Origin of the sequence: Reichenbachiella agarivorans (assembly GCF_025502585.1) — a bacterium.
GTDB lineage: Bacteria > Bacteroidota > Bacteroidia > Cytophagales > Cyclobacteriaceae > Reichenbachiella > Reichenbachiella agarivorans.
The window spans coordinates 173015-288357 of record NZ_CP106679.1; the positions used below are offsets into that span (position 1 = coordinate 173015).

107 protein-coding genes, 5 tRNA genes and 1 pseudogene (2 of these 113 running past the window's edge) are annotated in these 115343 nt (G+C 42.5%); 57 read left to right on the plus strand and 56 right to left on the minus strand.

From position 1 onward, the window contains the following. The 4 genes from N6H18_RS00690 to N6H18_RS00705 form a co-directional block, all read left to right on the plus strand. Nucleotides 1-357 carry the final stretch of an RICIN domain-containing protein gene (locus N6H18_RS00690; RefSeq protein ID WP_262309927.1) on the plus strand. 873 nt of this gene lie to the left of the window's left edge, so only the last 357 of its 1230 coding nucleotides appear in the window; the start codon falls outside the window, past its left edge; it ends in the stop codon at nucleotides 355-357. A 135-nt stretch (nucleotides 358-492) separates the two neighbouring features. Continuing rightward, nucleotides 493-1830 carry an RICIN domain-containing protein gene (locus N6H18_RS00695; RefSeq protein WP_262309928.1) on the plus strand — a complete coding sequence of 446 codons (1338 nt, stop codon included), beginning with the start codon at nucleotides 493-495 and terminating at the stop codon, nucleotides 1828-1830. Nucleotides 1831-1951: 121 nt separating this feature from the next. Beyond that, on the plus strand, nucleotides 1952-2869 hold the full coding sequence (locus N6H18_RS00700) for an FKBP-type peptidyl-prolyl cis-trans isomerase (protein WP_262309929.1): 918 nt from the start codon (nucleotides 1952-1954) through the stop codon (nucleotides 2867-2869). Nucleotides 2870-2974: 105 nt separating this feature from the next. Beyond that, nucleotides 2975-3844 (plus strand): FKBP-type peptidyl-prolyl cis-trans isomerase, encoded by an 870-nt coding sequence (locus tag N6H18_RS00705; RefSeq protein WP_262309930.1) that lies wholly within the window; start codon nucleotides 2975-2977, stop codon nucleotides 3842-3844. A gap of 17 nt (nucleotides 3845-3861) precedes the next feature. Here N6H18_RS00705 and N6H18_RS00710 read toward each other — a convergent pair whose 3' ends face one another. Continuing rightward, nucleotides 3862-4848, minus strand: coding sequence for a YheT family hydrolase (locus tag N6H18_RS00710; protein WP_262309931.1), 987 nt, complete (start codon nucleotides 4846-4848; stop codon nucleotides 3862-3864). A gap of 199 nt (nucleotides 4849-5047) precedes the next feature. Between N6H18_RS00710 and N6H18_RS00715 the strand changes: the two genes are divergently transcribed. Next, a complete protein-coding gene (locus N6H18_RS00715) occupies nucleotides 5048-6016 on the plus strand; it encodes an ROK family protein (protein WP_262309932.1) in 969 nt (322 codons plus the stop codon). Between the two features lie 26 nt (nucleotides 6017-6042). Then, nucleotides 6043-6321, plus strand: coding sequence for a SelT/SelW/SelH family protein (locus tag N6H18_RS00720; protein ID WP_262309933.1), 279 nt, complete (start codon nucleotides 6043-6045; stop codon nucleotides 6319-6321). 435 nt (nucleotides 6322-6756) lie between these two features. On the opposite strand, the gene N6H18_RS00725 is transcribed toward N6H18_RS00720, so the two are convergent. Together N6H18_RS00725 and N6H18_RS00730 are read right to left on the minus strand one after the other, a co-directional pair. Continuing rightward, complete coding sequence (locus N6H18_RS00725; protein ID WP_262309934.1) at nucleotides 6757-7905, minus strand: hypothetical protein; 1149 nt, start codon at nucleotides 7903-7905, stop codon at nucleotides 6757-6759. Between the two features lies 1 nt (nucleotide 7906). Beyond that, nucleotides 7907-8863, minus strand: coding sequence for a DUF2157 domain-containing protein (locus N6H18_RS00730; protein WP_262309935.1), 957 nt, complete (start codon nucleotides 8861-8863; stop codon nucleotides 7907-7909). A gap of 78 nt (nucleotides 8864-8941) precedes the next feature. Between N6H18_RS00730 and N6H18_RS00735 the strand changes: the two genes are divergently transcribed. The 10 genes from N6H18_RS00735 (at nucleotide 8942) to N6H18_RS00780 (ending at nucleotide 20515) form a co-directional block, all read left to right on the plus strand. Further along, complete coding sequence (locus N6H18_RS00735; RefSeq protein WP_262309936.1) at nucleotides 8942-9370, plus strand: hypothetical protein; 429 nt, start codon at nucleotides 8942-8944, stop codon at nucleotides 9368-9370. Between the two features lie 36 nt (nucleotides 9371-9406). Further along, nucleotides 9407-10138: a subclass B1 metallo-beta-lactamase gene (gene bla / locus N6H18_RS00740; protein WP_262309937.1), complete on the plus strand. Its 732-nt coding sequence runs from the start codon at nucleotides 9407-9409 to the stop codon at nucleotides 10136-10138. Nucleotides 10139-10184: 46 nt separating this feature from the next. Beyond that, a complete protein-coding gene (locus N6H18_RS00745; protein ID WP_262309938.1) occupies nucleotides 10185-11012 on the plus strand; it encodes a sulfurtransferase in 828 nt (275 codons plus the stop codon). 176 nt (nucleotides 11013-11188) lie between these two features. Further along, nucleotides 11189-12553 carry a sensor histidine kinase gene (locus tag N6H18_RS00750; protein ID WP_262309939.1) on the plus strand — a complete coding sequence of 455 codons (1365 nt, stop codon included), beginning with the start codon at nucleotides 11189-11191 and terminating at the stop codon, nucleotides 12551-12553. 271 nt (nucleotides 12554-12824) lie between these two features. Continuing rightward, the gene (locus N6H18_RS00755; protein ID WP_262309940.1) at nucleotides 12825-14381 is read left to right on the plus strand and encodes an SDR family NAD(P)-dependent oxidoreductase; all 1557 of its coding nucleotides are present in this window, start codon (nucleotides 12825-12827) and stop codon (nucleotides 14379-14381) included. Between the two features lie 50 nt (nucleotides 14382-14431). Next, nucleotides 14432-15508 (plus strand): hypothetical protein, encoded by a 1077-nt coding sequence (locus tag N6H18_RS00760; RefSeq protein ID WP_262309941.1) that lies wholly within the window; start codon nucleotides 14432-14434, stop codon nucleotides 15506-15508. 66 nt (nucleotides 15509-15574) lie between these two features. Further along, nucleotides 15575-16543: a hypothetical protein gene (locus tag N6H18_RS00765; protein ID WP_262309942.1), complete on the plus strand. Its 969-nt coding sequence runs from the start codon at nucleotides 15575-15577 to the stop codon at nucleotides 16541-16543. A 138-nt stretch (nucleotides 16544-16681) separates the two neighbouring features. Beyond that, a complete protein-coding gene (locus tag N6H18_RS00770) occupies nucleotides 16682-18553 on the plus strand; it encodes a hypothetical protein (RefSeq protein WP_262309943.1) in 1872 nt (623 codons plus the stop codon). 91 nt (nucleotides 18554-18644) lie between these two features. Further along, a complete protein-coding gene (locus N6H18_RS00775; RefSeq protein ID WP_262309944.1) occupies nucleotides 18645-19613 on the plus strand; it encodes a vWA domain-containing protein in 969 nt (322 codons plus the stop codon). Then, on the plus strand, nucleotides 19610-20515 hold the full coding sequence (locus N6H18_RS00780; RefSeq protein ID WP_262309945.1) for a hypothetical protein: 906 nt from the start codon (nucleotides 19610-19612) through the stop codon (nucleotides 20513-20515). Before N6H18_RS00775 ends, N6H18_RS00780 begins: the two co-directional genes overlap by 4 nt. A gap of 98 nt (nucleotides 20516-20613) precedes the next feature. On the opposite strand, the gene N6H18_RS00785 is transcribed toward N6H18_RS00780, so the two are convergent. The 3 genes from N6H18_RS00785 to N6H18_RS00795 all read right to left on the minus strand — a co-directional run bounded on the left by N6H18_RS00785 (nucleotide 20614) and on the right by N6H18_RS00795 (nucleotide 26792). After that, nucleotides 20614-21159 (minus strand): NUDIX hydrolase, encoded by a 546-nt coding sequence (locus tag N6H18_RS00785; RefSeq protein ID WP_262309946.1) that lies wholly within the window; start codon nucleotides 21157-21159, stop codon nucleotides 20614-20616. Continuing rightward, a complete protein-coding gene (locus N6H18_RS00790) occupies nucleotides 21152-21520 on the minus strand; it encodes a carboxypeptidase regulatory-like domain-containing protein (RefSeq protein WP_262309947.1) in 369 nt (122 codons plus the stop codon). The genes N6H18_RS00785 and N6H18_RS00790 overlap by 8 nt, the downstream gene beginning before the upstream one ends. 73 nt (nucleotides 21521-21593) lie before the next feature. Beyond that, complete coding sequence (locus tag N6H18_RS00795) at nucleotides 21594-26792, minus strand: PKD domain-containing protein (RefSeq protein ID WP_262309948.1); 5199 nt, start codon at nucleotides 26790-26792, stop codon at nucleotides 21594-21596. Between the two features lie 231 nt (nucleotides 26793-27023). On the opposite strand from N6H18_RS00795, the gene N6H18_RS00800 reads away from it, so the two are divergent. The 3 genes from N6H18_RS00800 to N6H18_RS00810 all read left to right on the plus strand — a co-directional run bounded on the left by N6H18_RS00800 (nucleotide 27024) and on the right by N6H18_RS00810 (nucleotide 30690). Then, on the plus strand, nucleotides 27024-28061 hold the full coding sequence (locus N6H18_RS00800) for a PorP/SprF family type IX secretion system membrane protein (RefSeq protein WP_262309949.1): 1038 nt from the start codon (nucleotides 27024-27026) through the stop codon (nucleotides 28059-28061). A 3-nt stretch (nucleotides 28062-28064) separates the two neighbouring features. Further along, entirely contained in the window at nucleotides 28065-29378 is a 1314-nt protein-coding gene (locus tag N6H18_RS00805) for an HTTM domain-containing protein (RefSeq protein WP_262309950.1), read from the plus strand. Nucleotides 29379-29451: 73 nt separating this feature from the next. Beyond that, nucleotides 29452-30690: a M48 family metallopeptidase gene (locus tag N6H18_RS00810; protein WP_262309951.1), complete on the plus strand. Its 1239-nt coding sequence runs from the start codon at nucleotides 29452-29454 to the stop codon at nucleotides 30688-30690. Nucleotides 30691-30759: 69 nt separating this feature from the next. On the opposite strand, the gene N6H18_RS00815 is transcribed toward N6H18_RS00810, so the two are convergent. Further along, complete coding sequence (locus tag N6H18_RS00815; protein WP_262309952.1) at nucleotides 30760-31815, minus strand: NAD(P)H-dependent glycerol-3-phosphate dehydrogenase; 1056 nt, start codon at nucleotides 31813-31815, stop codon at nucleotides 30760-30762. Continuing rightward, nucleotides 31793-33487 carry a 1-acyl-sn-glycerol-3-phosphate acyltransferase gene (locus tag N6H18_RS00820; RefSeq protein WP_262309953.1) on the minus strand — a complete coding sequence of 565 codons (1695 nt, stop codon included), beginning with the start codon at nucleotides 33485-33487 and terminating at the stop codon, nucleotides 31793-31795. The genes N6H18_RS00815 and N6H18_RS00820 overlap by 23 nt, the downstream gene beginning before the upstream one ends. 143 nt (nucleotides 33488-33630) lie before the next feature. Here N6H18_RS00820 and rpe point away from each other — a divergent pair, with 143 nt between their 5' ends. The 3 genes from rpe (at nucleotide 33631) to N6H18_RS00835 (ending at nucleotide 36946) form a co-directional block, all read left to right on the plus strand. Next, nucleotides 33631-34290: a ribulose-phosphate 3-epimerase gene (gene rpe / locus N6H18_RS00825; protein WP_262309954.1), complete on the plus strand. Its 660-nt coding sequence runs from the start codon at nucleotides 33631-33633 to the stop codon at nucleotides 34288-34290. A gap of 72 nt (nucleotides 34291-34362) precedes the next feature. After that, nucleotides 34363-36030, plus strand: a complete 1668-nt coding sequence (locus N6H18_RS00830; RefSeq protein ID WP_262309955.1) for a glutamine--tRNA ligase/YqeY domain fusion protein — start codon at nucleotides 34363-34365, stop codon at nucleotides 36028-36030. Between the two features lie 124 nt (nucleotides 36031-36154). Then, on the plus strand, nucleotides 36155-36946 hold the full coding sequence (locus tag N6H18_RS00835) for an SDR family NAD(P)-dependent oxidoreductase (RefSeq protein ID WP_262309956.1): 792 nt from the start codon (nucleotides 36155-36157) through the stop codon (nucleotides 36944-36946). A 127-nt stretch (nucleotides 36947-37073) separates the two neighbouring features. Here N6H18_RS00835 and dnaN read toward each other — a convergent pair whose 3' ends face one another. The 6 genes from dnaN to N6H18_RS00865 form a co-directional block, all read right to left on the minus strand. Then, nucleotides 37074-38201: a DNA polymerase III subunit beta gene (dnaN, locus tag N6H18_RS00840; protein WP_262309957.1), complete on the minus strand. Its 1128-nt coding sequence runs from the start codon at nucleotides 38199-38201 to the stop codon at nucleotides 37074-37076. Between the two features lie 195 nt (nucleotides 38202-38396). After that, entirely contained in the window at nucleotides 38397-39335 is a 939-nt protein-coding gene (locus N6H18_RS00845) for a DUF4340 domain-containing protein (RefSeq protein WP_262309958.1), read from the minus strand. Continuing rightward, nucleotides 39332-41008, minus strand: coding sequence for a gliding motility-associated ABC transporter substrate-binding protein GldG (gene gldG, locus N6H18_RS00850; protein ID WP_262309959.1), 1677 nt, complete (start codon nucleotides 41006-41008; stop codon nucleotides 39332-39334). The genes N6H18_RS00845 and gldG overlap by 4 nt, the downstream gene beginning before the upstream one ends. After that, nucleotides 41005-41736, minus strand: coding sequence for a gliding motility-associated ABC transporter permease subunit GldF (gene gldF / locus N6H18_RS00855; protein WP_262309960.1), 732 nt, complete (start codon nucleotides 41734-41736; stop codon nucleotides 41005-41007). The genes gldG and gldF overlap by 4 nt, the downstream gene beginning before the upstream one ends. Beyond that, nucleotides 41736-42653 carry a gliding motility-associated ABC transporter ATP-binding subunit GldA gene (gldA, locus tag N6H18_RS00860; RefSeq protein ID WP_262309961.1) on the minus strand — a complete coding sequence of 306 codons (918 nt, stop codon included), beginning with the start codon at nucleotides 42651-42653 and terminating at the stop codon, nucleotides 41736-41738. The genes gldF and gldA overlap by 1 nt, the downstream gene beginning before the upstream one ends. A 142-nt stretch (nucleotides 42654-42795) precedes the next feature. Continuing rightward, nucleotides 42796-43644 carry a purine-nucleoside phosphorylase gene (locus N6H18_RS00865; RefSeq protein WP_262309962.1) on the minus strand — a complete coding sequence of 283 codons (849 nt, stop codon included), beginning with the start codon at nucleotides 43642-43644 and terminating at the stop codon, nucleotides 42796-42798. Nucleotides 43645-43906: 262 nt separating this feature from the next. On the opposite strand from N6H18_RS00865, the gene N6H18_RS00870 reads away from it, so the two are divergent. After that, entirely contained in the window at nucleotides 43907-44908 is a 1002-nt protein-coding gene (locus N6H18_RS00870) for a formylglycine-generating enzyme family protein (RefSeq protein WP_262309963.1), read from the plus strand. Between the two features lie 20 nt (nucleotides 44909-44928). On the opposite strand, the gene N6H18_RS00875 is transcribed toward N6H18_RS00870, so the two are convergent. From N6H18_RS00875 to N6H18_RS00890, 4 genes are all read right to left on the minus strand, one after another. Next, on the minus strand, nucleotides 44929-45378 hold the full coding sequence (locus N6H18_RS00875; RefSeq protein ID WP_262309964.1) for a hypothetical protein: 450 nt from the start codon (nucleotides 45376-45378) through the stop codon (nucleotides 44929-44931). 99 nt (nucleotides 45379-45477) lie between these two features. After that, entirely contained in the window at nucleotides 45478-45744 is a 267-nt protein-coding gene (locus tag N6H18_RS00880; RefSeq protein ID WP_262309965.1) for a YtxH domain-containing protein, read from the minus strand. A gap of 65 nt (nucleotides 45745-45809) precedes the next feature. Then, on the minus strand, nucleotides 45810-46313 hold the full coding sequence (locus tag N6H18_RS00885) for a Dps family protein (protein ID WP_262309966.1): 504 nt from the start codon (nucleotides 46311-46313) through the stop codon (nucleotides 45810-45812). A gap of 120 nt (nucleotides 46314-46433) precedes the next feature. Further along, the gene (locus tag N6H18_RS00890) at nucleotides 46434-46901 is read right to left on the minus strand and encodes a hypothetical protein (RefSeq protein ID WP_262309967.1); all 468 of its coding nucleotides are present in this window, start codon (nucleotides 46899-46901) and stop codon (nucleotides 46434-46436) included. Between the two features lie 212 nt (nucleotides 46902-47113). Between N6H18_RS00890 and N6H18_RS00895 the strand changes: the two genes are divergently transcribed. Then, complete coding sequence (locus tag N6H18_RS00895; RefSeq protein WP_262309968.1) at nucleotides 47114-47557, plus strand: hypothetical protein; 444 nt, start codon at nucleotides 47114-47116, stop codon at nucleotides 47555-47557. Nucleotides 47558-47797: 240 nt separating this feature from the next. On the opposite strand, the gene N6H18_RS00900 is transcribed toward N6H18_RS00895, so the two are convergent. The 14 genes from N6H18_RS00900 to N6H18_RS00965 form a co-directional block, all read right to left on the minus strand. Beyond that, nucleotides 47798-49255, minus strand: coding sequence for an ATP-binding protein (locus N6H18_RS00900; RefSeq protein WP_262309969.1), 1458 nt, complete (start codon nucleotides 49253-49255; stop codon nucleotides 47798-47800). Between the two features lie 25 nt (nucleotides 49256-49280). Continuing rightward, a complete protein-coding gene (locus N6H18_RS00905; protein ID WP_262309970.1) occupies nucleotides 49281-50654 on the minus strand; it encodes a sigma-54-dependent transcriptional regulator in 1374 nt (457 codons plus the stop codon). A 16-nt stretch (nucleotides 50655-50670) separates the two neighbouring features. Beyond that, nucleotides 50671-51021, minus strand: a complete 351-nt coding sequence (locus tag N6H18_RS00910) for a response regulator (protein ID WP_262309971.1) — start codon at nucleotides 51019-51021, stop codon at nucleotides 50671-50673. A 224-nt stretch (nucleotides 51022-51245) separates the two neighbouring features. Then, entirely contained in the window at nucleotides 51246-51398 is a 153-nt protein-coding gene (locus N6H18_RS00915) for a lmo0937 family membrane protein (RefSeq protein WP_262309972.1), read from the minus strand. 290 nt (nucleotides 51399-51688) lie between these two features. After that, nucleotides 51689-52735 (minus strand): beta-ketoacyl synthase chain length factor, encoded by a 1047-nt coding sequence (locus N6H18_RS00920; protein WP_262309973.1) that lies wholly within the window; start codon nucleotides 52733-52735, stop codon nucleotides 51689-51691. A gap of 2 nt (nucleotides 52736-52737) precedes the next feature. Beyond that, nucleotides 52738-53937 (minus strand): beta-ketoacyl-[acyl-carrier-protein] synthase family protein, encoded by a 1200-nt coding sequence (locus N6H18_RS00925; protein WP_262309974.1) that lies wholly within the window; start codon nucleotides 53935-53937, stop codon nucleotides 52738-52740. Beyond that, nucleotides 53934-54200, minus strand: a complete 267-nt coding sequence (locus N6H18_RS00930; RefSeq protein WP_262309975.1) for a phosphopantetheine-binding protein — start codon at nucleotides 54198-54200, stop codon at nucleotides 53934-53936. Before N6H18_RS00930 ends, N6H18_RS00925 begins: the two co-directional genes overlap by 4 nt. Before the next feature lie 10 nt (nucleotides 54201-54210). Then, nucleotides 54211-55485 (minus strand): ABC transporter permease, encoded by a 1275-nt coding sequence (locus N6H18_RS00935; protein WP_262309976.1) that lies wholly within the window; start codon nucleotides 55483-55485, stop codon nucleotides 54211-54213. A gap of 1 nt (nucleotide 55486) precedes the next feature. Then, a complete protein-coding gene (locus tag N6H18_RS00940) occupies nucleotides 55487-56239 on the minus strand; it encodes an ABC transporter ATP-binding protein (protein WP_262309977.1) in 753 nt (250 codons plus the stop codon). After that, a complete protein-coding gene (locus N6H18_RS00945) occupies nucleotides 56239-57252 on the minus strand; it encodes a BtrH N-terminal domain-containing protein (RefSeq protein ID WP_262309978.1) in 1014 nt (337 codons plus the stop codon). The genes N6H18_RS00940 and N6H18_RS00945 overlap by 1 nt, the downstream gene beginning before the upstream one ends. Continuing rightward, nucleotides 57249-57650, minus strand: a complete 402-nt coding sequence (locus tag N6H18_RS00950) for a hypothetical protein (protein ID WP_262309979.1) — start codon at nucleotides 57648-57650, stop codon at nucleotides 57249-57251. The genes N6H18_RS00945 and N6H18_RS00950 overlap by 4 nt, the downstream gene beginning before the upstream one ends. A 27-nt stretch (nucleotides 57651-57677) precedes the next feature. Then, nucleotides 57678-58820: a beta-ketoacyl-ACP synthase III gene (locus N6H18_RS00955; protein ID WP_262309980.1), complete on the minus strand. Its 1143-nt coding sequence runs from the start codon at nucleotides 58818-58820 to the stop codon at nucleotides 57678-57680. A gap of 8 nt (nucleotides 58821-58828) precedes the next feature. After that, nucleotides 58829-59725 carry a hypothetical protein gene (locus tag N6H18_RS00960; protein WP_262309981.1) on the minus strand — a complete coding sequence of 299 codons (897 nt, stop codon included), beginning with the start codon at nucleotides 59723-59725 and terminating at the stop codon, nucleotides 58829-58831. Nucleotides 59726-59740: 15 nt separating this feature from the next. Then, the gene (locus N6H18_RS00965) at nucleotides 59741-60220 is read right to left on the minus strand and encodes a hypothetical protein (protein WP_262309982.1); all 480 of its coding nucleotides are present in this window, start codon (nucleotides 60218-60220) and stop codon (nucleotides 59741-59743) included. Between the two features lie 202 nt (nucleotides 60221-60422). Here N6H18_RS00965 and N6H18_RS00970 point away from each other — a divergent pair, with 202 nt between their 5' ends. The 3 genes from N6H18_RS00970 to N6H18_RS00980 are packed head-to-tail and all read left to right on the plus strand — an operon-like array spanning nucleotide 60423 to nucleotide 63737. Then, nucleotides 60423-62093: an NAD(P)/FAD-dependent oxidoreductase gene (locus tag N6H18_RS00970; RefSeq protein ID WP_262309983.1), complete on the plus strand. Its 1671-nt coding sequence runs from the start codon at nucleotides 60423-60425 to the stop codon at nucleotides 62091-62093. Continuing rightward, a complete protein-coding gene (locus tag N6H18_RS00975) occupies nucleotides 62093-62743 on the plus strand; it encodes an alpha/beta hydrolase (RefSeq protein ID WP_262309984.1) in 651 nt (216 codons plus the stop codon). The genes N6H18_RS00970 and N6H18_RS00975 overlap by 1 nt, the downstream gene beginning before the upstream one ends. Continuing rightward, entirely contained in the window at nucleotides 62727-63737 is a 1011-nt protein-coding gene (locus tag N6H18_RS00980) for an alpha/beta hydrolase (protein WP_262309985.1), read from the plus strand. The genes N6H18_RS00975 and N6H18_RS00980 overlap by 17 nt, the downstream gene beginning before the upstream one ends. A gap of 91 nt (nucleotides 63738-63828) precedes the next feature. Here the strand turns inward: N6H18_RS00980 and N6H18_RS00985 are convergent, their stop codons facing one another. Continuing rightward, the gene (locus N6H18_RS00985; protein WP_262309986.1) at nucleotides 63829-63990 is read right to left on the minus strand and encodes a hypothetical protein; all 162 of its coding nucleotides are present in this window, start codon (nucleotides 63988-63990) and stop codon (nucleotides 63829-63831) included. A 124-nt stretch (nucleotides 63991-64114) separates the two neighbouring features. Between N6H18_RS00985 and N6H18_RS00990 the strand changes: the two genes are divergently transcribed. From N6H18_RS00990 to N6H18_RS01020, 7 genes are all read left to right on the plus strand, one after another. Beyond that, on the plus strand, nucleotides 64115-65407 hold the full coding sequence (locus tag N6H18_RS00990; protein WP_262309987.1) for an MFS transporter: 1293 nt from the start codon (nucleotides 64115-64117) through the stop codon (nucleotides 65405-65407). Beyond that, a complete protein-coding gene (locus N6H18_RS00995; RefSeq protein ID WP_262309988.1) occupies nucleotides 65404-66735 on the plus strand; it encodes a 1-acyl-sn-glycerol-3-phosphate acyltransferase in 1332 nt (443 codons plus the stop codon). Before N6H18_RS00990 ends, N6H18_RS00995 begins: the two co-directional genes overlap by 4 nt. Then, entirely contained in the window at nucleotides 66732-67073 is a 342-nt protein-coding gene (gene arsC, locus N6H18_RS01000) for an arsenate reductase (glutaredoxin) (RefSeq protein WP_262309989.1), read from the plus strand. The genes N6H18_RS00995 and arsC overlap by 4 nt, the downstream gene beginning before the upstream one ends. 163 nt (nucleotides 67074-67236) lie before the next feature. Further along, a tRNA-Ser gene (locus tag N6H18_RS01005) sits at nucleotides 67237-67323 on the plus strand. Nucleotides 67324-67363: 40 nt separating this feature from the next. Continuing rightward, a tRNA-Arg gene (locus N6H18_RS01010) sits at nucleotides 67364-67437 on the plus strand. A gap of 139 nt (nucleotides 67438-67576) precedes the next feature. Beyond that, nucleotides 67577-67650, plus strand: a tRNA-Pro gene (locus N6H18_RS01015). Between the two features lie 100 nt (nucleotides 67651-67750). Continuing rightward, a tRNA-Pro gene (locus tag N6H18_RS01020) sits at nucleotides 67751-67824 on the plus strand. A 200-nt stretch (nucleotides 67825-68024) separates the two neighbouring features. On the opposite strand, the gene N6H18_RS01025 is transcribed toward N6H18_RS01020, so the two are convergent. The 5 genes from N6H18_RS01025 to aspS form a co-directional block, all read right to left on the minus strand. Further along, complete coding sequence (locus N6H18_RS01025) at nucleotides 68025-69590, minus strand: glycosyltransferase (RefSeq protein WP_262309990.1); 1566 nt, start codon at nucleotides 69588-69590, stop codon at nucleotides 68025-68027. A gap of 353 nt (nucleotides 69591-69943) precedes the next feature. After that, nucleotides 69944-70345 (minus strand): DUF2721 domain-containing protein, encoded by a 402-nt coding sequence (locus N6H18_RS01030; protein ID WP_262309991.1) that lies wholly within the window; start codon nucleotides 70343-70345, stop codon nucleotides 69944-69946. A gap of 2 nt (nucleotides 70346-70347) precedes the next feature. Further along, a complete protein-coding gene (locus N6H18_RS01035; RefSeq protein ID WP_262309992.1) occupies nucleotides 70348-70707 on the minus strand; it encodes a response regulator in 360 nt (119 codons plus the stop codon). Nucleotides 70708-70766: 59 nt separating this feature from the next. Further along, on the minus strand, nucleotides 70767-71858 hold the full coding sequence (locus tag N6H18_RS01040; RefSeq protein WP_262309993.1) for a BamA/TamA family outer membrane protein: 1092 nt from the start codon (nucleotides 71856-71858) through the stop codon (nucleotides 70767-70769). 2 nt (nucleotides 71859-71860) lie between these two features. After that, nucleotides 71861-73615, minus strand: coding sequence for an aspartate--tRNA ligase (gene aspS / locus N6H18_RS01045; RefSeq protein ID WP_262309994.1), 1755 nt, complete (start codon nucleotides 73613-73615; stop codon nucleotides 71861-71863). A 116-nt stretch (nucleotides 73616-73731) separates the two neighbouring features. On the opposite strand from aspS, the gene N6H18_RS01050 reads away from it, so the two are divergent. The 13 genes from N6H18_RS01050 to N6H18_RS01110 all read left to right on the plus strand — a co-directional run bounded on the left by N6H18_RS01050 (nucleotide 73732) and on the right by N6H18_RS01110 (nucleotide 88388). Continuing rightward, nucleotides 73732-74286 carry a hypothetical protein gene (locus N6H18_RS01050; RefSeq protein ID WP_262309995.1) on the plus strand — a complete coding sequence of 185 codons (555 nt, stop codon included), beginning with the start codon at nucleotides 73732-73734 and terminating at the stop codon, nucleotides 74284-74286. After that, complete coding sequence (locus N6H18_RS01055; protein WP_262309996.1) at nucleotides 74283-74732, plus strand: nucleoside deaminase; 450 nt, start codon at nucleotides 74283-74285, stop codon at nucleotides 74730-74732. The genes N6H18_RS01050 and N6H18_RS01055 overlap by 4 nt, the downstream gene beginning before the upstream one ends. Nucleotides 74733-74846: 114 nt before the next feature. Then, the gene (locus tag N6H18_RS01060) at nucleotides 74847-75449 is read left to right on the plus strand and encodes a superoxide dismutase (RefSeq protein WP_262309997.1); all 603 of its coding nucleotides are present in this window, start codon (nucleotides 74847-74849) and stop codon (nucleotides 75447-75449) included. A gap of 69 nt (nucleotides 75450-75518) precedes the next feature. Next, nucleotides 75519-76892, plus strand: coding sequence for an ergothioneine biosynthesis protein EgtB (egtB, locus tag N6H18_RS01065; protein WP_262309998.1), 1374 nt, complete (start codon nucleotides 75519-75521; stop codon nucleotides 76890-76892). Then, a complete protein-coding gene (gene egtD / locus N6H18_RS01070; protein ID WP_262309999.1) occupies nucleotides 76885-77862 on the plus strand; it encodes an L-histidine N(alpha)-methyltransferase in 978 nt (325 codons plus the stop codon). Before egtB ends, egtD begins: the two co-directional genes overlap by 8 nt. 58 nt (nucleotides 77863-77920) lie before the next feature. Beyond that, nucleotides 77921-78004 (plus strand) — tRNA-Leu (locus N6H18_RS01075). Nucleotides 78005-78148: 144 nt separating this feature from the next. After that, nucleotides 78149-79195, plus strand: coding sequence for a M42 family metallopeptidase (locus N6H18_RS01080; RefSeq protein WP_262310000.1), 1047 nt, complete (start codon nucleotides 78149-78151; stop codon nucleotides 79193-79195). A gap of 131 nt (nucleotides 79196-79326) precedes the next feature. Next, on the plus strand, nucleotides 79327-80823 hold the full coding sequence (locus N6H18_RS01085) for a GH3 auxin-responsive promoter family protein (protein WP_262310001.1): 1497 nt from the start codon (nucleotides 79327-79329) through the stop codon (nucleotides 80821-80823). Nucleotides 80824-80913: 90 nt separating this feature from the next. Next, nucleotides 80914-82065 carry a 1-deoxy-D-xylulose-5-phosphate reductoisomerase gene (locus tag N6H18_RS01090; RefSeq protein ID WP_262310002.1) on the plus strand — a complete coding sequence of 384 codons (1152 nt, stop codon included), beginning with the start codon at nucleotides 80914-80916 and terminating at the stop codon, nucleotides 82063-82065. Beyond that, nucleotides 82065-83387 carry an RIP metalloprotease RseP gene (gene rseP / locus N6H18_RS01095; protein WP_262310003.1) on the plus strand — a complete coding sequence of 441 codons (1323 nt, stop codon included), beginning with the start codon at nucleotides 82065-82067 and terminating at the stop codon, nucleotides 83385-83387. The genes N6H18_RS01090 and rseP overlap by 1 nt, the downstream gene beginning before the upstream one ends. 680 nt (nucleotides 83388-84067) lie before the next feature. Next, nucleotides 84068-85705, plus strand: coding sequence for a transglutaminase domain-containing protein (locus tag N6H18_RS01100; RefSeq protein ID WP_262310004.1), 1638 nt, complete (start codon nucleotides 84068-84070; stop codon nucleotides 85703-85705). 91 nt (nucleotides 85706-85796) lie between these two features. After that, on the plus strand, nucleotides 85797-87860 hold the full coding sequence (gene metG / locus N6H18_RS01105; RefSeq protein WP_407692834.1) for a methionine--tRNA ligase: 2064 nt from the start codon (nucleotides 85797-85799) through the stop codon (nucleotides 87858-87860). 138 nt (nucleotides 87861-87998) lie between these two features. Then, a complete protein-coding gene (locus tag N6H18_RS01110) occupies nucleotides 87999-88388 on the plus strand; it encodes a response regulator (RefSeq protein ID WP_262310005.1) in 390 nt (129 codons plus the stop codon). A 59-nt stretch (nucleotides 88389-88447) separates the two neighbouring features. On the opposite strand, the gene tsf is transcribed toward N6H18_RS01110, so the two are convergent. The 7 genes from tsf to N6H18_RS01145 all read right to left on the minus strand — a co-directional run bounded on the left by tsf (nucleotide 88448) and on the right by N6H18_RS01145 (nucleotide 93689). Further along, complete coding sequence (tsf, locus tag N6H18_RS01115; protein WP_262310006.1) at nucleotides 88448-89278, minus strand: translation elongation factor Ts; 831 nt, start codon at nucleotides 89276-89278, stop codon at nucleotides 88448-88450. A gap of 155 nt (nucleotides 89279-89433) precedes the next feature. Further along, nucleotides 89434-90192 (minus strand): 30S ribosomal protein S2, encoded by a 759-nt coding sequence (gene rpsB / locus N6H18_RS01120; RefSeq protein WP_262310007.1) that lies wholly within the window; start codon nucleotides 90190-90192, stop codon nucleotides 89434-89436. Between the two features lie 29 nt (nucleotides 90193-90221). Continuing rightward, nucleotides 90222-90608 (minus strand): 30S ribosomal protein S9, encoded by a 387-nt coding sequence (gene rpsI / locus N6H18_RS01125; RefSeq protein ID WP_262310008.1) that lies wholly within the window; start codon nucleotides 90606-90608, stop codon nucleotides 90222-90224. 5 nt (nucleotides 90609-90613) lie between these two features. Next, nucleotides 90614-91057, minus strand: a complete 444-nt coding sequence (gene rplM, locus N6H18_RS01130; RefSeq protein WP_262310009.1) for a 50S ribosomal protein L13 — start codon at nucleotides 91055-91057, stop codon at nucleotides 90614-90616. A gap of 130 nt (nucleotides 91058-91187) precedes the next feature. Next, a complete protein-coding gene (locus N6H18_RS01135; protein WP_262310010.1) occupies nucleotides 91188-91904 on the minus strand; it encodes an RluA family pseudouridine synthase in 717 nt (238 codons plus the stop codon). A gap of 45 nt (nucleotides 91905-91949) precedes the next feature. Further along, nucleotides 91950-92990, minus strand: a complete 1041-nt coding sequence (locus N6H18_RS01140) for a sensor histidine kinase (RefSeq protein ID WP_262310011.1) — start codon at nucleotides 92988-92990, stop codon at nucleotides 91950-91952. Nucleotides 92991-93005: 15 nt separating this feature from the next. After that, complete coding sequence (locus N6H18_RS01145) at nucleotides 93006-93689, minus strand: response regulator (RefSeq protein ID WP_262310012.1); 684 nt, start codon at nucleotides 93687-93689, stop codon at nucleotides 93006-93008. Nucleotides 93690-94018: 329 nt separating this feature from the next. On the opposite strand from N6H18_RS01145, the gene recA reads away from it, so the two are divergent. Continuing rightward, entirely contained in the window at nucleotides 94019-95035 is a 1017-nt protein-coding gene (gene recA / locus N6H18_RS01150) for a recombinase RecA (RefSeq protein ID WP_262310013.1), read from the plus strand. A gap of 442 nt (nucleotides 95036-95477) precedes the next feature. Here recA and N6H18_RS01155 read toward each other — a convergent pair whose 3' ends face one another. Continuing rightward, on the minus strand, nucleotides 95478-95852 hold the full coding sequence (locus N6H18_RS01155) for a winged helix-turn-helix transcriptional regulator (protein ID WP_262310014.1): 375 nt from the start codon (nucleotides 95850-95852) through the stop codon (nucleotides 95478-95480). Between the two features lie 109 nt (nucleotides 95853-95961). On the opposite strand from N6H18_RS01155, the gene N6H18_RS01160 reads away from it, so the two are divergent. Both N6H18_RS01160 and N6H18_RS01165 read left to right on the plus strand, forming a co-directional pair. After that, entirely contained in the window at nucleotides 95962-96339 is a 378-nt protein-coding gene (locus tag N6H18_RS01160; protein WP_262310015.1) for a DoxX family membrane protein, read from the plus strand. A gap of 394 nt (nucleotides 96340-96733) precedes the next feature. Continuing rightward, nucleotides 96734-99352 carry a valine--tRNA ligase gene (locus N6H18_RS01165; RefSeq protein WP_262310016.1) on the plus strand — a complete coding sequence of 873 codons (2619 nt, stop codon included), beginning with the start codon at nucleotides 96734-96736 and terminating at the stop codon, nucleotides 99350-99352. Nucleotides 99353-99488: 136 nt separating this feature from the next. Here N6H18_RS01165 and N6H18_RS01170 read toward each other — a convergent pair whose 3' ends face one another. The 3 genes from N6H18_RS01170 to porX are packed head-to-tail and all read right to left on the minus strand — an operon-like array spanning nucleotide 99489 to nucleotide 102692. After that, the gene (locus N6H18_RS01170; RefSeq protein WP_262310017.1) at nucleotides 99489-100694 is read right to left on the minus strand and encodes an alanine dehydrogenase; all 1206 of its coding nucleotides are present in this window, start codon (nucleotides 100692-100694) and stop codon (nucleotides 99489-99491) included. A gap of 16 nt (nucleotides 100695-100710) precedes the next feature. Further along, entirely contained in the window at nucleotides 100711-101133 is a 423-nt protein-coding gene (gene tsaE / locus N6H18_RS01175; RefSeq protein ID WP_262310018.1) for a tRNA (adenosine(37)-N6)-threonylcarbamoyltransferase complex ATPase subunit type 1 TsaE, read from the minus strand. 2 nt (nucleotides 101134-101135) lie between these two features. Next, a complete protein-coding gene (gene porX, locus N6H18_RS01180) occupies nucleotides 101136-102692 on the minus strand; it encodes a T9SS response regulator signal transducer PorX (protein WP_262310019.1) in 1557 nt (518 codons plus the stop codon). A 95-nt stretch (nucleotides 102693-102787) separates the two neighbouring features. Here porX and N6H18_RS01185 point away from each other — a divergent pair, with 95 nt between their 5' ends. The 4 genes and pseudogenes from N6H18_RS01185 to N6H18_RS01200 all read left to right on the plus strand — a co-directional run bounded on the left by N6H18_RS01185 (nucleotide 102788) and on the right by N6H18_RS01200 (nucleotide 105962). After that, entirely contained in the window at nucleotides 102788-104029 is a 1242-nt protein-coding gene (locus tag N6H18_RS01185) for an HD domain-containing protein (protein WP_262310020.1), read from the plus strand. A gap of 244 nt (nucleotides 104030-104273) precedes the next feature. Further along, nucleotides 104274-104741, plus strand: a pseudogene (gene fabZ / locus N6H18_RS01190) (3-hydroxyacyl-ACP dehydratase FabZ); the annotation flags it as partial. Between the two features lie 18 nt (nucleotides 104742-104759). Beyond that, nucleotides 104760-105374: an ABC transporter ATP-binding protein gene (locus N6H18_RS01195; protein WP_262310021.1), complete on the plus strand. Its 615-nt coding sequence runs from the start codon at nucleotides 104760-104762 to the stop codon at nucleotides 105372-105374. Between the two features lie 117 nt (nucleotides 105375-105491). Further along, on the plus strand, nucleotides 105492-105962 hold the full coding sequence (locus N6H18_RS01200; RefSeq protein WP_262310022.1) for a hypothetical protein: 471 nt from the start codon (nucleotides 105492-105494) through the stop codon (nucleotides 105960-105962). 365 nt (nucleotides 105963-106327) lie between these two features. On the opposite strand, the gene N6H18_RS01205 is transcribed toward N6H18_RS01200, so the two are convergent. Continuing rightward, nucleotides 106328-106855, minus strand: a complete 528-nt coding sequence (locus N6H18_RS01205; RefSeq protein ID WP_262310023.1) for a glutathione peroxidase — start codon at nucleotides 106853-106855, stop codon at nucleotides 106328-106330. 248 nt (nucleotides 106856-107103) lie between these two features. Between N6H18_RS01205 and N6H18_RS01210 the strand changes: the two genes are divergently transcribed. Continuing rightward, entirely contained in the window at nucleotides 107104-107631 is a 528-nt protein-coding gene (locus N6H18_RS01210) for a hypothetical protein (RefSeq protein ID WP_262310024.1), read from the plus strand. Nucleotides 107632-108177: 546 nt separating this feature from the next. Here the strand turns inward: N6H18_RS01210 and N6H18_RS01215 are convergent. The 6 genes from N6H18_RS01215 to folP form a co-directional block, all read right to left on the minus strand. After that, nucleotides 108178-109416, minus strand: a complete 1239-nt coding sequence (locus N6H18_RS01215) for a hypothetical protein (RefSeq protein WP_262310025.1) — start codon at nucleotides 109414-109416, stop codon at nucleotides 108178-108180. Between the two features lie 24 nt (nucleotides 109417-109440). Next, nucleotides 109441-109971 (minus strand): YceI family protein, encoded by a 531-nt coding sequence (locus tag N6H18_RS01220; protein ID WP_262310026.1) that lies wholly within the window; start codon nucleotides 109969-109971, stop codon nucleotides 109441-109443. Between the two features lie 184 nt (nucleotides 109972-110155). Further along, nucleotides 110156-111955 carry a M14 family metallopeptidase gene (locus N6H18_RS01225; protein ID WP_262310027.1) on the minus strand — a complete coding sequence of 600 codons (1800 nt, stop codon included), beginning with the start codon at nucleotides 111953-111955 and terminating at the stop codon, nucleotides 110156-110158. A 197-nt stretch (nucleotides 111956-112152) separates the two neighbouring features. Further along, on the minus strand, nucleotides 112153-112644 hold the full coding sequence (locus N6H18_RS01230; protein ID WP_262310028.1) for a DUF4293 domain-containing protein: 492 nt from the start codon (nucleotides 112642-112644) through the stop codon (nucleotides 112153-112155). Nucleotides 112645-112706: 62 nt separating this feature from the next. Beyond that, a complete protein-coding gene (gene cdaA, locus N6H18_RS01235; RefSeq protein WP_262310029.1) occupies nucleotides 112707-113582 on the minus strand; it encodes a diadenylate cyclase CdaA in 876 nt (291 codons plus the stop codon). Next, nucleotides 113583-114431: a dihydropteroate synthase gene (gene folP, locus N6H18_RS01240; RefSeq protein WP_316044825.1), complete on the minus strand. Its 849-nt coding sequence runs from the start codon at nucleotides 114429-114431 to the stop codon at nucleotides 113583-113585. It abuts the gene before it with no gap. A gap of 45 nt (nucleotides 114432-114476) precedes the next feature. Here folP and N6H18_RS01245 point away from each other — a divergent pair, with 45 nt between their 5' ends. Further along, on the plus strand, nucleotides 114477-115019 hold the full coding sequence (locus N6H18_RS01245) for a DUF1599 domain-containing protein (RefSeq protein WP_262310030.1): 543 nt from the start codon (nucleotides 114477-114479) through the stop codon (nucleotides 115017-115019). Nucleotides 115020-115076: 57 nt separating this feature from the next. Then, nucleotides 115077-115343: the 5' end (the start) of a BT_3928 family protein gene (locus tag N6H18_RS01250; RefSeq protein WP_262310031.1), read on the plus strand. Its footprint extends 825 nt past the window's final position; the window shows 267 of its 1092 coding nt (coding positions 1-267); the start codon lies at nucleotides 115077-115079; its stop codon lies beyond the right edge, outside the window.

Here is a 115343-nt window from a genome sequence, read left to right on the forward strand (position 1 = left end):
GTAGGAGAAGAAGCAACATTTTTGCAAATACATGATGATGCAAACGCAGGCAACGGACCCAACAAACCGTTGCTTAGGATATACAGAAGTTTGTCAAGTGGACACATCCATGCAGCAGTCAAAACAGACGATGGAGGAGATGCTACGACACACTACGATTGTGGATCAGCACCCACAGGATATTTTGACTGTGACATCACCCTCAGCGGTGGTACGATGACAATCAAAATCAATGGGGTAACCAAAGTAACAAAGTCTGTGACTTACTGGGATTACCCTAGCTATTGGAAAGCAGGTGTGTACAATCAGTATGCAGGTGGCACCACTACCTATTTTAATGAACTGACTTGGAATTGATAATTATCAACCACCAACCATCCCAGTCCTCAACAACGAAGCAATAATTATGAATACTAATACCGGTTGTCTGGTAGCCATTTAGGCTTTTAGATGACCAAAGACTAAATAAATTTTTTACTAAACTAAATTACTATGTACAATTATTACAAAGCTACGAAAGGGCTCAAGGGGCTCTTCGTGCTCGCGCTAGCCACATTACTCATCTATGGATGTAATGATGAACTCGTTCTACCATCAGAGGAATTGTCAACAATCGTTGACGAAGAATCAGCCGTCCCGACAGCAGGAACAACCTACTACCTCAAAAGCAGAAAAAGTGGTCGGTATGCTGATGTAAAAGATTTCAGCCATAGCAATGGCGGTATCATCCATCAGTGGAACTACACCGGAGCACTCAATCAACAGTGGGAAGTACTCTCTGTAGGCAGCGGCCAATTCAGATTGAAAAGTGTAGAAAGTGGCAAATCATTTGATATCGCTGGAAGCAGTACTGCCAACAAAGCTTACTTGCAACAGTGGGCATACGGTGGAGCTTCTAACCAAAAATTCACCTTTACCAGTGCTGGAAGTGGCTACTACATGATCAAAGCCGTGCATAGTGGCAAAGCACTAGACGGTACAGGTCAAACTGCCAATGGCACAAGAATCTGGCAATGGACATACAATTCAGGCAACCAAAACCAGCATTGGTTGTTTGAAGAAGTAGGTGGCAGCACTGGCGGTGGTGGAGGATCTTCAGGGTCTTCTTATCCAGGAGCTTTGCTAGGACTTACTACAAGCAACTGGAAACTAAACTGTTTCACAGGAAGCCCTTCTAGCTCTACATACAGAGACGACGTTCTGGATTACACAGGTAAGACTTTCTCTAACTACTCTGATGCCAACTACTTCTACGTAGATGGAGACTATGCAGTGTTCAGAGTGTACAGAGGTCAGCCAGGTTCTAGTAATTCAGGCAACCCAAGAGTAGAGTTGAGAGAAATGAAAAATGGCAATGAAGCAGCTTGGTCTGGATCAAGTGGAAACAATACCATGACATGGGTAGCTAGAATAGATCAACTTGGCAAGAGTGCTAGTGGAAATGACGGTGTGACTTGTTTCGGTCAGATTCATGGTGATGGTGACACTGTGGATGATGTGATCAGAGTTCAGTTCCTTGGTTCTGTCAACCAAAGCTCTGGTGCTGTAAAGTTGAAAATCAGTGGTTATGTAACAGAAGAACTCCAAGGTGGTAGCAAGACCTACACTGGCTATTCATTGGATACAGATTATACTTTCAAATTGACTTATAACAGTAGCACTGTTAAGTTTTACGTGAATGGTTCTCAAGTATTCAGCCAATCAATGAGCGGCGAAGATACCTCTAACAACTACTTCAAAGTAGGTAACTATATGCAATCTGTACAAGGCGCAAGCTACGATGGATCACATGCAATTGTGAAAATCAAAAGCCTAAGCTTTACACATTAATTGAATGGCCAAAAGCCAAAAAGCATGATTATGGGCACCACACACATGTGTGGTGCTTTTTCGATACTTAGAAATACCAGCTATTTTTAGACTCCAAATTCACTATTACTAAATTACTGACATGAATTTTAGCTCCCTCATATCATTGTTGATACTACTTTCTTTCATTATTTGTTCCTGCCAAGATATCACAAAGACCAAATCAGGAATTGAAGTGACTTATATAGAAAGAGGTCAAGAATCTCTGTTACCCGATAGTTGTGTGCTATTTCTTAATATTCAATACGTCGATGACAATGGAAAAGAACTGTTTAGTTCACAAGCAGATGGTCGTCCGTTGGCTTTACCTTACAGAGCTGCCACTTGGGGCATATCTGCCCCTCATGCGGGTCCTTTTTATGAGGTCTTGGCTACATGCAAGATTCAAGACAGCATACAATTTACATTGACAGCTGAGCAATTGTATATCAAAACATTCAACCTAGATGAAGTTCCCAAAGAACTCTCCCTTTCGGACTCATCCAAAATCAATTTTTTCATAGCTGTAGATAGTCAAATGACAGAAACCAATTTCAGACAATTTACTGAACAAAAGGCATTGCGGGATCAGGCCAAATTCCAAAAAGAAGAAGACGAACGAAAAATACTACAAGACAGCTTGATCCGTCAATACCTAGAGGAACAAGGCATCAATGCTACGAGAACAGAGAGTGGTCTATGGTATGTCATCAAAGAACAAGGTACTGGTGCTAAACCAGTAGAAAACGATCTAATAACTATCCATTATAGAGGCTCTCTCCTAGACGGCACCATGTTCGACTCTTCGTATGAAAAAGGAGAACCTGTCCGATTTGCATTTGGTGTGAGAGACGTACTCAAAGGATGGGACGAAGGGTTCGAGCTTTTAAACCTAGGAGGCAAGGCCATGTTTATCCTCCCAAGTCATCTAGCCAATGGCTCTTACTCCGATGGTCCTATCAAACCATATTCGATTTTGAGATATGATGTTGAACTCCTCGAAATCACAAAAAGAGATTGATAGCCCCACAAAACTGTCTCAACTCGTGCTATCTTAGGCATGTTGCGTTGTTTTACCCATTGATACAATAGATTTATGAGATTCATTTTACTCCCTTCACTCCTTATGAGTATATCCTGTTTGATGTTTTCGTGCAATCAGACTGCTGCTCCGAGTAAAGACCTGATTTATATCAAACATGGCGAGACCTCTCTGGTAGATAGCAGTATGCTTGTCATGAATTTTTTATACAAGGATGAAAATGGCAACCATCTCACAGACTCTGCAACGAGAGCATTGCCATTGCATATGCCTTATATCAAAGCATTGTGGGATACCTTGGGTATCTTCTATACCACATTGGGCAAATGCAACATTGGAGATAGTGTGCATTTTACCTTATCAGCAAAACAGCTGTATATAGAAACCTTTGGCGAAACAGAAATCCCTGCTGAATTAAAGTTATCCAAGCAGTCACCTGTCAATTTTTATGTTGGGTTTACTAGCCAGATGAGCTTAGATGATTTTTATCATCAACAAGACTCTATGGAAAACAAACGCTACCAGGACTATATCAACGATACTGAAAAAAGAAATATAGCACAAGGACTCACTATAGATCAATACCTCGATAAACAAGGGTTAAAAGCCAACAAAACAGAAAGCGGATTGAGATATGTCATTACACAGGAGGGAATGGGAGACATCCCCAAACAAGGTGACAGAGTAAGGATTCATTTTCATGGCACACTTTTAAACGGTGATGTATTCGGATCTTCTTATGACTCGGGTGAGTCTCCTTATGAATTTGAACTAGGCAGAGGTGAAGTCATTGCTGCATGGGAAGAAGCCGTCTCGCTCTTCAAGGCTGGCACCAAAGCAACCTTACTCGTCCCCAGTGACTTGGGATTCGGATATGCGAATCGCTACGACATCCCAGGTAGCTCTATCCTAAGGTACGATATAGAAATAATATCCGTAGAAAGCGCTAAATAAACTTAATACCTCCATAGTCAATGCAATGACCAATCCTTCATATAGCTATCGATGTACTCAAATGCTCTCTGATCCATCCAACTGTAGTTTTTTCCTCTCAGTCGAAAACCTACATGTCCACCACACTTAGGAGTCTCTAGTGTGAGAAATTTACTCTCTTGGCATATCGTGTACGGATAACAAGGCCCTCCCAGCAAGGGGTCGTTGATCGCATTGACTATCAAAGACGGAACCTTGATACTGTGATAATGTAGGTCAGAACTAGCCGATTCATAAAAGTGTCTCGCTGAGCGAAAACCATGAATGGGAGCTGTGTACTTCTCATCAAACACACTAAACGAATGGATCTCATCTATACCCGTGATGTCAATCAGGTCTGGAAACTGCTCATGCTTTCGTTTGACTTTCTCAATCAGTTTTTTGAGAAACCGCTTTCTGTAGAAGATATTTCCTCGAAAAGTCAATTGATGTGCACTGTTCCAAAGGTTGCAAGGGACTGAAAATACGGCTGCCGCCACGACATGTTTGGGTACACTCGCGCCATATTCTCCGAGGTATTTCAAGGTAGTGCTCCCTCCCATCGAATACCCCACCAACCCTATCCTCTTGTACCGTCGTGTATTTACTGCATAATTCACGACCGTCTCAAAATCGTCTGTCACTCCATGGTGATACAGCCTCAAGTTGAGATTCATCTCCTGACCACACGACCGATAGTTCCACGCCAACACATCATAGCCTCGCTGATGAAAATACCTCGCACAGCTTTTGATATAGTGACGCTCTGTACTACCCTCCAATCCATGAGAAATAATGACCAGTTTGTTGAACTGCCCTTGCAGCCAATCTAAATCCAGAAAATCGTTGTCTGGTGTATTGATCCGCTCTCTCGTAAAACGCACATCCTTAATCTCCCTAAATAAACTTGGGAAAATCGTCTCCAGGTGTCCACTTCTCAAGGGAGAAAGAAAATTTCCATAAGTTGACTTATCAATTACAGGCATGATCGATTAGACATTTTTTTGTGCAACACTTATTTTAAGAAAGAAAACTAAAGACCGAATTCTACTCATTACCAATACATTAACTCATACATTTTCAACTTTCCAATCCCAAATCCAACTAAACAGGTTAAAAAAAATCTCCAATGTTCCTTTTCTTCTTGATCGTGATCTATTTTTGGAAGCTCAAAATAAGAAAAATATGGCTGAATACGTATTAGGAATTGATATTGGAGGGACTAATACCAAATATGGTCTCGTTGATCAAGAAGGTAACGTGACAAACGAAGGCTCATTCCCAACTCAGGCTGACGCTGATATCAATGCATTTTTGACTCTATTGCACAGCCATGTTCATGAATTGATTGAAAACAACCAGGTCATAGGTGCGGGAGTGGGTGCTCCCAATGGCAACTATTACCGAGGTACGATTGAACACGCTCCGAACTTGAATTGGGGCGAGATCGTAGAGTTCAGAGAGCTCTTTGAAAATAAATTTAAAATCAAAGTTGCACTGACCAATGATGCCAATGCAGCCGCACTCGGCGAGATGCTTTTTGGTGGAGCCAAAGGCATGAAGGACTTTGTGGTCTTTACTTTAGGTACGGGCTTAGGTAGTGGTATCGTTGTAGATGGCAAATTGGTCTATGGCTACTCTGGCATGGCTGGTGAAATCGGTCACGTGAGTGTGAACCCTGACGGTCGTCATTGTGCCTGTGGTCGCAAAGGCTGTCTAGAAACCTACGTATCTGCTACAGGCATCAAAAGAACCGTATCCAAATTGATGGCGGATTACACTCGCCCGAGTGTACTCAGAGACATTCCCTACAACCAAATAGATGGCAAAGTCATCACCGATGCAGCCAAAAATCATGATTTCATCGCCATCAAAGCATTTGAGTATACTGGTAAAATACTAGGTCAAAAACTGGCTGATACTGTGTTGCACACGAGTCCTAAGACTATCTTCCTTTTTGGGGGATTGGTCAAAGCTGGGGACTATCTCCTAGAACCCGCCAAGCACTACATGGAGGAAAAAATGTTCAAACCATTTAAGAATCAAGTAGACCTCAGAGCCTCCTCATTGATGGATAAAAATGCGGCAGTCTTGGGCGCAGCAGCACTAGGTTGGACTGAGTTCTCCAAAGACAAGGAGGCGATGAATGTATAACCACAGTATTTCATCAACCTAGAATCATGAGCAAGCACAACGTAACAATTGAATACTGCAAAATGTGCAGATGGATGATGCGTGCTAGCTGGATGGCACAAGAGCTCTTGATTACATTTGATGAAGAATTGGATGAGGTGACCCTCCGACAAGGTACGGGTGGCATCTACAATGTCTACGTCAACGACAAGCTCATCTTCTCTCGCAAGGAACAAGGGCGATTCCCCGAAATCACCGAGCTCAAACAGCTCGTACGAGACCATATTGCTCCCGACAAGAGTCTAGGTCACAGTGACAAAGGTTAAATCCAACTGTCAATTTAGCAGCAACAGGATACGTGTATTCAATCCTGTCGTCTGTCTTGTGACTGCTAAGTGAATCGTTTCTACGTACCGAAAGTTCAAACTCACATTGGCAAAATCTGTTGGCCACCAGTTCAACCCTACTTCCATTTGTCTGTAGTCTCTTTTTGACAGATCATTGATAAAAAATGAATAGTCATGACTACCAATTCGAGAAAACCTTGTAGACCGAGAATCTCACCTTGTCATACTGAGGTTCACAACTTGTCACCCTAAGGTACTCGAAGGGCTACAAGCAACACCGAGGCATCAGCACAGCCTATCTGATGGTTCGAGCCCCTCACCAAGACGGAGAGATTGCAATGCAGCCCTGATCAATTAATCTTTTGCTTAGATTAGAGAATTAAAACATCTTAATCGATGTTGTCTGGTTGGTAATCAAAACTCTCCACTCGCACCACCTCCACCAAAGGTGCCACCTTGGCCGCTGAAACCATCATCTTGGATCTGGTGTCCTCCCAAAGTTTGGGACGCAATGAAAGCAGTCATATCTGAATTCTCCCATTTGCTCTGAACCAGTGGTTCTCTGGTGAAACCCTTGCGGTCAATTTTGAGGTAATTCATCACCCCAATAGCCGCTAAAATCATGACAGCACCAGCTATGGTAACAGTCACTTCTGGATAATCCAAACCGTAGTAATATTTGATCGTGATCACAGAAAGGGTCAAAGTCAACAGACTTACCCGAATGAATAGAATTTCCTTCTTGACAATCCCCCAAACCAAATAACCAACAGGTATCAAAAAAGTAAAAGCATAAAACAGAAAGGCAAAGGGTATGTCGCCCCCTTCTGACACCTCTACGCCCAACATACCTACACTCATTTCTCGCACCACAAAGTAGTTGCCTCCCAAATAAATCAGCATCAAAGCCATCGTATCGAAAATGATGAAATGATCCTCCCATATCAACCCATCCACCACCTTTTGCAATCGCTGACTGAGAAAGAACAAGCCTGCAAAAACAATCATCACTAGGAAAGGAAGGAAGGCGATCACGGATGTAAAAACATAAAACAGCAAGTACACAAAGCACAACACCGCAGCTCCCAACGCCAACAAATCCATGTAGCGGATGCTCGCCCCCACCAAAAACAAAAATGCCACAGCGATGTAAACCCACTCTGATTCCATGTCGAAACCCAATACGCCAAGAAACAAAAATGAACCACCTACATAATAGCCTGCCTCTGTGACACCAGACTTGTAATGATGGCTATCCTTGATCATTTTCAACTCCGTAAAAAGCAACGAAGCTATCCCTACCAACACCATCATCACTCGGATGCCAATCTCACTGTCTATCTCAAATGCAAAAGCAAAAGGTGTCAAAACAGTCGAAATCCCAATCAACGTCACTACAAACAGCAAAATCCGCATGATCACTGAGGGCGAATACAACTTTGTCTGATATTGCTCACGTATCACTGACCATTGTTCCTCATTGATCCATCCCTGCTTATACCATGTTTTTATTTTGGAGAGCGAAAGCTTCTTTCTTACCTCCTCTAGGTCGTATGCCACCATATCAGTTGTCGTCAGAAAAATGCGTTCTATTCTTGACCAAAAGAATCACTCCAGCAATACAACTCGCAGGAAAATAGAAGAATCCAAATTCCCATATTTCTTCTCCTGCCGTAAAAATCAGGAAGCTCAATGCGATGTATCCCACAAAACATGAATAGAGAAAAAACAAGAACACCCGTTGGTTCCAACTACGCCACGCCACCAATACAGTAAACACCAATAGCACAAATGCTACCCAAGCACTCTCAAACCAATCAAACATCATCGCCAACCCAGCAAAATAAATGAGCAGCAAAGCAAAATTGTGGTAGGTAAATATGAAGTGCTTTTTGATATCCATCTTCTCCATCACAATGCCCAACACCAACAAAAACAAGCCAAAATACAGCGCCAAAGTGTAGATTGAAATTGTATCCACCCATTCACCATTGACCCAATCTACTGGTGACACACTCAGTCCAAACACTGCCGCCCATGCTGTAATTGACAGAGACAAAACTATCTTGCTATCATAGCGATACGCCATATAGGCAAACAACAAACCACTGATGACAGAAGTCCATTTGAGTAGCAGCCACACCAAGTCAAAATACACTTGCACATAGGTAAACAGGGAAATAATCAACAAAGCAACGAGTACCAAGACATAGTCAAAATAGATATGTTCCACTTTCACTTCCCCCGAAAAATAGGGCCTGGCATGCTGGCGAATGTAATACCCACCAACACCAATCGCGACAGCCAACAAAAGCATCATAGCGTAGTGTCCAATCTCACCGACATTTTGATAGACGATGTAGCCCACCCCTCCAGTAAATAATAGAATCCCGAGATAAAGCACCAGCCGCAGTTCGTAGTACAATGAAACTAGTTTTTTGGAATGAATGGCTTCCAATGTCCGAAAAGGCTGTTCGTCAAGGAGTTTTTCTTCAAACAATTTTTGATGTAGGTTATCCATATAAGTCACCAATATAAGCAGAATTCATTATTTTAGATGACACGTTGTTTTTCATCATTCACCTAAAAACCTTCCATTATGAATCCAACTATCAAAAACATCCTTGCCATTATAGCAGGCGTCATGATCGGTAGTGCCGTCAATATGGGCATAGTCATGGCAAGTGGGGAGTTAATTCCGCCACCAGAAGGTGCTGACGTCACCACTATGGAAGGACTACAAGCCTCCATCCATCTTTTTGAGCCCAAGCATTTCATCATGCCCTTTTTAGCGCATGCCTTGGGGACATTGGCAGGTGCGGTCATTGCGGGTCTGATTGCCGCTAGTCACAAAATGAAATTCACACTCGCTATTGGGATATTCTTCTTATTTGGGGGGATCGCCAATGTATGGATGCTACCCACTCCTATTTGGTTTATTGTGTTGGATTTACTCATAGCCTATATCCCGATGGGGTATTTGGCTGGTGTTTGGACGAAGCAAAACAAAAAATTAATCTCTGAATAAAGGATGAAAATTCGTCAATTCGAATCAACTTTCAGCATGAGAATAAGTATGTACTGCCTTGTAATAGGAATCTACCTAGCAAGCTGCGGCCCAAAGGTCATTCACGAGTCAGACCAGTTGAAAATATCTACATTGACAGACAATACCCTCGTCCATGTCTCTTACTTGGAGACAGAGAGTTTTGGCAAAGTTGCCTGCAATGGACTCGTTTACATCCATGATGGAGAAGCTATCGTATTTGATACCCCTACCACAGATTCTGCCACGATGGAATTGATCAATTGGCTCCAAATCAAATCTGGTCTCAAGATTACTGGACTGGTGGTGAGCCATTTTCATGAGGACTGCCTCGGAGGTATTGACCGCTTTCATTTATCGAATATCTCTACCTATTCTACCTTCAAGACAATCTATAAAGCCATCGAGGCAGGCTACACTGCTCCGGCCAATGGATTTGACAACAACATCACCTTGCAACTGGGGGATAAGGAAATCATCAGTGAATTCATAGGTGAAGGACATACTACGGACAATATTGTAAGTTACATCCCTGCAGAAAGGGTACTTTTTGGCGGATGCCTCGTCAAAGAACTGAATGCGGGTGAAGGCTATGTCGATGATGGAAATGTGAGCGCTTGGTCGCAAACGGTCCAAGCCATCAAAGAAAAATACCCTGAAGCAAAACACATCGTCCCTGGGCATGGACAGGCAGGTGGACCAGAATTGTTGGACTACACGATAGAGCTTTTTAGTAAGTATCAGAAGTAAACAAACCTTCGTATTTTTATCCCAAACACCACAAACAAAAAGACCTATGAATACTCCCACAATCACTAGCGAATGGCTCAATGCTCATCTCAATGATCCCCACTTGGTCATCTTAGATGCGAGTCCCAAAAGCAACAAATCAGGATTGTCATCGGATTATATAGGTAAGTATATCCCCAACAGCTACTTGTTTGATTTGGCTGGACAATTTAGTGATCCGAGCAGCCCCCTACCCAACACGCTCCCTCAACCCGAAGCATTTGCACAGGCTGCACGCGAGCTAGGTATCTGCCAAGAGAGCAAAATAGTAGTCTATGACAACCTTGGCATCTATGCGAGTCCGAGAGTTTGGTGGATGTTCAAAACAATGGGTCATGCACATGTCTCGGTACTCGATGGCGGTCTTCCAGCTTGGATAGATGCAGGATATGAAACAGCAACTCAATTGACCTCACCCAAAAGCACAGGTGATTTTCAGGCAAGATTCAATCCCTCGGCAGTCAAATACACTGATGACATTTTGACCAACCTCGATGATCAAAGCACATGCGTCATAGATGCTCGGTCTGAGGGGAGGTTTTGTGGCACAGCACCCGAACCACGTGAGGGGCTCAGCAGTGGTCACATCCCTCATTCTATCAATATCCCCTTCGAAGCTGTGCTCCAAGATGGTCATTTCAAATCCCCAACCGAACTCAAAAAAGTCTTTGAGGAAGTGGGTAACAAGCCTCTGATCTTCTCTTGTGGGTCTGGGCTGACAGCCTGCATTGTCCTCTTGGCACATGAACTCATCGACCCTCGTCCTAAGTCAGTCTATGATGGGTCATGGACCGAATGGGCACTCTCAGGCAAGCTACCCATTGCAAAAAAGTGAAGTTGAACCTTCAAATTCACGATCACTGACCTTTGCATTAATTCACTGACATTCATTCTATTAAACCCTATTTTGGCTATCTTGTGCCATCAATAGTGTATAAAGTACCTACTATTGATTGCTTTTCAATCGGTTTTGGAGTCTGGTCATGGATCTAATCGACGACACTTATGGACATGGATGTCAAAACCTTGTTTCTGTTTTTCTCTGCAGGAAATTTCTTCACCCTACTTTTCCTGTCCGTTTACACCTTATTGTATAAGAACAAGGTCTCCATTCTACATTTGTTCATGTTGGCTAAGTTTTTTGGAGTCATCCAGTGGATACTTCTAGCCCTGCGAGGCAATATTTCTGATGGTTATTCAATCGTGATTGCCAACATACTGGTGCAATTCACCCTATACATTGAAATCTACTGCATTCGCTTTGCCAAGAAGCCGTTTGAAAAGATACACCTCCTAAAGTTCTGTTTCCTTCCATTGTTGACTTCAATTTTGTTTTACTCGTTTGCCTACAGTGCGGATCATATTAGGGTCATTGTTAGCTCTGCCCTTATTAGCTTATTTTTTCTAGGTGGAGCCATTGTGCTCATCATGGATCAAACCAAAGGAGGGACTCAAAAACTGATATCTTACTTTTTCCTTGTGCTGGCTTTATTATTTGCCTTTCGTGTACTATGGGCTTCCTCTGCAGACAATCAAGCAGCTCTATTTTCTAACAGCAGCATTCAGATCATCACCTATATGTCTATGTATTTGGTGTCTTTTCTGGTTTCAATCTCCCTGTTGCTGATACTCATGGAACAAGACCAAGAACGAATAGAAAGCGACAACCTTCAACTTCAAGAGTTGAATGCAAGCAAAGACAAATTCTATTCGATCATAGCGCACGACCTCAGAGCACCACTGAGCAACCTCTACCAGTTGGGAGAAGTATTGGATAACAACCGTGAGCAAATGAGTCCAAAACATGTGTCAGAAGTGACGCACAATCTCTACCAGAGTGGTAAACAAGCCTATCTCCTACTAGATAGCCTTTTGAACTGGGCCAATGCCAACTCTGGTGTCATGAAATACTCTCCTCAGCTGATCAACCTACACGAACTGGTGGATGACAGCATCTCTATCTACATGCAAAAAGCAGCAAGTAAAAAAATAGAACTGACCCAGAGTTTGCCTCATGAGTCGCTGGCATTTGCAGACATCAACATGACGCACACCATCCTCCGAAATCTCATCTCCAATGCCATGAAATTCACCCCTGGTGGTGGGAGCATCACGGTAGTCCCTGGCAATACCGATGATGACATGCTAGAAATAGGCATCCGTGATACAGGCATGGGCATGAGTGAATCCCAAGCCTCCAAAGCACTTGCCATGGACAACCACCTATCCACACCAGGAATTGACAATGAAACTGGTACAGGGATGGGACTCAAACTTTGCAAGGAGTTCATCGATAGAAACAAAGGCAAAATCTGGATTGAAAGCCAAATCAACCAAGGCACAACCGTTTGGTTTTCTCTGCCTAGGTTTCATTGACTGGGGTGTTTGCAGATTGTTTGGTCTTAGCATATTAGTTGACCGTCGACTAAAAAACAGCACACACCTCGTAACTTACAAAAAAGCTTGTGTGTCACAAACCTTGGGTAGGGCAGAAAATTAATCAAAAATGATCAATGTAAAATTGAGAATGTTAAAGTGAATTTCTCTCCCCGTAGGTCCTGTGATTCTACCACCACTCACAGTTGATTATCGACTGTAAACCGTCGACTAAAAATCACTACTTTTGCGCTTCTCAAATGAGCACCCCATGACAAAGCAAACGCCAGAGGCATCCAACAAACTGTCTCCAGATCAGATCGACCAGTGTATTTCTATTTTGGAAGCACTCAATGAGGATACCGATCAAATATTTGTCATCCCCAAAGAAAAACGTCAGGCCCTGCTCATAGCTGCTGGAAAATTGTCCCGACCGAGCAAAGAAGAACTTTTGATTCGCAAAAAAGGTGCTAAGAAAATCATCAAGAGCCAAGTCAAAATTCAAGACAAACAAGCACGAAACAATACCGGCATCCGCAGTGCCAGAGAAGCCAGCGTCTTTGTCGCGCCAACTATGATTGCACTGACGGGTGCAGAAGCCGATAAAGAAGTAGAACTCAACTCACCGCGGAGCTGCTATGTCTGCAAACAGGTGTACAACCGACTCCACCACTTCTACGATACCATGTGCAAGGAATGCGGTGACTTCAACTATGCCAAGAGATTTCAAACGGCAGACCTCAGCGGTCAAGTAGCCTTGGTGACTGGATCTCGCCTCAAAATTGGTTACCATATTACACTGATGATGCTCCGTGCTGGTGCTACCGTGATTGCCACGACTCGTTTTCCGGTGGATTCTGCCTTGCGCTTCGCCAAAGAATCCGATTTCCCCGAATGGGGTCATCGACTCAAAATCCACGGGCTAGATCTGCGACACATCCCTAGTGTTGAGATATTTTGCAACTTCATCGAGCAGCGCTATGATCGCCTCGATGTATTGATCAACAATGCCGCACAGACTGTCCGACGTCCTGCTGGGTTCTATCAACACCTGATGCCCAACGAAGGACGAACTGTTAGCGAGTTGCCAGCATTTGCACAGGAGCTCTTGGCGGATCATGAAGCCTGTCTCCATGAGTTGAGAGAACTCAGTGCGGGATTTGCAGAAGGTCAGGGCAAAAACCTGCCCGTCACTTGGCATGGCAAACAACTGGGCATAGGCTTGAGTGCCTCTGCACAATTGTCACAGATCCCCTACAGCATCGACAATTCACTCACTGCAGCGGAAGTCTTCCCTGATGGACAACTGGATGCAGACTTGCAGCAGGTGGATTTGAGAAAAACCAACAGCTGGAGACTGAAGTTGGGCGAAATCCCAACCAACGAAATGCTGGAAGTACAACTGGTCAACTCTGTTGCCCCCTTCGTACTCTGCAACCGCCTGGTCAATCTCATGAAAAAAGAAGACACGGGCATGAAACATATCATCAACGTATCGGCGATGGAAGGAAAATTCCACCAGTTTCACAAAGAGGACCGTCATCCACACACCAACATGGCCAAGGCTGCACTCAACATGATGACCCTCACTGCTGCATCAGACTTTGCCAAATACGGCATCTACACCAATGCCGTAGATACAGGCTGGGTGACAGACGAAGATCCTGCAGAACTGGCACGACGCAAAGAAGAACTGCATGACTTTCAGCCACCATTAGACATCGTAGATGGAGCAGCTCGTGTGATGGATCCTCTATTCGACGGCATCAATACTGGTAAACACTGGTGTGGGAAGTTCCTGAAGGATTATAAGCCTACGTCGTGGTAGGATAATTTGTACTGATCTCATGATTCGTAGAATACACGCATATTTGTAGTATGTCACTCCGCATCATCCAAACCACCCAGACAGCCAGCGAAGAAATAAATAATTTCCTCTCCAAAAACCTGATTGGCACACCCCAGCAGTCTCCAGTATATCAACAGCTCTCAACCCGTCAAAAACTAGCACATATCCCCAAAGCACATTTTGCTACTTTATGGAAGGCTGAGCAACTGCTCAGTACTTGTTGTTTCTGTGAGCGTGAAGCAATTTTGGAGGAGCAAGCTATCAAAAGTTACTATGTCCGTTACTTTTCACTTCTTGATCAATTCCGAATCCAACGCAGAAAAACAAATACCCCACGCAGCAAAAACAGTCTGATCAAATCAGAAATTCACGAGATGCTGACTGGGACAGGGCTAGGAAGTGTGCCTGGAGAAAGCAACATCTTCTACGCCTACGTCGATCCCAACAATGCACGGTCTGCCCTGCTCTGTGAGGAATTTGGTTTCCAACCAATCCGTCAATTCACCACACATATCATTGGCAGAGTCTTTCCCAAAAAGAGAGTAGATTTCAAGCAAGTAAGTACAAAAGAGGATCATATTGTCATCCGACAACTCCTGAAAAAACAATATGCAGATTACTCATTCTACACCGAAGAGAATCTCTTCTACCAGGACAATTACTTTGTAATCAAGTCCCAGAATGGTGAAATTCTAGCGGGCATCCAAGCCAACCCAGAAAAATGGAAAATTCATAGTTTGCCAGGTATCAGTGGTCGTTTTCTTCTCAATTTCTTAGGGCGATTACCAATTTTTCGCAGGTTGATCCAAGCCAACTATGCTTTCCTCGCATTCGATTATGTGTATGCAAAACACGGGCACGAAGATTTGATCATTCAATTGATCGAATCACTATTGGTGCACTTCCAGGTGTACAGCGCAATGATTTTGAGTGATGATCAGTCTCCTTTGACCAGTTTGATTTCTACCATAGACCATGGGCTAATTGGTCAAATGAAGAAGCCTGTTTCTATCTCCGTGATAATCAAGGACAACAATCTAGAAGCTTCTAGGCTGAAATACTTAAAAAAACATCCCGTATTTCTCTCTTCTTTTGATACTACTTGAAGTATTTGTACTGATATTTTACCGTGACTGCTATATTTGCCATTCTTTAGTGCCTATGTATAGAATATGAGATTAAGTTCCCTAGCCAGAAAAATAAAAGTTACACCCACTCAGTTGTCCAACTTCCTGTTGAGCGAAGGTATTGAGTTGCCACAAAATACCCACACCAAACTATCAGAAGAAACGATCGAACTGACACTAAAAGCGCATGGCTACACGGCGGCAGACCTCATTGAAACTGAATCCATCCCAGAACCCACGCCAGCAAGTAGTCCTGCTGCAGTAGAGACGATTGAGCATGAAGTAATTGAAGAAGAAATTGCTCCAGTCATAGATGAAATAACAGAACCTACCGTCACCGAAGAAATAGAACCCTCAGCTACAGAAGCAACCCTAGATGAGGAAACAGGCACCGAGGAAAAGGTCTTGGCTCAAGTCGAGAAAGAAACAAGTCCAAACGATGGCGTTCAGGAAACAGAAGAGATTGGAACAGAAACAACCCAGACCAAAGACTATGAACCAATCGAAGCTGAAGACGGCACCCTCATCGAGGCATGGACTGAACTCGCCGCTAGAGATGAGTCTGTAGAGATTATCAAGGCTCGCAAAGCTGAAGCACTGCAGGGACTTACCATCAAAGGAAAAATTGATCTCCCTGAACCAAAAAGTAAGGAAACCAAAAAAGAAATTGCGCAGGACGAAAAACCACTCGATCCCAACAAGATCATCTATACCAGCGGTCCTAAAAGAGAAAGAAGCAAAAGACCATCCCACAAAAACCCACGTAACAGACCGCAATCCAACCTCAATCCAGTAGAAGCAGAAAGGATCAGAAAGCAGAAAGAAGAGAAAAGAAGACAAGAGCAAAAGCTGAAAAAAGAAAAAAAAGCACGTGCTGAGTTCTATCTTTCTCAAGTAAAAGCTACTACACAAACCCAACCTCTAAAAAAGAAAAAAAGCAAAAACAAAACAGTCAAGAAAGAGAAAATAGAAGGAAACGTAATCCAAAAATTCTGGAAATGGCTGAATACCTGATGAATGCCAGTTACTCGTTGATCTGACCTATAAAAGCGAAAAACATCGTCTAGGTAGAGTACCTATTTTGGCATTGTTTTTTCTTAATGGCTGTCCGAGAACTGTAATAAGAACGAAAAAAATTGTATTAAACGACTCATGTTAAAGATTAGATTACTCTTATTCATCAACCTGTGTATTTATTCCTACCTATCATTTAGTCAATCCAATGACAGCAGCAAGCTCATCATTGCCAACAACTTTATCCAAGCACAGCGAGGAGAAACCATTGAGTTTCTAGTTGGCACTGTACAACCAAGAGGTGAGATCAGACTGGCCAATGCCCCCAAAGGAGCATCACTTGATGACAACAGGAAATTTACCTGGGCCATACCTGAGTACTATTCCAAAGCCAACGCTATTCTCAATTTTTATCTCTTCATAGATGAAGTCATGGTCGATGCGCAATCGGTCTTTGTCATCATCCAGCAACCTACCCAAGAACCACAGATCGAGCTCAAGAGCAATGCAGTGCTGCAAAATGGAGTTTATCGGATCAACCCCACGACAGATTTCTTTTTGGAGGTCAATGCCACAAACGGCAACCCAAAAGATACCACTCAAGTAACCCTAGATTACTATTTCAACGAAAACAAAGACCTGAAAAAACTCAATAATGTAAAAATTGAGTTAGAAAAGAACAATCTCAAAATCCAATGGTCTCCCAATCAAGATCAGATCAAACACAAATACTATCGTATGACAGTGGTCGCTACGGATCATCATCATGTAAAGACAGAGCAAGTACTGGTTTTTGCACTGAGTAGTAACAATCATTTGCCCTATTTCAAATTCCCTGTACTAGATGAGTATTATATTTCGGATGGAGAAACACTATCTATTGACATGTCCGCCCAAGACATGGATCATGACTCACTGGTCTACAAACTAATCATCCCGAGCAAAATCGGCAACCCTAAATTGTCAGAAAAAGGGCTTTTCACATACAAACTCAATGCTGATGAACTACACAGACTCAGAAGCTACTTCCCTATGGAGGTCACTGTAGAAGTGTCCGAAAGAGGCCCTGAAAACCCGAATACGATCTCCAAAACTTTCTTGATCAGAAAAAGTATCAGGAATGAACCACCCAGAATCCTTAACCTCCAAAATGACAAAGTCTATGAAGGGATCGCTTTGGATAAAAAAGTGTTTATCCAGGATGGTAATGACCTGTTTTCGGACCTAGAAGTGGACATCATCGGTGCACCAGAAGGCATGGTTTGGGATTTTCAAAACAATCTTCTCTCCATAGATTGGACACCTGGTTTTGATGTAGTAGGAGTAGAAATGCAACCCAAAAAATTTGACATGCTCCTAGTCGTACGTGATCCTCATGGGTATGTGGATCAAAAAGCATTCACCATCACGGTAGAACATCGCGAAAACACCGCAGTAACCTACGAAACCTATTTGGAATACCGCGACGATGCTGTCCAACTCATTGAATTTCTCTCTCAAATCAACTCCCAAATGGAAGACAGAGAAAACAAAGTACAAAGCCTGAAAAAGGGACTTTCGGTCATGTCGATGTTCTTGGCAGTCTATACTGCCAGTGGCAATGTTTTTGATGATGGATCAACTGCCAAGCAACTGGTCCCCTTTGTCGGTATCATGGCTGCAGTCACCACAGGTATCAATGCCTTTGGATTCAATGATCTGCCCAAATTTGGTTCGATCCGAGAACAAACCTTTATACTACAACAAAAGTTGATGTACATCTTGGCAATCTTGAATGAATACAAAATCGAGTCTCCTAATAGCCCCAATCTGGAAAACAAAGAATTCAGAGACAATTTGGCCACCTATGAGCAATGGATGGTACAAGACAAACTCAACTTCAAAAGCTACTACAGCAAATACAAAAGTTTGAACTTTGTCAAAAAGAATACCCAACAAGCACGGCATAAGGCAGAAAAAAATGGCACTGAGCCTACAGGTCTGTTGTTTATCAATCTTAATGAAATATAGCAAATGCTAAAAATTGTTAAATAGCTAATTAACATTTGCCCTTGGAGTACCGATAATTATATTTGTCTACTTCTAAAAACTGCGGTTGCTTATGATATGGAACGGTACACTGGGTACCTTAGAAATAACCTTTATCCTGCTATTCGGGCTCTTTTATCTGCTCTACATAGCCAAAGCTATCAAGGCAGCCAAAGCCCTGAAAAGTAGCTACCGTCGTGTATTCTACAAGATTCTACTCAGAAGCATTTATTTTGGGTTATTCATCGTGGCACTGATGGGCCCTTCATTTGGGCAAACCAAGAAAGAAATCAAATCCATTGGAAAAGACATATTTATATGCATTGATTTATCCGAATCCATGAATGCCTTTGACATCCAGCCAACCCGTCTGGAAAAAATAAAATTCGAACTCAAAGAAATTGTAGAAGCCTTCAATAGTGATCGGATTGGATTGATCATGTTTTCCAACGAGGCATTTGTTCAATGTCCCCTCACCTATGACAAAAGTGCCTTGAGCCTGTTCATAGAAACCCTAAGCACCAATTTGGTTCCCAATTCAGGCACTGACTTTGGTCCTCCCTTAGAAATGGCCTTGGACAAGATTTCTGATGAAGAAAATTCCATTACCCGACAAAAATCAAAAATCATTATTCTTATCAGTGATGGGGAGGATTTTGGTGAAGACACTGAGTCCACTGCCAAAAAAGTAGAAGAAGAAGGCATTAAGCTTTTTACACTAGGAATCGGTACGGATTATGGAAGTAAGATTATGACCCGAAACGGATTCAAAAAGAATAAACAAGGACAGGAGGTAGTCTCCAAATTGAACTCTACCTCCCTCAGACAACTGGCCAAGACTACCAATGGAACCTATTTTGAAATCAACGACAAACAAAACGACGTAGAAAAATTGATCAATACCATCGGTGATATAGAAGGAGAATTGCGTGACACAGTACAAATGGATGTGTCTGCCAACAAATATTACTATTTTCTGGCCTTGGCCATTGTACTCCTCCTCTTTGATGTATTGGTCAAAACTAAAACCATGACGATATGAAAAGCTGGCTTTTGATCTTATTGGTAGCATGGAGTGTGGGAGGGAATGACACAGCCAAAATCAACAGTTTAAAGAAAGAAGCAGAAGCCGCCTACAAAAAAGGTAACTTCAAAGTTTCGGCCGAAAAATTCTCCTTCTTAGTGGATTCATTGCACATAGAAGACGAAAGTGCCAAACTCAACCTAGGACACAGTTATTTTCATCTGGGTCAAAACGAAAATGCCCAAGCACAATACCAAAAATTGACATTGTCTGCTAATCAGCAGTTTAAATCCATTGCCTATCAACAGCTGGGCGCCTTGTCCAACGACACAAAAACCCTAGAAAAAGCACTTTCATTTTTCAAATCAGCATTGAAGGCCAACCCTGCCAATGAGGACGCGAGGTACAACTATGAATTGATCAAGAAAAAACTCCAAGATCAAAAAGATCAAAACAAAGACGATCAGAATCAAGACGATCAAAATCAAGACGACAAACAGGATCAGGAAAAACAAGACCAAGAAAAACAAGATCAAAAAGGAGATAACAAAGATCAAAAAAACGAAGACGGAGAAAAAGACGAATCTGAAGATCAAGAAAAGCAAGATCAAAACAGCGAGCAAGACCCGAACAAAGACAAAAAAGACCCTAAAGAACAAGAACCACAAAACAAGGAAGGAAAAGAAGGGGAAAACGAAAAAGATCAGCAAAACCCTGAGCAACAAGAAGGAGAAGAGAACGACGAAAAGTCAGATCAACCGCCTCAACCGAGCACTGCTGACAAACTACAAGAGATGAATATCTCCGAAGAAAAGGCAAAAATGATCTTGGAAGCACTCAAAAATAGTGAAATACAATACATCCAACAAAACCAACGCAGAGCTACCAAAAAGCAAGAAAGTGGCAAGCCAGACTGGTAGGACTGTATAAAAACGCTGGTCTGGAGTATCGAGGCAATAGATATAAGCTGTATCCCCAACAAGCATACAGCTCCTGTATCCTCACACAAATCTGCGTATCATATATAAAGCAAAGCAGACTTTTCAACCATTCTCATGATGGATATTTCATTTGCGACATAGCTAGAGATGTCTGTCAGTGGAATCCAGGCCAATTGGTTGGACTCTTCGTTTTTGGTCAATTCGTCGGGAGTCAGAGTGACAAAGACAAAGCGCACATCATAGTGCTCATGTGCAGGTACTTCCTTTCGGGCGGGAATCGGATGGATATCCAAATCGAATATTCCATCATGTAGAAGTAATACATTCCTTAATCCTGTTTCTTCTTCTAGTTCCTTGCGGGCCACACGAACAACGTCTTCATCACCATCTGTATGTCCACCTGGCTGTAACCATCTATCCAGCTTCTTGTGATGCATGAGTACCACAGCATCTTTGGATGGATTTAACACCCAAGCAGAGGCGGTAATATGCCCAAACAACAAGCTTCGCTCAAAACAATCATCATAAGAAAGGAGGTCCAAAAACCTCCCTCTATATATCATCTCTTCTGGATACTTGGATTGATAATTTTCAATCTCTGATATGAGTGCTTGCCTATTCAATGATAGTGTTTACTTTGTTGGTTCTTCCTTCCATCAAGGGTGATGTCAATACCCCTGCTCCAATGTTACTCTTGTCACCATTGATTGCATGTACATAATACGCCTTCGCATCCAGTTTCTTAAAGACCACCAGTCCTTTCTCATCTGTTTTTTCTGTAGTAGTGACAGGATTGATTTCGGCTCTATAATCTTCTTTGGTGGCGTACAAGGTAACATTAGTTCCATTTGCAGGATTACCTAATTCATCCAATACGGTTATTTTAAGTGAAGTGGGCAGCAATCTGAGTTGCGCTGGCTGAAAAGAAGCTGACAACAACAATACTGCAATCCATAAAACAGTCTTTGAAAAATACTTTTCCATTGAAATTTTTGTTTGTTTCACCAAGTATTATTCATTTTTCATGCCAAAGTGTAAAAAACTGAAAAACAGCAAATTAACGCACTATCATCACCCCACCTCGCTGTTGAATCCGTCCTCTTTCGGGCTGTAGAGAGCTTTTGAAGCTCATGATGTAGGCATAAGTCCCCATCTGTAGAAGAATTCCACGATAATATCCGTCCCATCTAAAGTTGATATCTGTCGAGTAGTAAACCAATTCTCCCCATCTAGAATAGATTTTGATCTCAAAATCAGAGACATAATCATTAGGGTAAACAAAGAAGGTATTATTTGTTCCATTGGGAGCAAAGGCATTGGGCGCATGGATGATTGGCGCACAGTTGTCAAATACTTCTACTATATCCCTGATACAGGTAAATCCATTACCCAAAGTGACCTCATACACGCCTGCCTCACTGGTGATATATACCCTATCAGTACTCAAGACATCTGTATCGTTGACTATCGTCCAAGAATATGAAGTGAAAGAACCTGGATCCAAAGCGATTTGATTTTTGGTTGGATCTGGATCTTGGCTACAAAATGACGCACTGGGTGTCAGCAACAATTGATCTGCATCGATAGGCAACACTGTCACATTCATACTGGCATCTGCCTGACACACACTCAGGTTGGATGATACGTTGACAGCATAGTTACCACTTTCACCTATTGATATTTCGGCTCCTTTTTCATCCAACAGTTGCCCGTTGAGATCTGTCCAAGTAAAAGTCACATCTTCGGTAATATTGGCATAAGCTCTCAAAAACACCTCTGCATTGTCATCACAATTAGGGTCAGCTGCGATGAATACTGTCAATTCGTCAAACACATTGACAGCCCTGCTGACCGAGTTGACACATCCTGTCCCTTGATCTAACACCCTGACTTCATACGTTCCTGTAGCGATCACTGGAATTTGTGAAGTCAAGCTACCTGTATTCCAGACATAAGCAGGATTACCAACCAACGGGCTGGTGATATTGGCAAGCAAAGTCAGTCTACCATCACATTCATTGCCTCGCACGTCTATTTGAGCGGTAGGGAGCGCATTTTGTGTAACGATCACCTCCTGCGTATAATCACAAAAACCAGTACTGGATGCGGTCACAAAGTAACTACCAGCCGCACCAACCACGATGGAGTCTCCCTGTGCTGAGCCAATGATGTCAGTACCTGTCCATGAATACAACACTGGATCAGCAGGGTTAATTGTCACAGGCAGTATACCAACCTTACCTTCGTCTCCGCAGATAAACTGCGGATCCACCAAGAAGTCTGGCAAAGGATTTCCGTCCAATTGAATACCATCCAAAGTACCTGTACAAGTAATACCACCTGCCACTCCTTGTACCACCAATGAGTAAGTGCCTGAATCTAAATTTGTAATCGAAAACGCTCCAGCAATTAAGGTCGCATTGGATGCAAACACAGAATTGCCTCTTCCATCAAACAATTCATAATCCACTGTGGCAGATATGGGAGCATTGACCGTGATGTCCAACTGCCCATCTCCTGGACAGCCAGGGATTGGCGTAGCATTCAAAGTAAAAGTACCACCGTCTGCTACAGTCGCTACACGAGGCCTGTTACAACCACTTACAATATTGGTTACTGAAATGGTGTATCCTCCTCCACTCAAATTGCTGGCAATCTGCGTATCTCCTGAAGGTCCAGTAATAGCAGATGGTAAAACGGACACAGGGCCAGTCAGTCCATAGGTAAAACTCCCCGCATCCAGAATATTGATATTAATCGCTCCGTCTGTTGCCCCACAACCCGTAGTAGGTGTGGCATAAAAATCATAATTGGGGCTATTTTGGACAGTAATCTGAATATCATCCACGGTCACACAGTCAAAAATATCTACTACTTCCACCTCATAGACATATACGCCAGGCAAACTAGTATCGACAGTCTGACGGCTCAATGTATTGCCATTGGTCACACCTCCTAAACTCCATGTATATTGCGATCCAGGATTTCGAGCATTCAAGGGACCAAAAGCCACATCCTGACAAACCAATTGATCAGGCCCCAAATCGACGATCGGGCTGGTGTCATCTACAAATGACTCACGTGGTTCAGATTGACAACCAGTAGTACGATCTGTGATATAGACATTGATCACGCTTGCTTGTGATACAAGCACTTGTCTGGTAGAATCCCCAGTTGTCCAAGTATAGGATAAATTGCTATCCTCTGTAGGCCATGCTTCTAGCAAAACTGGGCCATTGCATAGAGTGACGGCATCTTGAACAGTAGGTGCATTTGGCAATGGGAATATTTCTACCGGTTCTAAAAACGTAGTATCCAATCCGCATCTATTTGTCACACGCAATGACACATTGTACACCCCGATCAAATTGTAGAGATGGGTTGTATCCTCGACATTGGCAAATGTGCCATCATCAAAAGTCCAGAAATAATTGTCAATGATAGATGTCCCCGAGCCATCAAAAATTACCTCTTGACCCAAACAAGCATTTTCATAGGCAATACCAGGATTCATGGCGGTCAATGGTACCGTCTGTACAAAATTGGGCAATCCCAACCTACTTGTCCTGCCCTGCAGATCAAACCCGTCTTCTATAAAACTAGCTCCCGCATCGTCATTTGCAGGGTTATTGATCGTACCTACAGTAGTCTGTCCATCAATTGCCATGTAGATAATCCCATCAGATCCTGTCTGCAAGGCGCCATACTGCAAGGTTGCATTTGACCCCATGACAAACTTACTTGCCATGATATCAGCCTCCGCAGTGGGTGCTTGAATACTATCTAGATCATATTGCAACAATTTAGAACCATTGGAGTTGGTACTGACATACAATTTCTCTGCTCCACCCGAAAATTCCACTCCGTATATCAAAGCAGGCAACGGCTCTTCAATATCTATTTTGGCAATTTGTTCTATCACCCCCAAACTATCAATTTCAAATAGCTCTATGTAGTTTTCATTGGTATCTTGGATCGCCATCGCTATGTAATTACCAGATTGGGCTACCTGTAGCTCTGCAGTAGCATTCTTTTCTTCATCTAGCCTCAAAACACTACCCGCTGAAGAGGTAATAGGATTTCCTATCCCTGCTCCTGTCAATGGATAGGATCTAAATTGGTTGTTGCCAAACTCGTGAGTAATCAACCATGTAACTCCTTGTCCAACTCCTAGTCCAGTCATTCGTTCAGTACTGTTTGTAAAGAAGGGCATATTCTTCTCTACCACTGCTCCTCTCATCAAATCTCGCTTCATATCCACCACTGAGTAGCGCATATTGTAACTATTGTCTCCATAGACAGGATCGGAAGTAAACACATAAAAGGTAGTCGTATCTCCCGGGAATGGTACAATCATCACACCTTGCATGGAAGTACTGTCTCCACCAATGTTGGTTCCATTGGGCATAATCTGATGCTCTTTGTTCCACACTGTCACTCCATTGGTATAAAACAAGAGTTCTCCATTCAAATCAGAGACAGATGATGCTCCTTGCGGAGAATTCATCAAATTAGCATCTGTGATGGCAGTGGTTCCATTGAGTCCTGACGGGTCATTGAAATCTATTCCTGCCATTTCCCCAAAATACCATTGGTTGCGAAACTGAGAGACGTCCTCATAGGTCACGACTTGTACATAGTCATAATTAAGACATCCCCCTGGTGTTTGAACCGCTACTGAAAATACACCTGTGGTGTCCACCTCGATGGTTTGGGTGGTTTCGCCTGTATTCCAGGCATAGGTCAATCCTCCTGCACCTGCATCATAGGTGAAAACTTCTCCAGGACAACGGACTGTATCCATGCCCAGATCTATCATCATGTCATTCTCATTGATTGTCACGATTCTGGTGTAGGTTTCTATCACATCATTGAGTGTCACCGTGAGTGTCACCGGAAATGTCCCTGCACCAGGAAAAGAATACACTGGCGCAGGACCCGTAAGTGAGTCTCCTGTACCAAAATCCCAAACATAACTCTCAGGCGTGGGTTCTACAGTAGAGAAAAACTTTGTGCTCTGGTTGGTACAGGTATCCATCATCACAAAAGCTACATTATCGAAGGTTTCGAAATGTGGCGCAGCAAAAGAAGGAAACTGACGCCCATTGACTCCTGAAGGATCAAAAGCCAAACTGTCATACCCAACATTGAAAGTCACACTGTCTGCGTGAAAAGTACTATCCGCCTCCAAAATCACCCCTATCTCTATGGCATCACCACTGGTTTGTTGATAGAGATGGTAAATATTCTGATCGGGTCCACGCTGCACACCGTAACTCCTGAAAACTGGCTGAAACAACAAAGAATTCACTGTTTCGAAAGGGTCGTTGAAATCGAACTGGTACAAATTGCCAAACTCCCCAGATCCTCCAAATCTAGAGATGTACAACTGATCTCCAGAAGCAGACCATTCCAAATCATATACAGCCTCTCCTGCCCCATCACTATTTCCTGAGTTGAGAATCGAACGATTGAAAGTTAATCCTCCTGTGGCAACATCAAAATCTAGTATGTAAACATTGCGATTGGCAGTCTTGGGAGCTACAGCCAAACGACCATTGATGGGATCAAAAGCAAAACTGGCTGCTTCATACGAAGGTTGCGGTACTGTACCGAGTGCAAAATTTGTAGTCACACCCAATCCTGTCGTACTGTTGAGTGCAGTCACCCGGTAATCAAACGAAACCCTGTTTTGGGTGATCAACCAGTAATTATCTATGTCTTGCTTGATGACTATCATCGCTTCAGATGGGTTGGTCAATCCAGTTGTCTGGTTGGCACTTACCAAATCTCCCAATGGAGGTTCGCCCACGATACCGTTGCCCATGAGGGTTCTATCTACAATAGTATATTGGATTTCATTCACACCTGTATTGCCAGAGTTGGTGAAAATGTAATATTGCCCCGTACTATATGGAAGTGGAAAAACTACGGCAGATCGATTGATCGCTGGGTTACCTGACAGCAGAGGGTTACCTAGCAAAGTCTGATGATTGGTATCATAGATTCTTTCACCATCCGTATAAAATAGCAAGTCTCCCGTCACAGGATTGGTGATCACAGCACCCCCACCGATACCGTATGGAGTGACCTGAATATCGTCCAGCTGTGCTCTCGCATCCGACTTGTTGAAAATAACGGCTGTTGTAGAATTTCCAAACAACCAATTGTACTCAGCGTAATTCTGACCCTGTGCCCAAACATTCAATTGGGCAAAACACAACACGACCGCAAATATCCATTTGGACTTCACCATGAGAGCACACCTATTTCTGATTAATTCTTTCTGTTCCAAAAAGCTGATTCTTTCCAATGTTCAACATCATAGACTCCCTAAAATTAAGTCAATTCGGTCAAGTAACGAGTAAAAAAGACATTTCTATGCTATAGATGTCAACAAAAAATAATTCCCTTCATTATTGAGACAATATTTTATATTTTGCATCGATTCTATTATTGGAGGTATAGTCTCGAAAGGTAAATCTCAATGCTCAGAAAAACACTCATTTTATTCTCTTTATATATTCTATTGATCCCCAAGGATTCTTATGGGCAAGACCCGCAGTTTTCACAGTATTATGCGGCACCACTGTATCTCAATCCTGCCTTGGCTGGACTCAATCAGATGGGTAGAGCAGGTGTCAACTACCGAAACCAATGGCCCTCGATAGACGCCAGTTTCGAGACCTTCTCTGCCTATGTGGATTACAACTTTGATGAAAAAAACAGCAGTGTAGGCTTGCTCATCACCTCTGATCGTGAAGGCATCGCAGGGTTGACCTCAACAGAAATTGCCCTACAATATGCCTATCAAGTACGAGTCAATTACAAATGGACTTTTCGACCTGCCGCACAAATTTCGTACACACTCAGAGATCTCAACTTCAATCGACTAACGTTTGGGGATCAAATTGATTCTAATGGTTTGAACGGAAACCCGACCGCAGAGCAATTTGACAATGCGGGTACAGTAGGGTATTTTGATCTTGGACTAGGAGGCATTGTCTTCTCCGACCGTATTTGGTTTGGAACCTCAGTACACCATATACGCGAACCAGACCAGTCATTCTTGGGAGATGGTAGTCCACTGCCCCGCAAATTGTCGTTTCATGGAGGATACAGAATCCCTCTACAATCAGGTTTGCGTCGGGGTGAAACTGCGAAAGGTATGCAGCGTAGTTTGTCGCCTACCTTCAACTACCGAACACAGGGAGAGTTTGACCAATTGGACTTAGGAGTGTATTTCACATGGGAACCTGTGATATTTGGTCTATGGTACAGAGGGATTCCGATCAAAACACCTACAGGAAGTGGTTCTAACACTGAATCGCTGATCTTCATGTTTGGGGTGACTCAGAAAAAACTGACCTTTGGTTACAGCTTTGATTATACGCTTTCCAATCTTGGAATAGCTACTGGTGGTGCCCATGAGGTATCCATTACATATACCTTCAAAATGGGAGACCCCCGAAAACCAGCTCGTAATGTGAGGGAACTGCAATGTCCAGTTCCTTATATGTTCTAATTCATGTTCCAAAAACTACAAGCCGAGTTTTACAAACCCATTGACAACAGTCCAATAGTTCTGTTCAGAATTCTGTTTGGCTTGTTGATGGCTGTAGAATCATTTGGAGCCATAGCCACGGGTTGGGTCAAAGAAACTTTCGTCGATCCCAACCTGCATTTCCCATTCATCTGGCTAGACTGGTTGAAACCACTCTCTGGTGATGGCATGTATTACTATTATGCAGTGATGGGATTAGCCAGTCTGCTAGTCATGATCGGCTACAGATACAGGTGGAGTGCCTTAGCCCTCGCATTGCTATGGTCTGGCTGCTACTTCATGCAGAAGACACACTACAACAATCACTACTATTTGGCTATGCTGCTGTGCTGGTACATGGTGCTGATTGACCCCAGAGGCTTTTGGTCGGTGGACTCTAACCGCTCCCAATTCAAACCTAGCAGCTGTCCCAACTGGTACAGGCAATTTTTCATTCTACAGTTCTTCATCTTTTTTAGTTATGCATCTGTAGCCAAATTTTCTGAGAGCTGGATATCTGGCGATTTCATCAATATGGCCTTTTCTCGCAAAGGTGATTACTTTTTGATTGGCCCGTTGTTGGTTCAGCCTTGGTTTCAATATTTCATCGTGTATTCAGGAATTGCTTTTGATGCATTGATATCGCCTTTGTTGCTTTGGAAACGAAGTAGATGGTACGCATTTACGGCACTGATACTTTTCAATCTGTTCAACTCCGCAGTTTTTCAGATTGGTATTTTCCCTTACATGGTAATCGCATTGGCCTTTTTTTTCTTTGAACCTGAAAAAATTAGACAATGGTTCTTCAAGAATAAAAAAATGGATGACTCAGCTCCGGCTCAACAGCAACCATGGATTATCTATGTATTTGCACTGTATTTTGCATGGCAACTGTACCTACCGTTGAGGCATTTACACATTGCTGGAGACGTACTTTGGAGGGAAGAAGGTCATCGTCTGAGCTGGCGTATGATGCTGAGAAACAGATCTGGTAGTTGTCAATTCGTAGTAAAAGATGGAGAGACTGGAGAAAAAATCAATGTCCAAAAAAGAGATTACCTCAGCAACAAACAAATCAGTCGTGTCAACACCTATCCTGATTTTGCATGGCAGTTTGCCCAACACCTCAAAGAAGACTACCTCCAAAAAGGCATGAAAGACCCTCAGGTATACTGTCTCCGTAGCAAAGTCAAAATCAACCGTGGCGAATACCATCCATTGATCAATCCAGAAACTGATCTAGCCAATGTCTCATGGAACTACTGGGGCAGAAATGAATGGGTACTGGATAAACCCTAAGTGTAGTGAGTCAGAAAGTTGAAAGTCATTAACAAATCGAGTACACAAGACGACAGAATCTAGAAAACCAAATATGAACAGCGACAACATTCTATACATCATCATTGGTATCACGGTTTTTGATTTCGTATTCAACAAAACCCTAGGCATACTCAACAACAGAAGTAGAAAAAAACCAATACCAGCATCACTCCAAGGCATCTACGACCAAGAGAAGTACCAAGAATCTCAGCACTACCAGACTGCAGTCTTCAACTTTTCAATCGTCAGCTCAACTTTTAGTTTTATCGTGATGTTGGCACTACTGTGGTTTGGGGTTTTTGGGTGGATTGATGGCCTCATTCGCAACATAGCTCCTGTCGAATACGTCGCATCGCTGTATTTCTTCGGGATCGTTTATTTTGCTTCTGACCTGATGAGTATCCCTTTTGATCTCTACGGCACATTCGTCATCGAAGAAAAATTTGGATTCAATAAAACAACAGCTAGGACTTTCATTCTTGACAAAATCAAGGGTTGGATGCTCACTATAGTTGTTGGTGGGATCATCGCTACGATTTTCATTCTATTGGTCGCTTTTTTCACACAGACATTTTGGATTTATTTTTGGCTTATTGCCAGTGTACTGATGGTATTCATCAATATGTTCTACACTTCCTTGATTATCCCGCTGTTTAATAAACTAACACCTTTGGCTGATGGGTCTCTCAAAAATGCCATTACAGCCTATAGCCAAAGCGTCAATTTTCCTATCAATAATATCTTTGTGATCGATGGTTCCAAGCGCTCTTCCAAGGCCAACGCATTCTTTAGTGGATTGGGAAAGAAGAAAAAAGTAGTCCTCTATGATACTTTGATCAACAATCACAGCGAAGAAGAATTAGTCGCAGTATTGGCTCATGAAGTCGGTCACTACAAGAAAAAACACATCATTTGGTCCATGATCCTGAGTCTATTACAAGTTGGGTTCATGCTCTGGGTGCTCTCTCAAATGATCTTTAGTTCGGAAATCTCATGGGCACTAGGCGCCAACTCAACCAGCATCCATATCAATGTACTGGCATTCGGTATTTTGTTTTCTCCAATCTCCACCGTGATCGGTATCCTCATGAACCTACTGAGTAGAAAAAATGAGTATGAAGCAGATGAATATGCTGTCAAAACCTACGACAAACAACCGCTGATTGCTGCATTGAAAAAACTAACTTCAGACAACTTGGGCAACCTCACTCCACATCCAGCCTATGTTTTCGTCAACTATTCACACCCGAGTTTGCAACAAAGAATCGAGAAGATGGAAGGAATAGATTGAAAGATTTGAGAATCAAGAGTCAAGATTCAAAATTTGAAACCAACGACTACAGACCATGGTCTATGGACTTTAAATAAAATCTATTTCCGCTCTGAAAGGGAATTTCATAAAGTAGGTATGCGACTCTGCTACGGTCATTTTGCCATGAATAATCTTGTGTAGTGTTTCGGTGATTGGTACACGGATATTCAAACTTTCGGCTAGTTCTCTGATGATTTCAATGGTATTGATACCTTCGGCTACTTCTTCCATGGATGCTTTGATTTGATCAATTGATTCACCTTGAGCGAGGCGAAACCCGACAGTGAAGTTACGACTCAACTTGGAAGTACAGGTCGCAATCAAATCGCCAACGCCAGCCAAACCAATAAACGCCTTGGTATTACCTCCCAAAGCATTGCCAATATGGATCATTTCCACCATACCTCTACTGATCAACAAGGACCTTGTATTTTCACCCAGACCCATCCCACTGACAGCTCCAGAACCTATCGCAATGATATTTTTGAGTACACCACAAAACTCAATCCCGATCAGATCATTGCTACCATAAACCATAAATCGGTCATTTTTGAGCAGCTTTTGACCGATATCTATCACCTCCTCAAAGTGACTCGCCACTACTGTTGCGGCTGGTTGCCGCTCTTCAATTTCTTTGGCCAAATTGGGTCCAGCCAAGCAGCCCACTCTGAGTACAGAAGTTTCTTCTAAGATCACCTCACTCATCGTCCGCACATGCTTACGCGAAAGCGGATTTTCTTTGGTGAGCACGATTCCTTCTGGTATATTCAGATCTAGTCCCTTCGTCCCGTGAATCAGGATATGATAGGGTCGTAGTGAAGGAGCCAGGCTCTTGATCATCTGCCTAAAATTGGCAGACGGAACGATCGGAAAAATAACCTCACATTGGTTGCCAATGTCTTCTATGTAGGATGTTATGTTAATATTTTCCTCCAGATGCTGTCTGGAACTGATGCGAGAACTAGAAATTTCCTTCGCCTTTTCTTTGTCTCTGACATAGAGCAGCACATCACTTTTTTCAGCCAAGATATTGGCTATCGCTGTCCCGAAACTCCCTGCTCCTATTACTCCTACTGGCTTCTTAGAAGTATTTTTCGAGATCATAACCGATCAGTTTATTATGATAAAAATAAAGCAGATTCATATTCTGCACTTCTATGTCTCCTTTTTTGGTCTTGACCATCGGGAGCATGGCGTGATACATCCCTAGATTTTTCAATCCATGATCAATGATTTCGTCCACAGTCAATGAAAACAAGTGGTCAGCCATACCTACCTGCTTCTGCGCATTCAATTCCTTGAGCGCTTCCAAAATCACAATAAACTGTGCTTTGAATGCATCATAGTTGATAATCAAATCATCGTCTTGCAACCTGAGTAAGCCATACAAATCTAGGTGCTTGTTGATCCTACCGAGCATTCTGAAACCTACATATGCAACCATGTGGCTAGAAAAAACACGGCTATGTTTGTGAAACTCCTCTACAATTTTCTTACCCAGAATCCTATTGTATTCTTGTTCGCGCTGGTGATTTTCGGTGATTTCTCCATTGGATTTGAAATAGTCCTTGATATCTATGATCTGACCATTCTTATCCAAACTGTTTCCTTTTGAATCCACATTGTTACCCAGTACGTCCAATGCATCCCCAATAGAGACAGAGATGTCAGATCCTTTGGTAAAAAATTTAACGAGGAACTTTGATATTTTATATGAAGTAGTAAACTCATCATTTTCCTCATAGTAGCGTTGCTGCCCTTTTCTTTTGAGGTAGTCGTTGATCAAACTTGGCGCTTCTAGCACAAAATGATAATTAATCGCGACTGGTACGATAAACACCTTGTTCTGATCACTATCCTCACTCTGGAAGACCTGACGCTGTGCTTCGATGGCAGTACCCAGCAGACCCAACTTCAATACTTTTTCGATCTTGCCACTTCTTGATCTGGTCCCTCCTGGGAAGAACAAACTGTGACAGCCCTCACGAATGGCAATGGTTGAATAGGCCTTGAGTGTCTCTAGGTAAAGTGCATTTTTCTTTCGTCTGTCTACTTTGTAAGCCCCGACGCTATTCATGAAATAGGAGAATATCTTCAGATTGAACAAGTTCAATCCTGCACCATAGATAAACGGCGGCAAACCCAAAAACTGGATCACCCAACCGATCAACACAGAATCCAAGTTGCTGTAATGTGTAGGCACCATCACGACCGTACCCATTTTCGCCAACTTTCTCAGTTCATCTACCTTCCCAGTGATGTGGATTTTATCATCCAGATCAAGCTGATTGCTGAATACCGACCAAGGGCCTTTGACACGTACGGCATTGAGCAGACGTCCAAACCCAATCGTGACCAAAGTACGCGTCACATTATAATGAGATGGATTGAAATGCCCTGCAATTTCATTACTGTATCGCTCGACGATCTTGACCATGATGTTCTTGAGCGCGATGTCTTTGTCAGCTTCTTTGAGATTTTCTACCTGTGCGAGATCCTCACTCATTTTCTCCCAAAACGAGTAATCATCGACAGGGTCCACTTTCCAAGGATTGGTTTTGACTCTTTGCTTTTCGCGAAAAATCGTCATCTCCAACTCCTCTTTGAGAGACTTCCCTCTTTTGAGATTCAGAAGGTTGTCATAACTCTCCTCTACCACCAACTGCACAAATTCCTTCCTTTTTTTTGCCATCTGCATGACAGGCCAGGTGTTGGCGTTTTTGAGTATTGGTTTGTACTTCGTCTTGGTCCTTCTTTTTCTTATCAGGGGCTTCATATAGTCACAAATAAAAAGGATGAACAGTGTTTATTCATCCCTTTGAGACTGCAAATTAACGAAATAAATAGGGAATAGAAGAAAGTGGTTTTTATTAAATGAGAAAAGCCTAGCCACCTATATATTTGCACAAAATAATTGTAATGCAAAAAAAGATTCAAATAGCCCCTTCTATACTTTCAGCAGATTTCTCTCAATTGGGCGATGACATCCGACTGGTAGAAAAAGGAGGAGCTGACATCATACACTACGATGTGATGGACGGTCACTTCGTCCCCAACATCACGATAGGGCCACTCGTACTCAACAGCATCCGAAAAATCACCAAACTACCTATAGACGTACATCTGATGATCAACCATGCTGATAATTACATCCCAGAATTTGCAAAAGCGGGAGCAGACTGGATCAGCGTACATGTGGAAGCCTGTCCTCACCTACACCGTACGATTCAGCTGATCAAGAGTCTAGACAAAAGAGCGGGTGTGGTCTTGAATCCGCACACTCCTCTGTCTGCCATTGAAGACATACTGCCTGATGTAGATTTTGTATTGATCATGTCGGTAAATCCTGGTTTCGGAGGACAAAGTTTGATCAAAGCCTGTCTAGACAAAATCGCAAGATTGAAAAACCTATTGATCCAAAAAAATCTAGAACACATCGAAATTGAGATCGATGGAGGTGTCAAATTGGACAACATCCAATCTGTAATAGATGCTGGCACAGACATCATCGTGTCTGGATCGGGCATTTTCAACACACCAGATCCAATAGCGACCATTCATCAAATGAAGCGTCTCTAAAACGAAAACAACAAACAGCCTAGCCAATTTAAAAAGTAAAAGTCTTTAAAATTGCGTTTTAAAATTTAGCACATGAGTACGGAAAAGGAATCGCTCAATTTCATTGAGCAAATGATAGAAAAGGATATTGCTGAGGGCAAAAACGAATCTCGCGTACACACGCGATTCCCACCCGAACCCAATGGCTACCTACACATTGGTCATGCCAAATCTATATGTCTCAATTTTGGAATTGCCGAAAAATACAAAGGGCTTTGTAACCTTCGCTTTGACGACACCAATCCAGAAAAAGAAGAAACTGAATACGTAGACTCTATCAAAGAAGACATCAAGTGGTTAGGATTTGATTGGGGAGACAGAGAATATTATGCCTCTGATTACTTCGACCAGCTCTATGATTTCGCAGTGAAGCTAATCAAAGATGGCAAAGCCTACATCGACGATCAATCTGCAGAAGTGATCTCAGAACAAAGAGGAACACCAAGTCAACCAGGCAAAGCTAGTCCACACAGAGAACGTCCTGTAGAAGAAAGTCTCAGCATCTTCGAAGACATGAAAGCTGGTAAATACGATGAAGGCACTGTCGTACTCAGAGCCAAAATCGACATGAGTTCTCCCATCATGCAAATGAGAGACCCTGTCATCTACCGAATCAAAAAAATGGCACATCACCGTACTGGAGACAAGTGGTGCATCTACCCTACCTATGACTTTGCCCACGGACAGTCTGACTCTATCGAAGGAATCACACACTCCCTGTGTACCTTGGAGTTTGCAGCACACAGACCTCTCTACAACTGGTTCATTGGCAATCTGGGTATTTTCCCATCTGAGCAGACTGAGTTTGCTAGGTTGAATTTGGGCTATACGATCGTGAGCAAAAGAAAACTCCGAGAACTGGTAGAAGAAGGACATGTAGATGGCTGGGACGATCCAAGAATGCCCACCATCTCAGGCATCCGTAGACGTGGCTACACGCCAGAATCGATCCGAAGCTTCGCTGACAAAATCGGGGTGGCCAAAAGAAACGGCATCAGTGACGTAGCGCTCCTAGAGTTCAGTGTCAGAGAGGATTTAAATAAGAAAGCCAACAGAGTCCTAGGTGTGCTCGATCCAGTAAAATTGATCATCACCAACTATCCCGATGGACAAACCGAGCTACTAGATGCTATCAACAACCCTGAAGATGAGTCAGCTGGCAAGCGTCAGATACCATTCTCCAAAGAGATTTATATCGAGCGTGACGACTTTATGGAAGAGCCACCCAACAAGTTTTTCCGTTTAGGACCAGACAGAGAAGTTCGTCTCAAATATGCCTACATCGTGAAATGCACGGGATTCAAAAAAAATCATGCAGGAGCAATCGAAGAAATCTATGCAGAGTATGATCCCGCCACCAAAAGTGGTCAAGACACCACAGGCAAGAAGGTGAAAGGAACACTCGGATGGGTAGATGCACAAGCTGGTATCCCTGCCGAAGTAAGACTATACGACAGATTGTTCAAAACAGAAAACCTCAACAACATCGAGGATGATTACAGAAATCACTTGAATCCTGATTCTCTGACAATCATGGACCAAGCAATCGTTGAGCCATCAGTGGGTAACATGACGCCAGGTACGCAGTTTCAGTTCGAGCGGATGGGGTATTTCATCATTGATAAAAAATCTGACTCCAGTAAATTGACCATCAATAGAACCGTCACTTTACGAGACAACTGGGCAAAACAAAATGGATAATAGGTATTTCGTTTGATCAAAATGGGTACGCTCATTGAGAAAAAGGAATCCCTGCTCCTATACACAAAACTGGCGCACACTTGCAATGTGCGCCTTTTTATTACATCTTAGTCAAGAAAAAACCATGATAGCATTGAAAAACAAGTGGATCTTAGTGACAGGCGCTTCCTCAGGTTTGGGATTAGAAATGGCCAAATTACTGGCATCTAAGCATCAAGCCAACTTGATCCTTGTGGCGCGTAGAGCAGACAGACTTGCTGCACTCAAAACCGAAATCCTCGCTACATCGGACATCCAAATAGAAACGCTAGTGGCAGACTTGTCACAGGAAGCAGAAACTACCAAAGTCATTAATCTATGCTTGTCTATGCCAGAATTCGGAGGAGCGATACTCAATGCTGGCATGACCTACCTTGGCGAACACGCACGGATCACCGATGAGAAAATCTCCCAAATCCTTCAGCTCAATGTCATCAGTACCACAACACTGGCAACACATTTTGTCCGTCACTTCGAGCAAAACGGAAACCAAGGCAATCTCATGGTCATCTCCAGTTTGGCAGCACACTACCCTACGCCCTATCAAGCACTCTACTCGGGTACCAAAGGTTACCTCACCAACTTCCTCAACAGCATCGCACTAGAAGTCCGCAATCCAAGACTCAAGCTAAGTGTCTTCAGTCCAGGAGGCATCGTCACAGAGATGACTGCCGACGACAACTTCAAAACACTACAAAGATGGCTTATGCCCGTTCATCTAGCGACCCGAGAAGCCATCCATTGCTTCGTATCTGGCAAGCACAACTATGTCCCTGGCATATCTAATCGCATTGCTTTCGCCTTTATGAAAGTATTGCCCCTGAGATTAATCACCGTCATTTTGGGTAAGCAGTATCGCAAGGCGTTGAGATTGTAAGGAATTTTAGTCGTGCAAAATAGCGATGCAATCGCCTTGCGCGCTCCTCCTCATTGCAAATAAAGATTAGTTATAAAAAAAGCGAACCACCAGAGGCAGTTCGCTTTTCATAAAGTTTCTTATTTTCTTATGATGAGTAGTTGCTCAGCATCACTGGCATCACTAGCATCAATAAATCTTCGTTTTCGTCACTATCTACTGGGAAGATCAAACCTGCTTTGTTTGGCTCGGAAAACTTCATCGTGACTTGTGTCGCGTCGATATTGGCCAACATTTCGATCAAAAACTTACCATTGAATCCAATTTCGATGTCTCCACCATCATGATCACATGACAATCTTTCGTTTGCCTCATTAGAGAAGTCCAAATCTTCAGATGAAATCACCAATTCACTACCCGCTATTTTCAGTCTTACTTGATGTGTAGTTTTGTTGGCGTAGATAGCGATTCTTTTGAGCGAACCCAAAAGCTCTAATCTATCAATCGTCATAGCATTCTCGTTGTTGGACGGAATCACGTTTTCATAATCTGGAAAACGCTCATCAATCAATCTACATACCATACGGATACCATCAAACTTAAAGAACGCATTGGACACATTGTACTCCACATTGACATTGGTGTTGGCCGATGGCAATGTTGTGCGAAGGAGCGTCAAAGCCTTTCTTGGGATGATCATACTTGCACCTGCATCAGAGGCAATATCTACTCGACGGTACCTAATCAATCTATGTCCATCGGTTGCTACAAAAGTCGTATTGGTATCGGACAGATTCAAATACACACCCGTCATAGCAGGTCTCAACTCATCATTGCTGGTCGCAAGGATCGTATTGTTGATCGCATTGCCCAATACATGAGATGAAATATTGACCGCACTACCGTCGGATACAGTCGGCACCTTAGGAAAATCTGTTGCATTCTCTCCTGACAACTTGTAGCGACCATTATCAGAATTAATCTCAATACTGTAGGTATTCTCATCAATACTGAATGTCACTGGTTGCTCTGGAAGATTTCGGAGTGTCTCCAACAATATTTTAGAAGGAACAGCAATGTTGCCGTTCTCTTTTGCTTCTACCTCTAGCTCAGTGATGATCGAAGTTTGCAAATCAGAAGCAGTGATTGTCAATTTTCCGTCTGCAATTTCAAAAAGAAAGTTTTCCAGAATTGGCACCACGGGATTGGTAGTAATAACCCCATTGATAGCTGCCAATTGCTTCAATAAGTAGGAGGATGAAACAATGAATTTCATTTGCTATTGGTATTTATTAATGTTCTAAGTAATATGAAAACGCGAGAAGACACTCTCTCGGATTTGAGCCAAAGTTAATGATAAAATCCAAATAAAAAACCCCTAAATTGATTGTTGTGTGCGGTTGATAATCGAAAGTCGATGGTCAATCGACAAGAGTCCATCATTAACTTGTCGACAGTCGATCGTTAACTGTCAAAGATTCAATTTGTACTCAAATTGATCTGGTGTCACCAGCAACTTTTGGATGCGGTTTTGATCGACTACAATCATGTCTCCTTTGCGATCTGAAAGCAAGTAAAAGCGCTCTCCTGCAATTTTAGGGTACACATCCAGCTCGCGGTTTTTGTCTAAGTCAATGTCTCTGATAGACAAGTGCGCCAATGGCTCGGTTTTGAGCAAGCTGTCATACCTAGGAAATTCTCCAGCTTTTAAATAATCATTGAGTTGAAACCCTTCTAGTGAATTGATGTAAGAGGTCAAAACTGCAGTATCTATCTTTTGTATTTGATCGACCGTAAAAAAGCGATCTTTGAAACGAATCTCTAGATCTGACCCATCTGCATATGCTATTTGCAAAGATTGCAAAGATCGAAAGTTGGAATTGAACAACAATCTATCCCTCCATTGATTGGCTGTCAATTCAAAAATCCCGGAGACGTAATTACTATACCCAGGTATCCCTACCAAATAGACATTTTGCAAATCAGCATCTCCGAAATAAGACTGTGTTTTTTGCAAATTCCCTCCAGCATAAAACACACGATCATGTCCATCCATCGTGATGGTGATTTTCTGTCCAGACTCCAACAATTGCTTTCTGACCTCATCAATATTGAGCTGACTGATGGGGCGGAGCACACTCACTTGGCTCAAAACAGACTCGCTGATCTGTATCAGCGAAGGATCTATCGCCATAGAATCATTGAGCGTCCAACGTTGTCCGTCTCTTTGTACGCTGATATCCTGAACCTTGGACTGGATGTGAATCGCTGAGATCGCGGCTGTGTCCTCTATCACAAAGATGCTGCGATCAAAAGATCCTTGCACTCCCTTGCCATCCCATATCCACAAGGAAAGAGAAAAGGCTACCAACACCACCAACGTACCGATCAGTTTTTGAATCTTTGTCATTTGAAGTTAGCGTATTTCTTTTTTCTCAAATAAACCCTCAACGCACCGTACAAAATCAACAGCAGGATCGGCAGGACAAGGTTCAATAATTGCCATCTGAGCTTCTGATCCCCAATTTTCACTTTGTCTAGAGGACGAATTTTAATCTCTTTGCTCTTTGAGGTAATGACACCTTCTTCGTTGAGCATATAGTCTAGCGTATTTAGGACAAAGTCTGCATTGGCAAATTTCTGCTGGTTATAGGGATTCAAACCCAGTTCCAGAGGCTCACCAGATTGAAGATCAAATTCGTTGCGAATCATATCTCCATCGGCACAGACCAAGATCATAGCATCCTTGCCATCTGCAACAAAGGTTGATTTGTCTGCATCACTCGGCAAAATCCTATTTTTAAACATAGAGGTAAAATCACCCTTCAGAAGATAAGCTACCACCTGTGATCCAGCATTGAAACGCTTGGGATCCAAATTCTTTTGCAGCTCATTGAACGAAACCTTAACTGGTGAAGAAGAAACCAACGAATAGGCTGAAGTCATCAACAAAGGAGTCTTGACCACACCTACCGCTTTGACGGTATCTATCGTGGATACAAAACGCATTTGGATTCCATCCAGATTTTTAGTGATCGGGTGGTCTCCAAAGGTATTGATAGTCGGAAAGAAAGGCCAAGGCAGCATCCGAATCTGTGGTTGGTCTCCTGTCATACCAGCAACTATCGGAAACTCCCCACTGTACACATCTTGTACAAAGTTTCGGTTGATTCTCACCCCATATTTGAACAGCATATCATCCAATCCCAACTCATACGGGAAAGCAAAAGTCCCCTCCCCTGAGGCACTGTCCATGTTGACTCGCAACGCATCAATGAAAAAAAGTGCTTTACCACCATTCATGATGTACTGATCTAATAGATACTTTTCTCTGTCATCAAATACCGTGGTAGGTTTGGGTAAAATGATGGCGTCATACAGAGACAAATCCTTGGTTCTCTCTGGTAACTTTACTTTGAACACATTGTACTTGGCAGTCAACGCTCCAGTCAGACCCGCCAGATTCAATGAATCAGGCTCATCATGACCTACAATCAATCCTATGTTCTTTTTGACATCCGTCGAAAGCAAACGAACCGCCGAAATCAGCTCGTACTCAATCCCTTCGATAGATTGATTGAGCTGCTCTTCAGCACTCGCTCCTTGATTTCCCCTGAGTAGAAGGACGGGTACCTCCTGACCATAGTAGGAGACAATAGCTCCTGGAAATATCAGTTTTTCGGTTTTGTTTCCGTCTCGCGTGTAGTTCAAATTCGTAGGCTGTAATCCACGCTGCATCAACGATCGGAAGTACTCATTTTTCGCCTTGCTTGATTTGGCGATGGATGGATCTTTGAAGCTGTACTTAACATTACCCTCCGAATAATACGCTAATTGATCCAAAGTCTCTTTGATCGCCTTTTGCAAACGCTTGAACCCTGCCGGCATCTCTCCTTCTAAAAAAACCTCAACATAAACTGGTTCATTGAGACTCTCCAATACTTCGATGCTGGCATCAGAGATGGAGTAGCGTTTCTCCTCTGTCAAATCAATACGCATCGGGAAACGAGCCACCAATTGATTGAGTATGACCAAAATCATAACACCAATGGCAAACTGCAATATATTGACTAGTCTATTCATCCCCATTTCCTAGCATCTAAACACAACTTGGTCAACAACAACATCGCAGCAATCACACTGATAAAATAAACAATATCACTCATATCGATCAGGCCTCTACTCAACGCACCGTAGTGAAACACCATGCTCATCTGCTGCAATACCAAAGCCTCTCCTCCCCAAATATCAATGGTCGCCAATGACTCCAATCCAGAGTACAGGACAAAGCAGAAAAAAACCGCCAACACAAATGCAACAACCTGATTGTCTGTAATCGAGGAAGACAAAACCCCAATGCTCACAAACACTCCACCCAAAAGTAGCAAACCAATATAAGATCCAATGGTTCCAGAAATATCCAAATTACCAACAGGCTGCCCAAGCTGATAAACTGATAGAAAGTACAACAACGTAGGCAAGACTGAGAGCAGCACCAAGACAAACCCCGCAAAGTATTTGCCTAGAATCACGTCCATGTGGGTCATCGGACGGGTAAAGAGCAACTCATTGGTCCCCGTTCTTTTTTCCTCCGCAAAGAAGCGCATCGTGATAGCCGGTATCAAAAACATGAAAACATAAGGCCCCAAATTGAATAAAGTGCTCATGTCTGCATAACCGTACTCCAACACACTGCTTTCAGGAAAAACCCACATCAGCAGTCCAATGGTCGTCAAGAAAACAGCAATCACGATGTAGGCGATCAGGCTGTTCAAAAAACTGTTGATTTCTTTGATGAATACCGCGTACATTATACCTCTTTGGTTAGTTCGTGGAAAATATCTTCGAGTGAATCCCCTTGCTCTTGCAGACCAACCAGCGGCAGGTTCTTTTCGGCAGCCTGTTTGAATATCGCACTACGTGCTTCTTCGCTGTTGCTAGTTTGGATTCTATAAATCCCCTTGTCCAGCCGCTGAACCACCGACAATGACTCGATAGATTCCAGAATGGTGATATCGATGTCTTCTTTGAAATCAATCTGAATCACAACTTCACTTTTCAATCCCTTCGAAAACTCCACAATGGTTTTGTCGGCAATAATTTTGCCTTTGTTGATCAATACTACGCGATCACAGAGTGCCTGTACCTCTTGCATGATGTGAGATGAAAAAATGACCGTCTTGTCTTTGGACACCTGCTTGATCAACTTACGAATCTCCAAAATCTGATTAGGATCCAAGCCCGTGGTGGGTTCATCCAAGATCAGCACCTCTGGATCGTGCAACAGTGCTTGCGCCAATCCCACACGCTGACGATAGCCTTTGGACAACTGTCCTAATTTCTTGTTTTGCTCCAAGGTCAATCCACACTGTGAGATGACTTCTTTGATTCTGTGAGCACGGGATTGAGTTGGGAGTTGATAAGTTTGGGCAGAAAATGCCAAAAACTCATGTACATACATGTCCAAATACAGCGGATTGTGCTCTGGGAGATAGCCTATTTTGCGCTGTGCCTCCAATGTCTGCGTAGCGATATCTAGACCTGAAATAGTCACTTGTCCGGCACTGGCCATAAGGTATCCGGTAGCAATTTTCATAGTAGTAGATTTCCCAGCTCCATTGGGTCCCAAGAAACCGAGAATCTCTCCTTTGTTGGCTGTAAATGAAATCTCATCTACCGCTTTTTGCTGGCCATATACTTTGGTGAGTTGATGTACTATGATCGACAAAATGGGACGTTTAAATATTCTTACTTAGAAAATTGAACACAAAACTATCATTGAAAATGACAATTACATGGAAACAGGATGATAAACTTTTATTTAGACCTCAGATTCATAGACCCAAGAGTCAAGAAAAAACATCAATCCTTTACCCTTCATCCTGAGCGATCAATTCTTTGATGATGTGAGTCATCGCAGGCTGCGCCTTCATGGCTGCTGCGATGATATCAGCGATATTGACTTTCTCAATGTGTCCTGGATAACACAGGTCTGTCAATACAGAAATAGCAAAGACAGGGAGTGACATTTGTCGCGCGACTATGTTTTCTGGGACTGTAGACATGCCTACCGCATCCGCACCGATGATTCTCAAAAACTTGTACTCCGCCCGGGTTTCTAGATTAGGACCATTGACACCTACATAGACGCCACGATGTAGCCTGGTATCGAGTTTTTCACCAATTTTCATCGCTCTTTCTACCAAACTCAGATCGTAGGGCTCGCTCATGTCAGGGAAGCGATCCCCCATTTCGTCGATATTTTTCCCTACCAAAGGATTTTCGGTCTGTAGATTGATATGGTCTTCGATCACCATCAGATCACTCTTCTGAAATTCAGGATTCAAAGCCCCTGCTGCATTGGAAATGAACAGTTTTTTGATTCCCAGCATTTTCATCACCCGAACTGGGAAGGTCACTTGCTTCATGTTATAACCTTCGTAGTAATGGAAACGTCCCTTCATTGTGACCACTTTCTTTCCTCCCAAAAAACCAAAAATCAACTGCCCTGTATGAAACTCCACCGTTGATAGTGGGAAATGAGGTATCTCCTCGTAGTTGATTGTTTGGACAATCTCCATCTCATCAACCAATGCTCCCAGTCCCGTCCCGAGAATGATGCCATAGTCCGGCACAAATTCCGTTTGTGCTGTGATATAAGAGACACTTTGCTTGATTTTATTATATTCCTCCATTTCCTCCATGATTATTCTCAACATCAAACTGACAGATTATAAGAACTTTTTGATGCCTGCGTTTGTGCTGCGAATATAAAGAGGAAATAAAAACATCTGATCAAACCAGCTCAAGCCACTCCGAAAAAGAGCAGGTTTCGGTTGGCTGGTTGAAAAGGTCAAGATTAATTCTGCGATTTCACAAGGTTCAAATGAGAATAGGAACTTGTCTTGTCTTAGTGTGGAATATCTTCTAATTTGCAATAGCATTTCCAACCGACAGTTTCAAACCACATAATCAATTAAAATGAATCATTGCCTAGTCGCATTACTGTTAGTTCTATGTTCATCACTGTCTCTGGCTCAAACCATTCATCCCTCCAGCTCTGATCCAGGATGTTGTAGTGAAAAAACTTCCCTACCATATACTTACAACCCAGAGGACAACAAAGTCCTCCTGCAACTTTACGTAACCAACAACAGCTCAGAAAAGGAGGTGTTTTATGAAGGGAAATACGACCCATGGAAAGACAACAAAAAGAATCATCTCTACGAGCAGGTTTATATGATTCCGCCGGGGAGCTTGCCTATCTCTGAAGGCAAATTCATGGATCAAACAGAGGTTGCCAACATTCACTACCAAGAGTTTCTTTTCTATATCACTAAGGACTCAGCCAAATATCTTGACAAAGAATACATGCCTCAATTGGACAATAAATTCAAGTCCAAATACTTTCTAAACCCTGAATTTTACTTCTACCCAGTAGTAGGAGTCACTCACCAAAATGCCCAAGCATACTGCGAATGGCGAGCCAAAGTACTCAACGTAGGACTCAAGGATATGCTCAAAAATCAAGTCAAAAAATACAAGTATGCGGGTAGGCTACCCTCAGAAGAGGAGTGGAAAAAAATCGCAGGTAATGTAGAGGAAGAAGTAAATTCAAGATTATACAACTTCGGAAAGAAAGAATGGTCATTTTTTGAGGAGGATATCGTAGCTAATCGATTTGCGCCAAGCTCTATCCTGTCAAGAGTTGATTATGAGGGCTACACTCAAAATTTCTTGGTGCAAGACCCTATGAGTTTGGATATTGAAATACCCTTCTATATCTATAGTTTCAGTCACAACACACTTGGCTTCTACAATTTTTACGGCAATGTAAAAGAACTAGTCGCTGAAGGATATGCTATTGGTGGAAGTTTTCAAACATCCTTCTCAGCAGACGAACTCTTTGATCACGATGAGGTACAGGCCTACCGTACCGATGTGGGATTTAGATGCTTGACCGAAATAGCTAGAAGAAGATAAGCATCCATCCATTTACGATCCTAAGCTACCTTTTCCAATAGAGAATTGAGGGTTTTCAATCGTCTGTTGTTATCCTTTTTGTGGTTGGAGAGTATGAACTTGTGGATATCACTGTTGCTATTTTCTAATACTCTGCTGCACGCCTTGCTAAGATCTAATTCGCTCTGTCGACACAGATTCAGAATCTCTTCACGATTGGCACGTTGGACATGTTCTATTGCCGAAAATCCTGCCTTTTCGATCATTTTCTGTACCCCTAGGTGGGTGTGAAAATAATCCCAGGTAAACTGATAGGCACGGTAGATTTCTACTGACTGAAGCTCTTTCTTTCGGGCGCTTTCGTGCAGAATAGACCTGATATGAGAATCCTCTATGTGTAAAAAGGCAAGCTCATAGATGCGTCTTGTGATGACCAATTGTGCAATCAACTCTTCAATGTCCGACAGTTCCTGATGTTGTTGTATTTTCATGATTTTGGTTTTCAATTTCAATAAATGATTTCATCAAACGGGACAAGGTAAAAGAGTCAAGAAACCTGTTTCTGGCATCTTGACTCTTATGCTGGTTGATTAAGAAAATGTGGCAACTTTCTTTACTTTGTCCAGAACTTCTTTGCCATTCTGAGCTTGTTTTTCTATGGTTTCATTCAAAATGCTTTTGGCCTCAGCCAGCTTTTTGGTAGCTGCTTGTTCCAATGACTTTTTGGTGATATCATACTCTTTAGACAATTTCTCCCTAGATTTTTTTCCAGCTCTAGGTGCGGTCAAATAACCTGTAGCAAGTCCTGCTGCTGCGCCTCCAATGAGGGCGATCATTACTTTTGATATACTATTCATGTTCTTAGATTTTGGTGAATAAGTCCTGATACTTTCAGAACATTTACATTTTTGGGTATTGTTGCTTAATTTTTACTTGAAAAAGCTGTCAACATCCAGTGATTTTTCTCTGTCTGCTTGACAAAACCTTTTACCATATCTTCTGTCCCACTGTCGCCATTGTCGGCAGCTTTTTCGAGGAGATTGGACATGTGATCCAATAGCGTTTCATAATCCTTGAGTATCTCTGCGACCATGTCCATCGACGACAAATCACTGCCGCATTCTTTGATTTCTGAAACATCCAGATACTCGCGCATGGTACTCAATGGCGTCTGACCAAAAACTCTGATCCGCTCAGCTATGTCGTCGATTGCGACCTTGGCATAATTGTATTGTTCTTCGAACTTCTCATGGACATCAAAGAAATCAGCTCCTTTGACATTCCAATGAAAATTTCTAAGTTTCTGATAATGAACACTGTAGTTTGCCAGTAGTTTGTTCATCGCATCGATCAACTCGACTGTCTCCATTGCTGAGTATCCAAGTCTCTTGTAGGTTCTCTTCTTCGTTTCTATACTATCTAACATTGTTTTCTACTTTAGGGTTTTACAATCTGTTCATTCCGAAAAGGATACCCAACCAGACCATGTTAAGGGAGGATTGGTTTTCACAACCCTGTGTCCGATTGGGTATCATATATTTTCAAATTACGATTCTGTGACATCAGCCCAAGCTTCTGCCAACTCAGATTTGATTTCTTTCATATTGGACTTGAGGTTGGCCACCGCTCTGTCGGCCTCAGTTTTGACCTCTGACCAATTTTCTTCTGCTGAGTTATTAACCGATTCCATGGTCTCCTCTAGTTTTGCCTTTTGCATCTCTAGGTTGGCTTTGGCTTCTTCTAGATTTCTCTCGATAGGCCCTTCATTGACATTCAATTTGTCCTCGATATCATCGATAGCATCATCGATTTCATTTTTGGTTTCTTCCAGACTTTCATTCAGTTCTTCTTTTTGTTGTCTGAAATCATCTTTTATCGAATTTTCGGACACTGAGTCATTGGATGACTCTTTGGATTCTTTGGGAGTACATGAGGTCACAAACAGGATCATCATCACTGCAAAAAATCCTGTGATGCTTGCCATGCTAAATACGGTTTCAATTGTCTTTTTCATCGTTGTAATATTTGGTTATGCCACTATCCTTGAAAAAAGAGTGCCAAGTCTCCCATTCAACTAAAAAGCACTTTTTGATCACAAAACATGTAGGGATACCTCATCAACTGTGGAATAAAATCCACAAGCTGTTGATGTAAATCGTGGCACACTGCGGATTTCAAAACGGTACAGTTTTTTCCTCTATGTATAGGAATCAAAACATCATAGTCATGAAAGACATCAACATCAGAGACGAACACAGTGTAAAGACCATTCATCCCAAAATGAGGCTTTTGAAAAAGAAGATGAAAAAAGGAGTCCCATTGGAGTTGTTCTTCAAAAAGGGCCATGGGATGAAAACCATCATGGACAAGACAGGTAGGTTAATGGATTTCAAAGGTGTTTTTGTGATCAGTTCCATGGATGATTCTTTTCTTTTGGCTGGGATTTCCGACAGGGTATTGACGGACATTCAGCACCTGACGAGATCTACACGAAAAAAAGATCAAATTGTCCTAGACAAAATCACCCAACATTTCGGATTCCATACGGTGATGACAGGTCAACGATTTTTGCGTTCTATGACCGTATCATGGCTAGAGATTGCCAGTGAGGCAGATAGGTTTCTCTTTGGTAGAGCGTTGAGTAGAGTTTCTTCTTTGGTGATTAGGTGAGTTCACTATGAGTCGTTCACACTGCGCTAAACACTTCTGAACTGATTCAAAATCCAGTAGACAAATGCACTGAGAATCATGTACCTATTCCATTTCAGCCAGACGAATAGATCCTTTCCAAAGCTCTGCAACACCCTATCCCAAAAAATCTACCATGTGCTAGGGTAATTAGCTATGGCAATTTTGAAAAACTGGCTAATCACCAAAAAGTGTTTGTCTGGATCAGGCACTCCCTTTGGCTCAACTCTGCGTCTTAAAAGTAATATAGAACGACGTACCTGCTCCCACTTCGCTTTCTGCTTCGATACGTCCCTTGTGGCTATGTATGATGTTTTGAACCGTGGTGAGTCCCAATCCCGTGCCTTCCTTCTTCCCAGTAAAATAGGGTTGAAACAAATTGCTCAACTCCTGACTGGTCATCCCCTTGCCATTGTCTGAGATTTCCAAAATGACGTAATTGTCCTCTCTGTAGGTAAACACTTGGAGCTTGCCTAGTTCTGCCTCCATGGCTTCAATTGCATTGATAAACATATTGAGCAAGGCGACCTTGAATTGATCTCCATCGAGTGGGATATCTGGCAAATCCGACGCGTATTCCTCCACAACAGCCATGTTCTTCAGTTTCAATCGGTCTTTTACCAAATCGAGAGACTCCTTGACAAGTGCATTGAGTGACTGTTTGACGGGACTCAATTCCTTCGGCTTGGATGAATTGAGCAAATCGGTGATCAATTTGCCTATTCGCTCTGCGTTGCGTGATATGATGTCAAAATACAAATTAGCATCTTCAACATCCGCAGGAATCTCTTCTTTGAGCTGCTCCAACGCCAAAGTAAGGTTGGTCAGAGGGTTGCGCACTTCGTGAGCAATCGTCCGTGCGATTTTACCTGTCATGGCGAGTTTTTCTGCTTGAACCAGTTCACGACTTGCTTGTCTTCTTTTTGTCAAATCTCGGATCACGGCTAGATAAGTCAGGTTGCCTTCTTCATCTCTGATCGATACACAATTGATCAAGCAATAGCGTTTTCGTTTCCATTTATCCAAGAGCACCAGTTCCATTTCTTCTACTTTTTGCTGCGCTCTCAATTCCTCTTTGAACAGCATAAAATCAGTCTCCTTAAAAAAGAGATTGCTGACTTTCATCGCTTTCAGCTCCTCCTTGAGGTGTCCAAACAAGTGCTGCAAAGACTGGTTTGTCTCGACAAAACCATAGGATTCGTCCATCAACAAAATGGCATCAATGGATTCCTCAAAGAGACGCTGGTATTTTCTTTCCTTGATTTTGGCATCCAACACAGCGGATTTGAAATGCGAAATATCTTCAAAAGAAACCGTAAATCCATCATCTAGCTTGATAGCAGCGATCTTGAACCATTTATGAATATTCTCTCCAGAATAATACTGCTCAAAAGTACCCACCTCTCCTGTTTCTACCACTTGTACATAGCGATCAAACAAACCCGTCTCCTTGTTGGTCGGCAAGAGATCCAACATCCGTGATCCTACAAGTGCCGCAGCTGGTTTGCCAACAATCTGTACTGCCACATCATTAACGAATAACCATTCAAAATCAATGATCTGACCTGTTTGATTCCTTACAGACTTGAAAGTCATGATACCGAGAAAAGAAGTATCAAGAATACTTTTGAGAAGACCGTCTGCAAATTGCTTTTCTCCTGATGGGTTGTTTTCGAACATGTGATTAGGGATAGATGATCATTGATCAGGTTTGGATGTCGTACTGGCTCAACTTGTTGTAGAGAGTTTTTCTATCCACATCTAAGAGCTCTGCGGTTTTGGTTTTGTTGTTCTTGGTTTGCTTTAGTACTTCGAGGATTGCTCGCTTTTCTGCTTCTTGGGTTACTGCCTTGAGACTAATGGGCTTGCTCACATCTATGGGCATATCCAAACCAATATCGACAGTCAAATCTGGCTCGATGATCTCTGCTGGAAGGCACGATGTATTGATCAATTTTCCTTGACACAACAATACTGATCGTTTCACCACATTTCCTAATTCCCGCAAGTTTCCATACCAATAGTATGACTTAAAAATCTCCAGCACTTGCTCATCAAAACCTTCAACTGTTTTGCCCAACTGCTGATTGGACTGCTGCAAAAAGTACTTGGCAAAATACACCACATCTACAGGTCTCGCTCTGAGCGGAGATAGCTCTATCCTAAATTCATTGAGTCGGTGATAGATATCTTCTCTGAACTCACCAGACTCTACGGCCTGTTTTAGGTTCTCATTGGTAGCCACAACTACACGCACGTCTACTTTGATGTCCTTTACTCCTCCTACCTTCTTGATAGTTTGCTCCTGCAAGACTCGTAGCAATTTGATTTGATTCTCATAGGTCAGATTGCCTATTTCATCCAAAAACAGTGTGCCACCGTTGGCTTGCTCAAAGCACCCTTTCTTTTCGGCAATGGCGCCTGTAAAGGCCCCTTTCTCATGTCCAAACAACTCACTGGCAGCCAACTCTTGAGGCAAGGCACCACAATCAATCGCGACAAAGGGTTGGGCAGCTCTTTTACTCTTGGCATGGATGGCCTTCGCTACGTACTCCTTGCCTGTACCTGTCTCTCCGAGAATAATCACAGACATGTCAGTGGGGGCTATCAGATCAATGTGCTTTTGGATGGCTTTGGATTGTGGACTGAGTCCAATGACATATTCTTGGTTGGGTTGTGAGGTCGTCGCAATTCCCTTTTTAGCAGGTGTAGGCTGAGATTTAGCACCCAAGGCGCGCTGTGCTGTCAGCAAAATCTCATCAGGATAGAGAGGTTTGGTGACATAATCAAAAGCTCCTTTTTTCAAGGCTTCTACCGCAATCCGCACGTCAGAATAACCCGTGATGATAATTACTTGAGTCTTAGGATTGATAATCTTGATCTTTTGTAATATCTCCAGTCCCGAATAGTCAGGTAGCTTGAAATCACAAATAACCAGGTCAACAGGGTTTTTCTTAAGAAAACTGAGCGCCAGCTCGCCATTGGTCACCGTCTCTACTTCATACCCCTTTTTGCTAAAGTATCTTTTCAGCAGAGTGCAGATGTCTTGTTCATCATCTACTACTAGTATCTTTTCCATGTTTGGTTGTTTTCTGTTACTTCAAATCCTCAATAGCGTCCACAACCTGCTTCTTGGTGAAGGGCTTTTTGATAAAAAGATCGACGTTCATTTCTTTGGCTTGGTTGATCTCATAAATACCGTCATGCGCACTGATGACAACTACTTTGGAATCAATCTCTTGCTTTCTGATACTCGGGATCAAATCAAACCCACTCCCATCTGGCAGGTTCAGATCCAGAAAATATACCTCATAGGGGTGTTCATTGATTTTGTACTGTGCCTTCTCGATGCGACTGACATACTCGACCTCCAAGCCTTCACTTTGCAAAAACTTGGAAACCATCCAGCCGATATCCTCTTCGTCATCTACTATTAGTGCTCTCATCTCTTGTCTCTTCACCTTCCGTGTAATTTACTTCCTCGACAATTTACCTGATTTGAATCTCTTTATCAACCTATCAGGCGGTTTACCCATTATCCTCTACCACTTCCTCTCGCTTCTACCCGTATTTTCTTTTTCACTGTGTATCAAAACACACACGAAATTGTCTCCCTGGCCTAAAATACTGTCAGGCTAGGGAGACAATTTCATCTTGACTGATTAGGAAGTCAGACTCCTCGGCCGCTAATCAATCTAAATAGAATAGCGATAATTGCCAGTACAAGCAGCACATGGATCAGCCCACCTACACTGTAAACAAAAAAGCCGAGCAACCAGCCTATGATCAAAATAACTGCGATTAAATACAATAGATTACTCATGATATGAATGTTTTGGTTCGACAATAGATTAGAAAAGTCTGTGCCAAACAGAAAAACAGAGCCTCAGAGCACTTTTTGGTGCATCCACTGAGGATGAGTCTCACCTATTGGGGAAATAATTCTACAATCAATCCTCATGATTCCCCTATACTTGGCATGGATAGGGGATTGATTTGTCAAGTTGGAAAAATTAGAAATTGTATGGAGATACAATTCACGTTGAAAATATGCTCAATCTATGACATCATCGCTGCGCTGCAGGAGGATGTGTTGTACTCATCAGAAATGTATCAACCCAAAGGATTGCGCAGCAAGATCAAGCTGTGCTGCTTGGCTTTGTAGTGGTTGTAGATCAGGAGGTGTTTCGGCTCGGTGTGGTGTCCCTTTCTGATCATCTCCATCGGGAGTTTAGCCTGAGCAAAAATCTGGGTAGACAGCCATAGTGCAAAACCAGTTGCTGTGGGGTATTCTCCCACGAGATTCTTGAATGTATAGACTGTGTTGTCTGTAAATTCACCCATCATCAAATCCGAGTACCAATCATCCGTTCTCTGGTCGCCATTCATACCAAGTAGCAAGGCAACTTCTTTCGATTTTACTCCATGCTCCGTCAAGACTGCTTGGATTTTGGCTGAGACTTCCTCCTTCGTCGCGAAACTTATTTGATCTATAGAAAGAATATGGGCCATGGCATCCTTGGGATCATTGTCCATGACAAACATCGCACTCCCCTCGCCTTTGACTGTCCCGTCTGTGTGAGAATCGAGCAGATCAGCGGACGCACTTTCGCCAGTCTTGAACCATCCAGCCTGCAAATCCATGTTGTAGTTGTGATCAGAAATCTCTTCAAAAGCTCCCACCAGCAATAATTTAGCCTTCTTCTCCTCAAAAAGCATCATGGCATCCAACAGCGCCACTTCAAATGCCAATCCGTAGTTGACATGGGTGATGTTGTAACCTATATTTTCAGACATCAGTGCGAGACTCCCAGCTACAGAATTGGGCGTACTTTGTACAAAATTGGTAGGAGTCAAGGTTCCTTCCTCATACTCCAATATCTGCTGTAAGAATTTGAAGCTGTCATCAATTCCACCATTGGCAGTTCCTAGGATGATACCATCGAGTGGTGGCTGACCTTTCAATGTCATCAAACCAGCACCGACACCCATCCTCACGGCCTTATTCATCCTACGGAGCAAGCTTCTTGGAATCATATCTCCATAATTTGGTTCCACAGCAAAGTACTTATTCCCCTGATGCTGTTCTATTTCCTTGGCAGAAAATGAATCGTCAAACGAATACTGTGGTGAAAAAGCTATGGCTGCTTTGATGTACATGGTTAATCGACTTTTCTAAAGACCAAAGAAGTGCAATTTCCTCCAAAACCGAAAGAATTGGACAACACCGTCCGAATGTTTTCACCAGATTGATAGGTTGTAATCGGCAATTGATTGACGGGCTGTATCGCTTCATGACAATGAAGACTCGGATACAATTCGCCGTATTTGATACTCAACAGACTGTAAATCGCCTCGATCCCACCAGCTGCCGCCAAGGTATGACCTGTATAGCTTTTGGTGGAGTTAAAAGGAGGAATAGGCTTAAAAAGCTTGTCAAAACCTGTAACTTCTGTCAGGTCATTGTTGCTTGTGGCTGTACCGTGGGCGTTTATATAATCTACTGCCTCAGCAGCTATGCCCGCCTCATCCATGGCGGCTTGCATCGCGGCAATCACCCCGATGGCGTCTTCCGAAAGTGACGAAGCGTGGTAGGCATCATTGCTATTCCCATAGCCAGCTACCTCTCCATATATCTTCTTCCCTAGCACCACCTCCTCAGATTCCAAGACCAGATACGCTGCTCCTTCTCCCAGATTCAATCCCTTTCGATTTTCATCAAAAGGCTGACAAATCTCGTCAGAGAGGATTTGCAAGGAATTGAAACCATTGACAGTAAACTTGGCCAAACTATCTGCACCCCCTACGATCATTCGCTTGGCACGACCCGATTTGATCAGTCGCGCACCGAGCATGATGGCATTGGCAGATGAGGAACAGGCAGTATTGATCGTATCTGTAAACCCCTTGATCCGAAAGTACCCTGTCAAGCGCAAAGCATGTGAGCAGTAGTCATAGGATTCTAAAAATTCATCTGTTTCGGCACGTAGCATTCCATCTTGATACACGCGATCTGTCAAAACCATCCCTCCTACCGTGCTCCCAGAAATCAACCCTGTATCTACATGAGACAATTCATCGGGTTGTAGTCCTGCATCTTGCACGGCTTCCTCAAAGGCTTTGAAGGCGATCAAGTCTGTGCGCGTCAGTCCGCTCAGGTCAGTGATAGATAATTGCTGAGCGATTTGCTCGTCCGACAATTGAACCTCCCCAAAAGGGTGGCTTGCTGTGTATTGGGAGGAAAAATATTGAGAATTCTTGCTTAAACCTGTTTGACCCTTGATCAAGTTTGCGCGGTTTTCAGCAACATTGTTACCAATAGCTGAGATGATACCCATCCCGGTAACATACACCTTCGTCATACTTTGGAGGAATTGGCTATGATATAATCCGCCATGACATTGACATCTACCAGTATTTTTCTTCCTTCATTAGGGTTTTTGATTTTGATTCCATATTCTCTTTCGAGCAATACGACCATTTCGATAGAATCAATTGAATCCAAGCCTAATTCTGGCCCGAATAGGGGTTCATCATCCTTGATATCCTCTGGCTTGAGATCCATTAGATTCAGGTATTGTATAATTTTTTCTTTCAACTCCAGTTTGAGTGTATCCTTATCCATGATTGTAATATTAAAGTAACTTCTCTGACCTCAGTCGGCTCAAGGTAATGACTTGGCAAACCAACACAAAAGCCGTGATGTACACAATGATAGGAAAGAGTTCTTTCCAACTACCTCCCTTTAAAAATAAAATATAGAAGCCTTCGAGACACCAATGCAGAGGTGAAATCACCGTGATCATCTGCATATAGTCAGGCATCACAAAGGTCGGTACCCAGATCCCTCCGATGGCACCAAAAATAATAACAGATACCGCACCGATCCCAATGCACTGCTCCATTGTCCTAGAAATCGTGCCAACCATCAGCGAAAAACTGACCGCCGCGACACTAGATAGCACCACTACTACTGCAAAAGCGCCAAAAGCATCGGGTAACACCAAAATCGGTAAATCCAAGAATGGAAAAACCATCATACTGACACCAAAAATCATCACTATCTGCAAAATTGCCACGCCCACATAGACGAGCAATTTACCAAACAATACCATCACAAAACTGGAGGGCATGGTTTTCAACCTCATAAAACTGCCATTTACTCGCTCTTTGACAACATTGGCTCCCAAGGAAATCACCATAAAAAACATGGCAAACAAAGTCCAAGCTGGCACATTATGCTGTGTCGAATTGGGTAATATATCTTTATCAGAGTGTGAGGCCGTATGCTTGATGATACGTGTCTGATTCATCAGCATTTGCTGGGTGATGGCTTCATCATCGTATTCTTGCTCCATCAGTGCATAGACCGATTTGATCATCAGCTTATTTTCCAGTACCGCCAGATAGGACATCAGCATGCGCGAGATAGACTCGGAAAAATTCTCTTGCAATACAGGATCTTTGTAAAAATGAAGTTCTGTTGCCAACACTTTCTGCTTGCCATCATACTCCATCACGCCCAATTGAGACATCATGGTACTGCTGACATGTCCCGCTTTCATCTCCATGCTCTGACTAAATCCCTCGGGGATATATAGTGCCGTCAAAATGTCGTCATTCATCAGTGTCTTCTCCAAGCTGACACTGTCCAGTTGGTTGTCTTGCTCGATAACAAAGAACCCAGATTGCCCAAGCAACTTGAGCAATTTATCTCCTTGCGCTCCTTGGTCATGATTGGACACAATCATGCTGAGCTTGTTTTCATTGACAATCTTATAAGCACTGTCTTGAATGATCGTGATGATAAAGACCAACAAAAGAGGCATAGCAAACATCACTGTCAAGCCCAGTTTGTCGCTCAACAGAATGATGAATTCTTTTCGTATGGATGCATAGAACTTGTGCATATTAATTGCGGTACTCCTCCCCAGTCAAACTAATAAATAGTGAATGCAAATCGTCAGCTTGATGATCCTTCATCAACTCTTCTGTTTTGCCCTGTGCCACGATCGTTCCATGATCGATTAGCATCAATTCCTGACAAAACTCTTGTGCCTCATTCATGTGATGTGAGGTGTAAATGATGGTCGTACCTTGTTCATTGAGTTCGTTGAGGAAGCGAATGATGGCATGTTTGCTCTGGACATCAACCCCTACGGTCGGCTCGTCTAAAAATAAAATCACGGGATCATGGATAATCCCAATGGCCAAGTTGACCCGACGTTTCATTCCTCCAGAGAAATCTCTCACCCTCTTGTGTGCTACCTCCGATAGACCCAATACAGCAAGCAATTCTTCACTTCTTTGCTTGATTCGTACTGGTTTCATATTGTACAGTGCACCGAAATAAGCCAAATTCTGAAGTGGTGTCATCTCATCATACATAGCATACTCCTGAGGTACAAAACCAATAATCGACTTGCGGTCTCTACCAATGATCTCTTCTCCTGTGGTGGAATAATATTTTAGACTCCCCTTGCTAGCTTCCAAAAAACCGCAAAGAATAGAAATCAACGTGGTTTTGCCTGCGCCATTTGGTCCCAGAAGCCCATATTTCGTCCCCGAATCTATTCGCAGATTAATATTGCTCAAACTATCACCCGATGCTTTGGGGTAACGTTTGTACAAATCTGCTATCTCGATATGGGAAATAGCCAACATTATTTCAATTTGATTTTACTCAACTTGGTAAAAGTCTCCTTCTCCTTGGCATAAATCTCCAGCATCATGTCGGCGGTCTGATCAAAATCCTTTTGCTCGGTGATTCTGCCTTTGTAGATACCTGCCATCTGCACGGCAGTATTTCTCCACATGTCGCCTGCCGCAGTGATGTCTTCTGAGATACCGATCAACTGGTCATTTTTTAGGATATCGGCTGCCTGCTCCAAAAACGCCCCATAGATAAAACGAAATCCTCCGCCACCTGTACCAATCTCCTCTTGCATACGTACGACTTGGCCTAGGTACAAACCCGCCTTTCTTACGCCCAATTTATCCCTCCATTTTCGCACTTTTCCTGCCGTATATTTGATACCTGACACGCCTGCGATGCTACCTGGTATTTTGAGCATGTCTCGCACATTTCTTTTAATTCCTGTCACGACTGCCTTTCTTAGCAGTTCGTCGCTCACTTCTCCTATGGATTCAGGATAGTAAATATGACCGCTTGGCGCCAAAGCACCTTTGGCAAATCTCACCTTGTTCAATTCCTCTGCAGTCAAGCGATTGACGCCTTCCATGACAGGGTCACTGACGAGGTATTCACCATTTTCATAGCCATATACTATCAAGTTGTGGGCATTGAAATGAAAACGGTATTCTTTGGGAAAATAAGGCAAATGAAAGACGCCGACTTGACAACCCACAGGTTTACCTTCATCGATAATTTTCCTAAGATAATCATCTGCGGCCTCTTCTGATCTGAATTTCTTCCGCTTGATCTTCACATTCAATGCCTTGGCGGTGCGCTGAAAAATAGCACCAGGCATCGTCCGAAATGACAAAGCTGGTCCACCATTGACTTGCATAAACGGGATATGGATGTAAAACAATCCAGAACCGATACCGAAAGCCAAGGGTTCGTTCATGAAATCTACACCATGGTGTTGAAACAAGCTGGTCGTTACGCCATTTTCACAATGCGCCGATTGTATGTGTTTAAATTCGTTGATCACGATAGGTCAGGGGATTTTAATTCTTCGATAGTAATATCAAACGCTTTGGCATACTTAGCCAATTTTTGCTCACTCAGTTTTTTGAACACACTAGGTTTGAAATGTCTTTTGACTGTAAACGACCAAAATCCAGTGTAGCCTGTGATGGTAGGCATATCCATGAGGCATTTCTCTTTGAAATAATAGACAGGGCTTTTCTCCCCGTTCAATACAGCTTGTTTCGCCTCCTCTATTTTTTCATTGACATCATCCCATGCATTGTCAAGCGCATCTTTCTTTACGTTCCAGCCTTGACTGAGTGCAGATGTATATTTACCATCATCATCTTTGGCGTAAACTACTTCTCTCAATACATTTTTGAGTGCACTTTCATCTTGTGGAATGTCTTCTTTTTTCATGTTGCTTAGGTCTAGGTTTGAGCGAGTTTAGCATACTGTCAAATAGCAAAACACGTAGGAGAATCTAGAACTCTCTGGTACTGCCAACAACACTTTTTCGCCTTTCTTCAATCGACCACTATTGAGCAACTCATCCACCATCAGGTAGATCGATCCTGCACCTACGTTTCCTTTGCTGCTGAGATTGGTAAACCATTTTTCTTTGGGTATCCCCATACCATTGGATTCCAATATATCGGCAATCTTATCTTCAAAAAAGAAGCTTGACAAATGCGGCAAGAAGTGATCTACTTCGTCCACATTTTGATTTTTATCCTTGAGTATTTTGATCAAGTGATTGAATCCCAAGCTCACAATATTTTTGTCTAGCAGTCTGGTATCCTGCTTGATGGTCATCACTGACTCGTGCATGATATCCTCTGGCGCATAGTCCATATAGCTCTTGAGCGTACCATCCTCTTCTTTTTCTGCAGCCATATACATACAGGCTTCCTGTACGTTGGCATACGATATTCCCTCCACCCACTCTACTTTGAGGTTGAGACCATTTGGGTTGGGCTTATCTTCGAGCAGAAAAGTCGCTGCTCCATCTGAAAGCATCCATCTCAAAAAGTCCTTTTGAAAAGCCACCATTGGATTTTGCTCCAATGCTTCTAAGTGCTTCACTTCATCCTCGAACTGCTCTGATCTCAACACTCTTGACAACCTCTCTGAACCTGTCGTAATGGCCTTCTTCTTGTCTCCAATTTTGATCGACATGTAGGCATACTTGAAGGCATGCATCCCAGAGCAGCAAACTCCCGATGGGGACACCACTTCTATCGACTTCATCTCCGGCAACCAGCCATGCACCATCACAGCATGCGAGGGCATCATTTGGTCGGGAGAAGATGTCCCGCAAGACAATAAATCCACTTCCTTTATCTCTTCAGGATTAGACTCAAACAACTTTTTGATGGCCAAAGAGACCATTTGTGAGTTGGTATGTGTCGCTACACCCTCTTTGGTGATCGCGTAATGTCTTCCTTTGATCTTATTATTTCTTAATACAATGGACTTTGACCTTGATTTGGCTCCATTGACATAACCCAAGTAATCTTCCATCTCTTCATTGCTGATCAGGTCATTGGGTAAAAAACTTGACGTTCTTGTGATATAAACTTCCGGCATCTCTCTTGTCAGTTAACCCCGCAATAATACTCCTTTTTCCTTTTAATAGAACTCAGAGTAAAGGGTCTTAATAATAAATTAAAAATAGTTAATACAATAGGTGACACTACAAATAATGCAATAATGAGGTAGTATTTAAATCCTACCAACCATCGTTTTCTTTTGGCTGCTGTCGTTCCCTTTTTCTTGATGATGTTGGCCCAGATTTGAAATAACTTTTTCGCTCTCTGCTCAATAAACAAAATGTTAGTGGGTACACTTATTCTGTTTAGAGACAAAATTTGGCTTTGCAGATCGACATAATCTCCCTTATCCATGCTTTCCTTAACCAGCACGCCAAAGCGATCAGAATACTGAATATCCTCGTCACTGACTCCTGGTTTTGGGAATATCCCCAGTGGTTTGGTCTTCTTCCCGTCTAGCATCCAGTGCAAAATCGACACGACACTCGTCAGGTTGTTGGATCGATCGATCAATGGGATATTTCCCACCAACGTCGCTCCTGCCTCTCGCAACATGGTCTTCACGCTGTCCTGTGCATTGAGCCACATGTTGCGAGCACCAATTACGGTCACAACAGGCTTCCCTTTGATGATTTGTTTAAACTTCTCGTTTTTGAGCAAAGATGTCGTAGGGATCGAAGGAGACAAAAACCAAGGTTGATACCCGAGTATGATTAAATCATACTCTTCGTTGGCAAAAGTCATCGGCTCCAAATCAACAGGTTCTTCCAACACAGATTCAGGCATGGCATCAAAAAAACGCTCACTACTCCATGGAAATCCAAATGGTCTTTTCACCTGGACTTTCACCCTTTCCACCTCACCAAATGGGATTAGAAAACGATCTAATATCTCGTCCAGCTGACCTGTTTGCGAATAATTGATTGCTAATATTTTCTTCATGAATCCTAAAGACTCTTATTTGGTTGGTAAATCATCACTAGATATAACAGATGACTTCTTAGCATAAAGTGCAATCTGCTTTTTCAAAGCTGGCTTCAAACTTAAGTAATTATCTATTATGATTTTCTTATCCTCTTCCATGTTATCCTTATATCCCAATATCCCTGGGCTCTGTTCTTGGATGGCCAATCGAAGAAATCGATATTCTACTTCCTCCGGATTGGCTTCTATCTCTGCTTCCAACATGGTAGCTCCCTTCTTAAAGGATTTGACTTTGTCCCCCACTCCTTTTTGATATTCAGCCTCCTTGGCAATCAATGCACCTTGATAGGCTCTGATCAGAGATGTTTCTTTTTGCTTGCTCAATTCGTGCAATGCCTTTTCCAAGGACTCTAAAGAGTCTCCTGCCAGTGCCTGATACACCAACTTGGTGTTATCCATAGTACTTGATACCAAGGAAGAAAACACCAAAATATATGTCAGAAATATTTTCATAGGTAAGTTTTTATGACTGAGAAACCAATAAGTTGATCATCCCCCAACGGAACCATTTCTATTAAAAAAAGAGCAATATATTTAATAGACAAACCAAATTAAATATTGGTCATGATAAATAGATAATTAAATTTATGCCCTGAAGCCTCAACCCCTGAATATGAGGCATCAAAACAATAAACTTCGTGATATAAATTTCGACATGAAAGATCAATATGATGTAATACTGATGGGTGGTGGTTTGGCTGGATTGACCTTATCCCTTCAATTGAGAATTGACAACCCAGACATTTCCATATTGATATTGGAGCAGCGCAAAAACGAAGCGCCTACCGCTGCACACAAAGTGGGAGAATCTACTGTTGAGTTGGGCACATATTACTTACGCGAAGTATTAGGACTCAAAGATTATCTCGATGCAGAGCAATTGCCCAAGCATGGATTGCGATTTTACTTCTCTCCCAAGCATAAAAACAAGATCGAAAAAAGAGTAGAACTCGGCCCTAGGAATCGCCTCCCTGTCCCAAGTCATCAACTAGATCGCGGCAGCTTCGAAAACGAGCTAATGCGACGCAGCAAAGAAGCTGGGACGGATTTCTTGATGGGTGCCCGTGTCAAAAGTGTAGAATTTGGCGAGGAGCTCCACACCGTCACTTATATCAATGAAGGCGAAACCAAACAAGTCAAAGCTCGCTGGACAATCGACTCTACCGGTCGTGGTGCGATCCTCAAAAGACAAGAAGATTTCCAAAAACCAACGGATCACAATGTCAATGCTGTTTGGTTCAGAGTCAAAGGTGAAATCGATGTACATGAGTGGTCTACTGATGAAAACTGGACTAATTTCCTCAAACCAGGTCTGAGACGATTGGGCACAGTACATTTGATGGACACGGGCTATTGGCTATGGTTTATTCCCCTATCATCGGGCAACACCAGTGTGGGCATCGTCGCAGACCCTAGATTTCATGATTTCTCTGATTTCAACACCAAAGACAAAGCCTTTGAGTGGATCAAAAAAAACGAGCCACAGGCGTTTGAAAAAATGGGTCACAAAAAAGATGAGATTCTCGACTTCCTCCAACTCAAACATTATTCACACCATAGTGGCAAACTCTATTCAGACCAAAGATGGGCTGTCACAGGTGATTCTGGCGTATTCCTTGACCCACTCTATTCTCCAGGCACTGATTTTATCTCGATGAACAACACCTGGATTACGGATTTGATCACAAGAGATTTAGCTGGAGAACCGGTATTCATCCATGTAGATGTGTACGAAAAAACACATTTTGGCATCTTCGAGCACTGGATTCCTACCTACCTAGACAAATACCAATTGATGGGCAACAGCCAAATCATGGTCGCAAAGATTTTCTGGGACTGGGCTGTTTACTGGTCATTCTTTACCTTGCTTTTTACCAACAAAGGATACACCAACCTCAGAGTCCTCAAAGCCCTATTTGCGAATGAAGACAGCTTGGGCAGGAAAGTCGGCATCCTCAACAAAAACGTTCAGGATATGTTCATCGCATGGAGACCTCACGACACTGCAGATGTCTCAGAGAGATATGTCGACCCATTTGACATGGCTTGTTTGAGAAAATTCCACCACGGTCTGGAGGTTCAATATGACACTCCTAGCCTCTTGGACAAGGTCACAGAAAACATCGGCATCATCGAAAAACTAGCTGCTGAGTTATTTAGGCATGTGAGTCATAAAGTACATGGTACACCTATCGACATGTTGGTCGATCCATATACCATGGACCTCAACAACGTCAATACACAGCCTGAAAACGGAATTCCATCTGATCCAGACATGAGAAAAGACCTGGCAACTATGTGGTTCTATGACGTAGTAGAAGCTTGATGAGAATTTACACGATCAGTGGCCTAGGTGCGGACGAAAGGGTGTTCTCAAACCTAGACACTGGTCATGAGTTGATTCATCTCCCATGGTTGCCTCCTCTCTCAGATGAGTCATTGGCGGCATACGCCAAAAGATTGTCTCAAAAAATAGACACAAGCCAAGCCTTTTCGTTATTGGGAGTGAGTTTTGGTGGAATCGTCGCTGTAGAAATGGAGAAAATACTGAATCCTGAAAGAGTGATTCTTATTTCTTCTGCACAAATCAAATCAGACCTTAACCCCATATTTAGGTTCATAGGCAAGACAGGCATACTAAAAAACCTACCCTTGTCTGTATTTCGACCCCAACCCAAATATGTTGCTAGGCTGTTTGATGTTCAAGACAAATACAAAGAACTCCTTTTTGAGATTTTGAAAGACAGTGATGACCATTTCACCAAATGGGCCATGCACAGCATCTCCACTTGGCAAAATGAGCATCAATCTCACCGAGTGATGATGATACACGGCACCAAGGACAAAGTACTCAACTGTCCCAAAAGGGCTGAAGTAATAAAAATACATGGTGCGGGTCACGGCATGATTATGAATAGATCCAATGAAATCAATGAATTGATTCGGAAAATCTATCACAATGACACGAAAGAATAAGAAACTAAAAAAGAAAATCAAATCTATACTGTTAGCATCTCTATTGGCGACTTGCATAGTCTTGTGTTATTTGCTCTTCTTTTTCGTTTCCAACAAAGCTCCTATTCTGCAAGGAACAGTCGAATACCAACTTGAATACAAACCTGGTCTACATTTAGACCTCTATCGACCTACCAATCAAGTCTATACGATCTCACCAGTCTTGGTGTATTTTCATGGAGGAGCTTGGGTCTTGGGACGAAAAGAAGCCATCAACATCAATAGATTCAATGATGCCATCAACACACTTCGTGAAAACGGCTACACCATTGTATCCCCTGCATACACCCTAGCCCATGAGGGAAAATCACCATTCCCAGCATGTATCATTGATGGTTTTGACGCACTAAAATGGATAAAAACACATGCACAACAATACAACTTAGATCTGGACAATGTGAATTTGATGGGAGAATCTGCTGGGGCACAAATTGCCATGATGCTATCCTATAGTGACCCATATGATTTTGGTATTGACCACTCCATGCCCACAATCAGGTCAGTTGTAGACATATATGGGCCTAGCGATCTCCAGTCACTCTATTATTCACAATCCATAGACAGTCTTCAATCCCTACTAGCCAAAGTACCAGGCAGCATCGCCAAAAACCTAGATATCACGCAACAAATATGTGGTTTTGATCCTAAATCAGACAGCTTAAGAGCCCAAGAATTCATGGCCAAATATTCTCCTGTCAGATACATCACATCACAAGCATCACCAACTTTGATCATACAAGGCGATGCGGACATCATCGTGCCTCACAGCCAATCTGAAATCCTAAATCAGCGATTAACGGATTTTGGAGTAGACCATGCTTATTACTCACTAGAGGGAATGGGACACGCGCTTCGACTCGCTACGGATGCGCAAAAAGATAGCATGCAAATCTGGATCCCCGATTTCGTCATGAAGCACAGGTATGCTGACAATAAAAAACAGGAAGGAAAATGAGTATATATTAAATACTCCATACTTGGTGATAGTTAATCTAAAACTCACTTACAAGACATCTTTAGAACCATCTTGGTTCTGGAATCTAAGCCTAAAACGCCGCAATCAAAAGCAGAATGAATGCGCCTACCACGATCCAAAACTTATAAGAAACCAAAACTGGGATAATCACCAAATTGAGGTGCATCAGTACCATCATGAGGACAAGGAGGATGGCGATAAGTTTCAAGGTGGATTTTGTTTGACTGCTCATTTTTGCTGATTTTAATTCGGCTCAATATTAATGACAATTTCAGAAAATCCATATTTGCTTAGTTTTAATTTATAATTAAAATCGGTCATTCCCCTTTCCATCCAAAAATGAATATCTTGGCGACATGATTTTAGATGACAAAAAAACCATCAACGCCTGGTGCTCCTATGACTGGGCCAACTCCGTGTACAACCTCATCGTCACGACTGCCATATTCCCCATCTACTACAGCAACGCCACCAAGGCAGCATTCGGAGAAGACGGCATGGTGTCCTTCTTTGGGATACAAATCGATAGTTCTGTATTGTACTCATATGCCATCTCTTTTTCATTCTTGATCGCAGTGATTCTCTACCCTATTCTATCCGGGATTGCTGATTACAGGGGAGCTAAAAAGGCATTCATGCGCTTCTTTACTTATCTTGGTTCGATTGCATGCATGGGACTTTACTTCTTTGATGGTGCCAACATAGAGCTTGGTATCCTACTCGCTATCACAGCGAGCATTGGTTACGCTTCTTCCGTCGTATTTTACAACGCCTTTTTACCAGAGATTGTCTCTGAAAGCAAAATGGATGCCGTCAGTGCCAAGGGATTTTCGATGGGCTATATTGGCTCTGTGCTATTGCTTATTGTGAGTTTGGTACTCGTACAGATGCCTGAGACTTTTGGGTTTGACGGTGCAGGTGCTGCTACAAAATTTGTCTTCCTCATGGTAGGCCTCTGGTGGTTCGGATTCTCGCATATTGCACTTTCCAAACTGGAAGACCTGCCTACAAAAAATAAAATCAACTCTGAAGTATTGAGTGCTGGATTCAGAGAATTGAAAAAAGTCTTTCTTTCGCTCCAAACCCGCATCAACTCCATTCGCTTCTTGAGTTCGTTCTTCTTCTACAGCATGGGAGTCCAAACTGTCATGCTACTCGCGCCACTCTTTGCTGCCAACGAAATCGGCATGGAATCCGCTGAGATGATCATCGTCATCCTGATCATCCAACTAGTAGCCATCGGTGGAGCATACTTATTCGCCCGCATCTCTATTTGGAAGGGAAACAAAGTCTCCATCATGATTTCAGTAATCGTTTGGATTGCCATCTGCATCATGGCTTATTTGATTCAAGACAAAACCGCCTTCTATGGACTCGCAGCTCTATTAGGCTTGGTGATGGGTGGTATACAGTCAATCTCTCGCTCTACCTATTCCAAATTGATTCCTGAGGACACCAAAGACACCGCTTCCTACTTTAGTTTCTATGATGTGACTGAGAAGCTCGCGATTGTCATTGGCACGCTTACCTACGGCACCATTTTAAATCTAACTGGGACGATGAGGAACTCCATCCTTTTCATGACCCTATTTTTTGGAGTAGGGCTGTTGATATTGTTTTTTACCCGACTCAAAGATAAGTCTGCGTGATTTACCGTTTGCTCAGAGAGATCGTACGGATTGCGATTCATGCGTTTTATCGTGATGTCGTAATTACCAAGCCTTTTAATATTCCTCACAAAGGCCCACTGATTATCATGAGCAATCACCCCAACACGCTAATGGATCCCCTGCTACTAGCAATCCTGTTTAAGCAGAAAATCGGCTTTTTGGCAAACGCCTCCATTTTCGTCAATGGCATTGTCAGCAAGGTTTTCGAGTACTTTCATGTGATACCTGTCTACCGAGAGCAGGATATCAGTGCAGGACAATCCCTCAACAACGAGGAGAGTTTCAGGGCTTGCTATGACTTTTTGGGACATAAAAACACATTGACCATTTTTCCAGAAGGGACGAGTATCCATGAACTCAAACTCCGAAAGATCAAAACAGGTGGTGCACGTATTGCCTTCGGTACAGAGCAGCACCATGATTTCCAATTGGGGACAAAAATCCTTCCTGTCGGATTGTTTTACAACAACCCCACTCAATTCAGAAGCAAGGTCTATGTGAATTTTGGGGAGGTAATTTCGGTGGCAGATTACCAGTCTCAATACCAGTCTGATGAAATCGAAACTGTCAAAACCCTCACTTCGGATATCCGAAGTTCATTGGAGCAGCTCACCCTCCACACCGACCATCCAGAACACGAGACGCTATTTTTTCAAATCAAGAGAATCTACAAAAATCAACTCAAACGTGAATTTAGTTCCGAAAGTGATTTCAAAATCAACCAAGAGATCGTAGCTGCCATCAACTATTTCAACCTCTACCACCCCGACCGCTACGAAGAACTCAAAGAAAAAATCAATGCCGTAGATGAAGTATTCAACGAACTAAAGGCTAAAGACAAAGGAAAACAAGGCGTCCTAAGACAGGTCATCTCCCAACTAGGCAAAGCCATCTATCTCCTGTTAGGCTTTCCAATATTTCTGTACGGCGTGATACACAATTTTATTCCTATACAGCTCCCCGCTTATCTCTCCAAAAAAATAAGTTCCGAAAAAGAGTACCATGCTTCCATTTCTTTGGTTTTAGGCATTCTACTGTTTCCGATTTGTTACCTGGGATGGATATGGCTCGCTTATATGCAGCTGGGACTGACATGGTTTCAATGTATCCTGTACTTAGTTTCTCTACCGCTGAGCTGCATGTATGCCCTACCCTATTACCGCTTTGCCAAACGAACCTGGCGATATGTTCGCATACTTCTAGGCAAAAACAAGAGAGAGCAAATGGCACATTTGAACCAGCTCAGCACCGACATCAGACAAGAACTAGACAATGCCACACAATTGTATTTGAACAGAACAAAATGACGAAAATCTATCACAATCCCCGATGTGGGAAAAGCAGAAACGCCCTGACACTACTACAAGAAAAAGATGAAGATCTAGACATCATCGAATACCTCAAAACACCACTGACTGAGAATGAATTGACCACCCTGATCCAACAGCTCGGTATCTCTGCAGAATCCCTGGTTCGAAAAGGGGAAAACATCTACAAAGAACAATACAAAGGCAAAAATCTAAGCGAGAATCAATGGGTAGAAGCCATGGTACAAAACCCCATTCTAATTGAGCGACCCATCGTAGTGAAAAATGGTCGAGCAGTCATCGGACGACCTCCTGAAAATGTGCTAGAAATATTATAAGTCAAGCTAATTGAAGGACAATCAAACGGTTATACATTTTTTCACAAAAACATCCAGTATTTTTCAAATTCACGTTGCAGTTCTCAAAAATGTTATGCTATATTTGCATCTCGTTTTTGAGAGGTACTCAAAAGTATTCAGGAAACGAGGGAATTTTAGTCCCGGAGAGGTGGGTGAGTGGCTGAAACCACATGTTTGCTAAACATGCGAGCGTGAAAACGCTCCGGGGGTTCGAATCCCCCTCTCTCCGCACAAAATGTAGAAGAAAAAGTCTTCTGAAAAATATCGCTGGTCCATTAGCTCAACTGGATAGAGCAACTGCCTTCTAAGCAGTAGGTTTCAGGTTCGAGTCCTGAATGGATCACAAAGATTCGTGATTGACAAGAGGAAAATTGTAATTGCAACAGCCTTCTAAACAGTAGGTTTTAGCGGTTCGACGATTCGATTCGAGTTCTGAATGGATCACAAGAGATTGTCAAATTTACCGGTGACAATTTATAGCTCGGGATGTAGCGCAGTCCGGTAGCGCACCTGGTTTGGGACCAGGGGGTCCCAGGTTCGAATCCTGGTATCCCGACTACAAAAAGCCACTTTTCGAAGTGGCTTTTTTCTTTTCAGTTTTGATAAAAAGTGTTTTTGGTTTTGACTAGTTCTCTGCTAAATTGTCACTTCTTATTCGGGATGTAGCGCAGCCCGGTAGCGTACTTGCATGGGGTGCAAGGGGTCGCAGGTTCAAATCCTGTCATCCCGACTGAATAACACAAAAGCCTAGCATTTTGCTAGGCTTTTTGTTTTTAGTTTCTCTCCCGTCCTGAAACAGGATCGGTCAATAAAGTTGGGGGATGTTATAATTAATTTTCTTTGCCAGAAAAAAGAGCATTGGAAAAAAACTTGCTCTGCTAGGTTAGTGAGGTCACACAATCACTCATGACCGACAGAACTTATCTCTCTTTAACTAACAGATGATTCAAGATTGCTCAATGCGACATCTTCCTCCGACAATTCACGTGTTAGCCAACCTCTTTTGCTCGCCGTAGCAATGGCATAAGGTGTGATCCAAAACAATCCGAAGGTATACAAGATACTGTACGAATACGCCCAAAAAGACTCGTAGATATTGTATTTTCTGGCATAAAACAAGGCAGGAAAACTAGATAAAACCAAAATACTGAGCAACGTAGAACTCACAAACAACACAGGATGTGTCAGTATAAATATCATCATCAAGATGATGAAAGGATAGGCAGTCAAAATCCTGAGCCATTGATTCACAAACAACAGTCTCGCTCCAAATTTAGAGCCCTCTCTAAAATCCTTGAATACAAATTGTGACATCATGATATTCTCACGGACGTTGCTCCGCTCCCAACGAATAAACATCTTGTACAACCCACTGTAACTCTCAGGTACATTGGTCAGTACGTGAGCATTTTTCTGAAACAATACGTGGTATCCTTGCTTCAAGATCATATTGGTCATCGCACGATCTTCACCTATATCAGATGGCTGCCCCATGAACGTCTGATTGACCCATTCGGTCAGACAAGACATGACGGCATCTTTGCGATAGGCAGCCAAGGCTCCTGGTGTACAGAGCACAGTCTTCAAACTACCCTGCGCAGAACGGATAAATTCGAAACTAAACACAAAGCTCACACTGAGCATCCGTGGGATAATGGCTCGTTGATTATTGAGTACTCTGACATTGCCAGCCACTGCGCCACAGTTTTCATCCGTAACGAATGGACTGATTAGATTGCGTAGTGTGTCTTTCTTGATGATCGAATCACTATCAATTGTCACAAACACCTCTCCAGTAGCCAATTTAAATCCTCTGTACAGCGCATGACGCTTTCCCATATTTTTAGGTTGCTGATAGATCGAGAGACGATCACCCAGCTGCGCCTTGGCCTTTTGCATCCATTGCCAGGTATCATCCTTGCTACCATCATCTATCGCTACCAGTTGCATTTTACCCTCTGGAAAATCACTGTCTGCAATACTCATTAAAGTGTCTAAAACAAGCTTGCCTTCGTTGTAAGCTGGTACTATGATAGAGCAACTCGGTAGGAGTTCGTCAGAGACTGATGGAGTCACCTTGTACCTGAAAAATAAAAACAAATCGTACAAAAAGAAGCCACCCTTGAAGAGCAACAATGATGTACTCACCACGATGAACACAAATCCTAGTGGAGAATTGGCTCTTTCGGTCTGAACCTGATCAAAAAGTGGTTGTAATTCATAAACTAAAAACACAGCTGTACCCAAAAGTAAAAGTGTAATCAGACGAACCAAAAAACCCATTGGATTGAGCGTTTCCTTCGCATGGCTGACTAGACCCTTGGAGTCCAAAGTATCTACCTCTACCTTGCGAGGAGAAATGCCCCATTTCAAGAATTTGCTATAGATAAAAATCAGGAGGTTGGATAGATGCTGCTTGCACGCAGTTGTAAATTTTTCTGTGAAGAGTATTTTCTCAGGAGTGACTTTATCACTTCTCAACTTTGCTGTTCTCATTGCTTATATTTTGATACTTTGATTAGCCCTCTTCATACTCCTATCCAAAATCTGACAAGCAAATCCTGAATAGGAGGAAGAAGTAGACAAGCTCTAAGTTGTCAAGTAATATGCCAATAGGTATGAGCAGGAAAACGAAGCGTATGAGGGGTTTTGGACAATTGACCCATGGGGCAAAGTGTAGAATGTTTCTACACTTTGGGGTACATCTCTACTAACTGTGGAAACCTTGATTCTGCTTCAATGAGCAAATAAACGCTAAATAAGAGATTGAGAGATAGGTGCTATACTTATCGGACAAATAGTTTGCCAAGAAGTAAATACCAAACAAATCGTAACCAAGGCCTAACGAGTCATAGCAAGGTATCCTCCATATCACTCAACTCTATATTGAGTGCCTTGGTAGAAATTTGGATTTCAATCAATGAAAAAACCAACGAAAGTAACAAAGAAATCAAACTGATCCCAAAGAGATAATTGGCAATGGTATATAGCTCTTGAAACAAAGCGATCATGCATGCCACAGTGAAGAGAAAACTCAACACGCCCATCGCTTGCATACGCCGAACGAGATTGAGCCTATTCCTTAGGTTTTTGATCTGCACTACCACCAGTTTGAGCTCGTTGTTCTTTTGGTACTCACTATGCAGTCCCCGTATCAAAGTTGCCAGTGCGAGAAAACGATTGGTATATGCCAGCAACAACAAGGTAATGGCTGGAAACAACAGAGCCGGTGTAGATATATCCAGTTGCAATATTATTGACCTTCGATGATGGCAATCAACTCACCGGCATCCCACGGCTTGCCCATACTGCCATCCAGATTGTATGATTTCATTGCGTGACGGATGATTTCATCATTGATGTATTCAGAAATAATGATCCTGATCATGTGTGGGTATTCATCACTGACTTTGGCAAGCATCTCTACTCCTGTCATACCCGGCATGCGGTGATCACAGACGATGATATCGTATTTTTCATTGGCCAAAAGCTCCATTCCTTCCTCTGCACTACCTGCGGTAGTCACATCATACTTTCTTTTGAATGCTATCCTAAATACGTTGAGGTTGGCTACCTCATCATCTACGTACAGTAGTTTTTTCTTCTCTGACATAAAATTAAAAAATCCTTTTCCAGCTGGTTTGAATGTAAAGTAGTAAATATTTACAACAATCAAAATGCCTCCCTTACAGACAAGTACACTCCGTATTGTCCATTGTCACTAAATCCCAAATCAGCTCTGATATTTAGCTTTTTATCTTTGATGGCTTGGAATCTACCTCCCAATCCATACACAAACCTGACATTGTCAGTATTAAAATTAGAAAAGGTATCAAATACCTCTCCCACACCTGCAAATATCACACCTCCAAACCTCCAAAACAACTCTTGCCGCGCTTCTACTTGAAAATACATCGACTGTCTGTCTCTGTAAAGATTCTGATGATCAAATCCTCTCAACCGATTGTCTCCTCCCATGAAGTTTAGCTTGTAAAAAGGGATGTCCGTTCCCGAAGACAAATCAGCCTTAAACTGATACGCTAGTATGTTTTTAGGCCCCAAGAGTTCAAAATAATGACGGAAATCGAACGAATACTTTACGTAGTTAAATTGACTTCCGATCGCCTTGCTATATAGATTAATCGATGCAGTGATGTATTTTCCTTCGGTTGGATAGAGTGTACTGTTGCGAGAATCATAGCTGGCAGCTGGTCCTATCCCGATATTTCTACCACCATGTACACCGTTGGGATCATCAGCATCCAACATCCCACCTTCTATTGGCATGATATCATTAAACTGGATATCATACACCAGACCATAAAACAAGTTGGCATTATGCGGTTTTAGTACCCTGCCTTCCAACTGAAGGTAGTTGTTATCATAGCGCTCCGTAGAATCTGGACTCGTATCATTCCCTATTCCATAATAAGAGTCTGGGTATTTGTAGAGCCTAGAGATTAACCCAATATTGATTCCCCTTTTGGTATAAAAATCAAACTCAGACTTGAAAAGAATCTGCTTGTTGGTTGTGAAAACCAAGTAGGGCGTAATAGATGTAGGTCTATAATAACCACTCTGACTGGTAGGTCTATCCAACACTATGAAAGCAATCGCTCCGATGTTGAGTTTGCTCTCTGGCGAATACGCCAATGCTGGATAAATAGCGAATTTTTTCGTTGTGTTTTTTGCACTATCGCTCTCTTGTCCCTTTGATACAAGAGCCAAAAACAAGAGAGCGATAGTGAAAAGACTATTTCTCACACTTAGAGGCTAGGCACTACTTTGAGTCCTAACTCTTCCAATTGCTCCTGAGCAATTGGTGATGGTGATTCTATCATCACATCTCTGGCAGAAGTATTCTTAGGGAATGCGATGAAGTCTCTGATCGAATCAGATCCTCCAAACATCGAGCAAAGTCTGTCAAAACCAAAGGCGATTCCACCGTGAGGAGGCGCACCATATTCGAAGGCTTCCATCAAGAACCCAAACTGAGCTTTGGCCTCTGCATCACTAAAACCTAGATGTTTGAACATCAGGGCTTGTGTCTGTTTATCGTGAATTCTGATCGATCCTCCACCAATCTCCACACCATTGATAACCAAGTCATAGGCGTTGGCCTTGACAGCTCCTGGATCAGTATCCAACATTGGGATTTGATCCAATTTTGGAGAGGTAAATGGGTGGTGCATCGCGTGGTATCTCTTAGAATCCTCGTCCCACTCTAGCAATGGAAAGTCTAGTACCCAAAGAGGCTTAAAATTCATTGGATCCTTCAACTCCAGTAAATCACCCATGTGGAGACGTAAATCATTCATTTGTTTTCTGGCGGCATTGACAGTCCCAGACATCACGAGTAGCAAGTCTCCTGATTTGGCTCCAGCCTTGTCTGCCCATAGTTTCAGATCCTCTTGTGAGAAGAACTTATCAACGGAAGACTTGAACGTACCGTCTTCGTTGCACTTCACATGCACCAAGCCTTTGGCACCTACCTGTGGTCTCTTGACATAGTCAGTCAAAGCATCCAATTGTTTTCTAGTCCACTCACCACACCCTTCTGCACATATCCCAACTACTAGCTCCGCATCATCAAACACAGAGAATCCTTTGTTTTGTGCTACATCATTGAGCTCCACGAATTGCATCCCGAATCTTACGTCTGGTTTGTCTGATCCGTACAAACGCATAGCATCATCGTACTGCATGTGTACAAACTCTCCTACTTCTACACCGAGTGCTTCTTTGAACAAGAATCGAGTCAAGCCTTCGAATGTATTCAATATATCTTCTTGCGTAACGAAAGACATCTCACAGTCAATCTGAGTAAACTCAGGCTGGCGATCTGCTCTCAAGTCTTCGTCTCTAAAACACTTCACAATCTGGAAATACCTGTCAAACCCAGACACCATCAGCAATTGCTTGAAAGTCTGAGGAGACTGTGGCAAAGCGTAGAATTCTCCTTTGTTCACCCTAGATGGCACGACAAAGTCACGTGCTCCCTCAGGAGTTGACTTGATCAATACTGGTGTTTCGACTTCCATGAAATCTGAGTCAGAAAGGTACTTTCTCGTAGCTTGCAGCATCTTGTGTCTCAGCATCAATTTGTCACGCACCTCATTTCTTCTCAGATCGAGGTATCTATATTTCATTCTGACCTCTTCTCCACCATCTGTATCATTGTCGATGATAAAAGGAGGTACTTTAGACGCGTTGAGTATTTCCAATGCAGCCACTTTGATTTCAATATTACCGGTCGGCATATTGTCATTCTTAGCATAGCGCTCTACTACTTCACCTGTCACCTGCAAAACGAACTCTCGCCCCAGTGTCTTAGCTTTGGTCAATACAGCAGAGTCAGTTACACCTTCTTCGAAGATCAACTGTGTCACACCATATCTATCTCGGAGGTCAACCCAGACCATTCCTCCCTTGTCTCTTACTTTCTGCACCCAGCCACATAGTGTCACTTGGTTGCCAGCGTTAGCGGATCTTAATTCTCCACAAGTATGAGTTCTCAGCATGCTTATCTTATTAGTAGTAAAAAAATGAGGCGCAAATTTAATCATTGTAAGGTATTGGGCTTCATAGCCAACTACTTTAATTTTGTTTTTTCACAAAGAACCTTAAATCTCAGTTCATGCAACTCTTATTCATTATCACCTGTCTGTTTTTCAAAAGCCTTGCCATTGACTTAATTCCTACTCAAGTCACAGAAAACATCTCTATGCCCATCCCATCAGGGTTTCGTCCCATGACCGATGACGAGATCGTATCCAAATACTTTACCACCAAAAGACCTCTTGCACTCTACACTGACAATAGCCTCATGATCGATCTAGGTGTCAACAAATCCGTCACTGAATGGAACGAAAAAGACATCGAGATCATGGCAAGCTTCCAAAAGTCGAATGTTTTTAGTTTGTATGATGATGTCAAAATCATTTCTGAAGGCAGCAGAGAGGTAAATGGGCGCAAACATGTCTACATGGAGTTTGTCTCTACGGTCAAACCAGATGAAAAGTCCTTCAGGCAAGATGCTCCTATCCAAAAATACACACTCATCCAATATGTGATTGTCGGTCGACATGCATTAGTATTCAACTTCACATGCCCTTCGCAGTTGCAGAGTGAATGGCAAACTACCTCTCACCAAATCATGGAAGGCATCCACATCAAAGGCAAATTGAAATGATCCCTGGACTACACAGTGATGAAGCCTTTATGAAGGAAGCACTCAAGCAAGCACAGTATGCATTTGAAGAAGGAGAAGTGCCCGTGGGTGCAGTAGTGGTCTGTGATAACAAAATCATCGCCAGAGCCTACAACCAAACCGAGCGACTCAATGATGTCACTGCCCATGCTGAGATGCTTGCAATCACCTCGGCGGCCAATTACCTAGGAGCTAAATACCTAACCAATTGCAAACTCTACGTCACGCTAGAGCCATGTACCATGTGTGCAGGTGCTACTTATTGGTCTCAGCTAGACGAGATAATCTACGGAGCACATGATGAAAAACGAGGCTTTAGCAAACACAACGCTCAAATCCTCCATCCCAAAGCCAAACTCAAAGGAGGAGTCCTAGAACAGGAATGTGGACAACTAATTACATCTTTCTTTTCTGATCTTCGTAAGTAACAACCAGAAACAATCGATTGACAAGAGAGAATGATGATCATTTTTTCTTTCTTTCTGTCAAAGAAATTCTACTTTTACGAGTAATTATTTTTAACACCATAAAACGACAATATCATGGCATTCGAATTACCATCTTTACCATACGCACACGATGCACTAGCACCTAGCATCGACAAACAAACCATGGAAATCCACCATGGAAAACACCACAACGCATACGTAACCAACCTCAATGCTGCTATTGCTGGCACAGAGATGGAAGGAAAATCTCTAGAAGATTTGATGAAGAATCACTGTGACAACACCGCTGTCAGAAACAATGGCGGAGGTCACTTTAACCATTCTCTATTTTGGACAGTAATGAGTCCTGACGGTGGCGGAAACCCAACTGGAGACATAGCAGCAGCTATCGATTCAGCATTTGGTTCTTATGACAACTTCAAAACTGAATTTGCCAAAGCTGGCGCCACAAGATTCGGTTCTGGATGGGCTTGGTTGTGTGTCAAAGGTGGTAAATTAGAGATTTGCTCTACTGCCAACCAAGACAATCCATTGATGCCTCAGGCAGGCTGCGAAGGTACTCCTATCCTCGGATTGGATGTATGGGAGCACGCTTACTACTTGAACTATCAAAACAGACGTCCTGATTACATCACCGCATTCTTCAATGTGATCAATTGGACAGAAGTAAACAAAAGATTCGCAGCTGCTAAATAATTTTAGCCAATTAGCTGACACCAAAAGCCTTGTATGGAACTCCATGCAAGGCTTTTTTGTTTAACTTGAATGCTAAACGGAGACGTCAAAAAAGAACCGAAACTAGGGTTTTACCGTTATCTACATTTAAAAATATCCAAAAACCTAAATACTCCGACTATTCAAGCCATCAACTCCACATTAGCAGAAGATAGTTCTCTTTCCTCACTCAAAGCGAAATATCTACAAATCAGAGCTCAATCCGAAAAAATATGCGCTCCACTCCAAGCCGAAGACTATGTCGTGCAACCTATTGTGGACGTCAGTCCTCCCAAATGGCATCTAGGTCATACGACTTGGTTCTTTGAGAAAATGCTACTTGAACCGTTCTGCAAGAACTACAAAGTTTTCCATGCCGAATATGATTATGTATTCAACAGCTACTATGAGAGTATTGGCAAGCGAGTCTTGCGCACCAACAGAGGCAATCTCAGCAGACCCTCTGTATCAGATGTGTACAAGTACAGAGCTCACATTGACCAGCAGATGTCACAGTACTTGACAAATCAAAAATTAACTAGTGATGAAATCAACATTCTGGAAATCGGTCTCCAGCACGAGCAACAACATCAAGAACTATTGCTCTACGACATCAAATATATCCTCGGTACCAACCCACTGTTTCCTGCCTATCAAAACAAATTGACCCTAACTGAAGCTACTACAACGAGACCTCTTGGATTCCTCAAAGTAGCAGCGGGCAACTACAAAATTGGTCACCAGCGTGAAGGTTTTAGTTTTGACAATGAGCACGGTGTGCATCAAGTGTACCTACATGATTATCAAATCGCAGATAGACTGATCACCAACCAAGAATATTTAGAGTTCATCACAGATGGCGGCTATGAAAACTTTAGATTTTGGTACTCCGAAGCTTGGGAGTGGGTCAAGAACGAACAAAAGAAAGCACCTTTCCATTGGCATCTGATCGATGGGACATGGCATCACTACACGATGAATGGTCTAGAACCGATCAATCCTACCGAACCTGTGAGCCATGTGAGTCAGTTCGAAGCAAGTGCCTTTGCCAACTGGAAAGGTATGCGTTTACCAACCGAGTTTGAATGGGAAGTAGCCTGCCAAACTCATCAGCCCGATATTCCGAAAAGCGCCAATTTTGTAGAAGAAGGGTATTACCGCCCCAGAGTCGCGAGTGAAGGCAATTTTCAATTCTACGGAGATCTCTGGGAATGGACTAACTCTGCCTACCTGCCCTACCCATATTATAAAACAGCAGAAGGTGCATTGGGAGAGTACAATGGCAAATTCATGATTAATCAGATGGTACTACGAGGAGGCTCCTTTGCCACTCCTCTAGATCACATCAGACCCACGTATAGAAATTTTTTTCATCCACACTTAAACTGGCATTTCACAGGAATTCGCCTCGCAAAGCATGATTGAAACACTTGAAAATACCACGATCACAAGCAAAAAAGCAGTCTTCCTCAAAGAGGTTCTGACGGGATTGAACAGTGTCCCAAAAACTTTACCTTCCAAATACTTCTACGACAAGATTGGAGATGCACTCTTTCAGCAAATCATGGAGTTGGATGAATATTACCTCACACAGGCAGAATTCGAAATTTTTGACCAGCAAAAAAAACAGATCCTCCAAGAATTTTCTCCGAATGGAGAATCTTTCAATCTAGTCGAGTTTGGTGCTGGAGATGGGTATAAAACCAAAGTACTGCTCAAATACTTCCTGTCACAAAAAGTAGATTTCGAATACATCCCTATCGATATCTCTCAAAATGCGCTGGATGGGCTAAAAAAAACGCTGAATCAGGAGATTCCTGACCTCAACATCACCCCCATGCAAGGGGACTATTTCCAAGTGTTGGATCGTTTGAGTCACGCCACCTCCAAAAAGAATATAATCCTGTTTTTAGGATCCAATATAGGCAACTTCTCTCCGACTGAATCCACCAAATTCTTATCACAAATCAGGGCAGACATCAACATGGGCGATCACCTGATGATAGGAATCGACCTCAAAAAAGATCCTGCCAAAATACTGGCAGCCTACAACGACCAAGATGGAATCACAGCAGAATTTAACCTCAATCTACTCCATCGTATCAACAAAGAACTAGATGCCAACTTCAATCCAGAGCAATTCAAGCATTACCCATTTTACAATCCAATCACAGGAGAATGCAAAAGTTCGCTCATCAGTCTTCAAGATCAAGAGGTAAAAATTGGTAACTCTACCATCCATTTATCCCAATGGGAACCGATTCACACAGAAGTCTCAAGAAAATTTTCGTTGAAAGAAATCCACGATTTGGCGGCCCGATGCGGGTTTTGTATTACTTCAGACCTATCTGATCGACACGGATATTTTGTAGATTCTATTTGGAAAGCAGTTTAATTTTAAATTTGTGATGAAATATTCATCTTAAATTCTATTTTTGCCTTCCATTTTTGAAGCGCACGTGGTGAAATTGGTAGACACGCCATCTTGAGGGGGTGGTGAGCTCACGCTCGTGGAAGTTCGAATCTTCTCGTGCGCACACTTTAAAAATAATAATGGATTTCGTTCTCAAAAGAATTTCCCCAATAGTCCATTCGTACGCTTCTATTATATTTGCTCTTATCAGGATCAACTTCAATCAAGAATCCAATTCCTAAAATTACAATATTAAAAGTCTTTATAAATGTCATTTAATACCCCGCTGCTGAAGAAAATCTGTGAAATCGCTGGCGCACCAGGTTTCGAATCCAGAATCAGAAATCTAGTCATCCAAGAGATCAAGGACCATGTAGATTCCTATGAAATCGATAACATGGGCAATATCATTGCCATCAAAAAGGGTGCTTCGGATCAAAAAGTAATGGTAGCGGCTCACATGGACGAGATTGGGTTCATTGTCAGTCATATTGATGAGAATGGTTTTGTGCGATTTCAAACCTTAGGCGGTTTTGATCCCAAAACCCTCACCGCACAACGGGTCATCATCCATGGCAAAGAAGATGTGATTGGAGTGATGGGATCCAAACCTATCCATGTGATGAGTGCGGAAGAAAAACAAAAAGTTGCGAAACAATCCGACTACTTCATTGATCTCGGGATGAACAAAGAAGAAGTCGAAAAAATCGTATCAATTGGTGATTCTATCACTCGTGAAAGAGAACTGATAGAGATGGGCAACTGTGTCAACTGCAAATCCATCGACAACCGTGTATCTGTTTTCATCTTGATCGAAACACTGAAGAAAATCAAAAGACCATCCATGGATTTTTATGCAGTGTTTTCTGTACAAGAAGAAGTTGGACTCAGAGGAGCCAATGTTGCCGCCCATAGCATCAACCCTGATTTTGGAATTGCACTAGATACTACGATCGCTTATGACCTGCCAGGTGCGCAAGCCCACGAGTACGTGACCAAATTGGGTGAAGGTACTGCCATCAAAATCCTTGATGCCATGACCATCTGCGACCAAAGAATGGTGCGTTTCCTCCGAGAAACTGCCAATCAAAAAGGTATCAAATGGCAGAATGAAATCCTCGTCGCAGGAGGCACGGATACAGCCAGCATCCAGCAAAAAGGGAAGAACGGCGCGATAGCAGGGGCTATTTCTATCCCAACTCGTCACTTGCATCAAGTCATCGAAATGGCGCACAAAGACGACATCAACGGGTCTACACAACTGCTGATTGCAGCTTTGGAAAACCTAACCAACTTTGATTGGGGCTGGGAATAAACACCAAATCCAGACTGCTGTAACAATTTGCTAACACCAAAGATGTAACGCTAGTGTAACCAACTAAAAAGACTTTGTATAAATTGTGCCAAAATCAATTTTGATTGACTTTGATACCATCATTATGAACTATGGGATTCCGATCTGTACTCAGTAAGCCATTTGCCAAATACATCGTCAACGACCAAAAAAAATGGTCGATGGATGCTATCAATACCCAATTCAAAATACTTGAATCTATTGTAGCCAAAGCCAAAAACACACAGTTTGGCAGGGATCATTTCTTTAGCGAAATCCGCAATTATGAGGATTTCAAAAAAGCTGTGCCAGTCTCTGATTATGAAGGAATCAAAGACTATATCGAGAAGATCAAAAAAGGAGAAAGCGATGTACTCTGGCCAGGTAAGCCAGAATATTTTGCCAAAACCTCAGGCACTACATCTGGCACCAAGTACATTCCCATCACTAAGGATTCGATCCCTAATCATATCAATAGTGCTAGAAATGCCCTATTGACCTATGTACACAACTCTGGCAATAGTCAGTTTTTGGACAAGAATCTGATCTTCCTGTCTGGCAGCCCGATCATGACCAAAACCGCAGGCATTCATACAGGACGACTGTCTGGCATTGTCAACCACCACGTACCAGGCTATCTGCGCGCTAACCAGATGCCTAGTTTCGAAACCAACTGCATCGAAGACTGGGAAACCAAAGTGGATACCATCGTGGAGGAAACGCTTTCAAAAGACATGAGTCTGATCTCAGGGATACCACCTTGGGTACAGATGTATTTTGACAGGATCACTTCCAAGACTGGCAAACCGATCAAAGATGTTTTCCCCAACTTTTCTCTATTTGTGTACGGAGGGGTCAACTTCCAGCCCTACAAAGGAAAAATATTCGAAAGCATCGGCAAGACCATCGACTCAGTCGAGACTTATCCTGCATCTGAGGGCTTCATTGCCTATCAAGACACTTTGGATCAAGAAGGACTTTTGTTGTTATTGAATTCTGGCATTTTCTTCGAGTTCATCCCTGCGGATGAATATTTCGATGAGAACCCTACACGACTGAGCATCGGCGAGGTGGAATTGGGCGTCAACTATGCCTTGATCATCAACAGCAATGCTGGGCTTTGGGGTTATTCGATTGGTGATACGATCCAATTTGTATCCAAAGACCCCTACCGAATACTGGTAACGGGTAGAATCAAGCATTTTATCTCTGCATTTGGTGAACATGTCATCGGTCAGGAGGTCGAAAAAGCCATGAACCATGCCTTGAACTTACATCCTGAGGCTGAACTGGTGGAATTCACCGTAGCACCCCAGGTGACACCTGAGTCTGGATTAGCAAGACATCAGTGGTTTGTAGAGTTCGACACACTACCTGCAGATATGACTCGATTCAGAGAGATCTTGGATCAGAAATTAACAGAGCTGAACTCTTACTACTTGGATTTGATCACGGGCAATATTCTTGAGAAACTAGAAATCATCCCTTTGAAGAAAAATGCCTTCATCGACTACATGAAGTTGCAGGGAAAACTCGGAGGACAAAACAAAGTGCCACGACTATCTAACGACCGAAAAATTGCGGATGAATTGATGAAATTTAGATTTTAGACAATAGACTTTAGATATTAGACAAAAATATTAGGAATGGCAGATTTTACATTTTATCATTTAAAATCCGATTCCATAAACCCTTAATAGTTGAAAAAAACAATCTCTATCCTTGGTTCGACCGGATCTATCGGTACGCAGGCACTTGAAGTCATTGCAGCGAATCCCGACAAATTCGAGCTGGAAGCCATCTCTGCCTACAACAACGCAGACTTACTCATCAAACAAGCCATCCAATTCAAGCCTAACGTAGTAGTCATCGGCAATGAAGACAAGTACGAGCAGGTGTTTGCAGCATTGGATTCATTGGACATCAAGGTATTTGCGGGAGAATCAGGCTTGTGTCACATCGCCGAAATCGAATCTGTCGATATTGTATTGACAGCATTGGTCGGATATGCAGGATTGAAACCCACCGTAAGAGCAGTGCAAGCAGGAAAGACGATTGCACTGGCCAACAAAGAAACCCTCGTCGTAGCAGGTGAACTGATCACCCAACTGGCGCAAGAATACAATTCCTTGATCCTACCAGTTGATTCAGAGCACTCTGCTATTTTCCAATGTTTGACTGGCGAATATGGCAATCCAATAGAGAAAATCATCTTGACTGCCTCAGGAGGGCCGTTCAGAGGAAAAGACAAGACTTTTTTACAATCCGTCAAAAAGGAAGCCGCGCTCAAGCATCCCAACTGGGACATGGGTGCCAAGATCACCATTGATTCGGCTTCATTGATGAACAAAGGTTTGGAAGTGATAGAGGCCAAATGGCTCTTTGGATTGAAACCTGAGCAGATAGATGTCATCGTGCATCCTCAGTCGATTATCCACTCGATGGTGCAGTTCGAAGACGGATCCATCAAAGCACAGATGGGATTGCCAGACATGAAGCTCCCCATCCAATATGCGATGACATTTCCTGATCGAATTAAAAGCACATTTCCTAGGTTCGATTTTACAGAATACCCATCTTTGACATTCGAAAAACCAGATGTAGAGACTTTTAGGAATCTCGGATTCTCTTTCGAGGCGTTGAAAAAGGGAGGCAACATGGCCTGTATTCTCAATGCCGCCAACGAAATTGTCGTATCAGAATTCCTAAAAGACCGTATAGGGTTTTTGGAGATGTCCGATGTAATCGAAAAATGCATGGACAAAGTCGCTTTCATTTCGTCCCCCAACTTGGAGGATTACATGGAGACGGATAAAGAAACAAGAAAAATCGCACTAGATATAATTAGTTAATGGAAGGATTAATCATGGCAGCCCAACTCATGTTGGGATTATCAATATTGGTAGGATTACACGAAATGGGACACCTACTTGCAGCCAAAGCATTTGGCATGAGAGTAGAAAAGTACTCCATTGGTTTCCCTCCTAAAATCTGGGGGTTCCAGTACGGTGAGACCGAATATTCATTTGGTGCCATCCCATTGGGAGGTTTTGTGAAGATATCAGGGATGATTGATGAGTCCCTCGACACAGAGGCCATGGCTGCAGAGCCAGAGCCATGGGAGTTCAGATCCAAACCAGCATGGCAGAGACTCATCGTCATGATGGGAGGCATCATTGTCAACGTCATCACAGGTATCGTGATCTTCATCACCATGACCTACAGCAACGGCGACTCTTATGTCACCAAAGATGCCCTCAATCAGCACGGTATCGTTGCCTATGAATTGGCGGATGAAGTAGGATTCAAAACTGGAGACAAGATTTTAAAGGTAAACGGTAGCGATTTTGAGCGTTTTACTGACCTGATCAACAATGACGTGATTTTGAATGAAAATTCTACTTACACAGTACAGCGTGCAGATTCTGTGTTTGACATCACACTACCGAGTGGTTTTTTGGATCGCTATGCAGACAAAAAGAAATACGACGGCATGTTTTTGGGTATCCGTCAGCCTTTTGCAGTAGGTCAGGTGCAATTGGGCAGTCTGGCAGCTGAAGGTGGCCTACAAGAAGGAGACAAGTTTGTGTCCATCAATGGACAACCAATTACCTATTTTGATGAACTCAAAAGTACGCTGACGGCCAACAAAGACAAAGAAATCACCGCAGTGGTGGTAGACCCACAAAACACACAGAGACAACTTGACCTTACGGTTGGCGAAGATGGCACTTTGGGTTTTGTAGCAGACATTCAATTGGACTTGGCACACGAAGATTTTACCTTTGGTGAGTCGGTCAACAAAGGTACAGAGCAGGCATTCAACGTGGTTTGGGTCAACATCAAAGCCTTCGGCAAAATATTCAGAGGTGAGGTGTCAGCCTCTAAGTCTTTGAGCGGCCCGATTGGAATCGCGCAGATGTTTGGAGGTACATGGAACTGGAACAAATTCTGGAGCTTGACAGGCCTTCTCTCTATGGTCTTGGCTTTTATGAATTTCCTACCCATCCCAGCCTTGGACGGTGGACACGTGGTGTTCTTGACCTATGAGATGCTCTCTGGTCAAAAACCATCTGACAAGTTCCTAGAAGGAGCACAAAAAGTCGGCATGGTCTTGCTACTAGGCCTCATGGGCTTTGCGATCTTCAACGACCTATTCAAAGCAATCTTCTAAGAGACCTTTTTTACATCAACCGTTCGCTACGGTTTGATTGATGATATTTAGATAGCCCCTGGTTTAAAAACTCGGGGCTATTTTTTTTATAAGGGGGTTGGAATAATTCAGCCTCTCTCCTCTATCTCCCGCAAGTTTAGCGGAGAATTTAGAGATGGCATTCAGTCCGCTTGAGCAATAGCTTTTTAATCTCCTTGGTGTATCCAAACAATTCTGTCTCCGTCGTAGTAGATCAGCTTCCTGAAAATTTAAAGTGCTTGCAAACACTAATAGGGATAAATAAGATATCATACTATTATCTAGATATTAGTCAACTACTCTTATACAACCATTTATGATCGCTACTTGATCTTCAAGATAACATTTAAATTCCTTAAGCCAGAATACAAAGGCATCCCGATTGAGAGTATGATTTTTTGTATTTCAGAAAAAGTCTTGATTATCCAACCAGCCTCCCCAGTTGCAAATTGAAAACTTGCTTGATTATCCAACCACAAGTTACGCGCCGCTAAACTTGCGGAATTGTAGGGAACAAGCTACTTCAATTGGCTATTTGGAATCTGAATATTAACTAATCACTTTTGACCCAAGTCCCCATCCCTTCATTAAGTTAACGATTTACCCTTTTGAGACTTCGTCATTTTGCCTATCTTGACAGTCGTAATTCATAGCACCTGTTGATGAGATTTCCACTAGTTTTAGTCTTCCTCCTATTTGTCCAACTATCTTCGCATGCTCAGCAAATGCGCTATGGTGTAGTACTCAATGGCAATACAGTAGGCACCTTAGATCTTCATACCACATCTGGCAGTATCTACTTGACCAGTTCGGAGACAAAGCTGTCCTACGTCAGTACTGAGGACTCCACCTACATCTATACCAGGACTGATTATATGGAAGAGCAAACTGGCTATCTCATTGCCGTCAATACCCGACTCAGTCTGAGCAAGGGAGATACTACCAGTCAGACACGCATTGTGAACAGCCCTCTGCGCACTGACAATGCTATCCCCGTTGGACCAGTAATGATCAAGAACCTCAGCATCAAGCGACTCAAAAAGATAGGTGACAGCACCCAATTCTACACTTACTCTCCAGACTATCAATCCAACATCACCGTCCATCGATCGATCCAATCTCAAACAATCTATCAAGCGAAGAAATACTGGATCGTAAGAGATTCTATCCCTGGTCTGTCTCCCATCATCAGTCAATTTGACCAAAAATTCAACCTGGTTTCATCCACACAGCTCTCTGCACTTGGGCAAATAGACATCAGGCCTAGTCTCCCCACCGATACTATTCCTGCGATGCTCTCCGTCGCAGTTACATCGCCAACCATTGCCTCCAACATCCTACTACCTGACCCACTCAATATCAATGCCATCGAAGTGCAGATCACTGATGCTTTGGGTCTCACGACGGATTTGCAACTGGCAGACAACACCTTCTCTCCACTGCCACTGGACAGCCTAGAGATAGAGAAAACCCTAGATGGCAATCTCATCGTGGACTCAGACAATCTGGACGTTTTCTCAGAAGCGGACTCTCTTACGATGCATTTGGCTAGCCCATTTGATCAAGCACTAACATTGACACACTATTGTCAAGAACAGCATTTTAGGTTCCCTGCGCTCAAACTCGTGACACTGGCACGAGCCATTGACCTACCTGCGAGATTGGTTCGAGGATATTATTACCAGTATGGCGTTTGGGTGCTGGGTTATTGGACGGAAATCGGAATCTCTGATGAATGGGTCATTTTCAATCCCAATCTCCACAGCTCCATCAATCCATCACTGTACATCCCCTTGGTCAAAAGCACACTGGATCAAGGTCTGACTGCACTCTTTGATACTCCTGCTGTCCAGTCCATCGAGATCACCGAATACCTCTGGAAGAGAAGAGCCTACCACTTACAAGACCCCAAGCGAAACCCAAAGAAAGGTCAGTACAGCAATCAAGGACTGGGTCTGAGTTTTGAAATTCCCAAGGATTTCGAAATAGTAGCTCAAGACAGTGTGGTTATCTCTCCTACTTTCCTTACACTAAGATCGGAGCTTGGACACATCCATTTCGAACAAATCACCTTAGCGCAAGACATCCAGCAGACCATAGAAAGCATCATCAAAGCTTACACGCCAAATGCCAATATCGAGAGCAACAAGGACATACCAGCTTTTCAGGGGATTTCGGAATCAAAAGCCTGTCTTGTCATCCCTCAATCCAGTAGCCTGATCGTCATCCGCATCAACTCCCCTGCCGCAGGCATGATCCTAAATACCCTCTGCCACAAAAATCTACAAATCGAAGACTAACGAACCCAATTGACTGAAAATACTCCCATCAATTCTTCGCCAATCACCCCAGTAACTTTCTATTATTTCTATCTTTGCCGAAAAAAAATTCGTGCAAAAAGATTTCAAACGATACACAATTACCTCTGCGCTTCCTTATGCCAATGGTCCTCTTCATATTGGCCATATAGCTGGAGCCTACTTGCCTGCTGACATCTACGTCAGATACCTACGTGCCAAAGGCAAAGACGTGACCTACGTTTGCGGTAGTGATGAGCATGGTGCAGCCATCACTCTTCGCGCCAAAAAAGAGGGTATTACACCCAAAGAAATTATCGACAAGTACCACGAGATCAACAAAAAGACCTTCGAAGAATTCGGAATAGCATTTGACATCTACCACAGAACCTCTGCGCCGATTCATCACGAGACCTCTCAAGAGTTTTTCACCAACCTATACAACAAAGGTGAGTTCACCGAAAAGGAATCTGAGCAGTTCTATGACGAAGATTTCAATCAGTTCCTAGCGGACAGATATGTGACTGGCACTTGCCCCAACTGCGGCTATGAAGCAGCCTACGGCGATCAGTGTGAGAAGTGTGGCACTTCACACAACCCTACCGACCTGATCAATCCTGTATCGACCTTGAGTCAGAAACCACCAGTATTGCGTACGACGAAGCACTGGTACTTGCCACTAGACAAATACCAGCCTTGGTTGGAAGAATGGCTGATAGAGGGCAAAAAAGGCGAATGGAAGACCAACGTCTATGGACAATGCAGCTCATGGCTCAAAGCAGGTCTACAACCCCGTGCTATGACCAGAGATTTGGACTGGGGCGTAGATGTGCCGCTACCAGATGCTGAAGGCAAAAAACTGTATGTCTGGCTAGATGCTCCAATTGGCTACATCTCTGCGACCAAAGAATGGGCTAGTCAAAACGGTAAAAACTGGGAAGACTACTGGAAGAAACAAAAAAATGAAGCTGATGACGCTTGCTTGATACACTTCATTGGCAAGGACAACATCGTATTTCACTGCATCATTTTCCCATCCATTCTACATGCGCATGGAGACTACATCTTACCAGAAAACGTGCCTGCCAATGAGTTTTTGAATCTGGAGGGAGAAAAAATATCTACTTCGAGAAATTGGGCCGTGTGGTTGCATGAGTACATCGAAGACTTCCCAGGCAAAGAAGACGTTCTTCGTTACGTACTTTGCTCCAATGCACCAGAGTCCAAAGACAATGATTTTACCTGGAAAGACTTCCAAGCAAGAAACAACAACGAGCTAGTAGCGGTTTATGGCAATTTCGTCAACAGAGCAGTAGTACTGACACACAAGTTCTTTGAGGGCAAAGTACCTGCACAGCATCAGCTAGAGCAAATCGACGAAGATGTCATCGCCGAAATCAAGAATTTCCCTTCCAAGATATCAGACAGCATTGACAAGTTCAGGTTCAGAGAAGCTCTAGCGCACCTGATGGATTTGGCGAGGTTGGGCAACAAGTACTTGGCCGAAACAGAGCCTTGGAAGCTCATCAAGACGGACAAAGATCGTACAGCCACGATCTTGAACATAGCACTACAGATAGCTGGCAATCTTGCCATTCTATCCGAACCTTTTCTTCCAGCTACTTCAGCCAAGCTGATGAATATGCTGAATTTAGACAACAATGCTTGGTCAGAAGGAGGCAAAACGAATATTATCTTTGCAGGACAAGATGTAGGTCAAGCCACCTTGCTCTTCGACAAGATCGAAGATGAAGCCATGACCGCACAAATCGATAAACTAGAGAAATCAAAACCAGTGATAGAAACTACAGACAATTTGGAACCAGAAAAGGCAGTGATTCAATTTGATGACTTTATGAAGATGGACATAAGAATTGGAAAAATCCTAGAAGCTGAAGCAGTTCCGAAATCTAACAAATTGTTGAAATTCAAAGTAGACACAGGTATAGACACCCGCACTGTGCTCAGCGGTATAGCCAAACATTACACACCAGAGGAAATGATTGGCAAACAAGTGACTATATTGGTCAATCTGGCACCACGCAAAATCATGGGATTTGAATCTCAAGGAATGATTTTAATGGCAGAAGACAAAGACGGACAGTTGCGTTTGATACAGCCTAATGAAGCAGTTCAAAACGGCTCACAAATAAGTTAATCGACTGATCTTACTCTCAAACCACTAGGAATTGATTTGAATTCATGTCCTGCACTCAATCATTTTGCATGCAGGGTATGAATTAGTTGTTTCTTTCCCCAATTAGGCACTATATTTAACATCTCGAACAAAATAGGCATGACAGACAAGGACAATATCACAGTACTCTATGTAGATGACGAAGAATTAAACCTTTTTCTTTTTGAAAAAAGTTTTGAGTCTGTATACCACGTAGTAACTGCTTTGTCTGGTGAAGAAGGTCTCAACAAACTTGAGAACTATCACAAAAAGATCATAGTGGTGATTAGCGACATGAGGATGCCTGCTATGAATGGCATAGAGTTCATCTCCAAGGCCAAAGAAAAGTTCGACAACATCGCTTATTTCATTCTTACAGCCTTTGATTACAACGAAGAGATTGAAAACGCCCTAGACAAAAAACTCATTCACAGGTTTTTTACCAAGCCATTTGACATATCAGAAATCCAAGAAGCCATCGATGATGCGCTGACACAGCTAGATGCATAAAAAAAGCCATCCGCCTTGCGACGGATAGCTCTGTAATCAACTTCAATTATCTTTATAGATCAACCGATTGAGATTCTTTTGAACTCAGCAACGGTCAAACCTTTGCTTACGGTATCCAAATATTGTGCTATCGACAAGTTACTATCTTTTACAAAAGATTGTGCAAGTAAAGTGTTGTCTTTGTAAAATTTATTCAATTTTCCTAAGGCAATTTTCTCAAGCATCTCTTCTGGCTTGCCTTCTTGTCTTGCCATGTCCTTTCCAATCTCTATTTCTTTCTCTACGACAGTAGCATCTACACCATCTTTGTCCACAGCGATAGGGTTCATTGCAGCGATTTGCATAGCTACATCTTTACCGGCTTCAGTCACATCCACACCGTTGGTGTTTTTCAGAGAGACCAATACACCTAGCTTGCTGCCAGAGTGAACGTAAGGAACGATTGCTTCGCCTTCCATTACTTCGTAAGCTACTACGTCCATTTTCTCACCGATTTTACCAATCATATCGATGATTCTATCTTGGAAAGTAAGGTCTCCAGATTTCAACGCTTTCAAGGCTTCAGCATCAGCAGGCTTGTTTTCAAAAGCAGCTGTTGCTAGGTCATTTCCTAGTGCCATGAACTCATCGTTTTTAGCCACAAAGTCAGTTTCACAAGAGAATGCCACTACTACACCTGTAGTCTTGTCAGCGTTAGTTTTCACGAACACTACGCCTTCATTTGTTTCTCTGTCTGCTCTAGATGCAGAAACTTTTTGTCCTTTTTTTCTAAGCAATTCGATTGCCTTGTCAAAATCACCTTCAGCTTCAACCAAAGCTTTTTTACAATCCATCATACCAGCTCCAGTCAACTGACGTAGCTTGTTTACTTCTTGTGCAGTAATTGCCATCTCTAAATATCGTTTTATGTTTTTACTTCTATTTTCAAGTCTGTTTGGCAATCAAACAGATTTACCTGTCGACAGACAGGCTTAAACAAAAATTGAACCCCGTAATGTTGGGATTCAATTTTTATATTTTGAATACTATTTCAAAGTATTATTTATTATTCACCTTTCTCGTCGATAGCCGCTTTAGCCGCTGCTCCTTCTTGATCCTTAGCCTCGTCCTTGTCCTTCTTTCTTTCTGCCAAAGACTCTTCCAATTGCTTTCCAATATGACCTACGATCAATTGGATTGATTTGAAAGCGTCATCGTTAGCAGGGATTGGGAAATCTACCTGATTTGGATCCGAGTTAGTATCCACCATTGCGAATACTGGAATGCCCAATTTCTGAGCTTCTTTGATAGCAATATTCTCTCTCTTGATGTCCACTACGAATAGTGCAGCAGGAAGTCTAGTCAAGTCAGCAATACCGCCCAACACTCTTTCCAGTTTAATTTTCTCTCTGCTGATCATCAACTTTTCTCTCTTTGCCAAGTTCTTGAAAGCATCATCTTTCAACATCTTGTCCATTGAGGACATCTTTTTTAACGATTTTCTGATCGTCGCAAAGTTAGTCAACATACCACCCAACCATCTGTCGGTAACATATGGCATTCTTAATCTTTTCGCTTCCTCAGTTACGATTTCTCTTGCTTGCTTTTTGGTAGCAACGAACATGATTTTTCGTCCTGATTTCACGATCTGCTTGAGTGCATTTGATGCTTCTTCGAGGCATTCAAGCGATTTATAAAGATCTATTATATGGATACCATTCTTCTCCATGAAGATGTATGGTGCCATTTTTGGATCCCACTTTCTCGTCAAGTGTCCGAAGTGAACACCAGCATCAAGTAAGTCTTTGTGCTCTAATTTGGCCATTAAGTTTACTTATATAAATGAAATTATTATTAACGCTTACTGAACTGGAATGCTCTTCTCGCTTTTCTTCTACCTGGCTTCTTACGCTCGACCATTCTTGGATCTCTCGTCATGAATCCTTCTTTCTTCAAAGGAGGTCTGTGCTCAGGGTTCAGTTCTACCAACGCTCTAGAGATTGCCAATCTGATACCTTCAGCTTGACCTTTCATTCCTCCTCCAGATACATTGATTTTCATATCAAAGTTGCCGTCTTCAGCTACCAATACGAGTGGCTGTTTTACGATTGTCTGGTAGATTTCAAACGGGAAATATTCTTTCAAATCCCTGTTGTTGATTTTAACATCGCCTTTTCCAGGTGTCATATACAACCTAGCTACTGATGTTTTTCTTCTACCAATGGTGTTTATTACTTCCATTCAGATTAAAGTTTTATCTCTTTAGGAGTTTGTGCAGCGTGCTTGTGCTCCGCTCCTTCGTATACGTACAAATTATTAAACAAAGATCTACCCAAGCTATTCTTAGGAAGCATACCTCTGACAGCTCTCTCGACCAAAATCGTAGAAGACTTAGCCTTCACCTCGTTTGGAGTCTGAGATCTCTGTCCTCCAGGAAAACCAGTGTGAGAGATATATTGCTTATCAGTCCACTTTTTACCTGTAAGTTTCACCTTATCAGAGTTTACAACGATTACATTGTCGCCACAATCTACATTAGGTGTATAACCTGGCTTGTGCTTGCCTCTGATCATCTTAGCAATCTCACTTGCCAATCTTCCTAATACTTTTCCGTCAGCATCTACCACTACCCATTGCTTGTCAGCTGTAGCTTTATTGGTGATCGCTGTTTTATAACTTATTGAATCCACTTATCTATGATTTTATTATAATCAAAATCCTACTGCCCTCAAAAAGGGACACAAAAATAGAATTTTACTTTGCAAAATGCAAAGCAGAATAGAAAAATAAAGTTGACCACCCCCCTATTTATTGAAAATATCATCCAAATTTCTCTATCTTCTTTAATATCATGTCCATATCCTTAGGATAATCACAGGCTACCTTGATGATTTTGTCTCCAAACGGATTGATTTCAATCTCATATGCATGCAAGGCTACTCTGTCAAACAGTGGCCTTTCTTCCTTGTCATCGGAGAGCTTGTATTTCTTTTTGATTTTGGATAGAAAAATAGGCAACCCTCCATAGTAGGTATCTCCACAGATCGGGTATTCCAGATAGGACAGGTGTGCCCTGATCTGATGTCGCCTGCCTGAGATGGGCTTGGCTTCAATCAAAGTATAGTTGCCATAGTAAGCCTTGGCTCTAAAGAGAGTAGTAGCTTCCTTTCCTCTTTTGGGATCTACCTTGACACGACCAGAGCCAGCTACGCGCAGTCCCATATCTACCTGAATAGTATCCTCAGTGAAGCGCCCCTCGACCAAGGCGTGGTAGATTTTGTTCACCTCCCTTGCCTCAAACTTCAATGCAGCAGCGCGGTAGGCCTCTTCATCCTTGGCCAACAGCAAAGCACCGCTGGTTTCCTTGTCCAGCCTATGACAGACTGTGATTTCAGGATATACCTCACGAAACATAGATAGTATATTGCGTGGATCACTCCTATCCTCTAGCGTAGATATCATCGTAGGCTTATTGATCACTAGGTAGCGATCATCTTCGTACACGATGATGTCAGAAATGTTATTTTGATTGAGCACTCTTTATTTTTTTGGCAAAGAAAGCCAAAGAAATGGAATATGAGACTATTGAGGCTTATACTTATTGAGTTCGAAACTGAATGTAGACCCTTCGCCAGGGGTACTGACTACCTTGATTTCGCTATCATGTGCTTCGACTATATGCTTGACGATCGACAAGCCCAGCCCTGTACCACCAATAGCCCTTGAGCGACTTTTGTCGACACGATAAAAACGCTCAAAGATACGATTGAGGTGTTCGGTTGGGATTCCTATGCCCCTGTCTTTCACTATTACATTTTGTCTCTTGCCTGTATCCACTACGGATACTTCCACTACTCCACCCTCGTCTGAATATTTGATCGCATTGGTGATCAAATTAACTAATACTTGGTGAATTCGCTGGCTGTCTACCAGTACTTTGATTTCTTCGGATCGCTCGTGATTGGTCTTGAGTGTCACTTTGTGCTTATGTGCATTTTCTTCCATCTGGTCAAAAATCTCATAAATCTCCTCGCAAATATCCACAGGCTCCAGTTGCATCGTGATGTCTCCTGCCTCCATGTGAGAGACCGTCAACAAGTCCTGAACAAGCATATCCAATCCATCCAGATTCTTGGCGGCCTTTTTCAAAAACTTCATCCGGTTGTTTTTGTCATCAATCGCACCATCCAGCAAGGTGTGTACAAAACCCTGCGCAGCAAATATGGGCGTCTTCAACTCATGCGACACGTCAGCCAAAAACTGCCTCCTAAACTTGGCTAGTTGTTTCAATTCCTCGATTTCACTCTGCTTGCCATGCGCATAGGCATAGATTTCCTGATGAATCTGGTTGAGCGAACTGTGACCGTACCGTTTGTTCTCTTCTAGTTTGGACAAGTCATTGGCACGGATCTGTTCAAACATATTGTAGATACTTCGCAGTTCCTTGAAGAACAAAAACTCTAAAACAATATTGATCAATATATACCCTGTACCAAAGGAAATAAAAAACACCAGCCAATAGACGTAATTGGGCACATCGGGCAATAGCACCAGACTACCCAACACCACGGCTGCTATGCAACCCGAAAGAATGAGCGCAAGCCCTCTAGAATTTAATAGCATATTTACTTTTCAGGATCACTCTGCATCAAACTTGTAGCCAACACCCTTGATCGTGGTGATGTAGCCCTCGCCGATTTTTTCTCTGACCTTACGGACATGGACATCTACTGTCCTAGCCAACACGTACACATCTGTCCCCCAAATGTTGTACAATAGCTCATCTCTGCTAAACACCTTGCCAGGATGCTGCGCCAGGAAATACAGTAATTCAAATTCCTTTTTTGGAAGTGAAAACTCTTCCTCATTTCGCTTGACAGTATAGCTCTGACGATCAATATGGAGATCTCCAGCCATGACATTATCCTCCTGATCGACATCCTTTTTGGATCTTCTAAAGATTGCATTGATTCGGCTCATCAATGCGCGAGGCTTGATAGGCTTGGTGAGATAATCATCCGCACCATTGTCAAAAGCGGCCACTTCTGAATACTCCTCTACACGAGCAGTCAAAAAGATAATGAAGCTATTGGCCAATTCTTTGAACTCTCTCAACTGTCGACAGGTCTCTACTCCGTCCTGTCCTGGCATCATGATATCCAGCAAGATCAAATCTGGCACAAATCCTTTGGCAATGTTGACTGCTTCCATTCCAGTTTCAGCTACCTCTACCTCGTATCCCTCCTTTTCCAAGTTATATTTTAATAAATCTAAAATATCAACCTCATCATCAACAACTAGTATTTTCTTACTTCCAGACATGATTTTTTACACCTAAATAACTTTTGGATTAATTCATGATTAAAAAACGCTCAAAACTTATACTTTTTATTCAATTCAAAGTGATAAATCGTAAGTGGTAACAAAATAGTAACATTTGGGAAATAAAATTAACTCATTCTTTCTGTCTTTGCATTTTTTAATCCCGAGCAAAAGTAATACTAATTTTTTTAGTAATTAATTTTAGAAATCAAATAATCAATCGTATAATTGCTAAAATATTTACTCTTTCTGCGTTTCACAAAAACGGATAGAATAGGGAAATAAGACATAAATTACAGACCTATTATTAATACCAAAAAATAAATGACATGGGCGAAAACGCTGAAAAACAAAAAGCACTTCAACTCACACTAGACAAGCTAGAAAAGGCCTACGGCAAAGGCGCAGTGATGAAACTTTCCGACGAGGTGGTTTCGGATGTCCCATCCATCCCTACAGGATCAGTCAGTTTGGACATGGCACTGGGAATAGGCGGTCTACCCAGAGGAAGAGTAGTCGAAATCTACGGCCCAGAATCTTCTGGAAAGACCACATTGACGCTGCATTGTATCGCAGAAGCACAAAGACAAGGAGGCATGGCGGCATTTATAGATGCTGAGCATGCATTTGATAGAACCTACGCCGAAAAACTAGGAATTGACACTGAGAACCTGCTCATCTCACAACCAGACAATGGCGAACAAGCCCTGGAGATCGCTGAGCACTTGATCCGATCTGGAGCCATAGACATCATCGTCATTGACTCAGTGGCAGCTTTGGTACCTAAAGCAGAACTAGAAGGCGAAATGGGTGACAGCAAAATGGGCCTTCAGGCAAGATTGATGAGCCAGGCCCTGAGAAAACTCACAGGAGCCATCAACAAAACAGGTTGTTGCTGTATATTCATCAACCAGCTGAGAGAGAAAATCGGTGTGATGTTTGGCAATCCAGAAACTACTACTGGCGGTAACGCATTGAAATTCTACGCCTCTGTGAGATTGGATATCCGCAGGATCGGACAAATCAAAGAAAGTGCTGACAACATACTAGGTAACAGAACCCGTGTCAAAGTAGTCAAAAACAAAGTCGCGCCTCCATTCAAGGTAGTCGAGTTTGACATCATGTATGGTGAAGGTATATCCAAAGTCGGAGAAATCATCGACATAGGCGTGGAACTCAACATTGTCAACAAAGCAGGCTCATGGTTCTCCTACAAAGGCAACAAACTAGGACAAGGCAGAGATGCCGTCAAAAACCTACTACTAGACAATCCAGAACTGATGGATGAGCTAGAAATAGCAATCAAAAACAAAATAAGTGGCAAAACAGAAGAAGTACCAGCCTAAATCTTATAACCACCCAAAGCAAAAGAGCAAGATGAAAGTCTTGCTCTTTTGCTTTGTATCAAACAAACCATGGATCATGATCTATAGCAAATTGAGTTCAAAAGTTCACGCATCGATTGGCTTGTGAGTCACAAGCCATGGGGATCAGGAGCAATAGCTCCAAGGTAGCGTTACCATAGACCAGAGCTAACGTTACCATGAGGTCGAGGTAACGGTTCAAAATGGTCAGGGTAACGGTTACTTGGCGCTGAGGTAACGGTACATGGGAGCTGAGGTAACGTTTAGTCAGAGAGATTTGCTCCCCACCATCAAAATATAAGGTTGAGGGTTAGTTTTGGTAGACACACTGTTTATAAAAGGGTAATCCTCTAGACTGGTAAAAAACATACAGTGGATTTCACATATTGTAATAGCCAGTTGTTGGCAGTAACATAAACTGAACTCACACTACACTCAAATTATCTTTTTCGGACTTGTCGCTAAAAATTTGTTTTCTATGATTTATACCCCAATTATGCAATTCCAAAATGACTTTTTTCAGGGTTTTGGAATGTTGTGTAGGTTTATATTCGGTTCTAACGGGAAAGCCGTTTAAGACAGCTCTTGTAATCAACTGATTTGCTTCCAAATCTTTCAACTCTTTTGACAAAACTTTAGTGCTTAACTTGGGGATACTTCGTTCAATTTCCCGAAAATGCTTGTTTCCTTCCCAAATTGAAATCAAAATTAACAGCTTCCATTTACCACCTATCACATCTAATGTGTCTCTTACTGGTAACAAAGCAGAGGTACACTCTTTATGTTCTTTTTTCTTCATATATGTTTAATTGATTACCTAAAAGTAATTGATTACCAAAAGGAAACTGATTACCAATAGTAATCATAAATAGTTAATTTTGGCATATTATTAATAACAACAATATAAAATGAAAAATAAGATTCTTACAGGTCTATGTATCCTATTCGGGTTAATGATGGTTAATTCGGGTTTAAACAAATTCTTCAATTATATACCAATGCCTGAAATGTCTGAAGAAATGATGCAAGTAATGGTCGGGTATATGACTATTAAATGGATTTTCCCACTTGTGGCTATTATCGAAATCATTGGTGGTATTTTAATAGCTATTCCAAAAACAAGAGCTTTGGGGGCAATAATAATTCTTCCAGTTATGGTAGGTATTTTTGTACATCATCTCGTCCTTGATATGTCAACTATTGGAATAGTACTGGTATTATTTGCAATTAATATATGGGCTATTGCAGATAATTGGAATAAATACAAACCAATGATAGAAAATTGATAGAGAAAATTTAAATACAGGCAGTAGTAAACTACCAATTTTATAGGTTGTTGAAAAAACACTACTGCCAATCGAGTAGACGGCTGTGAGCTATAAGCCCACAGTGCACCTCTCACCACCTGATTGTCCCTTTGTCTGGACAAATCAAGCGGTTCTCATAATCGCCGCATCACTAAATCAGACCTTCAGAAAGCACCTATTGGCTTGTGAGCCAATAGCCAAGGAAATATACCAACTATTTGAATCAAGTGGCTCACCATTTTCTTTCTCAATACACAATACTCAGGCCTCAATACTCTGTACACAATACTCCAAAAAGAAAGTAGCACGAGCCACAATCCGAGACACTTAATTTTTATAATTTTGCGACTCAAAAAAATCAAACAGATTAGGCATGTCAATATCTGCAAAATACGACCCATCAGAGATCGAGGGTAAAAGATACAAGGAATGGATGGACCATGGTTTTTTCAGCTCGAAACCAGATCCAAACAAAGAACCCTACACCATCCTCATCCCTCCTCCTAACGTCACGGGCGTATTGCACATGGGGCATATGCTCAACAACACCATCCAAGACGTCCTGATCCGCAAGGCCAGAATGGAAGGAAAAGAGGCCTGCTGGGTACCTGGCACAGATCATGCATCCATTGCCACAGAGGCCAAGGTGGTAAACCTGTTGAGAGAAAAAGGCATCACCAAGGCAGACCTGACCAGAGAAGAATTCCTCGCTCATGCCTTTGAGTGGAAGGAAAAATATGGTGGTATCATCTTGAATCAATTGCAACGCCTTGGCGCTTCTTGTGATTGGGACAGAACCTTCTTCACCATGGATGAGCAAAACTCTAAAGCCGTAGTAGATGTCTTCATCAGTTACTTCAATAAAGGATTCATCTACCGTGACTACAAAATGGTCAACTGGGATCCACAAGCCCAAACAACCATCTCCAACGAAGAAGTAATCTACAAAGACGTAGATGCAGCACTCTATTATATAGAGTATCCTATCGAAGGCAGTGATGAAAAAATAACCATCGCTACCACCCGACCAGAAACGATCCTCGGTGACACTGCGATATGCATCAATCCTGAAGACGAAAGATATGCACACCTGAGAGGCAAACGTGCTATCGTGCCGATGGTCAACCGTAGCATTCCCATCATCGAGGACGAATATGTTGACATTGAATTCGGTACGGGCTGTCTGAAAGTCACCCCAGCACACGACACCAATGACTATGATCTCGGTCAGAAGCACAACCTCGAAACCATCGACATCCTCAACGATGACGCGACACTCAACGAGAAAGCACAATTCTTTGTCGGACAAAGTAGAGAAGAAGCCAGAAAAAACATCACCAAACAACTGAAGCAAGATGGTTTCTTGGTGAAAACCGAAAACCTAAGACACAAAGTAGGCTTCTCGGAGAGAAATCCTGACACGGTGATCGAGCCAAAACTATCCCTACAGTGGTTTGTAGATATGCAAAAAATCGTCGGGCCAGCATTGGACAATGTCCTCAATGACAACATCCAGTTCTTCCCTGACAAGTTCAAAAACACCTACAAGCATTGGCTAGAAAACATCAAAGATTGGCCGATTTCAAGACAGCTGTGGTGGGGTCAGCAGATTCCTGCTTACTACTATGGTGAGAATGGTGTCGCTGTAGGCAAGACCAAAGAAGAAGCCTTAGCCATGGCCATCAAAGACACTGGCAATACTGCCATGACCTTGGAGGACTTGAAACAAGACGAAGACGTAGTGGACACTTGGTTCAGCAGTGCTTTGCTCCCAATCTCAGTTTTTGATGGATTTGAAAACCCTGATAACGAAGAGTTCAAATACTACTACCCTACCCAAGTATTGGTGACGGGTTGGGACATTATTTTCTTCTGGGTAGCCAGAATGATTATCTCTGGATATGAGTTTGGCAATGACAAACCTTTCGAAAAAGTTTACTTCACAGGGATGGTGAGGGATCTCAAAAGAAGAAAAATGTCCAAATCCTTAGGTAACTCCCCTGATGCGCTAGGACTGCTCGATCAATATGGTGCCGATGGTGTCAGAGTAGGCATGCTACTGAGCTCTGCTGCAGGCAATGACTTGCTTTTTGACGAGAAACTCTGCGAACAAGGCAGGAACTTCTCCAACAAAATCTGGAATGCCTTTCGTCTCATCAAGTCATGGGATATCGTAGATGGAGAACAAGAAGCCAGTGCAGCCATCGCCAATGACTGGTTTGGGCACAGAGTCAATCAGGTACTAGAAGAGGTAGATGATTTATTCAGCAAGTTCAGATTGTCTGAAGCTTTGATGACTACATATAAATTGGTCTGGGATGATTTCTGTTCATGGTATCTGGAAATGATCAAGCCTAAGTTTGGTGAACCGATCGATCAGAAGAGCTATAATCAGGCGATTGGACACATCGAAAAATTGATGCGTATCATCCATCCGTTTATGCCCTTCTTGTCAGAAGAAATATGGCAAAACATCAAAGAACGCGAAGAGAAAGACTATTTGATCGTAGCTGCATGGCCTAAAGCCGAAGCATTCGATACAGATATGATTCAACAGACCAATGAGGCTTTTGAAGCTATCTCCAACATCAGAAATGTCAGAAACAGCTATGGTATCTCTCCAAAAGAGGCTTTGGAGGTCAACATTCGCTCTACAAACTACATGTCTTTGGAGCGGTATTTCCCTCTTATCACCAAGCTATCAAACATCTCTGCAATTGCAGAAACTGAGGACAAAGTAGAAAACGCTGACAGCTTCATCATCGACAGAGATGAGTATTTTGTCCTGCTGGGTGATCATGCCAATGCAGCAGATCAGGCTGAAGAAATAGAAGCCGAAATCAAGCGCCTCAAGGGATTCCTAGTCGGGATAGACAAAAAGCTGAGCAATGAGAAATTCGTCAGCAATGCTCCTGAAGAAGTCATCGCCATGGAAAAGAAAAAGAAAGCTGATGCAGAGGCAAAAATTGCCATGCTAGAAGCAAAACTCTAAAAACACAAAAAGCTGCTGGTAGAATCTACTGGCAGCTTTTTTCAAGATTCTAATCCATTCGCTATACCGTGAATTGTACATAGTTCACATCTAACCTCCCAAACTAGAAGACTAGTGAACCAAAAAAACCAACCCATCAAAACCTTGCTGCCATCAGGAGATTCAAATCCTTGAATCGCAACCCAAACTTGTTGGCCAGATGGTAATTGGTCATGAATCCCTTGTAGGCGTATACGCCCTTCATAAACCACACATTTTCAAAAATCATTTGATCGACACCTCCATATAGTGCAATGCTATTGAGTATCGGCGTGAAGATGTTGCTCAGTGCTTTGGTCGAAGTACGAGGATACCTAGACGCAATATTCGGTACGCAATAGTGAATCACACCATGCTTGATAAATACTGGCTTTTTGAGGTTGGTGGGATAGGAAGTTTCAAAACAACCGCCTTCATCGATACTCACATCGACAATTACCGCACCTTTTTTCATTCCCCGAACCAAGTCCTCAGATACGATCTTCTTCAATTGCCCCTTTTCACTACGAACCGCACCGATGACTACATCTGCTTCATACAGCGCCTTTTTCAGTGCTACTTGATCGATGGTAGAGGTAAATACCGAGGCTGACAAGATATGTTTCAAACGGTGCAACTTGTACAGATGCCTATCAAATATCTTCACTGACGCCCCCAAGGCAATGGCTGTTCTAGCGGCATATTCTGTCACAGTACCTGCCCCAATAATAACTACATTGGCAGCTGGCACACCTGTAATTCCTCCCAGAATAGCCCCTACGCCCTTTTTATCTGCGGACATGTATTCTGCAGCGATGGACATCACGGATACACCTGCGATTTCGCTCATCGCCCTGACAATTGGGAGACCTCCGACCTTGTCTTGGATGAACTCATAGCCTACAGCTATCGCTTTCTTTTGGTTGAGGAGTTCAAGTCTGCTTTTGATATCTGTTTCTTCTGCATGTACAGTAGAGATGATGGTCTGCCGACTCGTCATCCATTCGATCTCTTGTGTCGTAGGAAACTCCACTTTGACAATCATATCTGATTTGAATACTTCCTTCGCCCCAGAGGCCAGATTGGCACCCGCCTCCGTGTATTCTTGGTCTGAGAAATTGGCCGACTCACCCGTCCCTGGTTCAATGATGACTCGGTGTCCGTTGGCTGTCAGCGCACCTACCGCCTTGGGTGTCAAAGGAACCCTATTTTCATAGGTAGAGTTTTCTTTGGGAATTCCAATATTTAACTGCTGTGCCCCCTTTTTGATTGGCGCTAATTTCTCCTGCGGATAGCGTTTAGACTCCTCTATTAGAGAGGTCATACTATCTTGAATTTGTTCAGTCATGTTTGCTTAAGCTGATGATCCTCGTATTATCAGGAGACAATTTAATACTAATTTTCAGGTTTCGAGATGGAATCAAAGAGGGGATTTTTTCGCCCCACTCAATAAAACAATGATTGCCTGAGTAGAAATATTCATCACAACCGATATCCAGTGCTTCTACTTCATGGTTGAGTCTGTAGAAATCAAAGTGATAATACTCCTTGCCAACATCATCCACATAGACATTGACTAATGAAAAAGTAGGGCTACTGGTCTCATCTATGATGTCCAAATGCTTACAAATGGCCTTGACCAATGTGGTCTTACCAGCACCCATTTCTCCCTCAAAAACCCAAATCTTGTGATTGTCCGCATACTCAATGATGGATTGAGCAACTGCCGAAATATCCTCAATCGAATGTAACTTTAGTTCCATGACTAGTTTTTGGGTCTAAGATGAATCAATGGTACAATCATTTCTTCCAACGAAATCCCTCCATGCTGAAAAGTATCTTTGTAGTAATTCACGTAGTAATTATAATTATTTGGATAAGCTAAAAAATCATTCTTCTGAGCAAACACGTAGGAACTTGACACATTGGGACGTGGCAAGTGAAGATCCTCTGGATTCTTGCAGTTGAACACATCGTCGGTATTTACCTTCAGGTTCTTTCCTACTTTGTATCTCAAATTGGTATTGGTATTTCTATCTCCTACGATTTTAAGCGGCTTTTTGACTCTAATCGTTCCATGATCCGTCGTGATGACCACTTTGACCTTACGCTCAGACAAGATTCTCAACAATTCTAACAATGTGGAGTGCTGAAACCATGACATGGTCAATGAGCGATAGGCAGACTCATCTGGCGCCAGTTCTCTGATCATTTTCATATCGGTACGCGCATGCGATAGCACATCTACAAAATTATACACGATGACATTCAGATCGTTGCTCATCAGGTTATTGACATTGCTGACCAACTGCTTGCCTTGATTTTTTTGCAAAATCTTATGGTACGAGATGGATGCCTTGATGTTGTTGCGACTCAGATTTCGCTCAAGAAACTCCTTCTCATTGTTGTTTTTCCCTTCATCCTCTTCTTCTCCGACCCAAAGATCCGCATGCTTTTTGGCCATTTCGTCTGGCATCATGCCACTGAATATGGCATTCCTAGCATAAGCCGTCGTAGTAGGTAGAATGGAATAATAGGGCACTTCACTCTCTATAGAGTAAAACTCAGAAATGATCGGTTCCATCAAGTTCCATTGATCATAGCGCAAATTGTCTATGATGAAAACGAAAACCGGTTCTTCATTTCCCATGAGGGGAAAAACCTGCTCTTTCATCAAGCGGTGTGACAGCAAGGGCTTCTCAATATCGGCATTGTTGAGCCATGACTCATAACTTTCATAGATGAAGTCACAAAATTTAGCATTGGCCTCATCCTTTTGCATGTTGAGGATTTCTGCCATGTCCTTTTCTTCAGTTTCATCGATTCGAAGCTCCCAATAGACCATCTTGCGGTATATATCGATCCACTCTTGAAAATCCAAGTTTTCGTTGATATCCATGCTGATTCCTCTGAATTCTTGTTGGTAACTCATGTTGGTCTGCTCGGACACCAATCTTTTGTTGTCTAAGATTTTTTTGACCGACAACAATATTTGATTAGGATTCAAAGGTTTGATGAGGTAATCAGCGATTTTGGCTCCAATTGCCTCCTCCATGATGTGTTCCTCCTCACTCTTGGTAATCATCACCACAGGAATGGTTGCGTAATTCTCTTTGATACGAGACAAGGTCTCCAAACCTGTCAAACCAGGCATGTTTTCATCCAAAAATATGATATCAAAGACATCCGATCCAATCGCATCCAGGGCATCAGACCCACTGTTGACAGGTGTCACATCATACCCTTTGTTTTTGAGAAAAATAATATGCGGTTTCAACAAATCGATTTCGTCATCGGCCCACAATATTTTATAATTACGCATAATATTTAATTAGATTTGATCCACTTTTTAGTCTATGGATACATAGTTCAAAATAAGAAAAACCACAGCACTCTACCTATTAATCTCAGCGCAATTTGGCTACCAATAAAAACAAAATCATCAACGATCCTGTCTATGGCTTCATCACGATCCCCAATGATTTGATCTTTGAAGTGATTGAGCATCCTCATTTTCAACGCCTTAGAAGAATCAAACAACTGGGACTGACCAATTTGGTCTACCCTGGTGCCCTACATACACGGTTTCACCATGCCATAGGTTCAATGTATCTCATGCAGCAGACGTTGCACAACCTGCGAACCAAAGGAATTGAAATCTCTGACGAAGAACTAGAAGGGGCGCTTTTAGCCATTTTGCTCCACGACATAGGACATGGTCCGTTTTCTCACACCCTTGAGTTCAATCTACTGGATTCCGTCAAGCATGAGGACATCTCATTGATGTTTTTTCAACGGATCAACGAACAATTCCATGGAGCACTGCAGTTGGGCTTGGATATCTTCTCAGGACAATACCACCGACAGTTTTTTCATCAGCTGGTATCGAGCCAATTGGATATCGACAGATTGGATTACCTGAAAAGAGACAGCTATTTCACGGGAGTATCAGAGGGGAGCATTGGTTCGGAGCGCATCATCAACATGCTCAATGTGAGGGGAGATGAAATCGTAGTGGAAGAAAAAGGCATCTACAGCATAGAAAACTTCCTCAGCGCTAGACGGCTGATGTACTGGCAAGTGTACCTTCACAAAACTGCCGTCAGTGCAGAAGAAATGCTGATCCAGCTCATCAGACGAGCCAAATACCTGACACAACAAGGAGAAAATATCATGGCGACCCCTGCCCTGAGGTACTTTTTGGAACAAAAAATCACCAAGGCGTCTTTCAGCCAAGATGGCGAACTACTCGAATTGTTTGCATTGTTGGACGACAATGACATCTGGGGCTCGATGAAATTTTGGCGAGAGCATCCCGACACAGTACTGTCCACGATCAGCAAGAGTCTATTGGATCGTAGAATCTATAAAATCAAACTAGACAACCATGAGCATGATCAATCATTTATAGATAGCAAGAGGAAGGAAATCCAACTCAAAACCAAGCTCAATTCAGACGAACTCAGTTATTTTCTGTGTTCGGGTAGCATCAGCAATGCTGCCTATATCCACAGCGATCAAAAAATCAAGATACTCACCAAGCGTGGTGAATTAGTGGTCATTGAAGAGGCTACCGATCTACCCAACATCAAAGCCATGAGCAAGATTGTGACCAAACACTATCTCTGTTGGGCATCGGGGCTAGATTTTGGACGCTAGTTTTTAGTATTGAGACTTGAGTATTGAGTATTGAGACTTGAGTAGCGAGACACATGACATGATTCAATGCCTATTCAACACCAAATCGGTTAGTGCTTCAGATGCGTGATTCCAAAAATCTTGGTTCTTGATTCTAAAAAGCATTACCATCATGATAGCCTTTGCTAAAAAACACTAAATTTGCCGACTAATCATGAAACAACCTAAGTAAAAAGGATTTACAATGGAGAAAGAGACTACTATCGTACCAGCATACGACCCCAATTTACCACCAGTATACGACATCAATCAAATCACAAAGATTTTACCACACAGGTATCCATTTTTGTTGATTGACAAAATCTACCATTTGGATGACATTCATGTCGCGGGGATCAAGAACGTAACTTTCAACGAACCCTTTTTCCAAGGTCACTTTCCTAACAATCCCGTGATGCCAGGAGTCCTTCAAATCGAAGCAATGGCACAAATCGGCGGTATCTTGGTGCTCAACTCAGTACCAGACCCAGAAAACTATTGGACCTACTTTTTGGGCGTAGAAGGATTCAAGTTCCGCAAAATGGTACTTCCAGGTGATACCTTGGACATCAAATGCGAACTCTTGCAGCCCATCAAAAGAGGCATAGCCAAAATGAAAGGTACTGCTCATGTCAATGGAAAACTAGCCTCAGAAGGCAGCATGACCGCCAGTATCGTTCGAAAAGACGCATAACACACAAAGCCATTCTTTATGGAAATCACCCTTGACAAAATTGGCAAACGATTTTCTAATAAAGAATGGATTTTCAAAGACCTCAGTCAGCATTTCAAACCAGGAGACCGAATCGCCATCACTGGCTCCAACGGTAGTGGCAAGTCCACCCTACTCAAGATTATTGGCGGCATGGCTCTCCCCACGACAGGTGAGATTCAATACCACGATGGCGATACGCTCATGGATGCCGATCAACTCATCAATCACGTCAGCTTTGCCAGCCCCTACCTAGAACTCATCGAAGAATTTAGCTTGTCCGAGATGCTCCAATTTCATTTTCAATTCAAGAAAATCAGAGGATCACTCTCATTGAATGAGTTGATTGACAAAATGTATTTCACAGGTCATGAACACAAGTTGATTAAAAACTTCTCCAGTGGCATGAAACAACGGCTCAAACTAGGATTGTGTTTCTTCACACATTCGAGTTTGGTACTACTGGATGAACCTAGCTCTAACCTGGATCAAGTGGGCACAGACTGGTACCAAGAACAGATCCATAACCTTCCTCCAGAAGTGATTGTTTTTGTGGCATCCAACCTAGCCAGTGAGTATCAATTTTGTAATCAAATCATCAACATGACCCAATGATTTTGAATGTTTCTTGATTTACTTATAGCATAAAATTAGGTAGAGATGATAAAAAAAATTATTTTTGATACAGTTCAAAATAAATTTTCAATTTTTAACAACAACAACAACAGTATTATGAAAAAGTTTATTAACTATTTAACAGCAGCCTTGTTTCTTTCGATGGTAGTTCTATCAGGATGTGGTGGCAGTGATGACGATGGTGGAGATGGTGGTGACACTGACTATGAAACTATCGGCACATTGATGAATGGAACATACACTGCAACTAGTGTATCGAATCCTGATGCATCAGATGCAGACTGGACTGGATTCACATTGACTATCACTGGAGGTTCTGCAGACGGTGGAAATTACAGTACAGCTGGTGTTCCTGATGGTTTTTCTGCTGTATGGCCAGCAAGCGGTACTTGGACATTTGACAAGTCTTCTTCAACAGTAGTAATTGAAAGAAACGACGGTGTAGAAATGGATGCTGAAATCACCAATGATCTATTGGCTCAACTTAGTTTTGCAGTTGAATCTGGAGCAGCAGCTAGAACAAGTGAGGTTGATGGCACTTGGATTTTCAAATTAGCCAAACAATAATTTGACTCGATAGTCCCATACGGACTCTCAAAAATACACTAGCCGAAGGGGTTTCTCTTCGGCTTTTTTGTGCTCAAAATATTATGGAGAGATTATCAAATAATAAAGCGGTAAATGTGGCTACCAATCTGATTAAGCAGAGCTACCATTTAAGCTAGTAACCTTAGTTCGATTATTAATTGGAGAATGCGTTCAATAAAGGTAGTTTTTATCCTTTCGAAGTAAGAGAAGAAATCCCAGTCATAATCGTTTATCCTAAGTCTACAGGAGAGCTTTGTAAATACCGTCCTTACAACTTGCTCAAAGACCTAGAAAGGACTTTTGGTTAATATGAATCAAACGAGGGCTTATCAGGACGAATGCAATCAATCCAGAAACTTGGTAATCTCCTCGCTCAGCGGCTTGATTGTAGAGGGGAAGTATGCAAGTAATTGCCCCTCCTCACTGATCAAAAACTTATTAAAGTTCCACTTTACGCTGTAGTCGCCTAACCCATTTTGAGATTTTTGGGTCAACCATTGATAGACAGGATGCTGATTGTCTCCTTTTACATCTATGATAGTCGTCATGGGAAAAGTCACATGAAACTGCTCTGTGCAAAACTGCTTGATGGATGATTCGAGATCCAACTCTTGACCGGCAAACTGGTCACAGGGCATACCGATCACCACCAAAGATTCCTTATACCTCTCGGACAAAGCTTGTAACTCTTCATACTGGGGAGTAAACCCACATTTGGACGCCACATTGACGACCAACACTTTCTTTCCTTTGAAGGAAGAAAAGTCGATCTTTTGGTCACTGTCCAACATCGCGACTTTGAAAGAGTAAAAAGTAGATTCCATGGTCGTCGCTGAAAGGGTAATCAATAGAGTGATGAGTAGTGTTTTCATAAGACTAAAATAACGAACAAAAGATAACTGTGGTCCTGTGCTGCTCATTTTGTGACTGGTATTGTTTTGTTTTGACACTCAAGTCCAGAAATAGCCATTTTGAATTACTATCAAGACCTACTTTTATCTCTGTACTTGCTATATTTCCGTGCAAACAACGTATTACGCCTTTGAGACACTTCTTCCTCTTTATTGTCATCACTGTTATTAATCCTTTCTGCTCTCGGTCACAACCCGGATTACACAAAGTGAGCGTAACGGCAAGCCATTTTGTAATCTACGGCCAGACCAATGTCAACACATTCGAATGTGAAATGGATCAACGCTATGCCTCCGATCCTATCATGGTCAAAAGTCTATGGTCCAAAAACAGAATTACATTCGAGGGACTCAAACTTCGATTTCCACTCAATGATTTTGATTGTGGAGTCGAGGCGATGAGCAATGACCTAAAGGAAACACTGAAGAGCGATAGCTATCCCTATTTGTATCTTCAGATCAACTACATCCAAATCAAAGAAGGCAAGCAAGAAATTGAAAAGCTATCCGTCGTATCGTCCATAGACATCACATTGGCAGGCGTATCCAAGAAATACGAGATCAAAAACGGAAACGTGATCAATCACTCCGAAAGTTCACTGACGCTCACAGGACATGAAAATTTGGACATGACAGATTTCAAGATTGATCCTCCAGTAAAATTTTGGGGGATGGTCAAAGTAGATAGCCAACTCAGTGTAGGATTTGAGATCAAAATGGAAGTCATCAACTTATAACCTTGGCTAACTCTTACTAATGGAGTAAAGTACAATTAGGAATCATTTAGGCTTTATTCACTCGATTGATAAGGTAGCGTGGCCTTGTCTTATAGCATAACAAACAAAAATGATATATATCTTATTAGAAAAAGATATATATCATTTCAATATTAAGATATATACCAAAATCAAAAAAGATATATATCTTTTTTGCTAATCATAAGCACTTGTAAAGCTGAAGTTACTGTATGTGCCAGTCATAGTAAGGCACAAAACATGCAGAGATTCCTTTGCCCAACACTATGACACCTATTACCCCATGAATGCCATACCTCAATCGGTCTCATCATAGACCCAGCTGATACACAAGCGAGCAACATGAGTTTGATTTTGAATACCACTTCAAGGGCTTTTTTGACGGGTTTAGCATGCAGTTCGTTTGCCCTGCTTTTAACTCATAGGCCTTCTACATGAAAGAATCGAACACAGGAGATTTATAAGAAGACACAAAAGCCACCTCCAATAATTGGAGGTGGCTTACAACTCACCTAATCTCAACTCACATCAGAAAGCAATCGTAGCTTCGAGCATGATCCCTTTGAATTCCGCTCCTTGGTACAGCGTACCTTCATAGGCTTTGCCATCATATGCTTGATTGACATACTCTAGTTTGGTCATCACGTTTTCGGTCAAGAACCAACCGCCACCAACGTTGAATCTATTGATATCTATGTCTTGGCTGGCGTCAGTTTGCTTGCCTGTGATTTGGTTGTATCTACCTCCTACGTAAAACTGTTCTGTACCTCCGAATCGATACAGTGCTTCAGCACCCACTTGGGTAAACCCTCCACCAGCATCACTGTCACCATTGTTGATAAACTCAAGTACCCCAAAGAACTCTACACCTTTGTATTTGACGAATGGGTTGATCTGTACTGCTGTCTGATAAGCATACCCAGGGTTGAATCTACCCGCAAAATCACCTCCATCTAACACCTTAAAATAATTAGCACCTGATCTGTCACCAGCATAGAGATAGTCTCTCGTTCCTTTGTCATTGCTGCTATAAACAGATCCTGTCAATCTCAATCTGAGGTCATCACTCAATTGATTGTCATATCCCAATTTGCCATAGAGTACAAACCCATCATCACCAGGAGTTGGGCTTTGATTCAAACGACCATTGGTCATACCAATTACACCCAAGAATCCGCTGTGCTGTACAGTCACCTCTGCAAATGGCTCAGTAGTAAATGCATCCATGATGTAGTTGCCCACGAATGGATTAAATATAGTATTCGCATTGTCTGATCTTCTAAAGTGAGCGTCACCGTAGTTGATATCATCCATACCTACCTTGATGGTAGTGTACTGCATCACTCCACTCAAGAAGCCTGGTTGGATGAAATCTAATTTATCGATCTGAAGATACCCACCTTTGACATAGGCCTCAGTGTGGTGTCTAGAAGACAAATAGGTACGCATGTGTAATCTTAACCCATCATATAGCTGAACATCCATGTTCAAATTGGCACTCGGAAGGTTAAAATTGTTAGACAATTCTGCCAAAGAGTCTCCAGAATTGGTTTGGGTCAACCCTTGGAATTGCAGGTTAAAATCACCTCCGACTCGAACTTTCATTCCATCAAATGGCACATCATTGTCCTTGCTGGTCTCAAATACATTGATCCCGTTTTTGTCATTTTTACGATAGTATTGCATATCAGCTCGCTGAGCAGATACTGAGGTCACACCTAGGATGAGGGCAACAACTAATAGGCTATTGATAATTTTGGTTTTCATGATTGATATATTTAGAATCTTAGATTATTTAATGAGTAAAAATTGATATTGTATGGTGACCTGATCACCAGTCTGCATGGTACCAAACATGGCTGTCGGAGGCGTCACACCATATTCTGACATTTTGAGCGTCACTACGCCAGATATCTTGTAACCACCCGTGGTAGACTGTGATGCTGCATCGATTGTTATCCTTTTTGATTTACCTGCTATGGTCAGAGTGCCATCACCTTTTACATGACCATTCACAACCTTAAGGGTTTCTGCCTTGAAGTAAATCTTGGGGTGTTTATCAGCCTTCAATGCTTCATAGGTTTTGTCATCCATAATGGACTTTCCACTTTTGATGGACTTGACACTCACGGATACATCCAGATTGGTGACTTCTGTATCGTTCATGGTGCCGGTAACTGAAAACACTTCCGCTACGGATTCCCAATCATGGACGGAAGAGGTGCCTTGTACAACCAAGGTGCTCTTGGCAGGGTCTGCTTTGAACTGCCATTGATCGATTGTCAATGCAAATACAAGTAGTGATGTGAGTATTATTTTCATAGTTCGTCTGTTTTTGATGATGCTAAGGTAGAGGGGCAGCCATTCGATTGTCATGATCAAAATCTCATAAAAAAATGATCTTGATCACTTAAACCTGCCAACAAAAAAGCGACCTACACATACCTCTATTGGGTACATGTAGGTCGCTATTCTCAACCTAACCTTTTAAAATAAACGTATGAATTTACTCTCTAGCTATAGGGTATAGCTTCCACTGCTGATCATAATAGGGTGTTTGTGCATAAAACCATTGATAAATCAGATCGGGCGAATTGGCAAATACCTCCTCTTTCATTTTCTCTTCAAATTGTGATTTGAGTGCTGGATCAGATGCCAACATTTGTTTGGCCAATGGCTCCATCACATACTTTTCGATGTACTCGGTTCTAGAAAAAATAGAATGGAAGTACCCCCACTGCAAGAAACTATCCGGAGACTGGGGCTCCAACAATAAAGTCACCAATAAACCCAATGGCTGATCGGTGGTTACCCTAGCAGAGCCTTTGGAATAGGTGATAGTTTGACGACTGGTGCTGACCGTCACATCTTCTACTCTCACTTTCCCTTCAAATGGCCTAGCTGCATGTTTGTAATCTTCTATGCGATATTGTTCTACCTCTACTGTTTGGCTCTGTGTAATCACCTCGACCTGCACCCCATGCATTTTGAGCTTTTGGATGATATCCCCCCATTCTGCAGGGATCCAATATGCCTTGGCTCTACTCACTTGGGCGGTTACCTCATTCATTTTTCGCACCACTATTTTCTGTTCGATAGGCTTTCCAGTCCATTGGACATACTCTTCTCCTGTGATTTCGGACTTCAACTTGACAGACTCGATTCCTCGCAAATCCATAGAATCTGCCAAAGACTCACTTAGATCATAAGCCAATGCAACCGTGTCCAATCTCAAAGCTCTGTCCACACCAATGGCCTTGCTCAAGGTCTTTCCTTGGTCAGCCAATGTTCTCAAAGTTTGTTCTAGCAAAACGTAAGTCCCTAGGACACGCTGGTCATAAGGTTTGAGAGAATGATTCTCCACTAAAATACTGGGTGTATACCTCGATGCACCATAGGTCTCTGAAAAACGCGGACTAAAGGCAAATTCAGTGTTACCCTCGGAAAAATCTTCGTCATTGAAAGCAAACATCAATGGTCCAGGGACATGCCCATTCTCCTGCAAAGCTTGATCTACTGCAGGACGCAACGCTGACTTCAACCATTGGCTGATCTCTGGAGAATTGCTCTCATCGCCACCCCAGCCATAGGTGATATCGAATTGATAATCTGCACCATCTGTGACATGTAGATCTATGTACAAATCTGGATCATAGGTATTGATTACCGTCACGACTGCCCGTACTCCCTCAGTCTCCAACTTGCTGTAATCTCTGTTGAGATTCAAGTTTCTAGCGTTGGTTCTCCAGCCCATGGATTTAGGACCTCTTTGATTGACTCTGCCGTATTCGCTCACACTCTCGTGTCCATCTACGTTGAGAATAGGGATAAAAAGGAAATTCACCTTCTTGATCAAATCACCTTTGGATCCAAAAGCAATGTCACGTAGCAACATCATCCCAGCGTCTTTGCCATCGATTTCACCTGCATGGATTCCCGCTTGTACTAGCAACGTTGGCTTTGAAGATGACAGGATTTTTTCAGATGTGAAAGTCTTGTCACCAGAAGCAATGATCATTTGAATTGCACGACCTTGTGCACTGGTGCCGATGGTAATCATTTTTAGAACTGGTGAAGCATCGGATAACTTCTTGAACCAAGCCATGGTTTCCTCATAGTTGGGTGTCTCAGTCAGCTCGGATTTTTCACTCGCTGTAATCCAAGGATTGGATGGATCTGCAATCAATTGCTCACTGGCACCACTCCACGGCAACACTGGAGGCAAAATATCCTGACCTATCACTGGGTATAAACTGGTCGTAAATAGCAATAATAGGAAGCAGCTTTTTAGGTTTTGAATCATCATATTTGAGGTTATTTTGCCCAAACATACAAAGGAAACTGAAAGCAGAAAAGAGAAAACTTCGATTCTGAAACACAAGCAGATGAACCGCAGTCTGCGGCACATAGATCCTCCCATTACGCATGGTCTACCCGTGGTCTGTGGCACACAGACCACCCTAGCATAATGGCTTGTGACTCACAAGCCAAGGATCAACAGTACTATCTGATTCTATCAGCAGATTTGACCAATTGCTCATCCTTGCGAATAAACCTGTTGGCCAATGTATTGAACAACATCGCTGACACGAAAAGATAAAAACCAAACAGGTAATTACCTTGCTGCTCAGGAGCAATCATTTTTTCTCCTTGAAAAATAAAATAAACCGACAATCCCAATGCTCCTGCCATCACCAATGAGTTGAGCGCACCCAGTTTCATCTGCAAAAGACGGTTTTTATACTGCGAGATCGAATACAATGCGATCCCTGCCGCAATCAATGCCACCAAGGCAATGTAAAAAGTTGGTGTCTGTGCGATCAGCTGCTCCTCGTGCGTATCGATATCCACTTTGGTATGAGTCAACTCCATAACAGTCAGCTTTACCATTTCGCTTTTCGCTGGATCGACCTTGTTCCACAAGGGAAAGAAGGTCAAGGTGATCAAACTCGCTGCAACTAAGAAAAGAAATACGGATTGGATTCTTTGTATCATGATTGTGGATATTCAAATTTTCGGCAAAGCTAAGAAAAAGCACCTGATTATACACCCCAGGATTAAGCGATCTTTGCAGGACGCTCTGCCTCTTTGTCAAGCTTTGGATCTAGTGGTCTATTTCTGTTTTTCTTATCAGTGATGAGGTATTCATGGATTCTTGTTTTTACCTCTTTGGTGGATAGATTATGCTCAAACACACCATTTCGCGCAGTGGACAATTGTCCAGTTTCTTCTGAAACGATCACGACAAGAGAGTCCGTATTTTCGGACATCCCCAAAGCTGCCCTGTGTCTCAAACCATAACTCGCAGGCACATCGTCTCGCTCAGAGACTGGCAAAATACAACGTGCAGCTATGATCTTGTTGTTGTTGATGATGATGGCACCATCATGCAAAGGAGAAAGTTTATTGAAAATTGCGAGAATCAAACGCTTGGATACAATTGCTCCCAATCGATCTCCAGAGTCTGCAAAAAACTTTAGTTCTGAGTCCTTAGAAAAAACAATCAGAGCACCCGTATTGGATCCACTCATCGTTTTGATCGCATCAATGAGAGGCGTCAATATACTGAGGTAGCTGTCATCAAATTTTTCAGTCCAAAGTTTCTTGATATTCTTGAACACATTCCCTTCTTCGAAAATAGTAGTCTTACCGAGGATCAAAAGGAACTTTCTAATCTCCTGCTGAAACAAGATAATTACCGCGATGACTCCTACCCCCATGAACTGCCCCAAAATCAGACTCACCAATTCCATATCAGCAGCCTGTACGACCAAATAAATCAAGTATAGGAACAAAAAGCCCAAAAATATCTTGATCGCCACACTCCCACGCATCAGTTTGTACACCTGATACAACAGTATCGACACGAAGAAGATGTCGATCAAGTCGACCCATCCTACCTCTAAAAAACCTATATGAAATCCTAATACCACTTATCTATTCTTTATTTCTTGAAACAAGGTAATCGTCTCTTTGGCTTCCCTGACATCATGCACTCGCAGGATCGAAGCACCTTTCATCAAACTGGCCATATTCAATGCGGTAGTACCATTTAACGCCTGATCCGGCGTGCAATTCAGTGTCTTGAAGATCATCGACTTGCGAGATATTCCGCACAACATAGGTACGTCCAGCATCCAAAGGAGTTCCAGTTTGTTCATCAATTCAAAATTCTGCTCTCTTGTTTTGGCAAAACCAAAACCCGGATCGATGATGATATCTTTTACACCCTTTCTGGTAAGCTGACTCAGTTTGAAGTTAAAATAATCAATTATATCTGAAATGATGTCCTTATAATCAGTCATTTGCGACATGGTCTGGGGATTTCCTCGCATGTGCATCATGATGTAGGGTACATTGCGCTCAATCACCAGATCAAACATGCTTTCGTCCAATTCTCCACCAGAGATGTCATTGATGATAGACGCCCCCACATCCAAAGATGCTCTGGCAACCGTCATCCGAAACGAATCTATGGACACCACAGCCTCAGGAAAAGCCTTCACGATCTCACTCACCGCATGGGTTGCCAACTTCCTCTCTTCTTTCTCTGATACCTCTGCTGCACCTGGCCTACTAGAATAAGCCCCAACATCCAAAATATCCGCACCATCAGCGAGCATTTTCTCCACTTTGTGAAGCAAGTCTCGATTGGAACGAATCTGTCCCCCATCATAGAACGAATCAGGTGTCACATTGACTATCCCCATGATTTTGGGAATTGACAAATCCATCAACTGACCTCTGACATTTATAAACTTAGGTGTAGGTGTTGCAATCAAATTGATTAATTTTAGCCGCTAATAAACAAGGAAAATCAAGGATCATTGGAAGAACAAACCGTAAGCGAATATAGAGAAGTTATCAAGGCTTGTAAAGATATTTTCGAAAAGAAAACCAAGGACTATGGTACGGCATGGAGAATCCTGCGTAGCTCATCGCTGACAGACCAGATATTCATCAAAGCCAAAAGAATCCGATCGATTCAAGAAAAAGGATCGCAAAAAATACAGGAAGATATTGGCGGAGAATTCATCGCCATCATCAACTATTGCATCATGGCCATCTTACAAATCAGGTGGGAGGACGAAAATAGATTGGAAATCCCATATGAAGAACTGGAACCTCTCTATGACCAAATCGCAGACGACACCATGCATCTGCTCATGAACAAAAACCATGACTATGGCGAAGCATGGAGAGACATGCGTGTGTCCTCTATGACTGACATCATCCTGATGAAAATATTGAGAACGAAACAGATCGAGGACAACCAAGGAAAAACATTGGTCTCCGAAGGAGTAGATGCCAACTACCAAGACATGATCAACTATGCAGTGTTTTGTCTCATCAAGCTGGACACCATTTAGCATCATCTACCAACTCCCTAAAGCATCATCCGTAAGCAACTGTTCAGAATACATACTATGAAACACCTACATACAGTTTTAAGAGTTCTCGTGGGAGGGCTATTTATTTTTTCAGGTCTCATCAAGGTCAACGATCCTGTAGGCACCTCGATCAAATTAGAAGAATACTTTGAGGTTTTTGCAACGCAATTTGCAGGCTTCTTTCATCTATTTGTACCGCTTGCATTGCCTCTGGCAGTGATTCTAGTAGTCATGGAGGTAGTACTAGGTATCGCCATCATCATCAATTACCAACCCAAACTCACGCAATACACTATTTTGGGT

Coding starts and splice junctions, on each gene's coding strand:
- N6H18_RS00870 (WP_262309963.1), top strand. CDS start 43,907: ATGAATCATTGCCTAGTCGCATTACTGTTAGTTCTATGTTCATCACTG.
- rpsB (WP_262310007.1), bottom strand. CDS start 90,192: ATGGCCAAATTAGAGCACAAAGACTTACTTGATGCTGGTGTTCACTTC.
- N6H18_RS00755 (WP_262309940.1), top strand. CDS start 12,825: ATGACAAAGCAAACGCCAGAGGCATCCAACAAACTGTCTCCAGATCAG.
- N6H18_RS00695 (WP_262309928.1), top strand. CDS start 493: ATGTACAATTATTACAAAGCTACGAAAGGGCTCAAGGGGCTCTTCGTG.
- tsf (WP_262310006.1), bottom strand. CDS start 89,278: ATGGCAATTACTGCACAAGAAGTAAACAAGCTACGTCAGTTGACTGGA.
- egtB (WP_262309998.1), top strand. CDS start 75,519: ATGCTAAACGGAGACGTCAAAAAAGAACCGAAACTAGGGTTTTACCGT.
- N6H18_RS01165 (WP_262310016.1), top strand. CDS start 96,734: ATGTCAATATCTGCAAAATACGACCCATCAGAGATCGAGGGTAAAAGA.
- N6H18_RS01215 (WP_262310025.1), bottom strand. CDS start 109,416: ATGAAAACCAAAATTATCAATAGCCTATTAGTTGTTGCCCTCATCCTA.
- bla (WP_262309937.1), top strand. CDS start 9,407: ATGAGAATAAGTATGTACTGCCTTGTAATAGGAATCTACCTAGCAAGC.
- N6H18_RS00700 (WP_262309929.1), top strand. CDS start 1,952: ATGAATTTTAGCTCCCTCATATCATTGTTGATACTACTTTCTTTCATT.
- arsC (WP_262309989.1), top strand. CDS start 66,732: ATGACGAAAATCTATCACAATCCCCGATGTGGGAAAAGCAGAAACGCC.
- N6H18_RS00885 (WP_262309966.1), bottom strand. CDS start 46,313: ATGTTAGATAGTATAGAAACGAAGAAGAGAACCTACAAGAGACTTGGA.
- rpsI (WP_262310008.1), bottom strand. CDS start 90,608: ATGGAAGTAATAAACACCATTGGTAGAAGAAAAACATCAGTAGCTAGG.
- gldF (WP_262309960.1), bottom strand. CDS start 41,736: ATGTACGCGGTATTCATCAAAGAAATCAACAGTTTTTTGAACAGCCTG.
- N6H18_RS01155 (WP_262310014.1), bottom strand. CDS start 95,852: ATGAAGAAAAAAGAACATAAAGAGTGTACCTCTGCTTTGTTACCAGTA.
- N6H18_RS00705 (WP_262309930.1), top strand. CDS start 2,975: ATGAGTATATCCTGTTTGATGTTTTCGTGCAATCAGACTGCTGCTCCG.
- N6H18_RS00845 (WP_262309958.1), bottom strand. CDS start 39,335: ATGACAAAGATTCAAAAACTGATCGGTACGTTGGTGGTGTTGGTAGCC.
- N6H18_RS00735 (WP_262309936.1), top strand. CDS start 8,942: ATGAATCCAACTATCAAAAACATCCTTGCCATTATAGCAGGCGTCATG.
- N6H18_RS00805 (WP_262309950.1), top strand. CDS start 28,065: ATGTTCCAAAAACTACAAGCCGAGTTTTACAAACCCATTGACAACAGT.
- N6H18_RS00930 (WP_262309975.1), bottom strand. CDS start 54,200: ATGGATAAGGATACACTCAAACTGGAGTTGAAAGAAAAAATTATACAA.
- N6H18_RS00975 (WP_262309984.1), top strand. CDS start 62,093: ATGAGAATTTACACGATCAGTGGCCTAGGTGCGGACGAAAGGGTGTTC.
- rpe (WP_262309954.1), top strand. CDS start 33,631: ATGCAAAAAAAGATTCAAATAGCCCCTTCTATACTTTCAGCAGATTTC.
- N6H18_RS01195 (WP_262310021.1), top strand. CDS start 104,760: ATGGAAATCACCCTTGACAAAATTGGCAAACGATTTTCTAATAAAGAA.
- N6H18_RS00745 (WP_262309938.1), top strand. CDS start 10,185: ATGAATACTCCCACAATCACTAGCGAATGGCTCAATGCTCATCTCAAT.
- N6H18_RS00780 (WP_262309945.1), top strand. CDS start 19,610: ATGAAAAGCTGGCTTTTGATCTTATTGGTAGCATGGAGTGTGGGAGGG.
- N6H18_RS01035 (WP_262309992.1), bottom strand. CDS start 70,707: ATGTCAGAGAAGAAAAAACTACTGTACGTAGATGATGAGGTAGCCAAC.
- rseP (WP_262310003.1), top strand. CDS start 82,065: ATGGAAGGATTAATCATGGCAGCCCAACTCATGTTGGGATTATCAATA.
- N6H18_RS00770 (WP_262309943.1), top strand. CDS start 16,682: ATGTTAAAGATTAGATTACTCTTATTCATCAACCTGTGTATTTATTCC.
- N6H18_RS01230 (WP_262310028.1), bottom strand. CDS start 112,644: ATGATACAAAGAATCCAATCCGTATTTCTTTTCTTAGTTGCAGCGAGT.
- N6H18_RS00820 (WP_262309953.1), bottom strand. CDS start 33,487: ATGAAGCCCCTGATAAGAAAAAGAAGGACCAAGACGAAGTACAAACCA.
- N6H18_RS01200 (WP_262310022.1), top strand. CDS start 105,492: ATGAAAAAGTTTATTAACTATTTAACAGCAGCCTTGTTTCTTTCGATG.
- N6H18_RS01145 (WP_262310012.1), bottom strand. CDS start 93,689: ATGTCTGGAAGTAAGAAAATACTAGTTGTTGATGATGAGGTTGATATT.
- N6H18_RS00895 (WP_262309968.1), top strand. CDS start 47,114: ATGAAAGACATCAACATCAGAGACGAACACAGTGTAAAGACCATTCAT.
- N6H18_RS00965 (WP_262309982.1), bottom strand. CDS start 60,220: ATGAAAATATTTCTGACATATATTTTGGTGTTTTCTTCCTTGGTATCA.
- N6H18_RS00970 (WP_262309983.1), top strand. CDS start 60,423: ATGAAAGATCAATATGATGTAATACTGATGGGTGGTGGTTTGGCTGGA.
- egtD (WP_262309999.1), top strand. CDS start 76,885: ATGATTGAAACACTTGAAAATACCACGATCACAAGCAAAAAAGCAGTC.
- N6H18_RS00890 (WP_262309967.1), bottom strand. CDS start 46,901: ATGAAAAAGACAATTGAAACCGTATTTAGCATGGCAAGCATCACAGGA.
- N6H18_RS00710 (WP_262309931.1), bottom strand. CDS start 4,848: ATGCCTGTAATTGATAAGTCAACTTATGGAAATTTTCTTTCTCCCTTG.
- recA (WP_262310013.1), top strand. CDS start 94,019: ATGGGCGAAAACGCTGAAAAACAAAAAGCACTTCAACTCACACTAGAC.
- N6H18_RS00750 (WP_262309939.1), top strand. CDS start 11,189: ATGGATGTCAAAACCTTGTTTCTGTTTTTCTCTGCAGGAAATTTCTTC.
- dnaN (WP_262309957.1), bottom strand. CDS start 38,201: ATGAAATTCATTGTTTCATCCTCCTACTTATTGAAGCAATTGGCAGCT.
- N6H18_RS00935 (WP_262309976.1), bottom strand. CDS start 55,485: ATGCACAAGTTCTATGCATCCATACGAAAAGAATTCATCATTCTGTTG.
- N6H18_RS01055 (WP_262309996.1), top strand. CDS start 74,283: ATGATCCCTGGACTACACAGTGATGAAGCCTTTATGAAGGAAGCACTC.
- N6H18_RS01085 (WP_262310001.1), top strand. CDS start 79,327: ATGGGATTCCGATCTGTACTCAGTAAGCCATTTGCCAAATACATCGTC.
- N6H18_RS00815 (WP_262309952.1), bottom strand. CDS start 31,815: ATGATCTCGAAAAATACTTCTAAGAAGCCAGTAGGAGTAATAGGAGCA.
- tsaE (WP_262310018.1), bottom strand. CDS start 101,133: ATGGAACTAAAGTTACATTCGATTGAGGATATTTCGGCAGTTGCTCAA.
- N6H18_RS01100 (WP_262310004.1), top strand. CDS start 84,068: ATGAGATTTCCACTAGTTTTAGTCTTCCTCCTATTTGTCCAACTATCT.
- N6H18_RS00880 (WP_262309965.1), bottom strand. CDS start 45,744: ATGAATAGTATATCAAAAGTAATGATCGCCCTCATTGGAGGCGCAGCA.
- N6H18_RS00990 (WP_262309987.1), top strand. CDS start 64,115: ATGATTTTAGATGACAAAAAAACCATCAACGCCTGGTGCTCCTATGAC.
- gldG (WP_262309959.1), bottom strand. CDS start 41,008: ATGAATAGACTAGTCAATATATTGCAGTTTGCCATTGGTGTTATGATT.
- N6H18_RS00865 (WP_262309962.1), bottom strand. CDS start 43,644: ATGTTGAGAATAATCATGGAGGAAATGGAGGAATATAATAAAATCAAG.
- N6H18_RS00900 (WP_262309969.1), bottom strand. CDS start 49,255: ATGTTCGAAAACAACCCATCAGGAGAAAAGCAATTTGCAGACGGTCTT.
- N6H18_RS00915 (WP_262309972.1), bottom strand. CDS start 51,398: ATGAGTAATCTATTGTATTTAATCGCAGTTATTTTGATCATAGGCTGG.
- N6H18_RS00765 (WP_262309942.1), top strand. CDS start 15,575: ATGAGATTAAGTTCCCTAGCCAGAAAAATAAAAGTTACACCCACTCAG.
- N6H18_RS00830 (WP_262309955.1), top strand. CDS start 34,363: ATGAGTACGGAAAAGGAATCGCTCAATTTCATTGAGCAAATGATAGAA.
- N6H18_RS00730 (WP_262309935.1), bottom strand. CDS start 8,863: ATGGATAACCTACATCAAAAATTGTTTGAAGAAAAACTCCTTGACGAA.
- N6H18_RS01050 (WP_262309995.1), top strand. CDS start 73,732: ATGCAACTCTTATTCATTATCACCTGTCTGTTTTTCAAAAGCCTTGCC.
- aspS (WP_262309994.1), bottom strand. CDS start 73,615: ATGCTGAGAACTCATACTTGTGGAGAATTAAGATCCGCTAACGCTGGC.
- N6H18_RS00725 (WP_262309934.1), bottom strand. CDS start 7,905: ATGGTGGCATACGACCTAGAGGAGGTAAGAAAGAAGCTTTCGCTCTCC.
- N6H18_RS01205 (WP_262310023.1), bottom strand. CDS start 106,855: ATGAAAACACTACTCATCACTCTATTGATTACCCTTTCAGCGACGACC.
- N6H18_RS00760 (WP_262309941.1), top strand. CDS start 14,432: ATGTCACTCCGCATCATCCAAACCACCCAGACAGCCAGCGAAGAAATA.
- N6H18_RS00925 (WP_262309974.1), bottom strand. CDS start 53,937: ATGACGAAGGTGTATGTTACCGGGATGGGTATCATCTCAGCTATTGGT.
- N6H18_RS00810 (WP_262309951.1), top strand. CDS start 29,452: ATGAACAGCGACAACATTCTATACATCATCATTGGTATCACGGTTTTT.
- N6H18_RS00950 (WP_262309979.1), bottom strand. CDS start 57,650: ATGAAAAAAGAAGACATTCCACAAGATGAAAGTGCACTCAAAAATGTA.
- N6H18_RS00910 (WP_262309971.1), bottom strand. CDS start 51,021: ATGAGAGCACTAATAGTAGATGACGAAGAGGATATCGGCTGGATGGTT.
- N6H18_RS01140 (WP_262310011.1), bottom strand. CDS start 92,990: ATGCTATTAAATTCTAGAGGGCTTGCGCTCATTCTTTCGGGTTGCATA.
- N6H18_RS00800 (WP_262309949.1), top strand. CDS start 27,024: ATGCTCAGAAAAACACTCATTTTATTCTCTTTATATATTCTATTGATC.
- N6H18_RS01220 (WP_262310026.1), bottom strand. CDS start 109,971: ATGAAAATAATACTCACATCACTACTTGTATTTGCATTGACAATCGAT.
- N6H18_RS01025 (WP_262309990.1), bottom strand. CDS start 69,590: ATGAGAACAGCAAAGTTGAGAAGTGATAAAGTCACTCCTGAGAAAATA.
- N6H18_RS01170 (WP_262310017.1), bottom strand. CDS start 100,694: ATGACCTCTCTAATAGAGGAGTCTAAACGCTATCCGCAGGAGAAATTA.
- N6H18_RS00980 (WP_262309985.1), top strand. CDS start 62,727: ATGACACGAAAGAATAAGAAACTAAAAAAGAAAATCAAATCTATACTG.
- N6H18_RS01160 (WP_262310015.1), top strand. CDS start 95,962: ATGAAAAATAAGATTCTTACAGGTCTATGTATCCTATTCGGGTTAATG.
- N6H18_RS00955 (WP_262309980.1), bottom strand. CDS start 58,820: ATGCCGGAAGTTTATATCACAAGAACGTCAAGTTTTTTACCCAATGAC.
- N6H18_RS00905 (WP_262309970.1), bottom strand. CDS start 50,654: ATGGAAAAGATACTAGTAGTAGATGATGAACAAGACATCTGCACTCTG.
- N6H18_RS01110 (WP_262310005.1), top strand. CDS start 87,999: ATGACAGACAAGGACAATATCACAGTACTCTATGTAGATGACGAAGAA.
- porX (WP_262310019.1), bottom strand. CDS start 102,692: ATGCGTAATTATAAAATATTGTGGGCCGATGACGAAATCGATTTGTTG.
- N6H18_RS00720 (WP_262309933.1), top strand. CDS start 6,043: ATGAGCAAGCACAACGTAACAATTGAATACTGCAAAATGTGCAGATGG.
- N6H18_RS00775 (WP_262309944.1), top strand. CDS start 18,645: ATGATATGGAACGGTACACTGGGTACCTTAGAAATAACCTTTATCCTG.
- N6H18_RS00795 (WP_262309948.1), bottom strand. CDS start 26,792: ATGGTGAAGTCCAAATGGATATTTGCGGTCGTGTTGTGTTTTGCCCAA.
- N6H18_RS00920 (WP_262309973.1), bottom strand. CDS start 52,735: ATGTACATCAAAGCAGCCATAGCTTTTTCACCACAGTATTCGTTTGAC.
- N6H18_RS00960 (WP_262309981.1), bottom strand. CDS start 59,725: ATGAAGAAAATATTAGCAATCAATTATTCGCAAACAGGTCAGCTGGAC.
- N6H18_RS00940 (WP_262309977.1), bottom strand. CDS start 56,239: ATGTTGGCTATTTCCCATATCGAGATAGCAGATTTGTACAAACGTTAC.
- N6H18_RS01225 (WP_262310027.1), bottom strand. CDS start 111,955: ATGATGATTCAAAACCTAAAAAGCTGCTTCCTATTATTGCTATTTACG.
- N6H18_RS00790 (WP_262309947.1), bottom strand. CDS start 21,520: ATGGAAAAGTATTTTTCAAAGACTGTTTTATGGATTGCAGTATTGTTG.
- N6H18_RS00835 (WP_262309956.1), top strand. CDS start 36,155: ATGATAGCATTGAAAAACAAGTGGATCTTAGTGACAGGCGCTTCCTCA.
- N6H18_RS00985 (WP_262309986.1), bottom strand. CDS start 63,990: ATGAGCAGTCAAACAAAATCCACCTTGAAACTTATCGCCATCCTCCTT.
- N6H18_RS00715 (WP_262309932.1), top strand. CDS start 5,048: ATGGCTGAATACGTATTAGGAATTGATATTGGAGGGACTAATACCAAA.
- N6H18_RS01080 (WP_262310000.1), top strand. CDS start 78,149: ATGTCATTTAATACCCCGCTGCTGAAGAAAATCTGTGAAATCGCTGGC.
- N6H18_RS01060 (WP_262309997.1), top strand. CDS start 74,847: ATGGCATTCGAATTACCATCTTTACCATACGCACACGATGCACTAGCA.
- N6H18_RS00875 (WP_262309964.1), bottom strand. CDS start 45,378: ATGAAAATACAACAACATCAGGAACTGTCGGACATTGAAGAGTTGATT.